Below are 115,343 nucleotides of genomic sequence, written 5' to 3' on the forward strand. Positions count from 1 at the left end.
TAAAATCAGCAAAAAAAAGGAATCCCGCATACAGATAGCAAACTTTAGCTATTACGTATGCGGGATTTAGTACAACGTGCTTTTTCATCTTTAGATGCGTAGATTGATATAATAATGTTTATATTTATTGTTTCATATCTGCGCTGCGAACATTATTTTAGTGCTTCGATTACCTGCGGCATCATTGTCCAAATGGTGTTTTCATCTTGAGCAGTGAAAAAGTTACCATCTATCTCTGATTTCTCATCAGTAGCTGTTCCGTTTTGAATGGCTGGTTTGGCTAATGGGTGAACTGCTAGTTTTTTCCCTTTGGTTATACCTGTAAAGTCAAACATCATTGCACCGGCGCAATGTCCGATCATCATTTTCCCTTTATCTCCGAAAGTTTTAATGACTTGCATCAAATCTACATTATAGGGCTTATCGGCATTCTGCTGAAATACAGGCACTGCATCGCCACATGAGAAAACGAGTGCATCGAATTCATCTTCGTGTCCTTTCAAATTAGCGATCACGTCATCTACTGTCAGGCTGATTCCCGAATTTGTTTTAATATCCTTCGTATCCGATACGGCAAATACTTTATATGAAATACCATTTTCGAAAAATGCTTCCAAATATTGGAATAGTCCACAACCATTTACCGGATTCACTGCTAAAACTGCAACTTTCTTTGCCATAATCATAATTATTTAAATGAAACAATAGTTATTATTAGTAAGTTTATTACTTTTGTGATGCAAATGTATCTTTCTTGTTTGAGAAATGCAAGAACGTACTTGAAAATAAGGAAGTTACATGAAGGTAACTATTGCTGAATTTCAATAAAATACAAAACGTTAAAGAATGAAAAACTTTCATCCGACAGGAAATTGTCCGGTAAGAGATGTGCTTAGCCGCTTGGGAGACAAGTGGTCGATGCTGGTACTTATTACGTTGAATGCCAATGGCACGATGCGTTTTAGTGATATTCATAAAACGATAGAAGATGTTTCTCAAAGAATGTTGACCGTTACCCTACGTACTTTAGAATCAGACGGATTGGTGGAACGGAAAGTGTACGCCGAAGTGCCTCCCCGTGTGGAGTATTGCCTGACAGATACGGGTGGCACTTTGATCCCTCATATTGAAGGGCTGGTAGGATGGGCCTTGGAGAATATGGATACCATTTTGGATCATAGGCAAATGAATCAGCAGCATTAATAAATGACAATGGTAGAAATGAATAAGGTAGAATTCAATATTTTAAAATATGGAGATAAAGTTAGTAGCTTCGGATAAAAAGGAATTCCTCGATTTATTACTTCTGGCTGATGAACAAGAAAGTATGATTGACCGGTATTTGGAGCGCGGCGATATGTTTGTTCTTTATGATAACGGATTGAAAGCTCTTTGTGTAGTGACTCGTGAAGGGGAAGGTATTTATGAAATCAAGAATATTGCTACCGTTCCTTTCTTTCAACGGCAGGGGTACGGAAAACGTTTAATCGAATTCTTATTTGAATATTATCGGGGAAAGTGTTCTGAAATGTTGGTGGGTACAGGCGATGTGCCTTCTTCCAGATCTTTCTATGAACACTGTGGTTTCACTGTTTCTCACCGGATAAAGAATTTTTTTACTGACAACTATGACCATCTGATCTATGAGGATGGCGAGCAACTGGTGGATATGATTTATTTGAAGAAAACTTTTTAGCGTGTAGTGATGGAAACTCAATCATTTGGATGAAATAAAGAGTTTTGTTCGTTTATGTTACTGCATGAGCAAACAGGCTATTTATATCCTTTGATTGTATGAAAGTGCATTTCTCTATTTTTACATTTGAAGAAGATATTCTTAATAAACGCGATTTCTGTTTATAATAAACTTTTGGGTAGTTTATTATAAACGGTATCAGAGTTTATTAAAAACTATTTTGGGCGTTTGGGAAGATTATACAAAAAGAAAAGTGTATAAATATAAACAAAATAGGGCAATGATCGTCAAATCATTGCCCTATGATATATCTTTGCTAATCCTAAATTAGATCAGTTTGAAAGCTTGTTATGTATCTATTTTTCTTATTATATTCATATCGTTTATAGATTCTGTTTTCTCAAAGATACAAAATAAAAAACCGTTTGTCAAGTGTTTCTGAAGAAAAGCCGGTTATTCATTGAACCAGTCTATTTTCTTTGAGAAATACATCACTATTGCCAGTATAATAAACAGTCCTAAGCTGCCTGCCAATAATGCGAAAGTCTCTAGCTGAATAAGAACAAATATATAAATATAGAGTATAGCCAACAATCCGGACATGATTAATGACGGTTTCTTTTTTCTGGTGATTCCGAACATATATCCGCCTACCAGTGTGATGGTCAGTGCAGAAGATAATAAATAGGCAGGGTTGAATCCGATGTGTTCAGAGAAGGAGAGGAGCAAACTGTAAAATAGACAGAGTGCCAATCCTACCAATAAATACTGCAAGGCATGAATACGGGTCTTATTCATAATTTCGGTGAAGAAAATCACTCCGAAAGTCAGTAAGATAATCAGGATTGCATATTTTGCAGAACGCATGGACTGTTGATACTGTTCCACCGGGATTTTGAAGTTAACACCGAAACTGGAGTTCTCAATGTCCTTGATGTTCGAGTGGTTGTAGTCAACCATCACCTGTGAGTAATTCCGGTTCAAATTTAAAACCTGCCATTGTGCGGAGAATTCTTTCTCCGTAATGTTGCGGTTATTGGGCAGATAGTTACCGGTGAAGCTAGGCGTATTCCAGTTGGCTTTCAGATCTACACGGGTTGTTTTACCCAATGGAATAAAGTTGAGTGACTGCGAACCTTTCAGTTTGATTTTTATTTCATAAGGCAGTTTTTTATTCTGTTTCAACTCCGATAAGTTTGCGATCGCATGAACTCCGGTGTTATCTATTCCTCTGTTGTCCATACCCGGTTCGAATATATAAACAGAATCTCCCAGAGTGATGCTGATTTGTTCGCTGATACCCCGCATATCGGTCAGATTCAGACAAATAGCCGCCCTGTCAAATTGCAACTGTTCCATATCTATTCTGCTCTTCTGCAGTTCTTCCGAACTGAATGAGCCTTTCAGTGTCAGTTCCGATTGATATACATTGACCTCGTAGATACTTCTTTTCAGAATTTCAGTCTTTAGTTGCCCGCTGACCATAAGCTCGTCGGGAAAAAGTATCAGGTCTTTCATAGAAACCTTCTTCTCGTCCTTATTTTCAGTGACGACCGGATACTGGAGATTCAGGTAGGGGCCTGTAATGGTCTGTGCCAGACTCCATTTTTCACTTACCTCGTCGATAGCTTCTTCCTGGGTTCGTCCCCGTTCGGAAATAAGATTTTCAATCATGAACATCGGTATCATCAGGAGAAGAATTAATAATCCGATGATGACAACCTTGATTGTTTTGGAGAAACGGTGGAGACATCCCATAGGTTGCTGCGCCTGTTGCTCATTTGAATTTTCATTGAAACCGTCCATAAGTCAGTAGTGTTTTGATGAATTATTTATTTTGATTTTAGAAATTTCTCTAAGGCTTCAATATGAGATTTGAAAGCTTCTCTGCCTTGCGGGGTTGCTTGAAAAACAGTTCGTGGCTTTCGTCCGACAAAACTTTTGTTGCATACGATATATCCCAGTTCTTCCAGGGCACGGGTGTGGCTGGCAAGATTGCCGTCTGTCAGAGAGAGCTGCTCTTTCAGAAAATTGAAGTCAGCTTCCTCATTTACCATCAGAACAGCCATGATACCGAGCCGGACCTTGCTTTCGAATGCTTTATTAATATATTGGAATGCTTCTATCATTTATGATCTCTTTCTTTCGTAGTGTAAATAGAACAATATGCCATAAAGAATATGGAAACCTCCGAAACCGATGGTCCAGAACAGCAGTGAATGACCTTCCCAAAAACAATCTGCGACGCCCAGGCAAATGAAAGCATATCCTAACCATACGATGCTGGAGTAAGTAAACTTGGATACGTTGACCAGTGCCAGTCCGTAAAATAAAAGCATGACGGAGGCCAGGATGTCATAATACTCATGCATTATGATGGAAATACATAAAACACCTCCGGTCAGCATCGGAAGAGAAAAGTTCCACAATGCCCGGTAGGTGAGGCGGCTGAAAAATTTCTGTCCTGTCTTCTTGGATTTATAATAGGACAGGATGCAGGCGGTGACCGCAGCTGCTACCAATACGAGCGAGGCTATGATAGCCATCAGTTCGAGAGCAACAATTAAATGTGTGCCCGGTGTAATAACTTGTGTGGCGATGTATGCGCCAGCTAATGCGTAAATGCCCGCCATGATTGCAGCGAGACCACTGAGAGAGATAAACTTGGAGGACTTTTCCATCAACTCTTTTATCTCATTTACCGATTCTAATGCTTTATCTTTATTCATATAAAAAGTACTTTGTAATGCAAAGTAAAATAAAAGATTTCAGATGAACAAACTTTTTGCCTGAATATTTTGATGATAAAGATTTGAATGGTATGATAAAACGTTAATATATAGTTGTTTAATGGATAAATGAACGGATAATCGGGAATTATATAAAAATAGTTTGAAAATGAAATTAGTCAAACGTTTGACTAATTCAGGGGAAATACCTAACTTTGCCGCCGAAACGAAACAAGTAAAAAGAGTATAGAAAATGAGAGAAGGAGCAGAGTTTAGAGAACTCATGTTGCAGATTGTTCGTACCCGTATGGCTTTCCGCCGGTCTATGCAACGGACATTGAGAAAAAATAATGCGGGTATTACGTTTGAGATGCTTCAGGTATTGAGTAGCTTATGGCATGAGCAGGGAATTAGTCAGCAGATATTGGCGGAACGCATAGCAAAAGATAAGGCATGTCTCACCAATTTGATGAATAATCTGGAAAAGAAAGGGTATGTTTACCGGAGAGAAGATCCTGCCGACCGTCGTAATAAACTGGTGTTCCTGACCCCCGAAGGGGAAGAATTTAAAGAACAGATTCGTCCGATTCTCGATCAGGTCTATGTATACGCAGAAAAGATTATTGGTATAGAAAGCATTGAGACTATGTTGTCTGAATTAAAGAGTGTATACGATGTACTTGAAAATGTATAAGAAGTATGGGGCTGTTTTATCTTGCCTGTTTTTGGCTACTCAATCCATAAATGCACAAACAGATTCTTTGTTTCTCACTATCGATCAGCTTTTTGGACGGGGAGTACGGCATAGTCTGCAACTTCAGGCGGATGTAATGAAAGAATCCATGGCACAGGAGCGGATACGGACCGCACGGTCTGCGCAGTTACCGGAACTGCAGATCGGGCTGAAAGGGGGATTTGTAGGGCAGCCTGTTGTTTGGGAACGGGGATTATCCGATCCTTCATATCCGGAAGCACCGGACTGGTCACAAAATTATGCGATTGATCTGGCACAACCTCTCTATCAGGGTGGTAAAATCCGAAGTGCTATTCATAAGGCGGATATAGAAAAACAAGTTGCCGAACTACAAACGTTAACTGATGAGGCAGAAATAAAGTTACGGTTACTCAATCAGTATCTGAACCTGTTTAGTCTATTCAAGCAGCATGAAATATTGATGCGGAATATTGAGGAGTCGGAACTCCGGTTACGCGATATCCGACGGATGAAAAAAGAGGGGCTGATAACCAATAATGATGTATTACGGAGCGAAATGCAGTTGACTAATGACCGCCTGTCTTTGGAGGAAGTGGAAAATAGCATTGCGCTTGTATCACAGCAACTCAATATCTTGTTGGGGCAGGATGAGAACTTGTTATTACAACCGGATACAACCATTCTCTATCAGGCAGTTGCTTTGCAATCCTATGATGACTATATTGTTCAGGCGTATGAGAATGATCCGGCGATGAGGCTGCTTCGCGCACAGACAGAATTGGCAAGGAATGAAATCCGTTCTGCCCAATCCTTTTCTCTTCCCAGTGTGTCACTATATGCATCGAATACATTGGCACGTCCTGTTTCACGTACATTGGCGGATATGTATAACAATAACTGGAATGTGGGCGTATCGGTTTCCTATCCTTTATCCTCACTGTACAAGAACAATCATAAAGTAAAAGAGAGCAAACTGATGGTGTCTTTGCGGAAGAATGAAGAAGAACAGAAAATGCAGGGAATCCGCATGGATGTACGCTCTGCATTTCTACGCCACAGGGAAGCATTGCAGAGGGTGGAGGCTCTAAAACTGTCTGTCCGGCAAGCGGAAGAAAATTACCGTATTATGCAGAATCGTTATCTGAATCAACTGGCTATCCTGACTGATTTACTTGATGCGAATTCCGTCCGTTTGAATGTGGAATTGCAGCTGGTCACTGCACGCACTCGTGTGATTTATACTTATTATCAACTTCAGAAGGCTTGTGGGCGTCTTTAATAAACAGAATAGATATGGCAATTGAATGGAAAGAAAAACAGAGGAAACTGAAAAAAGTAAGAGTTCGTAATATCGTTTTAAATTTAGTATGTATCTGTTTGGCCGTCTCCGGACTTTGGTGGACTGCTAATTACTTCTGGCGCTATGTGAATTACGAAGTTACTAATGATGCTTTTGTAGATCAATATGTAGCTCCTTTGAATGTCCGGGCTTCGGGTTATATCAAGGAGGTTCGTTTTAAGGAACATCAATATGTCCATCAGGGAGATACTCTGCTGGTGCTTGACAATCGTGAATATCAGATTAAGGTAAAGGAAGCGGAAGCTGCATTGTTGGATGCACATGGCTCGCAGGATGTACTTCATTCGGGTATTGAAACTTCCCATACGAATATTGTCGTACAGGATGCCAACATCGCTGAAGCGAAAGCGAAACTCTGGCAATTAGAACAGGATTATCATCGTTTTGAACGTTTGTTGAAAGAAGAATCTGTTCCGGAACAGCAGTATGAGCAAGCGAAAGCCGCTTATGAGGCAGCAAAGGCACGTTATCAGGCATTGGTTGCACAGAGACAGGCGGCATTATCGCAATATGCGGAAACAAGTAAGAAAACAACCGGCACAGAGGCTGCCATTTTGCGTAAAGAAGCAGACTTGGATTTGGCTAAGCTGAATCTGTCTTATACGGTTCTCGCTGCTCCTTATGATGGATATATGGGCAGGCGTACGCTTGAATCCGGTCAATATGTACAGACCGGACAGACTATTTCTTATCTGGTGCGCAATAAGGATAAGTGGATTACCGCTAATTATAAAGAAACGCAGATTGCTAATATTCATATTGGGCAGCAGGTACGTATTAAAGTAGATGCAGTGCCCGGAAAGATTTTTCACGGGGAAGTCACTGCAATTTCCGAGGCAACCGGGTCTAAATATTCCTTGGTTCCTACAGATAATTCGGCCGGCAATTTTGTAAAGGTACAGCAGCGAATCCCTGTGCGTATCGACTTGGAAGATGTTTCTTCGGAAGAAATGGCACAGTTGAGAGCTGGGATGATGGTGGAAACAGAAGCTTTACGCAAATGATTACCATGAAGGAATTGGAGGCACCTGTTCGCCAATGGGTGCCCGATTGGCTTGGGCTTATCAGCATTTTCATCGTGATTCTTCCGGTCACTATGCTCAATGGCTCGTATACAGGCAGTATGCTGGAAGTGTCGAACACGCTGGGTACTAATTCGGAAGATATTACGATGGGGTATTACGCTGCTTCGGCGGGTATGGCTATCGCATACCCGATTATTCCTAAGGTGTTGGCAGCCTTTTCCGTGAAATCTCTGTTATTGATTGATTTAGTACTGCAATTCTTCTTGAGTTGGGTTTGTGCACGTACGCAAAACGCGGATATTTTGATTGTCTGTAGTTTTGCTGTCGGTTTCCTGAAAGGGTTTCTCATGTTGTGGTTTATTCGTTATGCCCAGAAGATTTTCAGTCCGAAGAATGTGCGTAGCGAGTTCTATTCTTATTTTTATCCGTTGGTTTACGGTGGGGGACAAGTTTCGATGCTGGTAACGGCTTTACTGGCGTATCATTATAACTGGAAGTATATGTACTACTTTATGATGGTATTGATCTTGATTTCCATTCTGTTTGTTATCATCTGTTTCCGGCACAACCGTCCCAACAAAGTTGTCGCATGGTCTGATCTGCATATCCGTGAGATGTTTGTTATTTCAGCCGGGTTGCTGATGTTGATGTACGTTATCAATTATGGAAAAGTGCTCGATTGGATGGCTTCCGGCAAGATATGTATTTATATTGTAATAGCACCTATGCTGATTGCACTGTTCATCTGGTATCAGAGCCATTCGGAGAATCCTTATGTAAGTCTGGCTCCTTTATTCCAGCCCAAAGCGATTGTGGGTTATTTTTATATGATGCTCGTGATGTTTTTCAGTACATCGACCACTTTGCTGACTAACTATCTGACTGTTATTCTGAAAGTAGATACTACGCATACCTATTCTCTTTATATTTATTTGCTTCCGGGATATGTAGTCGGTGCCTTTATCTGTTTTTGGTGGTTTCGCTGGCAACGGTGGCGTTTTCGTTTTCTGATAGCGGGAGGAATGAGTTGCTTTGTGATTTTCTTTGCCATTTTGTATTTTGGCATTTCTCCGGATAGTACGTATGAGATGCTCTACCTGCCTATCTTCTTTCGCGGTTTGGGTATGTTGACTTTGATTATTGCTTTTGCCCTGTTTGCCGTGGAAGACTTGAATCCGAAATACTTGTTGTCGAATGCTTTCTTCCTGATTATTTTCCGTTCCGTGTTGGCACCTATCATGGCAACTTCTTTTTATAGTAATGTACTGTACCGGCTGCAACAAAAATATATGTATTCGTTGTCGGAGACTATAACTGCTGCTGATCCATTGTCGTCAGCACGCTATAGCCAGTCGCTGAACAATGCGATGACACAGGGGCATCCGTATGATGAGGCTGCGCAGTTGGCAACCAACTCCTTATATAATACGCTACAACAACAAAGCCTGTTGCTGGCACTGAAAGAGATTCTGGGTTATCTGTTGGTGATATCTGTTGTCATAGCTGTGATTTCCCGTTTTATTCCTTTCCATAAAACAATCCGCGTTACGTTTAAGAAAACAGGTGATGATATGGTATAACAAAAAAAGAGTTGCTATCCTTCACTCAATGATAAGTTGAACGGGATAGCAACTCTATTGTTTTAACAATGTATCTTTTATCTTCGATATATTTGTTGTATCAGATAGCGACCTGTTTACAAGGTTACCCCTGTTTTAAAGATAGCAATTTCGCGATAGCCTTTCTTCTCGTTGTTTACGAATTCACCGCTTGCCACTTTGATGATATAATCAATGAAGCGTTCACAAGTCTTTTCCATCGGTTCGTTTTCTACGATCACACCGGCGTTGAAGTCAATCCATCCCGGTTTGTTTTTAGCCAAGGTTGAATTGGTGGAAATCTTCATGGTCGGAACAAAAGTGCCGAAAGGAGTACCGCGTCCGGTGGTGAAAAGTACCATGTGGCATCCACTTGCTGCAAGAGTAGTGGCTGCAACCAGGTCATTGCCCGGAGCAGAAAGCAGGTTGAGTCCTTTTTTCTGTAAACGTTCGCCGTAAGGCATTACGCCGGATACATAACTCTTTCCACATTTTTGGGTGCATCCCAGTGCTTTTTCTTCCAGAGTAGAGATACCACCGGCTTTGTTGCCCGGAGAGGGATTTTCGCCGACAGGCTCTCCATGTGACAGGAAGTATTCTTTGAAGTCATTAATCAGATGGACAGTCTGTTCAAACAGCTCTTCGTTCTTACAACGGTTCATCAGGATCGTTTCTGCACCGAACATTTCCGGAACTTCAGTCAATACGCTTGTACCTCCCTGTGCAATCAGGAAATCGGAGAACATACCCAACAATGGGTTGGCCGTAATGCCGGAGAAACCGTCAGAACCACCGCATTTCAATCCCACACGAAGTTCGGACAAAGGTACATCGGTACGTTCGTCTTTAGAAGCTTTTGCATACAAATCACGCAGGATTTCCATTCCTTCTTCATATTCGTCGCCTACCTTTTGGGTAACCATGAATTTGACGCGGTCTTCATCAAATTCGCCCAGGAATTCACGGAATACATCCGGCTGGTTATTCTCACATCCCAAGCCTACTACCAATACAGCGCCTGCATTGGGATGAAGCACCATGTCACGAAGAATCTTTTTCGTATTCTCATGGTCGTCACCAAGTTGCGAGCAACCGTAGTTGTGTGGGAAAGCGACAATGGCATCCACTCCCTTACCTTCGGTTTCGCGACGCAGTCCCTCGGCCAGTTGTCCGATGATACCGTTTACGCAACCTACAGTCGGGATAATCCATATCTCGTTTCTTACACCTACATCACCGTTTTTGCGACGGTAACCTTTGAAAGTAAGATCTTTATGAGGAATATCTAAAGAAACCTGAATCGGGTTGTACGTGTAGTCCAACAATCCGGCAAGGTTGGTTTTGATGTTCGTTTCGTTCATCCAGTCACCCTGTTTCTTTGCCATTCGTGCATGTCCGATCGGGTAACCGTACTTGATTACATTTTCACCTTCCGCAAAATTCTTTAGTGCGAATTTATGTCCGGCAGGAATATCCTCGTTCAATGTAATCTCAATGCCATCTATAGAAAGATGCTCTCCTGCCGGGAGGTTAACAATGGCAACGGCAACGTTGTCGGCAGGATTAATTCTTAAATACTTTGTTTCCATGTAATGTACTTGTAAAGTTGTACTTTGTTGTTATTTGCTATGGTAATAGTCTATTGTCTCTACTGTTAACAGATCAATGGGCATATAGTTGATACGAGTCACTTCTTTCTTGAAAATAAGATGATCGCATAGAGCTTTGATGCCATTGGCTCCTTGCAGTTCCGGCTGCTGGGCGATGAGGAAGGAGATACTTCCTTCTTTCAGGCAGGTGACATTCCGTTCCAGAAGGTCATAGCCTATCAGATTGAAGTCTTTCTTTCCACGGCTTTGCAGGTACTCACCAACGATGTAGGCTTTAGAGTTGAAAGTGATTCCATTCTTAACCATCGGATAGGTACGGAAGAATTCGTCCAGCATCTCGTTGTCCTCGTCGTTGCGTTCGGCATGCAAGTCAAGTTCCAGTATAGTACAAGACGGATGATGTTCTTTCATGTACTGCCTAAAACCGATTTCTCTGTTCTCCTGCTGATTGGATCCTACAATTCCTTCATGTATTTTACGGAAAATCACAATTTCCTTTTCCTCCCGTGCCAGTAACATCATCATTCGAGCAGCGAAATATCCGCTTTGACGTGAATTCTGACCAAAGAAGGCGAGGGGAGGAACCTCTTTAATGTTGGAATCTATATATATATAAGGTATATCTAGTGCCTGCAACTGATCGGTGAATCCTTTCGTATATTGCGGAGCGGTAGGAGCTACCATCACTCCGTCCGGCTGCAGGGCCAGGATGGCTTCGCTGGCGTTGACGAATGAATGATAATCGTATGGATCGTAATAGTTGATTTTCACCGAAGTATTGAAATCCGAATAGGTTGCAATCGCTTCGTGAATACCGATTTCTACAGCCGTCCAGTATTCGCCTTCCAGATGTTCCGGCAGAAGGCAGATAAACGTATATTTCTTGTTGGAAGCCAGAGCGCTGGCGTACATATTGGGCTGGTAGTCAAGCTGCTTCAGAATTTCTTCTACGCGTTTTTTACTGGCCTCTGATACTCCACTACGTCCGTGAATAACGCGGTCTACTGTTCCCACTGATACATCTGCTAGACGGGCGATGTCTTTGATTCTGATCCTTTCGGGCAATTTATTCATACGATAACCTTTATTTATATAGGTTTTTGTGCTCGCACACAATAATAATCTTAATATTTTCGATACAAATATATAACAATTTTTGTAATTACGAAAATTGTTGTATCTTTGTGCCCGCACACGAAAGGTATGTGATGTTGGTTGTTTTATAGATTAATGCTCATGTAGTCAGTGTGTTAACCCCTGAAATAGGGCTGAAATGATAAATTGAAAGTTCATAATATTAATAACTTAGAATTTAAAACATAAGATTATGGGAAAGAAAGTCGTTACATTAGGCGAAATCATGCTTAGATTATCAACTCCGGGTAATACTCGTTTTGTTCAATCTGATTCTTTTGATGTAGTATATGGTGGTGGTGAAGCTAACGTTGCAGTAAGCTGTGCCAACTACGGACATGACGCTTATTTCGTAACCAAATTACCGAAACACGAAATCGGACAGTCTGCTGTTAACGCATTGCGTAAATATGGCGTAAAGACAGACTTTATTGCTCGTGGTGGCGACCGTGTAGGTATCTACTACTTGGAAACAGGTGCTTCTATGCGTCCTAGCAAGGTTATTTATGACCGTGCTCACTCTGCTATTGCTGAAGCTGACGCTGCTGATTTCGACTTTGATGCAATCATGGAAGGTGCTGACTGGTTCCACTGGTCTGGTATCACTCCGGCTATTTCTGACAAGGCTGCCGAGTTGACTCGTCTGGCTTGTGAAGCTGCAAAACGTCACGGTGTAACTGTTTCTGTTGACTTGAATTTCCGTAAGAAACTGTGGACTAAAGAAAAAGCACAGTCTATCATGAAACCGTTGATGCAGTTTGTAGACGTATGTATCGGTAACGAAGAAGATGCAGAACTTTGTCTGGGCTTCAAACCGGATGCTGACGTTGAAGCTGGTCATACAGATGCTGAAGGTTACAAAGGTATCTTCCAGCAAATGATGAAAGAATTCGGATTCAAATATGTAGTTTCTACTTTGCGCGAATCTTTCTCTGCTACTCACAACGGCTGGAAAGCTATGATCTACAACGGTGAAGAGTTCTATACTTCAAAACGTTATGATATTGATCCGATTATCGACCGTGTAGGTGGTGGCGACTCTTTCTCCGGTGGTATTATCCATGGTTTGATGACTAAACCTAATCAGGGTGCTGCCCTTGAATTTGCAGTTGCTGCATCTGCTTTGAAACATACTATCAATGGTGACTTCAACCTTGTTTCTATAGAAGAAGTAGAAGCATTGGCTGGTGGTGACGCAAGCGGTCGCGTACAGAGATAAGGATATTTACTATTGGACAATTTACTATTTACTATTTAATACTTTTGCCTGATGACAACGGTTGAACTTAAAAATAGGCTGAAGGTATTAGCAATACGTATTATTAGATTGGTAGATAAATTGCCCAATACTCCTGCCGGTAGAGCTATCGGCAATCAGATTATTCGTTCGGGTACATCTCCTGCTGCAAATTATAGGGCAGCGTGTTTGGGAAAGTCGGATAAGGATTTTCTTAATAAATTGAAGATGGTGGAAGAAGAACTGGATGAGACTTTATATTGGCTGGAATTATTAATGGAAGTTCAATTGGTTAAACCAGAATTGATGGCTGACCTATATAAAGAAAATGAGGAGCTTTTAAAAATAATTGTTAGTTCAATAACTACTATGAAAAGTAGGATAAATGATAAATAGCAAAAGTATCAAATAGTAAATTGTAAATAATAAAATAGTAAATAATAAGATGGCAAAATTCGATAAAATAGCCGTATTAAATAAGATCGGCTCTACAGGAATGGTTCCTGTATTCTATCACAAAGACGCAGAAGTTGCAAAGAAAGTAGTAAAGGCTTGTTATGACGGTGGTGTTCGTGCTTTCGAATTCACAAATCGTGGTGACTTTGCACAGGAAGTATTTGCTGAAATCGTTAAGTTCGCAGCAAAAGAATGTCCTGAAATGGCAATTGGTATCGGTTCTATCGTTGATCCGGCTACTGCTGCTATGTACTTGCAACTGGGCGCTAACTTCGTAGTAGGTCCGTTGTTCAACCCTGAAATAGCTAAGGTATGTAACCGTCGTTCGGTTGCTTACACTCCGGGATGCGGTTCTGTATCGGAAGTTGGTTTTGCACAGGAAGTCGGTTGCGATCTTTGCAAAGTATTCCCGGGTGATGTTTATGGAACTAACTTTGTAAAAGGCTTGATGGCTCCGATGCCATGGTCTAAGCTGATGGTAACAGGTGGGGTAGAACCTACTAAGGAAAACCTGACTGCATGGATCAAAGCCGGTGTATTCTGTGTAGGTATGGGCTCTAAACTGTTCCCGAAAGATAAGGTGGCAGCAGAAGACTGGGCTTATGTAACTGCCAAATGTGAAGAAGCTCTCGGTTATATCGCTGAAGCTCGTAAATAAGATTAGAGAGCGAAAGCTTATCTATGATAAAAAGAGGTTGATGCGACAGCCTCTTTAAAATATGCCTCGAGGGTTAGTTAGTTTAGTTAGTATATGAGGCATATTTTCATTTTGTTTAAAGGTGTTTAAAGGGGATAGGCCATCGGAATGAGTGACTCATTTCGGTGGCTTGTTTTTTTATTTCCTTTTTATATGCTGTCGATGTTCGAATATATAAATGGGCAGGAATATTAATAAGAAGCATAGAACACTGATGAGGGGCAGATAACGGTTGTAGAGATACTCTCCCTCTTGGGGAGGAGCACTTAACAAGCATCTTAAGCAATCGCAGTCCATATCCTGACTGTCATGCTGGCAAAACAAAAAGCAGAAAGTAAAGAGGACGATGCCTAATAACAGGCAGATGATTAGTAGATTTCTGCGATAATGTGCATGTCTTTTGTCGGGGTTTGATAAAGAAACCATGTTTTGTTCTGATAGTTATCAATGTAAAATGAAAGAAATAAAGGGCAGACAATGCCTGAATAGGATTGTCCTGCCCGATACTATTGATTGGTGGGAAATGTATTTTTTAATGCTTATTCCGGAACATAAATAATCTCACCGTTATCCAGTTCGTAGGCTATCCCCACTTTTCTTCCTCTTTTTCCTGAATCCTCCTCTTTCTGACCGGAAGGCTTGTAAGTATTGATTTTCTTTCCTTCCTTGGAGATGATTTCCATATTTTCCTTACCAGGGTTCTTCACGATGGTGAAATCTTCCTGTCCGAAAACTTCCGTCATATTCATATGCATCACCATTGCTACCATCAATGCTACGGCAAATACCATCGCCACGTCGAACAGGTTTACTACTACACTTAGCGGGTCGGTATCCTCTTCTTTGAGGAATTTGCTGACTCTTCTATTTCTTTTCATTATTGGACTCTCCGGTTGTTTCGTTTAATACTCTTGATACATAATCGAGGTTGTTGACATCTTTGGCATACCAACGTTGTTTGAACTGCATGGATATCAATCCTACAGCACTAATAACCAAACCCACAACAGTCGTCGCAAATACTACCTGCATATTATATGCCATTCCGGAGATGTCTCCTGTAGAAAGTCCCACAAGTGCCGGACTCATGGAAATCAATGTTCCTATCAATCCGAGAACCGGACCTATCTTAGCCATCATTTTAGAAAGAGACACATCTTTCTCTGCTTCATTCTCGAATTTTGTTATCAGGAAGTCAGAGTAATCTGCACTGGCCGGATGGTAGAGCAGGTCGCGGAGATAGCCCATATATAGTGAATTGTCTTTGTCGGGTAAAGCTGCTTTCAAATCGTCTATCCGTGCATCTTTAATGAGTTGGTCCAGTGCTTTGTCATTTTTACGTTTGGTCATGTACATGTTGTAGGTGCCTCCGATCAAAATAAGTGAGCGAACGAACAGGCACAGCAAAATAATGATATCGGGTATAAGTAAACTGTTTGCTACCCAGAATAATAATTTAGAAATGAGTTCCATATATATTTTTTATTGATTGATTTTACTTCTTTTTTTTAATTCTCTACGTTGTAATAAAGGCCATTTCAGTTTGTTCCAGGCAAATCCGATAAGAAACAGGACAACGAACAGACCGATGGATAAGATAATAGCTTTCCAGTTGAGCGCCTCTTCGGTGGCAGCATAGGTCGTTTTCCCATTGACAGTGGTCAGTAGTCCGAGGATGCAGATGAATAAGCTGACAAGGAAATGAACTTCCAACCGGAGATCGTCTTCGGGTACAAGATACTTCATCAACCGGCTTAACAATGGGATGGCGATAACCACTGTCCCTGCTAGTGACCAGGCTGTCACTGAAAAGTCTACGCCAGGTAACCGGAAGATAGCTTCTGTGAGATAGTAGAATAATACGGGGAAAAGCAACAAGCTGGGATACCAGCGAAGTAATTCCGCCCACCATACATTTTTCTTGCCATAAAGTCCGCGCAGGAAAGCCACGCAATAGCCGAAGCAGAGTGCTGACTCAAGCGTTATGATAATAGCCATGTTTTGCAATGCTTCCGTGTTCTGCAGATAATCAGCAATCTGTGTCTTTGACTGGAGAATAGCATACTGCCAGGTGCCGGCCACAAAAAGACCGGCAATCAGGCTGTATATTACGGTTTGCCAAAGTTTCCAGAAACTGAGTTTGAAACTGCAGTTAATCACGATAAACAGCATTAATATGTGAATGATTAACTCCATATTACATTACTTTTTCCGTTTCTTTTTAAGTATTAGCAACATGACAACAAATGCTACCAGAACAATACCTGCGATAAGGCCTCCATTCAAAGAGTTTTGCTCTTCCTGTGCCCCTTGTACGGCATCGCTCGATTGTTTTTTCAATACCATGCCTCCTTTGGTCGCTTCTCCGTCCAGGGTGGCTTGTTTCATTTGTTTCAGTTCCTTGTTGTAGCTGGCTGCGGTTTGCGCATCTACTTGAGAGGCGATGAACTGCTGTAATTTGGCATTGTCTCCGGTAAATCCGCTGCCCGAAGGACCGAACTGTCTGACAAGGTCTGTATGCAGCTTGGCAATATTGGAGAGTTGCTCCGGAGAGGCTTTCCAATATCCTTTGCGGGCAGTTTCCATCATAACGGCGGTCACTTCCTGTAAAGCTGCGGGATTCTGTTTTTCAAAGAAGTCTTTTACATTCAGTTTGTATTCGTCTTTGACATATACATCATATATGTTATCCCAAAGTTCCTTGTCGATAGCAGTAGGTTTCATCACATTCCAGCCATACGTATTCGTTACAGTCTGGGCAACCTCGCTTGCAGCAGAAGAACCGCCTTTCATTTTCTCTTTGATATAGGTAGGATTCAGAATCGTTGTACGGCTTTCTACACCGACTGCTTCTTTAAGTTCCTGCATTTTCATGTTGTTGCGGTTCCGGTAGTCGCTAAGATAAGCGTCCGGGTCTTTACCCGTAACATTGCGTACGGCAAGATTCATACCTCCCATAAATTCATATACGTGGTCGAGGCTCAATGCTCCCCAAGTGTTGCTTTGGCGGGGCTGAACGACCACATCAGTACTGTTCAATGCTGCTTCAAAAGCAAATTTCTGAAAGACTTCCCAGTGTTTTTCGTCACCGTAGAAGGCTCCCATATTGTTGAGGTAAGTATCTGCAATTTCCGATTCACTTTCCCAACGGTCACCGGCTTCCACCATTCCCTGAATTCCTGTACCATACATGCCATTAGCACCTCCGAATACTCGGAAAGAAGCCATTTCGCGTGCATCTTTCGGACTGACACCCTTTTCGGTCAACACTCTTTCAGCTTCTACCACACTGGCGGCTACCTGATTTTCAAACTTGTCATCTTTCGCTGCCGCAGCCATTTCTACTGCGCGGTTAATCAGGAAGAGGCGGGAAGCGGCGATATCACGGAGTTGTCCGGAAGTCTGGACTACTACGTCGATACGCGGACGTCCCAGTTCGGCTGAAGGAATCAGTTTTAGATCACTGACACGACCGAATGCGTCACGAACAGGTTCTACTCCCAGCATATACAGTACTTGAGCAATAGTAGCCCCACCGGTTTCTATAAATTCGGAAGACCAGAGAGTATAACTCACTTTACGTGGAATTGAATCATTGTGACGTTGCTTGTAAGTATCAATCGTTTGTTTGGCTAAAGCGATACCTTTTTCCCAAGCGGATTCTGTAGGAGTTGCTTCGGCATTGATAGCATACATATTACGTCCGGTTGGTAAAGCATTCGGATTAGCAATCGGATCACCTCCGGGAGTAGGAGCGGTGTATCCACCTTCCAATGCATTCATCAGACTGCTTAACTCTTTTTCGGGACTTGTCAGAAGTGCGTTCTTGTAGTTGCCTACATTCTTGATTGTACGTTCTACTTCAGCGATGGCAAGTGCCAGCTCGATTTCTTCTTTATTGTATTCTTTCGGAGCTTTTCCCATAGCAGCCATCATGGCAGCCATACCTTGAGGTTTTTCTTTATTAGCTTTCATTCCGGCTTCCATTTTCTTCAATGCTTCCGGACTTGCTCCCATAGACTTAGCCATTTTCATAGCTTTTTCAGGATCCATGTTGGCGCCCATTTTCTTCATAGCCTCTTTCATGCTTTCGGGCATTTGACCATGAGGAGAACCCTCTTTAGAGACAGATGCCGGATGTCCTTTACCAGCTTTCTTTTCATCGGATTGTTCACTCTTTGCCGATGCGGCCATCATCATTGCCATCATACCTTTCGGAGCATTGCGGTCTGCCTCTATTTGACGAGCCTTGGCTAGTTCCTGTGCGGTGATACCGGCTGTACGACAAATCAGTTCATCTGTGGCCAGTGCAGGATTAGCGAGCAACTTTTCTACCAGATGGCGAGCAGGAGTCAAGTACTGTTGTGTAAAGAGGCTGCGATGCTTGCTAACAGCATCTGTCGCTTTACCACGTTGCTTGTCAAGAGCCAGCAGACTGTATGCGATAGGTTCTGTAGCCATTGCATAGACGGAAGAAGTGATCCGTTCCGTTTCATAAGGAACTCCCATAGTGTAGAGTTGTCCGGTGATTTTTTCGGTAGCCAGTTCTTCTGCGAAGTTTTCTACACGGGCGATTTCATCTTCCGTATATGGCTTGTTAGCAATGCTATCCAAACCTAAATCACGGTGAATTCCCATTTTCACAGTCAGCGTTTTGACAGCTAATGATTCCTGATCTTTATTCTCTTTGTGAGAGTTATTGTAAATCTTGATTTTTTCCATCAGCTCCCGATAAATACCACGCACACTGCTTTCAAGGAAAGGAGGAGTGAGGTACGACTGTATGGTGGCATACGAACGGCGTTTAGCCATCATTCCTTCACCAACATTACCAATAGAGTAGATATAGAAGTGCGGAACTGCTCCAACCAGGCGATCCGGCCAGTCGTTGCTGCACAATGCCACTTGTTTTCTGGGAGTAAATTCAAGACTTCCGTGTGTACCGAAATGGATCAGTGCGTCAGCCTTGAAACCATGTTGCATCCACAGATAGGAAGCAATATAAGTATGAGGAGGAGCCATATTAGTGCCATGAATCACTTGGAAGGAGTTGTCTCCGCTTCCGGCGGCATTTTGTGGCATTAAGACTACATTCCCGAATTGCAGACGGGCAATACCCAATTTACCGTCGTTGGTCGCCATATAGTTGCCGGGGAATTCGCCGAAAGCATCCACCACTTCCTGATATTTTTCAGGGCGGAGTGACTCTTTCACCCAACTTTCATATTGATCTTTGGTGATAAGTTCGGGATGCCCTTTTTGCATAAAGTCATTAAAGGCTCCCTCTGCGTAAGAGTTGAACACAGAGCCTTGAGCCTGTATCATTTTACCCAGTTCTTCAGCATTTGCAGGCAGGCCGGATATGTTGTAACCTTCCTGTTTCATGCGGACTAGAAGATTGTATAGGGAAGGAACCACCTCCATACCGGCAGCGGTCAATGCATTTTGCCCCGGACCTTTATAATAGTAGATAGCTACCTTCTTCTCGCTGTTCGGCTTAGTATTCAGATTCAAATAATTGTTGATTGTGGATACGAAAGTTTTCAAGCGTTCGGGTACTGCATACGAATGGCGCAATCCTTCTTCATCCTCATATTGTGCAAAGAGAGCGAAAGGACGGATGGCACCGTCAATTTCCGGAGTCACGATACTTTGTGACATAAATCCTCCTGCCATTCCCATCGGATCTTTCTCCCATTCATCTACCAGACTGTTGATGGTGAGTGGAGCAAACAAGAGGATGTTCTTAGTTTTCAGATAATCCACCATTTTGTCTCCCATGCGTCCGTGTGCCATGTTGATGATTGCGTCGGGCTGCACTTCGTCAATGAACGACATAAATTTCGTCATTGACTGAACCGGATAAACATTGTAACCTTCTTTTTCAAGAGCCTCAATAAGTCCGGTGGCATCAGCCATTTGTCCGGTTATCATGATTTTACGTGCCCCTTCTTTATAAAGACGGTTGTCCTTCATGAATTTCTCATAATCTGCCACGGTGAGGAACTCCAGTTCATCATCCGGGTTGGTGAGTCCGGCGTGATAGAGCATGTCGCTGGGTCTTTCTGCCGGGTCTTCCACTTCCGGTATGGAAGAGATTTTACCGTCAATAGCTTTACGGATATAATTCAGCATATTCCGGTAGTTGGTCTTTCCTCCGTTGGTCAGATAACCTCGTATCAGATTTTGTTGTACACTGTCCAGATTACAAATGTTGTTGGCCGGGTTGGTGGCCATGGAAGTATATACAGGAATACCTTTGTCGGCAGCCTGTTGTATCTGTTGACGTTGTTCCTCGACGATACGCAGACCCATTCCGTTGATGAATACCATGTCGTAACCGGTCAGACGGTCGAGGTTGTCGAGCGACACTTCACTGAGTTTGATGGATGAATTGTCGTTGGCTTTCGATATACTTCCCTGCTGTATGGTCTGGAAGTTGATGAAAGCAATCTTTGTAGGACTGAACCAGGTATTCCATACGGATATCCCTATCAGAGCTGCAGCAACGATGCATACACCTAAGATGATTTTACTTTTCTTTTTCATTTCTCTTATTTTTAGCTTTGTATGTAGTTTTATCTTTTCTATTTTCTGAAGAACCTGTCTACGTCTAATGCAAGTCCGATGGAGAAGTTAGTTCCCCGGGTATAAGGAGAGTTTGCGTCATAATAGCTAGGAACATAATTAAATATGTTGTTGACGGCCATATTCAGGCTGACTCCTTTCCAGATTCCTTGTGTCAGCGTCAGGTTCCACATCGTATATCCCGGATAAGTCACTCCGGTAGTCCCTTCATCCGGATTGTTGCCCACATATTTATTGGTTTCTACTTTGGATAATGCACGTCCGTTCAGGGAAAGATTGAATTGATAATTATCCCATGATTTGCCGTATTCGATACGTGCGGTCGCTGAATGTGGGCGGGTACTGGAGAATTTCATTTGTCCGTCGCGCATAAACTCGTGGAGGTATCCGTAAGAAACACGTATTCCCAGACCACAAGGATATTTGGCGGAGGCGTTGATATCTACACCGGCGATGTCTACTTTCTCTGTATTGATATATAGCTGTGCCCATCTTCCGTCAGTGTCGCGGAATGAAGTCAGGTCGATCCGGTCATTGACAAGGTTGTAATATCCCGAAACGGTAAAATTGTAACGGTTCTTGGTATATTCCGCCGAGAGCGAGAAGTTATGGCTCGTTTCCGATTTCAGGTCGGGATTACCATAAATCATCATGGCATTTGCCATGTCGAAGTTCATATACATTTCTTTGAGGGTAGGAGAGCGGAATCCCTGTGAGTATGAACCACGGAGGGAGCAGTTGGCTATTTTGTACATCAATCCGATGTGCGGAGATATATGACGCACGTTAGATTGTGAGAAATAGTCGAAACGTACCCCGCTGATTACGTTGAAATGTTCGGTCGGGTTCCAGTCGAACTGTCCGAATGCATCTGCCGAGTGCATGGTATAACTTCCATTGTTGGTGAATTGATAAGACAATAGATAGTCACGCATATAATCTCCTCCTACGGTCAGAATGTTTTTATCGTTGAAGGTGTAATTGTAGAGTGCGCGTACGCTATGTTGCACATTGCTGTAATCGCGGACATCGTATTTGTATGAGGTCAGATAATCACTTTTATCATATTGGTCGAATGTATAGGCAACTTCCAGATTACTCATGATGTTGAAATCATAGTTGGCTTTCAGACCTCCGCTGAAATCACGATAACGGTCTTTGCTGTCTCCGGTCTTATCCCGTTCGCGGAAATAATAACCTCCGCGTGCAGTCAGTTTCAACTGTTCAATCGGTCTGTAAACAAGACGTTCTTTCACATTCCATGTGCGGTTTCCGAAGATGGTTGTCACATCTCCTTCCGGTACGTCGTAAGAATCGGACATTGTGTGTTGCACATTCGTCTGGCTATTGAATTTACCGGCTTTGAAACTGAAAGTTCCGCCATATCGTTGGTCGTTATGTTCACCGAAGCGGCTGTTTACATTTAAATTCCATGGGTCCTCGGAATCACGGGTGATGATGTTGATTACGCCACCTACTGCACTGGAACCATAGAGAGTAGAGGCAGCACCTTTTACAATCTCTACCCGTTCCACATTATCAAGGTTCAGCCGGTTGTAATCGACATTGTTTAAAGTTTCCCCTGCCAGACGTTCGCCATCTACCAGAAAGAGTACAGAGTTTCCTCCGAATCCCTGCATATTGATAGAAACCTGCTGATCCATTGAATAGGAAAACTCAATGCCCGGCAGTTCTGATTGTAATAATTGGCCTACGTTGGTTGCATCTACCTTCTTAATATCGTCTGCTGTGATTACACGAGTGATGATAGGAGCATCTTTCAGTAATTTGGGAGTACGTGTACCTGTGACAACCACTGTTCCCAGGTCAAACTGATCTTCCGACAAACGGAAACTTAGTCTTTTCTCTTTCCCTACAGTCAGTCTTTTTTCTTGTGGTTGATAGCCTACATACGAGGCGGTGATGAGGTATGTACCGGTTCCGGGGAGTTGTAATGTATATGTTCCGTCGACGGATGTGACGGTTCCGGTTCCTTTACCTTTGATGGAAATCGTTGCACCGGGGAGAGGTTCCCCTTCTGTATCAGTAACACGTCCGCTGATGTGATAAGTTGAGTGTTGTGCTAATGTGGTGCAAGTTGCTATAAATGAAAAAAGCAATAATGATATTATAAATGTAGGTTTCATTCTTGTTGATTGGTTTCATTGTTGTTGTCCTCGAACTCAAGCGGATACTGGAAATCGAAGTCAATATATCCTTTTATACCTCTGGCATTCATGTAGTTGGTAAAACGGATTGCTGCGTATGTATTGTCTTTCAAACGTATCAAAAAAACTTGGTTTGACATGGTGTATACCGGAGGCATCGTTGCGGTATTAACGTCCAGCCAGCCGGAAAGAACAGCATTACGGTAAGACTCTGTGTAGATAATGTTTCCGTCCATCATGCCCGACATGTCAATGGCTATTTTATCGGTTGTCCATTCATCTTCTACAAAATCTTCCGCTTTAGGCAGTTTACCTGTTGCTTTAAACTCGTCGATACTTGTGTAAGTTGTTTTGTAGGCAGCACCCTCGTTGGTTTTTATATCATAACGATGAATAGCGAAATCCCATTTTTCAGGAATTTGACTCTCATATTCCTCTCCGATTTTAACGGTGCTAACCGTACGCTCCGAAAGGTTAATGTAGGCCCATTCTGTATATTCAACAGTCTTGACTTGTGAAAAGCTATTCTCCTTGATTTCCATCTCCGTTTCGATGGGGGCATCATAAATATTTTCAAATATTCCATTACAAGCAGAGAGCGACATTGCCGCTCCCAGTACTATAGTATATTTGAAAATAGCGTTCCTGCTTCTTTTCATTGCTTATTTAATCGTTTATTGTGCGCTGTTAGTATTGCTTCCAGTAAAATCTGCTGTAATGTCCCATGGCATACTTCCCGGTTTAAAAACTACAGTAATAGTAGTTGTTCCGTCTGACTTAACAGTACCACTTAAACTCGTACCGGTGATTGCCAGAATTTCTCCTGTAGTCTTTTGGGTGTCTGCTTCAAAGCTATCGATATTGAGTGAGTAACTACCGTCGTTTGCTTTAGTAACATTTACTCCCTTTACGGTGAACTTTTCAAAATAATTCATAGAACCACTTGTGTTATTGAAGCCGCTAATTGTAACATCTACTGTACTGCCTGTTGGGTTTTCGATGATAACTTTGCAATCCTCAGTAGATTCAGTGGTATTTCCTCCTGGAATAGTGACTGAAAGAGATAAATTAGTTTGGTATTTATAAGTATCTTTTATATAATAACCAACAGGAGTTTCTCCTTGTATGAAATCAATCTCCATTTTTCCCATAGGTACAGGAATATCAACATTGGCTTTCAAACTTAACACTTTAGAACCATCTACACTACCTTCTAATGTGTAGTCGTAGCTACCGCCTGTGCTGCCGCCCATAGACATGGCAACTTCACCGGAACCGCTGAAAGATTTATTAGAAGAAAGTTTTAAATTATTCAGAGTGAAATCTCCGGATCCGGATTTATATACCAAATTGATGGTACCATCTTCGTTGGCAGTGATTGTTGCAGTGGATTCATCCCCCAACAAATAATCAGAGAACATATTGCATGCGCCGACTGAATAACCTTTATAAGCTCCTGCTATTTCTTTGGCAAGATTAGATTCATCGTCGTCGTTGTCGCTACAAGAAACGAAAGTAGAAGAAAGAGATAGTGCCATAAGGGCAACCATCCAAAAGTTTAAGATTTTCATACTTAATTTTGATAGATAATGATTAATTAAATTTCCAGCTGCAAAGTTACAGGGATATATATACAGGGGAAATACCTAAAAGAAATGAAAAAATGAAAGGGCTTTAATTATAAGTAGGTATTGGGAGGAGTGGTTTAACTCGTTATTTTTGCAGTCTTTTACTAAATTGATGATTAAAAACTCAAAATAAGAAGAAAATGAAAGGTGGTTACAGTAGAAAAAGTGTATTGACAGGGATTACTTCTTTCCTGATTGTATTGTTTACTATGCCGTTGGGGCATGCATTAATGATTTTTATGGAGCATGTGCTCTCATCCACAGCTCTTCACTATGCGGCTTTCACGATGGGAGCAGCAGGTCTGGTGATGGTGATTATTGGAGTGTTTGCAAAAGGAGATACACGACAGACGTTATGGGGATTATTCGGAGGACTACTCTTTTGGACCGGATGGATAGAGTTTATCTACGTATATTATGCACATCGTTATGAAGTGCAACCATTGCTGAACGCTGCCGGTGAAGTCGTGACAAAACCGGAATATTTAATTATGCCTTCCTCCTTCGGCTTTTGGGTGATGTTTATGCTGATTTACATTTTCAGTATAAAAAGCGGATGCGACTTCTTTACCTATCTTCAAAAAGTCTTTTTCCGTAAGAGTACCACCACGATTGTAGTACGGCCGATGACACGTCATACCTCGATTGTTACTTTTATGGAGTTAAATCTCATCATGTGGACGAGCTATCTCGTGCTACTCTTCTGTTATGATGAGAATTTTGTCGGCGAGCATAGTCCTGTTACTGCTATAGTTGCTTTCGGCTGTCTGGCAGGTTCGTTTTTTATGTTTAAACGCCTGTTGAAAATCACTCAATGGGGATATGCCATGCGCTTTTCTATTGCTACGGTAGTAGTGTTCTGGACTTTTGTAGAAGTATTGGGACGCTGGAATATCTTTCATGAAATATGGGTAGAACCAATGGCATATACGACAGAGATGATTACGATACTTTTGGCTTTCTTTGTTCTGTTGGCATTTCTGTTCTACCAGTCAGCTAAAAAGAAGAATAGTCATAACTAAAATATAGAATCAGAAATTATGTTAGAAAAACGATTGCTCGGAGAAGGAATACATATACGTTATATGGTAGACCGGAACAAATTTCTGGAAAAACTTGCCAGCCGTTAATACTGCCAAAAGCGGAAAGGGATGAACTAATCTCCTGATAAGATGTTTTTTATATAATTAGATATAATAACAATATATATAATGGAACCTCATCATCACGAACATAGTCATCGTTTGACATCGCTCAATAAAGCTTTTATCATAGGTATTGCTCTGAATATTACTTTTGTCATAGTAGAATTCGGAGTAGGATTTTATTATAATTCTTTGGGGTTACTTTCCGATGCCGGGCATAATTTGGGTGATGTAGCCAGTCTGGTGCTTGCCATGTTAGCTTTCCGGTTGGAGAAAGTTCACCCTAATAGTCGTTACACGTATGGATATAAGAAGAGTACGATACTTGTTTCTTTATTAAATGCAGTTATACTGTTGGTTGCTGTCGGCATTATTATTGCCGAGAGCATAGACAAATTATTTCATCCGGTTTCGGTTGATGGTTCCGCTATCGCATGGACAGCTGGGGTGGGAGTGGTCATCAATGCGCTTACTGCATGGCTTTTCATGAAAGATAAAGATAAGGACCTGAATGTGAAAGGAGCCTACTTGCACATGGCAGCAGATACACTGGTATCTGTCGGTGTAGTTGCTTCCGGTATTATTATTACGTATACGGGATGGAGTATCATTGACCCGATTATCGGACTTGGCATTGCTGTTATTATTATTGTCTCTACCTGGGGATTGCTTCACGATAGCCTCCGGTTGTCATTGGATGGAGTGCCGGTGGGGATAGATGCTCAAAAGATACAGCAACTTATCATGGAACAGCCCGGTGTGGAGAATTGCCATCATCTACATATCTGGGCATTGAGCACAACGGAAACTGCCCTGACAGCCCATGTTGTCATTGATGACGTAGAGAGAATGGAAGAGATAAAATGTTCAATTAAAAATAAGTTGGAAGAAGCGGATATTCATCATGTGACACTCGAATTTGAAGATAAAAGTATCTCTTGTGAAACTAAAAATAACTGTTATTAGGTATTACTAAGAAATAATATAGCAATTTGTTGCGATTGTCCGGGCCGCATTAAGTATTTAATTTTGCGGTCCGGATAATTGTTTATAACAAAACGCTAAAATGAGAGCATTTATTATTTCTTTTTTTGTAGTTATTTTCATTTCTGCCATTAGTTTTCAAGCTACCTATGCCCAACAAAAAGACATTGTGCTGACTGGTATGGTCACAGATCATCAGGGAGAACCACTTCCTGGCGCTACGGTTCGTATTGGAAATACTCAATTTGGTACGGTGACTGATGCTAACGGACGCTATCAGTTGCGTGGAAGATGGAAAAAAGGAGACATGATTATCTTCTCCTTTATCGGAATGAAAGATGTCCGTGAAAAGTATACGGGACAGAATATACAGGATGCAGCTATGCAGCAGGATGCCAAATCATTGGATGAGGTGGTCGTGGTGGCACGGCAGAATATCAATGAGTTGGATATTCGTGCAAAATCCGGTGTAGTGCAGAATGTAGATATGGGACGTCTGAATAGCAAACCTATGATTGATATGTCGTTAGCATTGCAAGGAAGTGTTCCCGGACTGATTGTTACCAATACAGGTGATTTGGGCTCGAAGCCGGAAATTCGTATTCGTGGAAACTCGTCTTTTCGCGAAGGGGATGCTGCGAATGAACCACTATATGTAATGGACGGACAGGTAATCTCATCCGATGCCTTTATGACCCTTAACCCGGCGGACATTAAAGAAATAAAGGTGTTGAAAGATGCTGTGGCATGTGCCTTGTATGGTATCAAAGCCGCCAATGGAGTAATAGAAATCACTTCCTTGCGCGGGAATCCCGATGGACGTACAACTACCAGTTACAGTTTCAATATGGGTATTACTACTCGTGGACGCAGGGGAGTCGAGATGATGGATACGGACGAGAAACTGGAACTGGAGCGCCGATTACAAAATCGTTCTACTCCCGGTTATCGGTACAGTGAGGATTACTATAGGAAGTATTTCGCCAATGATCCGAATTTGAACCAAATGATAGCCGAAGGGCAGGGAATACTCGATTCTTTGCGCATCATTCATACTGACTGGTTCGACGAACTGATTCATTTAAATACCTATCAACGTCATAATCTGAGTGTCAGAGGCGGGTCGGAAAAAACGTCTTATTATGTATCTGCCAATTATGCCCAGCAAGGAGGACGTGTGCCGGGGAATGATACACATCGTTTTACTGCCACTATGAGTCTTGACCAGCAACTGGGTAGGGTGGGATATTTGTCATTAAGTGCCAATGCGGGATATTCTGAAACAGATACGCCGAATGGAAGTTCATATTCTCCTACCGATTTGATCTATCAACTCAATCCTTATGAAACAAAGACGGGAAAATTAGTTTCTTTTTCTAATGAAACTTCAGATTACACTTATAATGATTTGTTAAGTCAGTACAACAGTAAATCGACAGACAAACGCGGTGGAGTAAGTGGGAGTTTGAATTTGGAACCTCTGAAAGGATTGAGTATCGATGCTGTAGCAGGTATTGATATGCTTTTGAATGAAGGCATGACGCTGGTGCCTTCTACTTCTATCAGCGAACGAAACAGCGGGGTGGATGAAGCAGAGCGTGGAAAGCTCTCCAAAGAGAAAAACGTGACAACGAATGTTTCATCGAATGTCCGCATCACTTATAACAAGATATTTGCGGAGAAACATGATTTTACTATTGGCGGGAATATGGATTATTATATGACGGATGCGGATAATGTTTCTATTACAGGATATGGAGTGGGTACGCAAATGTCACCATCCGCTATCAACCAGTCTATTTCCGGTAATAGAAAACCTGTGGTCGGTTCTTATAAGGAAAAGACTGCCCAACTGGGAGTGGGGCTGGTGATGGGATATAGTTTTGATAATACTTACGATCTTTTCGCGACCTACAAAGCGGACGCTTCTTCTATCCTTCCTGAATCCAAACGTTGGAATGCCGCATGGGCTATCGGTTTGGGATGGACGATCAGCCAGTATCCTTTTCTGAAAGATAATAATGTAATCTCCCGCTTGAACTTGAAGGCTTCTTACGGGCGAATGGCTAATTTGGCGGGAGTGTCTGCTTCATCAACGATTGGTACTTTTTCTTATTCGATTGATTATTATGGAAATGCACGTCTCCTGCAGTTACTCGCACTTTATAATACCGATCTGAAAGCGGAGCAGACAGCATCTACGGATATTAGTTTGTCGGTTGAACTATTCAAACGTCTGACTTTGGACGCCAACATTTACCGGCGTGAGACAAGCGATGCTTTGCTTGATGTTCCGGTTCCGTTGTCTAATGGATTCAGCACGATGAAACGCAATATTGGCGTGCTGCGCAATGAAGGCTACGAATTGAGCGCTTCCCTGAAAGTACTTGATACTTCTGATTGGCGTCTTTCGCTACGCGGATCACTGGCGTACAATCGTAATAAGGTAGTCGATTTATATTATGCCGATCGCTTATATGCAAGTGAAGAAGCTATTATTCCTGATTATGAGATAGGAAAATCGTATGATATGATTTATGGATTGAAGTCGTTGGGGATTAACCCGATTACAGGCCTTCCCGTATTTCAGGGAGCAGACGGGCGCGAAATACCAGCCACGGAAAATCCGTCGAAAGAGAACATTGTAGCTTTGGGTCATGCGACCCCTCCTTACAGTGGTATATTCAATTTAAGTTTTTCTTATCGTGATTTTGATTTGGATATGGATTTCTATTATGTATTTGGCGGAGTTAAATCTTATAGTTATTCATACGTCCGCTCTTCCGATGACGCTAATAAAAATGCCATAAAAGGGCAATTGCAGAATATGTGGTTTGAGAAAGGAGATGAAGGAAAGACGTACCATTCTCCTTTTTACAGTTCTTCGGCTATCGCCTCACTGGATTATCCGAATACGGAAACTGTTGGAAAGAGTGATTATCTGAAACTGTCAATGGTGTCATTGCGTTATCGTGTTCCGCACACATTTCTGGAGAAGAACTGTAATTTCATTAAATATGCCAACGTTGCTTTCCAGGCATCCAATCTGTTTATGATTACTCCTTATAAGGAATCTGATCCGGAAACAGGTTCGTTGGCGGGTACGATGCAGCCAGTGTTAACCATTAATTTGAGTTTGACTTTCTAAACATGGATGGATATGATGATTGTAAAAATGATAAATAAAAGTCGGATCAAAACTGTGATAGGCAGTCTTTTCCTGACACTTTGTTTCACTGCCTGCTCATTGAATATTCCGTATGAAAATCAGTTTTCGGATCCGGATGCCATAACAACGCCGAATACTGCCCGTGAGTTGTTGGCTACTGCTTACAAGCAGTTGCCAAGTCCGGAATTTGACTTATCGGTATTAGGCGATGATTTTGAAACAACTTCCTGGATTTCCCGGGATGCGAGTTTGAATAATCTTTATAAATGGCAGACGCAACCCATAGAAGATCTCGCCGTTTCCATCTGGTCTGACTATTATGCGGCGGTAGCTATAGCGAATGCAGTGTTGGAACGTGTAGATGGCATATCGGTATCTACAACTGAAGAGACGAAAGAACTGCAAGCAGTGGTGAGCGAAGCGAAATTGTTGAAAGCTTATTGCTACTTCAATCTTCTCCGGCTTTTTGCACCGGATTATGAAGACGGGCCGGAAAAGGATGGAATCATATTGAAGGATCAGCTGGAATTGGAATTTCTGTATCGGTCGAGCATTGAGGAATGTGTGACTGCCATTCGTGAGTTGCTCAAGGAGGCCTTGACGGTGGAGAATAATCCTTCGGATGTTTATTGGTTTTCACAGTATAGCGGTTATTATATGTGGGCGGAATTGGAACTGTATGCTCATAATTATGAGCAGGCGGCAGAGTATGCACAAAAGGTGATCGATGAAAAAGGCGGCTATGATGTGCTTGGTGAAACGGTGTATGCTACATTGTGGAGCAATTCGTCCTGTGCAGAACGGGTGTTTTCTTTGTTTACAAACAGCAGCTATTATACCGGTATAAATTATGATACACATAAAGGGGATTACATGACAGTGAATAGTTCCCTGATAACCTTGTATGCTGATGGAGATATTCGTTCGGGAGCATCTGTATTTACCAAAGAAATGACGGATGATGCATTGGGCAACACGACGATGGAGAATTGTTTGGGTAAATATAATAAAATGAACTGGGAGAAGATAGAGCCGCAATATATCAATAAATATCGTGTGGCTGGTGCCTGTTTTATTCTGGCGGAAGCATACTGTCGTGACGGAAAGGGGCACGATGGACAAGCTGTCGGGGTGATGAACCGGTATTTGGAACAGCGTAATGCCACTTTGTTGGATACGCAGTTGTCCGGCGAGCCTCTTCTAAAGGCTATCTTTCAAGAAAAATGGAAAGAGTTTGTAGGAGAGGGGGAACGCTATTTTGATTTGAAGCGATGTCGTAAGGGAGTACTGTCCGATTGGAATACTTCCGGTACGATGGCAACAGACAAACGTGTTCAGGCGGATGATTACCGTTGGACTTTCCCCATTCCGAGAGGAGAATATCTGTATAATGAGAATGTATCACAGAATGAAGGTTGGACAAAAATAGAGAACTGATAATTTTAATTATAAACGAATCAATAAAATGAAAAAAGAAATGAAGAAACTGTTTGTTTATACAATGGGAATGTTCCTGTTGTCTCTTGTCACATCGTGTGGAGATGATAAAGAAGATACTGGGTATACAGGCGTTAATAAGATTTATTTATCTGCAGAAAATCCGGTGATTGAAGAAGCGGAAGCAACTCCCCTGACGGTAAATGTCGATCTTACTACAGCTTGTGAGCAGGATGTTACACTTAATTTTGAGGTATTGGATGACGAAGCCGGTATTTTAAAACTGGTAAATAATCCGGTGACTATTCAGGCCGGTCAGAAGAAAGCGACTTTTCAAGTTGTATCCAATCAGAAAAATCTGTTGGCTGTAGATACTTATTTTCAGATTGGCATTTCTACTATTCCTGTAGAGAATATGGCTTTGAATGCAGTGTTAAGTGTGCGTGTGAAACCCGATCCGCAAATACCGGAACTTTCCGAGGAACAATTGGCATTGATTGAAGGCTATAAAACTAAATATAACATTGATTTGACAGACTGGCTGGGAATCGTTTCTTGTCACACAGTGGTAAATAGTCCTGCAGATGGATATTTAACTCCTTTTGTTCAAGCGTTCACAAAAGAATACGACGGGAAAACAATTATTACTTTGAGTGAGGAGGCTACGGCTGAAATGCCTGTGTTGAAAATGGTGGACAACCCGATGGGATTAACCGAATATCTATATTGGGTATTTCGTGCCGAAACGGTCGAAGACTCCGAGTATTGGACAGAGTCACCGGCATCACAGACCTTGATGGAACAGATTAATTGGAATAAAGATACCAATGAAAGCTTCTCCGCATCATTGAACGGTATAAAACTTAAAGATATTACTTCTTCTACTGCCACTGTAGACTATATAGGAGAAGGAACAGACTCTTATGGTGATCCGATAAAAGCAGTTCCGTTCTCATATACTTTTAGTGCATGGACCCGGCAACAAGAATTGATGAAAACAGATCCAACTGCTCAAGAAATCTATGAACAGGGGGGAAGGGCAGAACCCGATTATTATTTGTGCAATACAGGTATTGACGAAGATGGTTGGGAAGATCCGGAAAATTTTGAAGAGTCTACCGGTAGTATTGATTTTACTGCTAAAAAGATGACCTTTAAATTTTTGATAGACCACATGAATGCCGGTGGATATACCCATGTAACAGTGACCTATGAGAAGAAATAATAAGAACTTGTATAAGTATGTTTCCATAGCAGCTATTTTAATAGCTGCTATGTGTGTGTATATACCTGGGTATGCGCAATCTGCTCTGATTTCTCTTCCAAAAGGAACTGTAGAGGGGTATTTGCCTAACGGACTGCATTATTTAATATTGAAAAACGCTGTTCCTGCTTCAAGGGTAGAGTTCCGTTTGATTATGCGTGTCGGTTCTGTTCAGGAAACGGAGAATCAGAAAGGATGTGCTCATTTCCTCGAACACATGGCATTTGGTGGAACCAGGCATTTTCCCAAACGTTCATTGGTGAGTTATCTGGAATCTAAGGGAGTGAAATACGGAATTGATATCAATGCTTTCACAGGCTACGATCGTACCATTTATATGTTTGCTGTCCCCACAGATCATGGGCAGGAGGCTGTTGTTGACAGTTCGTTGTTGATTATACGTGACTGGCTCGACGGAATATCTTTTCTTCCGGAGAAAGTGGAGAATGAGAAAGGAATCATTCTGGAGGAATTGAGAAGTTATGATCTCAATGATGAATTCTATCAGTTGAAGATTGGACAGGGTGTTTTTGGAAACCATATCCCTTTGGGTACTGCCGATGATATTCGTAAAGTGACCCCTCAAGTACTCAAAGAATATTATAATAAATGGTATACTCCTTCACTGGCTACATTAGTGGTAGTGGGAGATATTTCTCCCAATGAGATAGAGGCTAAGATAAAAGCAGGTTTCTCTTCATTAAAGAAACGTGTGGCTAAAGATTTTCGCATTTATCCGTTGGAGTATGCAAAAGGTATTCAAATATCGGAAGTCAGAGATTCGTTGCGTAACCATACGAAAGTGGAGTTGATGATTCCTCATCCTTGTGTGGTTGAACGCACTATAAACGATGCTGTCAAGAAAGAAACCGGACGTCTACTGCTTCGGGCAATAACACAACGTTTTCGGGGGCGTCACATCAAAGCGGATCTATCTGATTCCTGGTATTTGAGCGATAAGAATCATTTGGTATTGGCAGTAGAGGGAAACGACAGGAGCGAAATACTAAGTACTATAACTATTGCCGTAGCCGAATTAAACTGTTTGATTCGTGAAGGATGGGACAAGGAGGAACTGGCAGATGTCCGTACACAATTCTGCAATCAGCTAGCTGAAGGCAATCCTGACGATGCGCGTTCTTCTATTTATTTCTGTGATGATTTTACTGATTATGTAATATCAGGTGATCGTTATATGACTGCCCCGGCGGAGCGGAAGCAATTGAAAGAAGCCATGTTGCATGTGCAAAATAACGATTTGCAATTACTGCTGAAAGAATGGCTTACTTATCAGAAGCAAGCTATGCTTGTTGCCTGTAATTCTCATCCGGGGTTGGGGATGCCATTGACAAAACAGGAAATAGCTGAAGCGTGGGCAGAAGGTGAACGGGCAGAATGTATACCTTATACTTATGTTCGCCAGGAAGAAAAAGAGGAAGTGCCGGTAGAAACACCCGCTTGTTTGGCTATCCGTCCTCCTTTTGATGCTACGATGATTGCTCATATCAATGTCTATAATGAAATGGGGGTTAGGGAAGTAAAGCTGAAAAATGGTATTCGTTTAATAATGAAGCCCACACAGGATTCTGACAGCACCTTGTATCTGACTTCTTTCGCTCCCCTCGGCACTTCTTCCTTGTCCGACGAAGAATATCCTTTGTTAGAAGGTGTTGGAGGATATATCGATATGGGAGGTCTTGCGAAAGTAGATGGTCAAATTCTTTCAGAATATCTTTTTCAGAAAGAAATGTCAATCACTGTAGCCATGGAAAATCATTGGCATGGTTTTATGGGAATGTCTTCCACTGCTAATGCGCCGGAATTCTTCAACTTGATTTATGAGAAGATTTTTGATCCTGAACTGAAATACGAAGATTTTGAAGAGATACGTCAGGGATTGATGCAGAATGAAGGGAAAGAAACCATGTTGGAGAAAATGCTGAAAAGGGATTCAGGGCGTCAGTTGTCTGCCCGCATCAATGAATTGATGGGAGCATCTATTATGCGTCCATCTATTCGCTCTTTTGCAGAACGGTTGAACCTCGATTCCATAGCCGGATTTTATAAGAAATTGTATACACGTCCCGAAGGAACTACGTATGTTGTATGTGGTAGTTTCAATCCGGATTCGCTCATGCGCCAGTTTGTGTCTGTATTCGGAAGAATTCCGGTTTCAGGAAATACGGTGCAATACTCTTATCCTAGTTTTGAACTACCGGATAAAACCCTTATAGAGGGATTTCCTAATGATAACGAGACACAGACCTTGTTTGATTATTTACTTTACGGTCATTACCAGCCTTGCCAAAAGAACACACTCATGTTGAAATTGATGCGAGATGTAATTCGTAACCGCCTGATTTCAGTCTTGCGTGAGCGGGAGTCATTGGTCTATTCTCCTTATATTTCATTGTTTTATGAGGGAATCCCGTGGGGTACATTCTACTTTGACATAAATGCTTCTGCCGATAACCGGAATATGGGGCAGATAGACCGTTTGTTGAAAGAAATTCTTCAGAGGCTGAAGGAAGAAGAAGTAGATATACAGGAATTACAAACCATCAAGCGCTCTTTCCTCTTGGCAAAACGTGAAGCATTGAATGAAAAATCACCGGCGGCATGGCGTACCACGCTGGTCGGATTACTTAAAAATGGGGAATCATTAGCTGATTTTGAACAATACGAACAATGTCTTGATGAGATAACTCCGGTTGAGTTGCGTAAAGCTTTCAAAGAATGGATTGACTTGGATAATTATGTGCTATTATATTTGAGTAATAATAAATTAAAGAATGAAACAGCAAATGATTAAGCGTTTATTAGTTATAATTTGGGGGTGTTTTTGCCTGCAAATGGTAACCTGTGCACAGGTAGGAGTGGACAAGCCTGCCTACGTGTTATATGATAATGCGGGGAAAGCAATTACTTACAGCCAATTGATAAAGCAACTGGAGAAGTATGATGTCGTTTTCTTAGGAGAGATGCATAATTGTCCTATCACTCACTGGCTGGAGTTTGAAATAACCCGTTCCCTTTACCATATTCATAAGGACAAACTGATGTTGGGAGAAGAAATGATGGAGAGCGATAACCAACTGATCCTGAATGAATATTTGCAGCGTAAAATTTCTTACGATCGTTTTGAAGAAGAGGCTCGTTTGTGGCCTAATTATAGTACGGATTATTCTCCGGTAGTCTATTTTGCTAAAGAGAATAAGATTCCGTTTATCGCCACAAATGTACCCCGCCGTTATGCCAATGCAGTGAAAAACGGGGGACTTGAAGTGCTGGATTCACTGTCAGATGAGGCTAAAAGATACATTGCCCCTTTGCCCATTTCTTTCAATTATGATGAAAAGGAGAGTGAGGCAGCTTTTAGCATGATGAATATGATGGGAGGACAAAAATCCGGAGATAATTATAAGTTGGCACAGGCACAGGCTGTAAAGGATGCTACAATGGGGTGGTTTATAGCTCACAATATGAAAGACAAATTTCTGCATATTAATGGAAGCTATCATTCCGACTGGAAAGGTGGGATTATTCCCTATCTGCTTCAATATCGTCCCGGGACAAGCGTTGTGACGGTTACTTCCGTACGTCAGGAAAACACGGATAAACTGGATGAAGAAAATAAAGGTCGTGCGGATTTCTATATCTGTGTCTCGGAAGATATGGTAACCAGTTATTAAGAAAGTAAAAGAATCAGGTTAGTAAAACTCATAAAAGTCTCCATGATGCTGTGCGTCTGGAGACTTTTTTGTACCTTCGCGCCCTTAAACTAACTAACCTTTATTTTTATGTTTACTGACTTATTGCATTCCTCTTATTTTTCCCTTTTCCTGATTGTCGCATTGGGGTTTATGCTGGGAAGAATAAAAATCAGAGGATTATCTCTCGATGTGTCGGCAGTTATTTTCATTGCCCTTCTTTTCGGGCATTTTGGTGTTATCATTCCTAAAGAATTAGGAAACTTCGGTTTGGTGCTCTTCATTTTTACCATCGGTATTCAGGCAGGGCCCGGATTCTTCGATTCTTTCCGCAGTAAAGGAAAGACGCTCATTCTCATTACTATGCTTATTATTTGTTCCGCCTGCCTGACCGCAGTCGGATTGAAGTACGCATTTGATATTGACACACCGAGTATTGTCGGTCTGATTGCCGGTGCGTTGACCAGTACGCCGGGTCTGGCGGTTGCTATCGACAGTACCAATTCTCCTTTGGCATCCATTGCTTACGGTATCGCATATCCGTTTGGAGTGATCGGTGTGATTCTGTTTGTCAAGCTGTTACCTAAAATTATGCGGGTGGATTTAGATAAAGAAGCCCGTCGTTTGGAAATAGAACGTCGCGGACAATTCCCGGAATTGACTACTTGTATTTATCGTGTCACCAATTCGAATGTGTTTGATCGCAGCCTGATGCAAATTAATGCGCGTGGTATGACGGGTGCCGTTATTTCCCGTCTGAAACACAATGATGAGATATCCATTCCTACAGCTCATACAGTGTTGCGTGAAGGAGACTATATACAAGCCGTAGGTAGCGAAGAAGCGCTGGATCAGCTTGCTGTACTGGTAGGTAAGAGAGAAGAAGGTGAACTGCCTTTGGATAAAACGCAGGAAATAGAATCTTTGCTGTTGACCAAAAAGGACATGATAAATAAACAACTGGGGGATTTGAACTTACAGAAGAACTTTGGCTGCACGGTTACCCGCATTCGTCGAAGCGGTATTGATTTGTCTCCGTCTCCCGATCTTGCTTTAAAATTTGGTGATAAGTTGATGGTGGTCGGTGAGAAAGAGGGGATTAGAGGAGTAGCCCGCCTGTTGGGGAACAATGCGAAGAAACTGTCCGATACGGACTTCTTCCCTATTGCGATGGGGATTGTATTGGGAGTGCTGTTCGGCAAAATAAATATATCTTTCTCTGATAGTCTGTCATTCTCTCCGGGATTGACCGGCGGAGTGCTGATGGTAGCTCTTGTGTTAAGTGCGATTGGCAAGACAGGACCTATTATCTGGTCTATGTCCGGACCTGCTAATCAGTTGTTGCGCCAGTTGGGTCTGCTTCTTTTTCTTGCCGAAGTAGGAACTTCTGCCGGTAAGAATCTGGTAGCCACTTTTCAGGAAAGCGGATTGCTGATGTTCGGAGTGGGGGCTGCCATCACATTAGTGCCGATGCTTGTTGCAGCCGTTGTAGGACGTCTGGTATTTAAAATCAGCCTGCTCGATTTGTTGGGGACTATTACGGGCGGTATGACGAGTACTCCGGGACTTGCTGCTGCCGATTCAATGGTAGACAGTAACATACCGAGCGTAGCTTATGCAACAGTTTATCCGATTGCTATGGTATTCCTGATTCTGTTTATTCAAATCATAGCTTCGGCGGTATATTAACAAAATTTTGTATAATCATTGATTGTTAAATAAATAGTTCGTATCTTTGCCGCCTCAAAGAAAAAATGAGGTGAAACGATTGTTATTGAATATTACACGCTACTTCTTACCGATACTGTTTGTGTCGTATCTGGTAAGCTTTACATTCTTTGCCCACGTGCATGTGGTCAATGGCGTGACAATCGTCCATTCACACCCGTTTAAGAAAGGGGCGGCACATAAACACTCTACAGTCGAACTGCTGCAGATTCATTTTCTGTCTCACTTGACGGCAGACGGTGCAGCTATTGTTTTTGCTCTTTCCCTTTTTATTCCTTTCTTATTGTGTTTTCTGCTCGGACGTTCGCAATATGCTCACTATCACTGTCCGTATCATGGGGTAGTGGGACTTAGAGCACCTCCGGTTATTCGTTTCTCCGTTCTTTGAATGATGATACCGTACCTTGCATGAGGTAGGGCATTGTCTGTCTATCCATGTGAATACTTATCGAAAATGAATAACAAACGAAAAATGAAGAAATATATCTTTTCGCTTGTCTGCCTGTGCTGCGCATTGTTGCCTGCCCTTGAAGGACAAGCTCATGAATATCCGGATCATCCCGAATTACGTAAGTCAGATGCCAATATTATTGGCCATATTCTTGATAAAAACACAAAAGAGCACTTGCCCTATATTACAGTCGCCCTGAAAGGTACTACCATCGGAACAGTGACCGATGCTACCGGGCACTATTTCTTGAAAAATCTTCCCGAAGGCAATTTTGTGCTTGAGGTTAGTTCGGTGGGCTATAAAACCGTCAGACGAAATGTGACGCTGAAGAAAGGACGTACATTGGAAGAAGATTTTGAAATAGAAGAAGACGCAGTTGCTTTGGATGGCGTAGTAGTATCTGCCAATCGTAATGAAACCACCCGCCGGCTGGCTCCGACACTGGTGAATGTAGTAGATTTGAAAATTTTTGAGAATACCAACTCTACGACTTTGGCGCAGGGGTTGAGCTTTCAGCCAGGCGTCCGTGTAGAGTCCAATTGTCAGAATTGCGGTTTCCAGCAGGTGCGTATCAATGGACTGGATGGTCCTTATACGCAAATCCTGCTCGATTCCCGTCCCATTTTTAGTGCACTCTCCGGTGTATATGGTATCGAACAGATTCCTGCCAGCATGATAGAACGTGTGGAAGTGATGCGTGGAGGCGGTTCGGCCTTATTCGGTTCATCTGCCATTGCCGGTACAATAAATATCATTACTAAAGAGCCGATACGCAACTCCGGTATGTTATCCCATACAATTACGGGAATTGGCGATGGAGACGCTTTTGATAACAGTACGGCATTAAACGCATCTCTTGTGACGGATAATCAACGTGCCGGTTTGTATATCTTCGGTCAGAACCGCCATCGCTCTGCGTATGACTATGATGGAGACGGATATTCCGAGATTCCTAAGTTGCATGGTCAGACAATCGGTTTCCGTTCATTCCTGAAAACAACGACTTATTCGAAACTGACTTTTGAATATCACCATATGGAAGAATTTCGTAGGGGAGGAGACTTGTTGAACCGCCCGCCCCACGAAGCGAATGTGGCGGAGCAGACCGAACACTCGATCAATGGCGGAGGACTGAAGTTTGATTATTTCTCACCTGACGAGAAACATCGTTTCAATGTGTTTGCATCCGCGCAGCATATCAATCGTGACAGCTATTATGGTGGCGGACAAGATCTGAATGCTTACGGAAACACCACCGACCTGAACTGGATGGCAGGATCGCAATATGTTTATAGTTTCGCAAAATGTATCTTCATGCCTTCCGACCTGACTGCCGGAATAGAATTCAATCAGGATAAACTGGAAGATAATATGTGGGGATATAATCGTACGGTAGACCAAAAAGTGAATATCGGTAGTGCCTTTCTTCAGAATGAATGGAAGAATGAGCACTGGGGATTCCTTATTGGCGGTCGTTTGGACAAGCATAATCTGATTGACCATGTGATATTCAGTCCGCGTGCCAATCTGCGTTATAATCCGACTGAGAATATCAATCTTCGTTTCAGTTACTCATCCGGTTTCCGTGCTCCGCAGGCCTTCGACGAAGATTTGCACGTGGAGAATGTAGGCGGTAATGTGGCGATGGTTGAACTGGCGGACAATCTGAAAGAAGAAAGATCACAGAGCTTGAGTGCTTCGGCAGATATTTATCACCGTTTTGGCGCGTTTCAGGTTAACTTTCTGGTAGAAGGATTCTATACAAAGCTGTCAGATGTATTTGCCCTTACCGACGGAGAGACAGTGGACGGAATCCTGACACGTACACGCTACAATGCACCGGGAGCCCGTGTGATGGGATTGACATTAGAAGGAAAGATGGCATATCTGACTAAATTCCAGCTTCAGGCAGGAGTCACTTTGCAGCAGAGCCATTACAGCGAACCGCACGTATGGAACCCAGACGCTCCGGCTGTGAAGAAAATGATGCGTACGCCGAATACTTACGGTTACTTTACAGCAACCTATACCCCGATAAAACCATTATCTATCGCTCTTTCCGGTACATATACCGGTTCGATGCTGGTTCCCCACGAACCTGTGCCGGGATTCCTTGAAAACCCGATAACGGTGAATACCAAAGACTTCTTCGACATCGGTTTGAAGGCTGCCTATGATTTCAAACTTTACAAGTCGATGAACTTGCAGGTGAATGCCGGTATACAGAATATTTTCAATGCTTACCAGAATGACTTCGATAAAGGGGCCGACCGTGACTCCGGTTATATCTATGGTCCGTCGTTGCCGAGAAGTTTCTTTGCAGGGGTGAAGATAAGTTATTAAGATTCGGTTAAGATTTAAAATCGTTATAAATAGGGATTGTTTTGTATAGAGACAATCCCTATCTTTGCAAAAAACAAACTGAACTCTGACTTTACTGCACGGAATAGATGTGCAAAATTACCGGATGAAACAATTGTACCTACATATAATGAAGTATTTTCTGCCTGTACTGTTTATTTCGTACATGGCAGGAATCACTTTGTTTACTCACTCACATGTGGTAAACGGGGTTACGATTGTCCATTCGCATCCATTCAAGAAGGGGAGTGAGCATAGTCATACGACGGTTGAATTCCAGCTACTTCATTTCCTGAATCACATATTGGTGACAGATAGCGGACTATTACCCGCGTTTATTGTTGCCGTTTTCTCTTTCTTGTGTATTCTGCTTGCCCGTCCGCAAGGTATGCGGTATTGTCGTACTTGTCCGGGCGTAATATCTCTTAGGGCGCCTCCTGTCGCTTAGTCTATACTTTTCGGGAATAGCATTTATTATTAGTTAGGAACAACGATTTATGATTGTTGCTTCCCTTTCCCTCTATTATTTTTTTTGAATTAAAACATTAAAAGACTAACGACAATGAAGAAATATCTTTTAGTCCTGGTCGGCCTGTGTTGTGTCTTGTCATACGCATCGGCTGAACGTCCGGACTACCCTGAACTGAAGAAATCCGATGCGAATATAATAGGTCATGTACTGGATAAAAAAACGAAAGAACATCTTCCGTACATCACCATTGCACTGAAAGGAACGACCATAGGAACGGTGACCGATGCTACCGGGCATTATTTTTTGAAGAATTTGCCGGAAGGAAATTTTATACTGGAAGTTAGTTCAGTAGGTTACAAGACAGTGACCCGCAACGTAACTCTGAAAAAAGGAAAGACACTGGAAGAAGATTTTGAAATAGAAGAGGATGCGATTGCTCTCGACGGAGTAGTGGTTTCCGCCAACCGGAGTGAAACGACACGCCGTATGGCTCCTACTTTAGTGAATGTCGTCGACCTGAAACTTTTTGAAACCACTAACTCTTCTACTTTATCACAAGGACTGAACTTCCAGCCCGGAGTGCGTGTGGAGACAAATTGCCAGAATTGTGGTTTCCAGCAAGTCCGCATCAATGGTCTGGACGGACCATATACGCAAATTCTGATCGATTCGCGTCCCGTATTCAGTGCCCTTTCCGGAGTGTATGGGCTGGAACAGATTCCTGCCAGTATGATTGAACGTGTAGAAGTGATGCGTGGGGGAGGCTCCGCCTTGTTCGGTTCTTCGGCTATTGCAGGAACAATTAATATAATCACTAAAGAGCCTTTACGCAATTCCGGTCAGCTATCGCACACCATTACTGCTTTGGGAGGAAGCTCCTCATTCGATAACAACACCTCGCTGAATGCCTCATTGGTGACGGACGATCATCGTGCCGGATTGTATATCTTTGGACAGAACCGCCACCGGTCAGGATATGATTATGACGGAGACGGATTTACCGAACTGCCCAAGTTGAAGAATCAGACAGTGGGTTTCCGCTCTTATCTGAAAACGAGTACTTACTCCAAACTGACCTTTGAATATCACCATATGCAGGAATTTCGTCGTGGAGGGGATATGTTGAACCGTCCTCCTCACGAAGCGCATATTGCAGAGCAGTTGCAACATTCTATTGATGGTGGAAGTTTGAAATTCGATTATTTCTCTCCGGATGAAAAGAACCGTCTAAGTGTCTTTGCATCGGCTGCCAATACAGACCGGGACAGTTATTACGGACCGGGCAACGATCCTCTGAAAGCCTATGGAAAGACGACGGATTTAACCGCTATGGGGGGCGCACAATACGTACATACGTTTGGCAAGTGCCTTTTTATGCCTTCTGATCTCACAGCAGGGCTTGAATATAACCGTGACCGCCTGAAAGATAACATGTGGGGATATGACCGTCACACGGATCAGACGGTGAATATTTACAGTGCTTTTCTGCAGAACGAATGGAAGAACGACCGTTGGGGAATTCTGATTGGCGGTCGTCTGGATAAGCATAATATGGTGGATAATGTGATCTTTAGTCCCCGTGCCAACTTGCGTTTTAATCCTACCCGGAATATTAACCTGCGTTTGAGCTATTCTTCCGGATTTCGTGCTCCGCAGGCTTTTGATGAGGATATGCATATTGAAAATGTGGGCGGAACAGTGGCTATGATCGAGCGTGCAAAGGATTTGAAAGAAGAGAAATCCCAAAGTTTCAGTGCTTCTGCAGATATGTATCATCGTTTCGGAGCATTCCAGACGAACTTGTTGATTGAGGGTTTTTATACAAGACTGACCGATGTTTTTGTATTGGGCGAACCTTACGACCGTGGTGATGGTATATTAGTGAAAACACGTAGCAATGGCCCCGGTGCTAAAGTGATGGGATTGACACTGGAAGGTAAAGTGGCTTATCTGTCTATCCTGCAAATACAAGCGGGATTGACTTTACAGCGTAGCCGATACGATGAACCACATAAGTGGCATGATGATGCACCGGCAGAAAAGAAGATTTTCCGTACTCCCGATACATACGGTTATTTTACTGCCACATATACTCCCGTCAAACCTTTGTCTATCGCCCTGTCAGGAACATATACCGGCAAAATGTTAGTGCAACGTATGGATATCACTGCCGAGAATGCCAAACTGGGTGAAATGCCTGAAAGAAAAGCGGAAGCAATCAGAACACCTCGTTTCTTTGATTTGGGAGTGAAACTGGCTTATGACTTCAAGCTATACAAAACAGTTGATTTGCAATTAAACGGTGGAGTTCAGAATATTTTCGAGTCTTATCAGAAGGACTTTGACAGAGGAGCTAACCGGGATTCCGGTTACATTTACGGTCCTTCTTTGCCGAGAAGTTTCTTTGCCGGGGTGAAGATTAGTTATTAACCGGTCATAAAAATAGTTTCCCGGCACGGTACTTTTAGTTTCATGCGTTGAAACTATTTGTTCCCCTATGGGAAACTGTAGTTTCCCCGTAGAGAAACCATAGTTCCCCCATAGGGGAAACAACAGTTCCCTTGCGGGGAAAACATTGTATTCTTTGGAGAAACTAAAGTTTCAAGCGGCTGAAACCAATGTATCGTATAGAGATTCATTCTTTTTCCTTATTGATCATTGATTGATCAGGCAGGGTGATAGGTGATAGATGTGGTGATAGGTTGCAAACAACCTGTCACCATCCCTGAAAGTACCATGAATAAAGGTTTTTAGAAGTGCTGGTGATAGGTGATAGAGGAAAGTGAAAAAATCTCTGTGTAGAGATGGATTAAACCATATCTTTATCGACCCCGAATTTTTCTCCTGTCTGGCATTTACCGGCGGGTTCCACATGTACCAGAATGTCATATACGTTATCTATCGAATTGATAATGCTTTTCTCCACCGAATCGGCAATCTCATGAGCTTGCGTGATCGTGATTTCCGGATTCACTTCTATATCAAGGGTAATCATATAGAGATTTCCTATCATTCGTGATCTGACGCGATGCGGATTACTGGCACCGGGCACTTTCTCTACAGCCTCGAATATCTTGTTGTATACATTGACATCTTTCACTCCGTCCATCAGTTCCACATTCGAATCAATGAAAATACTGATGGAAGATTTGATGATGAAGAGGCTGATTATCAATCCTGTTATTGAATCGAGTATCGGTAATTTGAAGATGAAAGTAAATATCAATCCTAATAAGACACCTGTTGAGATGACAACATCATTACGCATATTGATGGCATTTGCAGTCAGCATGGAGCTGTCGATCTTCTTTCCCTGTTTGTACTGGTATGAAGCCAGTAAGAGTTTACCGATAATAGAAAATACAGTGACATAGATGGCGATAGCCGATGGTATTTCTTTCACTTCATCCGAAAAGATACTTTTAGTGGACGATAGCAGCATTTGTGCGCCGGCATAGAATATCACGAGTGATAGAATCTTTGTTGCGATCCCTTCCGCTTTCTCATAGCCGAATACATACTTCTTTGAAGGAGGGCGGTTGATGAGGCGTGCCGTAAAAATCATAACGATAGAGATAACAACATCGGTTGCCGAGTCGATACCGTCGCCGACTACGGCTAAACTACCGGCAAACAAACCGATGATGATTTTGGATGCGGACAGGATTGCATTGCCAATTGTACTGATCCATGAGGTTTTGATTAATATTTGTTCTCTTGACATTGAAGTGATTCTTTAGATTTGTTTGTAATGGGATTGGGCAGCAAAGATAAACATTAATAGGAGTTTGTGACATGAAGTCGCAAAAAAAACTTTTTCCGCCTTTTTAGTACTTTATGCCTTTTAGTTGTATTATATATAGATGGTCAATTAAAAACAGGACAAATCATTTATTAAATAGTTAACCGCATGTTCAAAAAATTAAGTAGTTCTTTACTCATTGTGTCAGTTTGTGTTTTTTCTTCTTGTACGTCTACCGTCAAGCAAGAAATTGCAATCTTGCCTACCCCCGTTAGTCTGACCGAGCAGTCGGGCTCGTTTGTTTTAAAAGATGGCATGAAAATCGGAGTTTCCGATCAGTCGTTGTTTCCGGCTGCCGGATACCTGCAGGAAATTCTTCGGAATGTCATATCGTCTTCTGTTGAAGTCACTACCGATAAGAGTCAGGTAGATATGTATTTTCAGTTGAAGGATACTGTTGGAAAGCCCGGCTCTTATAAACTTGAGTCTACGCCGGAGTATATTCGGGTAGAGGCAACTGACTATTCGGGTATTATTTCTGCTATTACTACTATTCGCCAGTTGCTTCCTGCAACGATAGAAGTGCAGGGAGAGAAACTGAATTATTCTATCCCTGTCGTGCAAATAGAAGATGCGCCACGGTTTGAATGGCGTGGGTTTATGTTGGACGCTTCCCGTCATTTCTGGAATAAGGAAGAAGTGAAGCATGTGTTAGACCTGATGTCTTTGTATAAACTTAATAAGTTCCATTGGCATCTGTCCGACGATCAAGGTTGGCGTATAGAAATCGAGAAATATCCATTACTTACGGAAAAAGGGGCTTGGCGTAAATTCAATACGCAGGATCGTACCTGTATGGCACGTGCGAAAGAAGAAGATAATGCCGATTTCCTGATTCCGGAAGATAAGATACGTATTGTGGAAGGAGATACGCTGTATGGAGGTTATTACACTCATGATGATATAAAAGAAATAGTAGCCTATGCTACGCAAAGAGGCATTGATGTCATTCCCGAGATTGATATGCCGGGACATTTCCTGGCAGCTATCGGTCAATATCCGGAATTGGCGTGCGACGGATTAATCGGGTGGGGGGAAACTTTCTCTTCTCCTATCTGTCCGGGCAAAGATACAACGCTGGAGTTCTGTCAGAATGTGTTCAAAGAAGTTTTTGAACTTTTCCCTTATGAATATGTGCACATGGGTGGTGATGAAGTGGAAAAAGCCAACTGGAAGAAATGTCCTCTTTGTCAGAAACGGATTCGTACGGAGAAACTGGGTTCGGTAGAAGAACTTCAGGCATGGTTTGTACGTGACATGGAGAAATTCTTTCTTGCCAACGGAAAGAAACTCATAGGCTGGGATGAAGTGGTATCCGACGGATTATCTTCCGATGCTGCCATTACCTGGTGGAGAAGTTGGGCGAAAGATGCATTGCCTACGGCAACTGCACAAAAGCAGAAAGTGATTGCTTGTCCGAATGAATATTTCTATTTCGATTATGCGCAGGATCAGAATTCAGTAAAGAAAATACTTGCGTATGATCCGTGTGCAGACGAGCGGTTATCGCCGGAACAGAAGAAATATATCTGGGGTGTGCAGGCGAATCTCTGGGCTGAATGGATTCCGACCATGAAGCGCATTGAATATTTGATTGTTCCCCGTATGATAGCGTTGAGTGAAATAGCTTGGGCGGAGCCGACAGCTAAACCGGGTCTCGAAGAATTCTATCGTCAGCTTGTTCCGCAATTTAAGCGGATGGATGTAATGAGGGTAAATTATAGGGTGCCTGACTTGCAGGGATTCTATAAAGTGAATGCATTTATTGATGAAACAACTGTGGAATTGACTTGCCCGTTACCCGGTACTGAAATACGGTATACGACAGACGGCAGTATGCCTACCAAAGAATCAGCTCTTTATAACGGCGCTTTGGAAGTTGGGAAGACTACGGATTTCGCTTTCCGCACTTTCCGTCCGGATGGTTCTCCTTCGGATGTGGTGCGTACCAAGTATGTAAAGGCTCCTTATGCGGAGGCGGTGACTGCTTCGGCTGCTTTGCAGCCCGGCTTGAAAGCAGTATGGCACGATTTCCGTGGTAATCTTTGTGCGGATATGGATGCAGCTCCTGTCAAAGGGGAGTATGTGGTGGAATCGGTATCCATTCCCGAAGAGGTGAAAGGAAATATCGGTCTGGTATTGACCGGCTATCTGGAAGTTCCTGCCGATGGTATCTATACATTTGCCCTTCTCTCGGACGACGGTAGCACATTAATGCTTGACGGTGAATTGTTGGGAGATAATGATGGAGCACATTCGCCGGTAGAGATTATTGTGCAGAAGGCTTTGAAAGCCGGGCTTCATCCGATAGAGGTGCGTTACTTCGATTGTAACGGAGGCGTATTGCAGATGGAATTGGTGAATGAAAAAGGTGAAAAAGAAGTATTGCCAAGTGCATGGCTGAAACATGAATAACTATTCTGTTGTTTCAATCATTACTTATTCGTTATAGTCTGAATAGCAAATTTCATTATTTTTAGGTATTGTCCGTCTTGCCGGCGAGCCGTACCTTTGCAGAAAATAATTGAAAACTTATGCGAATCAGTGAGAGACGAGTCGAGATTAATCATATATCAAAGGTGCACATGCACCGGATTGAATGGGATGAAGAGAGCTTATAGAAATATAAGCTCTCTTTTTTTTGAACGATTTCGAATATTGTTCTTTTTTGAAAACAAGCGATAAGTTAAATGATTGTCGAACTTAATATAGATTGAACGTACGTTATGAGTACATTGAAAAAACTTCAGAACTACATGGGTAAACGGAAAGTGCTTTTGCCTGCGGCAATGCTGCTGTCTGCCCTAAGTGCCCTGGCGGGCATGTTGCCTTATATCCTTATTTGGCTGATTGTGAGAGAACTGCTTGAACACGGAGAGATAACCTCTTCCGGTAATGTGGTGACGTATGCCTGGTGGGCGGCAGGCATGGCCGTGGCGAGCATCGTCCTTTATTTTGCCGCATTGATGTCTTCGCATCTTGCAGCTTTTCGGGTTGAATCGAATTTGCGTAAAGAAGCCATGCGCCAGATAGTGCGTATGCCTCTCGGCTTCTTTGACATTAATACGAGCGGACGTATTCGCAAGATTATAGATGACAATGCAGGGGTTACCCATAGTTTTCTGGCACATCAGTTGCCTGATCTTGCGGCTACTTTTCTAGTGCCGTTGGTAGCTGCCATACTGATTTTTGTGTTCGATTGGATACTCGGTCTGGCATGTATCGTCCCTGTAATTATTGCCATGCTGGTTATGGGTTTTATGATGAATGCGGAGGGACGGCAGTTTATGAAAAGCTATATGACTTCTCTGGAGGAAATGAATACCGAAGCTGTAGAGTATGTGAGAGGAATTCCCGTAGTGAAGGTTTTCCAGCAGACCATTTACTCTTTCAAGAACTTTCACCGCTGTATCATGAATTATAATAAAATGGTATTCGGCTATACACGAATGTGGGAGAAGCCGATGTCGCTCTATACCGTAATAATCAATGGTTTTGTGTTTTTCCTTGCTCCGTTGGCTATTTTGCTGATTGGTTATTCAGGTAATTATGCATCGGTATTACTTAATTTCTTCCTGTTTGTTCTCATTACTCCTGTATTCTCCCAAAGTATCATGAAGAGTATGTATCTCAATCAGGCTTTGGGGCAGGCGAGTGAAGCTATTGGACGTCTTGAGAATCTGGTTGCTTATGAGCACCTGACTGTTGTAGAGCATCCACAATCGGTAAAGGAATTCAGTATTCAGTTCGAAAAAGTTTCCTTCAGCTATCCGGGAGCTAATCAAAAGGCGGTGGATGATGTTAGTTTCACTATTCCGCAAGGAAACACAGTAGCTCTTGTCGGAGCTTCGGGCGGAGGGAAAACAACGATTGCCCGTCTAGTTCCCCGTTTCTGGGAGGCAACGGAAGGGAAAGTTTTAATAGGTGGTATCAATGTAAGAGAAATCGCTCCCGAAGAACTGATGAAATATATTTCTTTCGTGTTCCAGAACACAAAGCTGTTCAAGACTTCTCTGCTCGAAAATATCAAATATGGTAATCCCGACGCGACAATGGAGGAAGTGGAACGGGCAGTAGATATGGCACAGTGCCGGGAAATTATCAATAAACTTCCGCTCGGACTGAATACGAAGATTGGTACGGAGGGAACATATCTCTCCGGCGGGGAACAGCAACGGATCGTACTGGCACGTGCAATCCTGAAAAATGCTCCTATCATTGTACTAGATGAGGCGACTGCTTTTGCCGACCCCGAAAATGAGCATCTCATCCAGCAAGCCTTGAAAGAACTGACAAAAGGAAAAACCGTATTGATGATTGCTCATCGTCTTTCAAGCATCACTGATGCCGACAATATCCTCGTCATTGACAAGGGGAAGATTGCGGAACAAGGTACACATGCCAACCTGCTTGGTAAACAAGGCATCTATTATCATATGTGGAATGAATACCAGCAATCTGTTCGCTGGACAATAGGAAAGGAGGTTTCTAATGATTGAAGTAATAAAAAGACGTTTTGCCCTTTCAACTAAAGGAGCGAAAGATTTCTGTAAAGGTGTGTTTTTCACTACACTGCTCGATATTGTATTGATGTTGCCGGCGGTATTTGTTTTTCTCTTTCTTGAGGAATATCTTCGTCCTGTGTTTCAGCCTTCGGCTTCGGTGACGCATGGTATTCTCTATTATAGCATACTCGGTATTGTCTTTATGATAGTCATGTATATATTTGCGGTATTGCAATATCGTAGTACCTATACCACCGTTTATGATGAGAGTGCAAACCGGCGTATCTCATTGGCGGAAAAACTTCGCAAGTTGCCTCTGGCTTTCTTTGGCGAAAAGAATCTTTCCGACCTCACTGCCACGATTATGGATGACTGCACTGATCTCGAGCATACTTTTTCGCATGCGGTTCCCCAGTTGTTTGCTTCCATTATCAGTATTCTGCTTATTACCGTCGGCATGGCATTTTATAACTGGCAGTTGACGATTGCTTTGTTCTGGGTAGTGCCGCTTGCCGCCGCAATTCTTCTTTTCTCGAAGAAGGAAATACAGAAAAGCAATGAAAGTAATTATCTGAACAAGCGGATGGTGACCGAGCATATCCAGGAAGGACTCGATACCATTCAGGAGATAAAATCCTACAATCAGGAGAGAGACTATCTGGAAAAACTGGATGCGAGCATTGATACCTATGAAAAGGTATTGACTCGTAATGAACTGGTGCTCGGCATGTTGGTAAACGGTTCCCAAAGTGTATTGAAACTCGGACTGGCAAGCGTTATTATCGTTGGTGCCAATCTCTTGGCTTCGGGTACGGTTGATTTGTTTACCTATCTTATATTTATGGTTATCGGGTCGCGTGTGTATGCTCCGGTCAGTGAGGTGATGAATAATATTGCCGCTTTGTTCTATTTGGATGTGCGTATCAATAGAATGAATGATATGGAAGCATTGCCGGTACAAAACGGGACTACCGAATTCACTCCTCAAGGTTATGATATCGAATTCAGACAGGTAGACTTTGCTTATGAGCAGGGAAAACAAATTCTGAATAACTTGTCTTTTATTGCCCGGCAAGGTGAAAAAACGGCATTGGTTGGTCCTTCGGGTAGTGGCAAGAGTACGGCGGCCAGGTTGGCGGCACGTTTCTGGGATATCCAGTCGGGAAAGATTACCCTCGGCGGGCAGGATATCAGTCGGATTGATCCTGAAACTTTGTTGAAAAACTATTCCGTTGTCTTTCAGGATGTAGTTCTTTTCAATGCTTCCATTATGGATAATATCCGTATTGGCAAACGGGATGCTACGGATGAGGAAGTCCGGAGAGTTGCCCGCTTGGCACAATGTGATGAGTTTGTCACTAAAATGCCGCAGGGATACCAGACGATTATCGGTGAGAATGGAGAAACATTATCCGGCGGTGAGCGTCAGCGTATTTCCATTGCCCGCGCTTTGTTGAAGGATGCTCCGATTGTTCTGTTGGATGAGGCTACGGCTTCGCTTGATGTTGAGAATGAAACCAAGATACAGGCAGGTATATCTGAATTGGTACGTAACAAAACGGTGCTGATTATTGCGCACCGTATGCGAACCGTTGCCAATGCCGACAAAATTGTAGTATTGGAGAATGGAAGTGTTGCTGAAATGGGAACACCGGAGGAATTGAAAAAGAAAAATGGTATATTTGCCCGGATGGTGAACAGACAGGTTACAAATATGAATTGATAAATAGCAGCGATACTATGCAATTTTTGAAAGGAGATATACAAGAGGGAATCTTGAAGGCAGCCGAAGAAGTGTTTCTGGAAAAGGGATACAAGGATGCCTCTATGCGTGAAATAGCTTCGAGGGCAGGGGTGACGGTGAGTAATATCTATCATTATTTCACCAATAAGGATGAGATATTCCGTACGATTCTGAAACCGGTATTGAATGATCTGTATGCTATGATTTATAATCACGATGCAGATCAGATGACGATAGACGTCTTTATGGATTCGGATTATCAGAAAATGTCTGTACGGGAATATATCAGATTGGTCTCTGAACATCGTGACCGTTTGCGGTTGCTGCTTTTTCAGGCACAAGGTTCTGTTTTGGAGAACTTCCGTTCTGAATATACAGATTTGATGACGCGTACGATTTCTGTTTTTTTTCAAGGGATGAAACAGAAATATCCGCATATCAATATAGCAATAACTAACTTCTTTATTCACCTGAATACGGTATGGTTGTTTGCCCTGCTCGAAGAGCTGGTGTTGCATCCTGTGAAGAAAGAAGAGATGGAGAAGTTTATAGCGGAGTATATCGCTTTTGAAACGGCTGGTTGGAAAGAGCTCATGAATGCATGAGCTCTTTCACTTTATTCTCTTACTGATAAAAAACGTCCGGCTTTCACAAGCCGGACGTCCTTGCCTCTTTTAGAATATGTCATCTATTCATATTCCAAAATGAATACATTATATGGTTTTTTCAACTTAACAACCAAATAAAAGAAATGCGGGTGAATCACTTCGGCCGATTTCTATGTATTTTTAATGTGGCTACGTAATATAATTATGACTAATTAATTTAATTCTGATACTGCAAAGATAGGGGCTTTCCGCTTTTCCCGCAATCCCCTAAAATGGGTATTCTTCTATCAATTACTAGCTATATATAGTGGTTCAGGTGTTTGCATAACTATGCATCCCCCCAAGAACATAATTCACCCCGAAATAGGTCATTAAGACAGTCAGGAAAGCAAGAATCATATAGATATGGAAGAATAGAGGCTTGCGGAAAATGCGCAGGCTTTGTGAATGGAAGGCTACTCCATATACCAGAAAGGTAATCAGCGCCCATACTTCTTTCGGGTCCCACGCCCAGTAGCGTCCCCAGGAAACGTTTGCCCAAACTGCTCCCAGAAAGATGCCTGCTCCTAAAAAGAAGGTGGCAGGGTAGAGCAGCAAACGGCTGACTAGCGTCAACTGTTCTATCCGGTTGTCTTGTATAGCGTCGTTTCCGGAGATCTTGTTTTCCGATTCTTTTTTCCGGAGGCATAATGCCAGTATTCCGTTTAGCATGATAAATGCCAATAGGGCATAAGACATCATAATCAATGAAACATGAATACTTAGCCACGGAGAGACGAGCACCGGCATTAATGGGGTTATCTGGGGATTCATTTGTCCCAGATAGGAGACCAACAGAGCAAAGCCGGAGAGGAGGAATCCGAATGGAAGTGTAAATGGGAATCTTCGATGGAGCAGACAGGCTGTCAAAAGAATACAAAGAGCCATGAACTGCATGGTTTCGTAACCGTTGCTAAGTGGAATACGACCGCCAATGTACCAGCGCAGGCAATATCCTGCTAAATGGAATATGAAAGCAAGATAGAGTGTAACAGAAAAGAAAGTTCCTGCCATGCGGGAAATCGTTTTGGCTTTGGGCGAGAGGGTATTTCTTTGCAGGCTGTTATGAAGTAGAAGTAGGAAAGACAACATTCCCAATGACAGGTTAATCATAAAAAGAATCTTGCTGAACGGAATCCGGTTGTAGAGTAATTCTGCTTTTACTTCCATTTCGGAGAGAGGTTGCACGCTGCCATCAGTAGGTAATGGATGGATGAATGTTCCTTTTTCCAACATCAGGATCAGGCCTACTTTTTCATCTGTTTCCTGGATCGCTTTGGCGAGTTTGCTGTCTTTTCCCTGTTCTTGTTGCCAAGTTTTCTGAAGACGGTAGACCGGACCGTCAAACAAATCGGTCAAGCGTGCATAAGAGGTTTTCAAACCGAGTAAATGGTGTAGTTCGGGACTTTTTATATATATCATTGGTTCATTTTTCCATGATTCCGGGTAAAGAATCCAGCCACTTATTACTTGTTCGGGAGTGAATCCTTTATAGTAGGTTTTTCCTGTCAGTTTCTTGACAAAGTCTCTTGCCAGTGTATTGAACGGCACTACACGGTCATGGTAGATAACCTGTTGTTGTGCCAGACTGTCTGCCTGTATTTTGTTTAATACGCGAAGAGGCGTTTCCTGCGCTTGCGTTGTTTCTGTCAGGTAGAAAAGGAATAGAATGAATAATCCTCCTTTTTTCAATAAGGGATGATTTAATAACTGACGAAACTCCCCCCGGCGATAGAAAAGTAGTAAAATCATGGAGATGCCCAGTAGGATGTATCCGCTATAGGCTACTCTGGTACCCCATGGATCATAGTTTACTGTTAGCCAACTTCCTTCACCATCTTCATCAAATGATGACTGGTAAAAGCGGAATCCTTGCATGGCAAATATACGGTTCATTGAGATGCGTTCGTTATGCAAAGAATCTTTCTGGCCGGGAAGTGAGTAGTTGATATAACTGACGTAATCAGCAGGAGCTTCTGTACCCGGATAATACTCTATCCGGAAACTGTCCAGTTTCATTGTAAATGGCAGGTCTGTCTTTTTGTCGCTTTGTGGTGACTGGAAGCTGCTTTTTACTGTATTCAGACGTAAATGCATATATCCTTGTTCACTATAGATAAACGTAATCATGGCCCCCACCAAGATAACGAGGAGGGAGCCATGAAACAGCAAAACAGGGAGCCGGTGCCATAGGGAACGTCGGATGAGGGTAACAAACCCTATTACGGCAATTACTCCCCACAAACAACAAAACCAGATTGTGTGATATATATTTCTTTCTACAAACTCTGTCCCGTATGCTTGCTCTATGAAAGTGGTTGCAGCAAGTAATCCTATCAGACAGATATATAAAATGATAAGTAATCTTTTCAACGGTATATCTTTTAAATGATATTAATAGGGAGCATATTCCTTATTCTCACAGGTTTTTACTCCCATACATTCCATCTCGATCAACCATCCCGGTCGGCATACCGGTGCATGTACAAATACTTTGGGTGTACAAGGAAAACGTTTGTCGTACATTTCTTTGACGATGGTATAATCTGCAATGTCACGCAGATAAACAATCATTTGCCCCATATCGTCAAATGTACATTCTGCTTCTTTTAGTAGGGCTTCCACATTCTCCCACATCCGTTCTGTTTGTTTACGGATATCTCCCGGACATACCACCTCGCCTTTATTATTAATACTTGCTGTGCCCGAGATGAATACTTGGCGACGATCTCCATAATCTACATACGTTCCACGTTCGAAACTGACGCCGTATTCATAAGTGGGATTCAGGTGTGTCGGCGCATAAAGGAAATGAATCTGTTCGGGTTTGATTCCGTCTACGGCATACGTGTCCATTTGTACAAGAACTTTGGAGTCAGCATGACGTCCGCCGATACCTGTACTGGAAATGTAGTGTGTCTTTTCCGTCAGGTTTTGAGTAACGAATACTTCGTTACGTGCCTTTACTACTCCGGGATAATTCACATCCACATTCTGTACGAAAAACCAGGTACGGATACAGTTGGCGGCTAGTTTGCAACCTTGTTCAATAAGCTGCATGACATAGTCATTTAATAGTAGCCGGGTCTGGTATTCCGAGTTGGCAGCCCGATTGAAAGAGCAACCACCCCAAAGATGTCGGTAGGGGCCATGTTTAACCTCAAAGAGACCATTATGCAGCATTTGTGTTTGCACCTTCGTTTGGAGGTAAATCCATACTGCTACTTTGGTTCCGTTCAACGGTGGCTGTTCGACGATAGAAAGTGCGCAATCCGAACTTTCAGTTGTAAGTGCCAATAAGGTGTCTGCCTGATTGGAAGCGTCGCTCAAGAAATATCGTTTAAAAATGGCGACGGTACCTTGCAACTCTTTTTCCCGTAATTGGTAATATGTATCTATAATGGCGTTTAATTGTTCCTCGTAAGCATCTTTCGGCTGGGTTGCGTGAATCATTAAATGATATTCGGAAACGCCGTCTGCTACTTCGTATTTAAATATTTCAGTTAAAGTTTTTTCTGATCTTAAGGGTGGTTGTTTTCTGCTGTTCATATCAAAGTTTCTGTTACAAGTTAATTGTTTTCGGCTCCTGCTTTTATCCAAGTACGGATTAGAGCACGGACTTCACGTTGTTCAGCTCCATTGAATATATCAATATGATTATCGTGCTCTAATACATCTAATAGATAGCTGTTGTTTAAATCTCCGGGAGTTACATAATTCTTTCCCTCGTCGGAATGGGGAGCTTTTACATTAATCAGTGAATTGTATGCTTTGGCTGCTGTCAGATCCAAGTCTCCGGCCGTTGTTGTACTTCCTCCATGACACATCACACATTTTGCATTGAAAACTTGTGTCTGGATGCGGCTGAACGAGGCCACTTCGATTGTTGTCTCCGGTAAAGTCAACGATTCTTCCGATGCATTAACGGGGAATGACTGATAGGCATGTACCAAAGACATACCGGACGTAACAACTGCTACGGCAATACTATGCGTGTTTTCGGTTAAGTTGTTTAATGTCACAGTCACGGCTTCCGCTTCGCTGGATGGTTCCAGAATACGCTTTACCAATATGGGAGTAACTCCGTCCTCACCTAAGGAGATTAATGACATACTATTTTTTTGCGGCCAGGCATCCAGATGGGTGAAATGAAGGGTAACAGTAGCCGTACGTCCACTGTCAATCGTGTCGTCCGGATATATTTTACCTTCATCACAAGCTGAACACAAGCTTAGGCAGGTACAGGTTATAAATAAATATTTTAGTCTTTTATTCATAGACAGATTCCTCCTTCTGTACTTTAGAAAGTGAATTGTAACATGGCGGTAACGCTATGGCGTGATAGTCCTATTCCATCGTTGTCACGGTCAGTCTGTGTATCATGTCCGGTTCTGCCCAGATATTGGTACATCATTTGAAGTTTTAGATTAGAACCGACAAAGTAGTAATTAGCTCCAATGGCGGGCATATTCAACAAACCGCCTTCGTCTGTTCCGTTGCGATCAAATAGATCATAACGGAGAGCTGCTTGTAACTTAGGAGTTACAAAATAACCGGCTTGTGCGTAAGCTCCCCAATAATTCTGATCTTTGTCTTTATGCATGATTTCTGTAAAATGCATATTCATGAAATAACCTTCGGCTGCAAAATAGAAGCGGTTCTTTACCATTGCAAACTCTGCACCTATGCGCCAATCGCTACTACTGTGATCTTCTGCTTCGGCATTATAAGAGGTAGAAACACCGAATTGCATTTTATCTTCTTTCAGATTGTTCGGATTACCTTGTGTGGACGGCATTTCTCCTTTGGGCATATATACCAGACGACCGGAGTAAAGCAGTTGAGGCAACCATTTATGATCATCGCACATTCCTTTAGTTGCCGAATTGACATCGATTCCTGTACCATTGAAAATCCCTAACTGATAATTCCATTTTCCATTAATCAGACCATGTATCTGTACTCCTAAATCGAATCCGGTAGCCATGCTTGGTTTTACAGCGTTGATATCGTAGGGCATCAATATACCGCCTGCCACAGAGGTGGGTAATACAGGAAATAATGTTTCGCCCAGTGTGGTCAGGTAAGCATGCATGAACGGGGTTTTAAACTTTCCGACACGAATACGGAATGATTCTTTGAGGGCTACATCAAACCAGGCTTGTTGCAGTAGGGCAGCACCACTTTTTGCCGCATTTAGTGATAAGTTGAATGTGACTTTTCCAAATGCTTTGCCTGTAAATCCAAGGATGGCATTAGGAATAGCAAAACCACTGTTTGCCCAGTTGCGTGCATAGAGGCTTTCCAAACCTTGATCGTCGTATCGGTTGAAAGACAGGCTGGTTTGAACTAATGCATAGGGTTTGAATAGAAAATCACCGGCTTTGGTAGAAAAAGAAAAACCTTTCTTTCCCGCCAGTGAAACAACGTCATTCTCTACATATTTATCATCGATTTCTTTTGTATTTGAATCTTGAGCATAAGAGTGGCTGCACATAAATGCAGTGAGCGCAAGTACTAGAAATTTTTTTTTCATTGTTGTTGCTGATTATATTATAAACTGTTCAAAAATGTAAGTAAGGCTGCGCGATCTTCTTTCGACATGTGAGAGAAAATAGAACGTGAAGCGGCTCCTTCACCGTCATGCCACATGATCGCTTCTGTCAGGTTACGTGCCCGTCCGTCATGTAGGAAATAGGTATGTCCGTTGACAATTTCCTGAAGGCCGATTCCCCACAATGGAGTAGTACGCCATTCACAACCGCGTGCCAGACCACTCGGATAATCATCTGCCAATCCTTGCCCCATGTCATGTAATAAGAAGTCGGAATAGGGGTGAATGATCTGATTACCCAGCCAGGGCAGTTGAGTTCCATTCAGTAATATGCTGCCTCGTGGGCGGGTATGTAGAGTAACGGTATGGCATAAATGGCATTTTGCCTGATAGAACATTTGCTCGCCATGTTTGATGGTTTCATCATCCACATTGCGGCGTGCAGGAACTCCCAATGTCTGCATGTATAAATCGACATCTTCCATGTCACGGGTAGAAATCTCTACACCTTGGTTGGCAAATCCCATCATTTGTGATTGTCCTTCACCAACTTCATGTGGAAAACGGTCGTTGGTTACTCCCAAGTCCGAAGAGAATCCTAGTTCTACTGTTAAATCCTGATGGTTGGCTTTGTTGCCGGATATTCCAATGTCATATTTGCCTTTTTCCGTCACATAATTTAGGCGTCCGCTAATGCCATATTCGGGATAGTTGCTTTGAGCTGCCAACTGTTTCAGTTCATCATGGTTAAGTGCCATCATCTGCCCCATGCCGACATGTCGTAAAGGGGCACGTACCGAAATAATCAGATCTTCGGGCTTTATTTCATAATCATACCAATCTGTTATTTCATAATGAGGAGTTATCAATTCATATTCTTCTCCATCGGGAAATTTGAACTTTTCGGTAGTAGTGGTTATCTTTATTTTACCTTCGGCTTTTACACCATAAATGGACTGATCATGTAATACACGGCCATATTCGGGGAAGTATCCTCCGGTTTTGCGTGTAATATAAACCAGCATAGATGAAAAGCCTGCACCGGAACCACCCGTCACCCATGCAGGAGTCGTACGTCCTGTGTTTCTATGGCAAGCTCCGCAGGAATAACCTCCAAAAATGGGACCTAATCCATTACCACTGCCTGTACCTACTCCACGAGAATTATCATACAAACCATCGCCACGATTGAAGCGTGTTAATAATTCACCGGTGACCCAATCTGCATTGGTGTCGTAAGCGCCACTTACGGTAGAAAAGATAGTGGAAATGCCGGCTGATAATTCCTCCGGTTTCGCTATTTCTCCGTTTGGCTTATAAATAATGCCGTCAAAAGCATCATGATCACAACTTTGTAGGAAGCCTATATTTATCGCAACAAAGAGGATTCTTCCCAATCGCCTTGGGAATCCTCCTCGTAATGCTTTGATAACCGGCTTTCCTAAAAGAAAGAGCTTAGTCATCATAATTAGTATTGTTTATTCTCCTGCTAATTTTGCGCGGACTAAAGCCAGACCGCTACATAAAAATACGCATTGGTTTTGAGCATTCTTAACTTCAGTAGTAGCACCTAAATTGTTACGGAATGGGTGAGGTATATCATTGATTGCTGTGATTGTTTCCTGAATCTGCTTAACAACCATGTCATTCAATGTCGGATTCACTTTTTTCATGATAGAGCACAGACTTGCACTGGCAACAGTTCCGTCTAAACTACCATAGTAAGCATTACGGATGCTGTAAATGTTATCTGTATAATCATCTAAAGAGTTCCAGCTATACCAGGATTCTACGGCTAATACACCACCTTCTTTATCTCCGCTGTTCCACTTATCTACCGGATCTCCGATTTTCGTTGCACCTACTTCATTGGCAATTCCTTCTGCACCATTGTCAGAGTTTAGTATCATTGCAACAGATTGTTTGATATTGCTTATAGAGTAAGTTCCGTTAGGTGCTTTCATTGCATCTTTATAGGCACCGTTCTCCAGATTTTTACCTTCTGTCCAACCTTTTAACAAAAGCTCTGTGTCTTTTGACATACGTCCGACAACAGCCTTGAGGTATCCTATTTTATTAGCATCCAGGTCTGTGATTTTTTTTGCTTCACCGTCTTCAAACAATAAATATTCGGCTGTATGGAAACCACGCAAGTTCTGTGGTGCATCAGCTGGTGCGTCATCATCATCGTTTACATCGCCTCCAACAGCATCTTCCCAATTCCCAGACTGTAGAATTGCATCAATACCTCCTTTATCTAAAGGCCAGCTATCCAGACTAGGATCGAGCTTATTCAAATCTGCAGGACCATATAAAAAGGCCTCACTTTTTTCCCAAGGTTTACGTGCTGCAACCCAGGCGTCTGCTGCATTGGCTACATCATTATCACTGGAGGACGTTGATAACTTTTGTACTGCCGTGTTTAATGCGGTTACTTTATTGTACATATCTTCATAAGTAGGAATCACTACATCATCTACATACGTTGCAACCGCAGCTTTTAATTCATCATCTGTTGCAGTGCCACTGTCCGGGGTATTAAAACCCGCAAATGGATTTGGTGAAACATCTTCTTTTTTAGAATCTTCACTACAAGAGGTCATTGCCATACATACCCCTATTGCCATTATAGGCAAAAATTTCCATGTTTTCATTTTTGTTGTTATTAAAAAGTTATATTTATTTCTTGATAAACCAACCAATATAGGCTATGCCTACAGAGACTAAGTTTTCGTCGTTATATTTTCCACCTCCTATGGAGCGGTGAGTGTAGTCTGCTTTAATCACTAGATTGGGTAGAGCGTAGTAATTCAATCCTGCTGTTACGGCTGATACCTGAAAACGTTTGTCGGCCAACAAACCTGTGTTAGCTTCTGTCTTTTCCATCGGATTGTAATATTCATAACGAATAAAAGGATAGATACGGGGAGCTTTTGAGTTAAAGAAAGAACTTATATTATATCCTGCTTCGCCTCCATAACTGACTGCATTCTGTGCTACTGTTGTATTAGGGTAACCGGAAGCAGCTGAAGAACTGTTATTGATTGTAGTTAAGGCTCCGCTTGCCCCTAAATTTCCATAAACGGCATTTCCGCGTACAATCAGATTGTTATTAAAGCCTTTGTATTGTAAATCACCGGTTACAATAGTTACCGGGAATTTATAACCTGTATTTCTCCAAGGTTTAGTTCCATTCTTTGCAGTCTGGTTGTAATAGAAAGAAGCACCTACTCTTAATCCTTTCACTCCATGGTAGTTAACACGGGCTACAAAAGCCGGGCTGGTAAAATTGTTTACTTCGAAGGCTCCTTGTCTACCGTTTTTTATCCAGTCTTCACTGCGAAAGCCTTGTGGATCAAGACCATTGACTAATTGAAGTTCGTAATCAAATCGTCCTATCTCGCCAAATACGGCAATACCTGTTTCATGCCATGTTGAAGGTAATATGGTTGTTTCACCTTCCGGACGGTAGACTCCAAAGAAATTGATTGGCTCATGGTGGTTATTTGTCAATCCTACCGGTACAATCATATGTCCGAAACGCAGATTGATGTGTTTATTAATGAGGCGGGTGATATGAAATTGTTCCAAAGCTACTTCACCACCTTTTTCAATCTCTGTTTCATACTCGCCATTCTCTTCAAACCATTCTATTTCACGAGCTGCTCCCGTGCCTCCATATTCAAATTCGATTTCGGTGCTCAACACCCATTTGGAAGAGAATTTATAATCGAAGGCTAATACAAAACGTGGAATGGAAATCTCTCCACGATTTAGTTTACCGGAACCATTTGGAGTGAAACGATTAAAATTATAATCTTTATAGCTTGCTGCCATTTCTCCATATCCTCCGAAACGAAATTTAGTATATTCTTCTGTGGAAGAAGTTTTACTGTCTTTAGACTTCTCTTCTGTTTCCTGTGCTGAAAGTGTACGGTAAGATGACAGGAAACAAAGAATAATGATTGCAGTTAATTTTCTCATCTTTTTTATAATTTTTTCGACTGCAAAGTTATGTGAGGTTAAAAATAACCGCAATACCCAATAGTAGGCATAGTTATTTCTTAAATTCAGTATATGTAGGTAATTTAAAACTAATGAGTGAATATAAGGATATATGTAACGAAATAAAACAAATAAAGGGGTATTACAGTATGATGAAATTTACTGAAATACACCTTTGTTTGTTCTAACATGTGAGATTAGTCGGATTAGTATCTGTCGGCTGTCATGGACAAATAGAAAATGCTGCCAATGTATGGGCAGTGTGGTGTGGCTTTTGTTTGTAATTGAGCGAATCGTTTCTTTTACAGCCAGTTCCCTTGAGTATCTCTACCATCAAGAAACAGCCTTTTCAGAAACGATTCAACTCAGATAAACTACATACAAACAAAGCTAAACTTATGCTAAGGTTATCGCTTAAACTGCTATCTTTATACCTTCTTTTTTACTGCAATATCGTTTGCATTGCTGGCAAAGGTCATATCCCAGCATGGCTCCTAAAATAAAATCTTCTTCGGCAGTCAGTTGGTTTAAAGGACGGATGATGATGTGCCGCATGGCTTCCATACATTCTGCCTTTCCAAAAAACAGGTTGATTTTATTGGTTCCTACTTCCTGTATCATATAACTGATCTTTTGATTTTTCAATCGGCGGATGGCAAACTCTTCGTGCTCTTTACTCATTGTGTAAAGTACCATGTTGCGTACGCCTTTCTTAAACTCATAAATATGATTAAGAAAAATTCGGATTTCGCCGGGGATGATTCTTTCAGTTGCCATGATGCAAAGTATTCTTTTTATGTTAAGGTAAAATTAGCTAATTTCTTGTTTCACTTGTTCAGCCCATGCGCTGATACGTTCGTCTGTTTTGCTATCTTCGTTGACTTCGTCAAGTGGAAGACCTACAAACTTACCGTCTACGACGGCAATGGAAGAATCGAAGGTATAGCCTGCAGTATCTGTTGCTCCACAGAATTTACAGTGGGTATCTTTTAGGTCTTCATAAAGAATACCTATTGCGTCACAGAATGTGTCGCTATATGAGTCAGAGTCGCCGCAACCGAATAGGGCTACAGATTTGTGGGATAAATCACACTTCTTTAAAACTTTGACTCCATCGTACCAGTCGTCTTGGAGTTCGCCTGCTCCCCAGGTGGAAGAGCCGAGCACCAATACGTCATATTCATTGACTAATGCCTCTGTTAACTTGGATACATCAAATACATCTGCCGATGGTACATCTAATTTCTCTGCAATTCGACGGGCAAGGTCTTCTGTTGTTCCGGTTGTGGAACCATAAAATACACCAATTTTATTCATCTTTGATTCGTTTTTAAATGTAACGCTGCAAAGATAGAGGGTCTTAAAGAAATAGGAAATCCCCATTTATAATGGAAGATTTGTCTCCTTCTCATTATAAATGGGGATATATGGAATAAAAAATGGTCGATCTTTTTAATGGTGGAACAAGCGGATGCCTGTAAATGCCATTGCCATATTGTATTTGTCGCAAGTTCCAATCACATGATCGTCACGTACTGATCCGCCCGGTTGTGCAATATAGCTGACGCCACTCTTGTGTGCGCGTTCTATATTATCTCCGAATGGGAAGAATGCATCCGATCCTAAAGCTACGCCTGTCATCGTATCCAACCATGCCCGTTTTTCTTCGCGTGTCAGTATTTCCGGCTTTTCGGTGAAGAACTGTTGCCAGATGCCGTCTGCCAGTACGTCGTCATAATCTTCCGAGATGTAAACGTCAATTGTATTGTCACGGTCTGCACGACGGATTTTCTCAATCCATGGCAAGTTCATCACTTTCGGGTGTTGGCGTAAATACCAGATATCTGCTTTATTTCCTGCCAAGCGCGTACAGTGGATACGTGACTGTTGGCCTGCGCCAATACCGATTGCCTGTCCGTCTTTGGCATAACATACAGAATTGGATTGTGTATATTTTAAAGTGATTAAGGCAATGATTAAGTCGCGTTTTGCATCAGCCGGGATTTTCTTGTTCTGCGTAGGCATCTCTTTCAAAAGACTTTCATCGATCTTCAATTCGTTTCTTCCTTGTTCGAAAGTTACTCCGAATACATCTTTATGTTCGATAGGAGCCGGGCGATATGCGGGATCTATCTTTATTACATTATAGGTTCCTTTTCTTTTATTCTTTAGAATCTCCAGTGCTTCGGGAGTATAGTCAGGAGCAATGACGCCGTCGGATACTTCACGGTTGATGATGCGTGCTGTTTCTTCGTCGCAAGTGTCGGACAATGCGATAAAGTCTCCGTAAGACGACATACGGTCTGCTCCACGTGCACGGGCGTATGCTGTAGCCAATGGAGATAGTTTCATGTCATCGACAAAATAAATCTTCTTCAGCGTGTCACTCATTTCTACCGCAACAGCAGCACCTGCAGGGCTGACATGTTTAAAAGAAGCGGCAGCCGGCAGTCCGGTAGCTTCTTTCAGTTCTTTCACTAGTTGCCAACTGTTGAATGCATCCAATAGATTGATATAACCGGGACGTCCATTCAATACTTCGATGGGGAGTTCGCCTTCTTTCATGAAGATACGGGCAGGCTTTTGATTAGGGTTGCAGCCGTATTTCAGTTCGAGTTCGTTTGCCATTTTATTAATTACAAATTACGAGTTACTAATTACAAATTGATAGCGACAAAATTACTAAAAAAAGACTAGCTTGCCTAAAGTTGCGCCACAAAATAGTAGCATATAATTAGTATTTGGCTATTTCCGGCGAATTAAAATACCTATAAATGATGATTGCATTTCAGCAAAATATTCCGTTCCTTTGCAGTCTCTAATATAAATAGGTATGATGGATAATTTACAAAAATATAAGTCAACTGATAAGATGATCGATCTCATCAGCGATAATTATTCTTTGTTGCAAGTGATGAGTCGTTTTGGGCTTTCGTTGGGGTTCGGTGACAAGACAGTCAAGGAGGTTTGTGAACTGAATGGAGTAGACTGCCGGACCTTTCTGATTGTAGTCAACTTTATGGCTGAAGGCTTTTCCCGGCTCGATGGAGATAAAGATGATATTTCCATACCTGCATTGATTGATTATCTGCGGCAGGCACATATTTATTTTCTGGATTTTTCTCTTCCTGCTATTCGTCGTAAACTGATCGAGGCAATCGACTGTTCGCAAGACGATGTTGCTTTTCTCATCCTTAAGTTTTTCGATGAATATACACGAGAGGTGCGTAAACACATGGATTATGAAGAGAAAACCGTATTTAAGTATGTCGATTCATTGATTAAAGGAGTTGCCCCCAAAAACTATCAGATCAGTACATTTTCCAAGCATCACGATCAGGTAGGGGAGAAATTGACAGAACTGAAAAATATCATTATTAAATATTGCCCTGCCAAAGCAAATGAGAATCTTCTGAACGCGGCTCTTTTCGACATATATGCTTGCGAAGCCGGACTGGAATCTCATTGTAAGGTTGAGGACTATATTTTTGTTCCTGCTATTCTGAATTTGGAAAGGAGGATTAGGGAAAATGAAAAATAACGAAGTCGTTCGAATAGCTATTGCAGAGACTTCTGTAATTATTCGTGGTGGATTGACTGCTGCATTGAAGCGTCTTTCTAACGTAAAAGTGCAACCAATAGAATTGTTGTCTGTTGAAGCTTTGCACGATTGCGTCCGGACGCAATGTCCGGAGATGTTGATTGTCAATCCTACTTTTGGTGATTACTTTGATGTAGCTAAGTTTCGAGATGAAATATCCGGTAAAAGAATACGTTTAATAGCCTTGGTTACTTCTTTTGTAGATGCTTCATTATTGGGTAAGTATGATGAGTCTATTTCAATATTCGATGATTTGGAAACTCTTTCTAAGAAAATTGCAGGTTTACTGAATGTGGTTTCCGAAGAAGAAGAGATGGATAATCAGGACACGCTTAGCCAGCGGGAAAAGGAGATCGTCATCTGTGTGGTGAAGGGAATGACAAATAAGGAAATAGCGGAAAAGCTATTTTTGTCGATTCATACGGTGATTACACATCGGAGAAATATTAGCAAAAAATTGCAAATACATAGTGCTGCCGGTTTGACTATCTATGCTATTGTAAATAAGCTGGTTGCGTTGAGCGATGTGAAAGATTTATAGCCTGCGGAAGTGTTATAAAATATAAAACCGTTTGCGCACACGAAAAATATTCGTACCTTTGCAAAGCAGTTGAGAAATTGCTGTTAGTTTATAAGGTAAAAGAAAATATTAAATAAGGTATTAGATTAGATAGTTTTAAGGTATTAAAAGTTTTTTAGTTTAGTTCAATAGGATAAGTTTTTAATAGAAGGTAAAAGGATAACAATAGGTAAGACGTTTTAGGTAAAAAGAAGATTGGTTTTCAGGAAATTTGAGGTACTATAGAAAAGCCTTTAGGCTTTTCTGATGCAGTGGCGAGTGGTTCTATAAAAAGAATTAGCTCGTTTTTTTATTATATGGGATTTAAGTCTGTCGCATTGTTATGGGTTAAACAGAGAGCATTATTATTAGTCTAGATTATATAGTGGGTTTAAGAATCCCTGTGAGCGTAAAAAAATAGTGACGGTATATGACAATGATACCGTTACTATCCCATACATATCCCGTCACTATCCTTGCCGGATAGCGTCACTATTTTGTGGACGAAAACTTATCGATGAATATGGTTGCTTGATCTTGCAGGTTAGGAGGGTAATAAGAAAACAAAATCCCGACGAAATCGCTTCGGCAGGACTCTATTTCATTTTTTACTTAAATGTGGCTACGTAATAAAATTATGACTAATTAATTCAATTCTGATACTGCAAAGATAATGCATTTCAGAATGTGTCACAATCACCTTTATGAGGTATATTCTGTAGCTATTCTCACTATTTATGGTTAGTAGCAGGTGTTTTCTCTACTTTTTTCCACTCTTTAGTCTCGAAATCGTATGTTTTTATGATTCTTGCAGGGCATCCGGCACATATTGAATAGGGTGGGACGGAATGGCTGACTACACTTCCGGCAGCCACTACACAATGTTTCCCTAAAGTTACTCCCGGTAGAATGACTGAATTGGCGCCTACCCATACATCATCTTCGATGACAACGGGCAGTGTGCTGACGCCTTGTTCGTCAATCATCTTTTCTGCATCCTGATAATTATGGTTGAGCCCTGTGACCGTTACATTCTGTGCCAGGTTGACATGATCGCCAATATTAACCGGACCTATGATTGTGTTTCTCAATCCGATGCGTGTGTAATCTCCTATTGTTAAGTTGCCAACTGCATTATTCAGACAGGAGAAGTCTTCGACAACAGAATATCTACCCAAAGAGAACCGGTTGAAAGGAGGGAGGTCTTTGCGTACACTCCGATAAATGACAGAGCCCTTTCCACGTTTCAGGTATATGAAATCGAAGAGCCGTATCCACCAATTAGGGCGAGTTTTAACGGGATGCATGATAAAACGATGTACAGCTTGTTTTAAGCCGGGGTTTTCTTTAATTCGCTGTTTAAGTGTTTTCTTCTCCATATTGAATGTTTTTTCTTCTTTTTGTCCTCTACCAGATAATCAGGAATTGCCAGGCTATAAGTGATTAATAGACCGAAAAGTGCAATCCACCATCCGAATGATAAGGTCCAATTATATACGGTAATTAACGAAGCCCATATACTTACGAAGATACATAATGTAAGCGGAGAAGGCGTTATTTGTTGTACGATCCGGTTGCAGAAACTCCAGTTTCCTTCAAATATGGAAGGGAGTAAGTAGGAAGTTGTTTTCCGAATACGTTTACGGTAAGGACAGACGGGCGCAGACTGGCAATAAACGATCACATCCGGCAAGTAGTCAATGTATATATTCTGTCGGAATAATTTTCGTTCAATATTAGTCTTAGAACTTTTCATGTTCTTTTGCAGCCATTTTAGGTCAATTGCCATATTAGTCCCCAATAAATTGGATGACAGTCCGAATTGTGTATTGCCGGCTCTGCAGAGGCTGTTTTTTATTTCCTCACGTATGGCTTGGAAGCGATTACGGACACCTTTGCGGTTTTCTACCACCGTATGTAGTTGGATGGCTTGTACACCGGCATCATAGGCATTATATATCTTATTCAGGAATTGCGGAGATAAAGTGCATGCTGTATTGGACAGGAAGAGAACCAGATCGTATTGCTCCTGGTCTAAACTGTTGATTGTCTGATGCAGATCGCTGTATGTGATAAACTCGTACGCCTCTTCTTTATACATATCCGGAAGAATACTTCCCTCCGGAACGAGAATGGCGCAACCATATTCTTTTTGAGCTTTCGGGTAGATAATATGTTTGCAATGTGAGGCTATGGCCATCACAAAGAGGTATAGGAGCAAAAGCCCTGTACAGAAGAATATCAGATCATCTATTATGTAGATATAAGAGTCTATCATCTGGAAGGAGATTATACGTTCTCTTTTTGAATGAATGCAGTAACTGTTTTCAGAATAATCTTTATATCCAACCAGAAAGAGAATGTCTTTGCATAGGTGATATCCAATTGCTTGCGCTCTTCAGCAGAAAGTTTACCGGCTTCGCCTCTTTTCTCTACCTGCCATAAACCGGTCAATCCAGCCGGACCCATAAAACGGTCGATGTGTTCATCGCTTGTCAGTAACTCAGCTTCATAGAGTGGGAGAGGGCGGTTGCCTACTATTGACATATCCCCTTTTAAGATATTAATAAGCTGGGGTAATTCGTCAATACTATATTTACGTATAATACGTCCAATCTTAGTTATTCGAGGGTCATTTTCCAGTTTGACGAAAGCATTGTTTTTTTCCTTGGACTTCTTATTAATGTAGTCTTCTTCGGAGATTACGAAATCGTCGGATATCAAGAGGATTTCTTCTTCATTGATTTCTTCATTCACTTCCGCTTCCGGTTCTTCTCCCCAAATATCCTCATCTTCCTGCTGGTATTGGTTAAGGGCATTGAAATCTTTTAAATGCTTGTCGGCATCGGTATACATCGAACGGAATTTAAGGAAGTCGAATATCTGATAATTGCTCCCTACTCGTTTGGATTTGTAGATAATGGGACCCTTGCTTTCTACCCGGATAGCTAGTGCAGTAAAGATTAAGAGAGGAGAAAGACATAATATCGCCATTCCTGAAAAGAATATATCAAAAGTTCTTTTCCATAAAGGCAGTCGGAAAGCATTTATATTTTGTGCTTTCAGTTGGAGTGCCTTTATTTTCTGATCTTTTCTTCGTTTAAGGAAAGTTGATAAATTTTTTACAGCTTCCTGGCTTGTTTCATATTTTATCGTATTGTTGATACCGGCTTTAAGGTATTCAGATGCTTCTTCCTTAGATAAGGAGTCGATAACGAGTACCATATAAAGCCCCGGATACTTTTTACGCATGTATTGGATATCTGCAATATCTTTGGATATGTTCACTTGCTCGAAAAATAGAGCGGCGTCGTATTTTTCGCGTATTTTCTCCAATACTTTGACAGCTTTGCTACAGTTGGGCGCAGCATAGAATACCCCAATACTTAGTCGGGAGAGTAGTTCTATTGTTTTGCTATCTCTGCCTATATAAACAAAATATTGCATGTGTAGAAGACCCGGTATTAGTCAATAATCTTTTTGATTCGGATTTTGAGTTCCAAAGGGTTGAATGGTTTCAGGATATAGTCTTCTGCTCCCTCTTCCAATAGTCTGATTCTTTCCGTTGTACTTTCCTCACTGGATAACATAACGATAGGAATTGACTTGAATAATTCATTGTTCTTCATGTATCTTAAGAATTCATCCCCCATCATGAGAGGCATACGAATGTCTGAAATAATGAGGTCAGGTACATTGCCTTCATTAAGCCATTCTATTGCTTTGATGGGATCTTCCAAATAGGTAAAATCATACTCTTTTCCTAGATACACACCGGCCACTTTTCCGATTGTCGATTTATCGTCGACTAGTAATATTTTTTTCTTCATACGAATAGACCTTTCTATCGCTTGCTTTGTTATTTGATTTGTAGATTAAGATTGTTGTCACATAATATTTGTGATACACTGCAAATATAGATATTATTTTAGAATAATCCCCAATCTGGAGAGTAAAATTCGTGATATATCTTTTTTTTCTATTAATTGCAACTTACAGCATCTTAATGAAAAAACACGGATTCCTGTTTTATGAAATCCGTGTTAAAGATTAATTGTTAGGCTTTATTTATATACTCTTGATGAATCAAAAGTTTTCCACCATTCTTCATTCTTAGTACCGCCACTGGTTACCCAACTTTCGAATAATGAGTAAGCAGATTTGATATTCACATATTCCAACGGCCATTTGAAGTCTGTCGGAACCATGATTCCCCATGCCAGGTTATCTTTGCTGATATAATATCTCTTGCGGGAAGTAGAGCTATCGTCGTTGTTTCCTCCGAACAAATCGGTATTTGCCAACTTAGTTGGCTGATAGCCGACAATATGAATCTCCTTACGCTGGTTCCTGTTTCCTTCTACGAAGATGAAAACATTCAGTTTGTTGATATTAAGTTCATCCACAGAGATAGGGTTATTGAACTTTATAGTGAAGCTGATATTTTTAGGACTCGTATTAGCAGAGTGGCCTGCAATCGTGTTAATCTGTTCGTAACGGTCTCTTCCCAAAGCTTTGTGAGCATCGTCAAATAATGGAATAACCGCATAGTCCTGTCCGTTCTCAATCAGATTACTATTCACATTGAAACCTTTAAAAAGAGAGTTGTCACTGAATTCCACCGGCTGCGTAATGGTGCTGGCAGGAACACCGTCCAGCATGATAGCAGCTCCAATACTCTTGGTAGCTCCGGCAGCCGATAAATCAAGACTTAACGTGAATTCTTCTGCTTTATTGCTCTTGTTGATAGAGATCTTTCTTTCCTTGACAATCAGAACAAGGTCGTTCATATCGTAATCCCCATATAAAGGCCATTGGTCTTCAAACAGATAAGCATAATTACGATTATCATCCATGATGATCGGGAACTTAGGATCTTCAGGATCTCCTCCTTCATTACCATTATTCTTGGTACCTGTACAGACTTCTATCGCAACTTTGGATTCTCCCATTTTGGTAAAGTATGCGCCATTCAATACATGGAAGTTCTCCCACCATTGTTCCTTTTTAACGTGGTTATCACATTCAATAACCAAATTTCCATCATACGTGAAACCTTGTCCGGTGATAACCGGTGATTTTATCATAGAAGTATTTTCGCCTTTTCCATAAAACTTGGCATAACCGGGAGGTATGCTGATACTTGTCGTAGCATCCAGCATAGAACCATCACTTAAATTTACTGTTCCATTAACAAACTCCATTTTAGGAGCTTTCAAATATCCTTGAGTAAAGTTAAACGTCGCTCCGTTGGCATAGAAAGAGGTAGTTGCTTCCATGCTACAAGCGTTATTGACAGTCGTATTGGTAAGACTGATGGTTGTAAACTTCATGATGTTGTTGTTAGTAGCAACAGCGTCGGAATTTGCAATTAATTTCTCTCCATAAATCTCTCCGTTATTTTCCAATGAGAAATTAGACGGCAGATTTAATTCACCTTCCAAACTGATTTTATTGTCATTCACAATTTTCGTATTGGAATTGATTGAGATATTCTTGCTGGCTATGGTTCCTTTGTTGTAGAGTGTTGCACCGGAATGTAGCGTCATCGTGTTTACTACAGTCAGTGTGCCCCAGTTTCTTAATGCGGCAGGTGCTCCATTAGTGAATGATATATCCTCTGCATTTACTTCTCCCTTTTCCATAATGGTCAACATGGAGTTTCTAATGAACGTCATGGTTCCTGATGCTTCAATTTTAGCATTATTCATCACAATGATTTCAATTCCGTTTTGGAATTGGAATGTTGCGGGAATCGTCCATTTGGCATCTACATAAACTTTGGTTGCAATCTCACCATTATAACCGTCAAACTTGAATGTGCCGGTATAGTCGGAGGTGATTTTGTAAGAAGCATCACGCTGCAAAGTGGTTCCTGACATTTCAGTCACTTCTTTTGCATTAGCAGGTATGGAATAGTAATCAGGCTTTTCAAATGAAAAGCCTCTTGTAGCAGCGGCACGACTCATCAACGCCCTATTTTGTGCAGTGGATCCTGCATAATAGAGTTTACAGATCATGTTATCGCTGTTTTCCGGCACATCGAACTGATATATCTGTTCACGTCCTCTAGGGTCGGTTTGCTTCACATAAATACCCTTTTGAGTTGGCAGCAGACTGATAGCGGCTGTAACTTTAAAGTTGTTTTCTTTATTAGCTGTTCTTGTAGCTAGTACGGAGGCATTTTCGTTAGTTAAGGGATCATCTGCATATATTTCAACTAAATAAGCAAATAACCCTCCTTCTTCATCTTTCACTTCGACCGAGACATTTTTAGTGGTTATCATGCTCCAATCGATATCATCGGGAGCAGCAAAGCCATCTCCCATCGGGTTAGGTGTTTCGTAAGACGGATCATAGAGATCCTTTCCAGAGTCAACACAACTAGACATAGTACCTGCCATTGCTATTGCAATGATAGGTACAAATTGAATTGTTTTCTTCATCATAATGTATTATTGCTTGATTGTTTGTAACCAAATCTATTACAAAAATAACTGCATATCTTTTATTGGAAATGTTTTTTCTGTTATTTTATAGAGTGAAAATAACTATATTTCCGTTTTGGTTCTTCTTTGGCTCTTTTAGGTTTGATTCGGCCTTGATGATGATGAAAAGAATGCCCTTGATTTTCACTTTTATACAACTGTTTAAAATGAAAATCAAGGGGTTATAATAGATGGATTTAACTTAAGACTTGGTGATCTCTCCTATTAAGCAGGAGTTCATTTTATATCGGATATCCTTGTTGGGTAATCCATGTCCCAATAAAAACATGAGCTTTGTTATGGCACATTCGGGAGTACTGTCATATCCACTGATTACACCTGCTTCCAGAAGATGCATTCCTGTTTCGTAACGTCCCATTTCTACTGCTCCGGAGGCACATTGTGTAATGTTGACAATGATAATTCCACGATCGGTAGCTTCCTTTAGTTGGCGGATGAACCATTCTTTTTGCGGAGCATTTCCCGAACCGAAGGTTTTCATTACAACCGCTTTCAATCCCGGAACATGAAGCAGAGAAGTCACGATACTCTCTTGAATGCCCGGAAAAAGCGTTAGAATAACCACATTGGTGTCGAACAGATAATGTGGTTTTAACGGTTTTGTCGGGTCTGGTTTCCGAATGAGATTAGGTTCATATTTAATGTGGATACCTACCCGTGCCAATGGCGGATAATTGAAAGAGCGGAAAGCGTTGAAATTCTCCGCATTGATTTTGGTGGTACGGTTACCGCGCATTAAATGATTCTCAAAGAAAATACAAACTTCAGGAACGATGGCTGTACCATCCGGTTTTTTAGCTGCAGCAATTTCGATGGCTGTGATGAGGTTTTCCTTTCCGTCTGTGCGCAAAGTCCCGATCGGGAGCTGGGAACCTGTGAGGATGACAGGTTTACTTAGATTTTCGAGCATGAAACTTAGTGCAGAGGCAGTGTAAGCCATTGTGTCTGTTCCGTGAAGGATGACGAAACCATCGAAATAATCATAATTGTAATTGATGATCTTTACCAGTTTTGCCCAGTAAGCAGGTTCCATGTCCGAAGAGTCGAGAGGGGGATCGAACTGGTAGGAAGAGATGCGATAGTTGAATCTTTTTAGCTCGGGCACATGTTTAAGCAAATGATCGAAGTTGAAGTTTTCTAAAGCGCCTGTTTCCGGATTCTCTATCATTCCGATAGTTCCACCCGTGTAAATTAACAAAACGGAAGGGGTTTCTGCTCTCATAATTGTTGAATTACTGTTAAAACACTGACAAAGATATAGATTAATTACGAATTATGAGCAGTAAATGATGAATTTGTATGTAGTTTATGATGAAATGTTATAAATCTGAATAATTATGCGGAATAATCAGATGAATTATAAGAAAATGGCTTCTATATCGTTATAGGTAAATAATCAAAGTAATTAAGCAGAATAACCGTACCAAATCATTCTACTTAATTACTGATTGCCGGATTGCTGTCTGTTGTACTTACTTCAATGCTTCTTTTAATTTCAGAATAGCTTTTTCCGGGTCTTTTTCTTCTTCAAGCAGAGTGACGAACTTGCTTCCGATGATAGCTCCGGAAGCGTGTTCACAAGCTGCTTGGAATGTCGCTTTATTGGAGATGCCAAACCCTACCATCAACGGATTGTTCAGGTGCATATCTTCTATCTTTTTGAAGTAAGCCCGTTTTTGTTCGTTGAAATCCTGTTGCGCTCCGGTGGTTGCTGCTGATGAAACCATATAAATAAATCCGCTGGTATGTGTATCTATCTCGCGTACCCGTTCTTCGCTGGTTTCCGGTGTGATGAGCATAATCACTCTGATGTTATAGCGTTCGGCAATGATACGATAATGTTCTTGATAATCACGGAAAGGGAGGTCAGGGATAATGACGCCGTCGATACCACATTCCACACATTTACGGCAGAAATTCTCAAATCCGAATTGCATGATTGGGTTTAGATATCCCATGAGTACAAGTGGGATTTTTACGTCTTTGCGAATATCCCGTAATTGTTCAAAAAGAAGTTTTAGAGACATACCGTTGCGCAATGCCTGAGTAGCGGCATTCTGAATAACAATGCCATCTGCCATCGGGTCACTGAAAGGAATGCCGACTTCAATCATGCTCACTCCGTGCTTTTCGAGCGTGCGGATTACATCGGCAGTGCCATCTAAAGTAGGAGTACCGGCACAAAAATAAATAGAAAGTATGTCTTTCTTGTTGCTATTGAAAAGTTGATTAATTCTATTCATGACGTTGAAATTTTTAGATTATGATTTTAATTCATTTAAAAATGTCCGGATACGCTCCGGATCCTTTTCTCCCGGTTTCAATTCAAAACGGCTGTTGAGATCGTATCCGGCAAGCCGGGGATGCTTGAACTCTTTCAGGGCATTGGCACTGTACGAGTTAATACCTCCACTCAATAGAAAGGGTACATGTCCATTGTACATATCCAGAATGCTCCAGTCGAATTGATTTCCCGAACCACCATACTGTTCGCATTTGGTATCGAACAGAAAAAGATCACAGACTTTTTCATAGTCATATACCTTTCTCAAATCTTTGGGACGGTCTACTGAAAAGGTCTTGATGATTTTCAATCCAGTGGAATGTAAGGACCGGCAGTATTCCGGCGATTCATTTCCGTGGAGCTGCACATAATTCAGTCCGAAACGATCAGCATACATGCTGATTGTCTGCTTGTCTTCGTTGACGAAAACTCCGACACGCTGAGCGTGAATGGGCAAGTAAGCCGGAAGCTCGTAGACATATCGGGGAGATTTAGGATAGAAGATGAATCCCAGCATATCTATGCCTTCGATAGACTCTACGTCCTGTATGTTTTCAGCTTCACGCATACCGCATACTTTGATAATTTTTCCGTTAATCATAGGGCTGTCCGTTTTGAATAATTAGTTTATTGGATTGCTTGCAGGAAATTCTGTAAAGTTTCTCCCGGTTGCTGTGTTTTCATAAATGTTTCACCGATCAGGAATCCCCGGAATCCGGCTGCCCGAAGTCGTTTTACTATTTCCGGGTCGGAGATGCCGCTCTCGGATACCAATACAGCATCTTGGGGGAGTTGTCCGGCCAAGCGGAAAGAGTTTTCTACATCAGTGAAGAAAGTACCTAGATTACGGTTGTTGATTCCTACCATATCTATTTTCTTGTTGATGTATATTAATTCCTCGGAGCTGTGAATCTCCAGGAGAACTTCCAGACCTAGTTCATGAGCTTTTTCTGCAAGTTCATTACATTTCTCCGGTTCTAATGCGGCTGCGATAAGAAGTACGGCATCGGCACCGACAATTTTGGCTTGATAAAGCTGGTATTCGTCAATGATGAAGTCCTTCCTAAGAATGGGGATCTCTACCAAAGGGCGTGCAGTGCGGATATCCTTCAGGCTTCCTCCGAAAAACTTCTCGTCGGTAAGGATGGAAAGGGCGGAGGCTCCTGCTGCTGCATAGGAGGGGACAATCTCTTCCGGGCATGCTTCTTTCTTTATCCATCCTTTGGACGGAGACCGGCGCTTGAATTCAGCGATAATACCCGATGCAGAAGAGGATAATGCCTGCTTCATAGAACGAGAGGTCGGAGCTTCGCTGATACCTTCCTGTAATTGCTCGATGGAGATAGCCTGCTTTTGCAGGTCAACTTCAAATCGTTTGTTTGCTATAATCTCTGATAATATATCTTTCATCAGTTCGTAGGTTTTTATATTTATGATGATTTAGGCACGGGGTACACGGATTTTACGGCTTCGGATTAACAAGAACTGTGTAATCCGCGTAATCCGTGCCTAATTTTACATTTAACTATTTAACTCAATGAATTTCTTCAAAGTTGCTAATGCGCGTCCACTTTCCAATGACTCTTTGGCGAGAGCAATACATTCTTCAATAGTCTTCTCCGGACAAATCACATGGATGGCGAAAGCTGAATTGACTACCACTACATTCTTTTGAGCTTCCGTAGCTTTGTTATTCAGGATCTGGTCGAAAATCTTAGCTGCATCTTCCGGTGTTTGTCCACCATCCAGGTCAGTTTCCTTATAGCGGGAGAATCCGAGACTCTCGGGAGCGTAAATCTTTTCATGATCGCTGGTCGCCACTTTAAACTCATTTGTCAGAGAGATTTCGTCATATCCGTCGAGACTATGAACAACGGCAAATTTCGTCTTGCTTTCCTGATAAGTATAGGTATAGAGGCGAAGTAACGGGAGGTTGTAAACTCCTAAAAGTTGATAGGCCGGTAATACCGGATTAACCAACGGACCGAGCATATTAAAGAAAGTGCGTACTGCCAATCCTTTACGAACCGGAGCTACAGCCTTTAATGCCGGATTGAATAAAGGAGCATGCAGATAGGCAAGATTACATTTTTCCATGCTACGACGCAGTTGATCGACGTCACTGGTGAACTTTACACCGTGTTGCTCCATCACATTACTGGCACCGCTGACTGATGTTGCTCCGTAATTACCATGTTTCACAACCGGGAAACCGGCTCCGGCAACAGTGAAACAAGAAGCTGTGGAAATATTAAATGTATTTTTTCCATCACCTCCGGTTCCTACGATATCTATCGGAGCAAATTCACTTAAATCAACCGGAATACGCATTTCAAGCAATGCATCGCGGAAACCGCATAATTCTTCCACAGAGATATTACGCATCAGAAAGACGGTAATTAAAGAGGCTACCTGTACATCATTATATTTTCCTTGTGCGATGTTCTGTAAAATGGTGCGAGCCTCATCGCGTCCTAGATATTGATGTTCGAAAAGTTTGTATAGAATCTGTTTCATAAGTTTAATCGTTTAAGAAGTTTTTAATAATTTCTTTTCCTTGCGGAGTTAATACTGATTCGGGATGGAACTGAATACCATGTACATTGTAGGTCTTATGGCGGATTGCCATGATTTGTCTTTCCTGACTTTCTGCCGTTATTTCCAGGCAATCGGGAAAACCTTCCCGGCTGACTACCCAGGAATGGTATCTTCCGACAGGGATTTCTTTTCCCAACCCTTCAAAAAGCAAATCCTGGTGAAGGATGGTAATCGGAGTCTGTACTCCATGATATACTTCTTTGAGATTTTCCAAGCGTGCTCCGAAAGCTTCGCCGATGGCTTGATGACCGAGGCAGACACCCAGAATACTTTTGGTCGGAGCATATCTTTTAATAATAGGTAATAGCAGTCCGGCTTCTTCGGGTATGCCCGGTCCGGGAGACAGGATGATTTTATCAAATCGGTCTACTTCATCAAGCTCTATCTGGTCGTTGCGGACTACTTCTACATCTGTAGCCCCTAATTCTTTCACTGCGTGCAGTAGGTTATAAGTGAAAGAGTCGTAGTTATCTAAAAGTAATATTTTCATTTTTATTGTCATTGTAAAATGGTTGTTCAAATACTATCTCTGCTTTCAATTTTTTAGTTTGACAGCTAGATCAATCGCCTTTTTCAGTGCTCCCAGTTTATTGTTCACCTCTTGCAGTTCGTATTCATCCTGACTGCGGGCTACAATACCTCCTCCGGCTTGGAACCAGAGTTCATTGTTGCGGCTTACAAAAGTACGGATGGTGATAGCCTGGTTTAATTCGCCGTTCAATCCGATAAAACCGATACAGCCACCATAGGCTCCACGATTATGTGGTTCGATTTCGCTGATTAACTGCATAGCGCGTACTTTGGGAGCACCGCTTAATGTGCCGGCAGGAAACGTGTCAATAAACGTTTTTATTTTGTCTGCGCCCTCATTCAACATACCGCTGACGCGGCTTACCAAGTGAATGACATGGCTATAATATTGTGGTTCCTTATAGAATAGAACGCGTACATCATGACAATTACGGGAAAGGTCGTTTCTGGCAAGATCAACCAGCATGACATGCTCTGCATTTTCTTTAGGATCGGCTAGTAAAGCTTCTGTCAGTTCCCGGTCTTTTACTATATCTCCGGTACGGCGGGTAGTTCCGGCAATCGGATCGATGTAAGCACGACCATCTTCGATTTTGCAATGTGTTTCCGGTGAAGAACCGAAGATGCGGTATCCTCCGAAATCGAAGTAGAAAAGATAAGGAGAAGGATTGATGCTGCGGAGTGCGCGGTAAACTTTGAAATCATCTCCGGCATAAGGTTGGATAAATCTTCTGGAAAGTACGATTTGGAAAACATCTCCACGCATACAGTGTGCGATTCCTTTGCGGACATTGGCTTTATGTTCTTCGTCGGTGATAGGGCTGGTAACGGGACCTGTTACAGAGAAATTGTAAGAAGCATAATTCCGGTTTTCGATGGCTGCTTCCAGTTCCGGCAAGCCGCTTTCTTCTCCTTCGGACAACATTTCAACGAGTGTCAATTCATTTTTGAAATGATTGAAAACAATGACATACTTATATAATATGTATAGCAAATCCGGAGCATCATTTTGCTCATCGTGACTTTCTTTCACCGGGATGTGCTCGAAGTATTTCACAGCGTTAAACGTCGTGTATCCGTAAAGTCCACATACATTCTTATTATCTCCGGTCACTTGGAATTGATTGATAAACCGGTTCATGGCCTTTTCTACATGGAAGGTTTTTGTCAAGGGTTCTTCCGTGCGGCTGTTATCGGGATATTTGGCAGTGACAATTCCACTGTTTATACCGATGCTTGCCAGGGGACAGAGGGCTATAAATGACAAGGAATTTTCTCCGGCATGATAATCGGAACTTTCCATTAATGCAGATTGCGGATACATGTCGCGGACTTTCAGGTAAATGCTGACGGGAGTATGCATATCTCCGAGCACTTGTTTGCTATGAGTTGTATAATTAAATGTTTTCATTTCTATAATTGCTTGATTATTGATTACGAATAATGGTTTACTAATTACTTATTGCTGTTCATTAAACGATAAATAGGTTTCAATATCTTTGTCTCCTCGTCCTGAAACAGTCAATACAACGATATCTTCCGGTTTGAACTTCAATTTTTTCAAAGCTCCTAATGCATGGGCAGATTCCAGTGCAGGGATAATACCTTCGAGTTTAGTTAGTTCGTAAGCGGCTTCTATTGCTTCGTCGTCATTGATTGCCAAAACGTTGGCACGTCTTTGTGCGGCAAGATTGGCGTGTATCGGGCCAATGCCCGGATAATCCAGTCCGGCGGAAATCGAGTAAGGCTCTTCAATCTGTCCGTCTTCGTTTTGGATGACGTAAGTACGCGCTCCGTGGATAATTCCCATTTTACCGAGTTGGATGGTAGCGGCGGTCATTCCGGTTTCTATTCCTTTGCCTCCGGCTTCTGCCAGAATGATGCCTACCCGTTCATCATTGATATAATGATAAATCGTTCCGGCAGCATTACTTCCTCCTCCGACGCAGGCTATCAGATAATCCGGATAGTCACGTCCTTCTTTTTCTTGCAGTTGTTTTTTTATTTCTTCGCTGATAACAGATTGCAGGCGTGCCACCATATCAGGATAAGGATGAGGGCCTACGGTAGAGCCGATGATATAATAAGTGTCGGCAGGATGACAGCACCAGTCGCGGATCGCTTCGTTGGTGGCGTCTTTCAAGGTCATATTTCCGGAAGTAACGGGAATAACGGTAGCTCCCAGCATTTTCATTTTCTCCACATTGATGTGCTGGCGTTCTACATCCGTCTTTCCCATATAAACGATACATTCCATATCCATCAATGCACACACGGTAGCTGTTGCTACTCCATGTTGTCCGGCTCCGGTTTCGGCGATGATGCGCTTCTTTCCCATGCGGCGTGCCAGCAAGATTTGTCCGATGGTGTTGTTGATTTTGTGTGCACCGGTATGATTCAGGTCTTCCCGTTTCAGATACAACTTGCAACCATACTTTTCGGAAAGGCGTTTTGCCAGATAGAGTGGGGAAGGGCGTCCTACGTAGTCGCGTAATAATTGCTCAAATTCCTTTTTAAATTCTTCGCTTTCAATCACTTCGAGGTACTTGTTTGTCAGTTCCTCAACACATTTGTGGAGGATTTCCGGTACGTAAGCACCACCGAATTCTCCGTAATAGCCATCCTGGTCAACTAAAAAACTTTTCATAATCCTATCTATTTTTTTATGTTATTATCTAAATCTGTTCGAAAATGGGCAAATAAAAAGAGCCCTGCCGCAAGTTGCGACAGGGCTCTTTCAAATCTGTTATATCTTTAATGAGGTATATACATACGAGCACTGCTCCCTTACGACTGTCGGAGTTGTAACGGGTGCCACCACCAATATGTATTTACTAACATTGTTCTCATTGTCTTTTGTAATTTTATGGGGGCAAATATAGACACTTTGTTTGAAACAGCAAACAAAAAATGACTTTTTTTCTCTTTTACCTTCATTTTTCTGATATAGAACAATTTTCAACCTGAACTGTTCTTATAAATATTGAATATTTAAACAAAAACAATTATGAAACAGAGAAAAGTTTTAGTAGGTATTGCTATTGCCATTTTCATTATATTATTATTGTATTGGTTATTGGTAGCAGAGGATATGAAACCTTGGTTGTCGGCTATGGTTCCTTCCGTGGTACAACAATTCTTCGCTTGATTCTGACAGGGTTCGGATAAATCATGTATCTTTGCAAGGAGAGTGACTGATAACCAAAATAATAACAATAGACTAACGATATGGAAAATTTTATTTTTCAAAATCCCGTGAAACTGATAATGGGAAAAGGGATGATTGCCCGGCTGGCTAAAGAAATACCATCCGACAAGCGTATTATGATTACTTTTGGCGGCGGAAGCGTGAAGAAAAACGGAGTATACGATCAGGTAAAAGAAGCATTGAAGAATCATTTTACAGTAGAATTCTGGGGAATCGAACCCAATCCTGCCATTGAAACTCTTCGTAAAGCTATTGCTTTGGGAAAAGAAGAGAAAGTAGATTATCTGCTGGCTGTTGGTGGTGGTTCCGTTATTGACGGTACGAAATTGATTTCTGCAGGAATCCTGTATGATGGTGATGCCTGGGATTTAGTACTTGCCGGACGACCAGTCACTCATACTGTGCCTCTTGCCACTGTATTGACTTTGCCCGCTACCGGTTCGGAGATGAATAACGGGGCAGTTATTTCCCGTCGTGAAACAAAAGAGAAATATCCTTTTTATGCCAACTATCCAATCTTCTCTATTCTTGACCCGGAAGTAACCTTTACCTTGCCTCCTCATCAGGTGGCCTGTGGTTTGGCTGATACCTTTGTTCATGTGATGGAGCAATATATGACTACTCCCGGGCAGAGCCGCATTATGGACCGTTGGGCGGAAGGCATTTTACAAACTTTGGTGGAAATAGCTCCGAAAATCCGTGAAAACCAGCATGATTATCAACTGATGGCTGATTTTATGCTTTCGGCTACAATGGCATTGAATGGATTTATTGCTATGGGAGTGTCGCAAGACTGGGCAACTCACATGATTGGCCATGAAATTACTGCTTTGCACGGATTGACACATGGTCATACGTTAGCCATTGTTCTTCCTGCCACTTTACAGGTGCTTCATGAAGAAAAAGGAGACAAGCTTTTGCAGTATGGTGAAAGAGTCTGGGGAATTACTTCCGGTACGCGAGAAGAACGGATTGATGAAGCGATTTGTCATACCGAAGAGTTCTTCCGTTCACTTGGGCTGACTACACGTTTGCATGAAGAGAACATCGGACAGGATACTATCTTGGAAGTCGAACGTCGATTCAATGAACGTGGTGCTAAATATGGAGAGAATGGAAATGTAACGGGTGCTGTTGCCCGCAGGATATTAGAGACTGCACTTTAAGCATACTCTTACATTAAGAATATAGGATAAAGAGGATATTGGAACATACTTTTCACAATATCCTCTTTTCTTTTATTATTTCTCAATTTTCTCTGACCTTGGAATTCTGAACCAGAAGCGAGAGCCTTCTCCTTCTTTAGATTCTGCTCCGATAACCCCGCCCAGTCTTTCTACTATGACACGGCAGATGGCTAGTCCGAGTCCTGTTCCTTTAATAAAGGAGTTCAGTTTGACGAAGCGTTCAAACACTTTATCTATCTTGTCAGCAGGAATTCCGATACCTGTATCTTTTACATAAAAGTATATTTCATCTTTGGCTTCTTCAATCCGGTATCCCATTTCGATAGAACCTTTAGGGGTGAATTTCAAAGCATTATTTGTAAAGTTGATGATAACCTGTGATAGACGTATGCGGTCGGTATACATCACGCATTGATCTGCTTTTTCTGTGAATAAGATTTGAACGTCCGGGGAAGAATTCTTTTCTTGCATTTGCCTGCAAATACCTTCCATCAATTCATTGATATCAGTCTGTGCAAATGTGAAATCCATAGTGCCGGCTTCAATTTTAGAAAGATCGAGGATGTCGTCTATCAGTTGCAATAATAAGATATTATTGCTGGAGATGATTTTTACAAATTCTTTTCTCTCTTCCTCCTCCTCCGTCTGGCAAACCATTTCGGAGAATCCTACAATCGCATTTAGCGGGGTTCGTATTTCATGGCTCATATTAGCGAGAAAGGCAGATTTGAGCCGGTTGGATTCTTCGGCTTTTTCTTTTGCTTCCTGCAGCATTTTGTCCATCTTTAGTTTTTCAGTGATGTTTTCAAAACGAAGTAATCCTCCAATAATTTCAGTTTCCTTTTCGTCGCCGAATACAGGAGTTGCGGTCACTTCAAAATCTACATCGTCTACTCTGATGGTATGCCGGATAATTTTGCCCTGTTCGATAGCTTTCTTGAAAGCACATTGTCCACACGGTTCATTACGAAGTGCACTGGTCTGATAGCAAATTTTTCCCGGTATGTATCGTCTGCCTTTTACCAGGCTGGCTATTTGTCTTGTTTCCTCCCATTGTACGCGGTAATTTTTATCAATATAGATAAGGCCGAAGTCGATACTTTTTAGAGCTAGTTTTTGCTTCTTCAATGCTTTTTCCAGTTCTTCCTTGGCGGCAACTAATTCTCTTTCATAATTCTTGAGTTGTGTGATATCCCACCGGGTTGCCAACAGCCATTTCTTTTCTCCTTCCCATGAAATAATAGATTTAACGGCAATAGTATCATGGGTGATTCCATCGGGAGTGGTGTATTTCTCTTCTTTGCGATATACTTTGCCTGCTTGTATGAGTTCTTTGTCGATATGCCGGTATTTTTCACCTCTTTCTTCTCCGTAAATTTCATAATCAGTATGTCCGATGGCTTCTTCACTGCTAATGCCGGATTGAGCGGCTGATTCTTTATTCCAGTAATAGTATCGGAAATCGTTTGTAATATCTTTTACAAAGATAGGAAAAGGAAGGTTATCGAGAATATCAAAGGAGAAACGGTAGGAATGATTGGTCTTTTTAATCGTTTTTTGTAATTTACGGATTCTATATAGTAAGATGCTGATGACAAGGAGCAAAATAATTACCAGTAAATAATTATAACCCCAATGAGCTTCGTTGATCCAATAATTTAACAAAATATTGTTTGCCATAAAATGTTTGATATAAATGAGGTGTAAAGATATGAATTGTTCTTTAATTTTCAAAAAAATAATACATAAATATATTGTCTTTCAACATTATATTGTGAGGCTGTAATTATATGTGATGAAGAGATAGTAGAAGTGTGGTATTTTATAGTTCTTGTATAGTATCATATTTAGTTTGATTTAGAATCTTTTTTCGGAGAGAAAATGTATTAAAATATTAAATGATGTCTCATGAACTAAAATCATTTCTAATTTGTTTTAATAACGCTGGAGTATTTTCTATTTTTGTTCACCTGAATTAGTTTTGATAGAGTCAAAATAAAACAATCATTAAATTACGTATGCTAATAACCATTATCATTCTCGTTCTTTCGGCTGTCTTTTTTGTGAACGGCAAGGTTCGTTCGGATATTGTGGCACTATGTGCGCTGATAGCTTTACTTATTTTTCAGATATTAACTCCTGACGAAGCACTCTCCGGTTTCTCCAATTCGGTAGTCATTATGATGATCGGATTGTTTGTAGTGGGAGGGGCTATTTTTCAGACTGGGTTGGCAAAAATGATAAGTTCCCGTATTCTTAAACTTGCAGGAACTAGTGAGATTCGATTATTTCTGTTAGTGATGTTAGTGACTTCGGTCATTGGTGCGTTTGTCAGTAATACAGGTACGGTGGCGCTGATGCTTCCTATTGTTGTCAGTCTGGCGATGAGTGCCGGTATGAATCCGAGCAGGCTATTGATGCCATTGGCTTTTGCGAGTAGTATGGGAGGTATGATGACTTTAATCGGTACTCCGCCGAACCTTGTGATACAGAATACGTTGACTTCCGCCGGACTTGAACCGCTTTCCTTCTTCTCTTTCCTGCCTGTCGGTGTTGTCTGTGTAATTGTCGGTACACTTGTATTAATGCCACTTAGTAAATGGTTTCTTTCTAAAAAGGGTCAGAAAGATGATAATAAACGTTCGGGTAAGTCATTGAAGCAGTTGGTGAATGAATATGGACTTTCCAGCAATCTGTTCCGTTTGCAGGTAATAAAAGATTCCCGGCTTTTAGGTAAAACAATTATTGACTTGGATATTCGTCATAAATATGGTTTGAATATCATGGAAGTTCGTCGTGGTGATGCATCGCAACATCGTTTTTTGAAAACGATTACACAGAAGTTTGCCACACCGGACACAATGTTGCAAGCCGAGGATATTTTGTATGTGACGGGAGAATTTGATAAGGTACAACTCTTTGCGGAAGATTATCTGTTAGAGATTTTAGACGACCATGCAACAGAAGAAACAAAAAGTACAGTTAATTCGCTGGATTTTTATGACATCGGTATTGCTGAAATAGTGTTGATGCCAGCTTCTAATTTGATAAACCAAACTATTAAAGAGGCCGGTTTTCGTGATAAGTTTAATGTGAACGTATTAGGAATCCGTCGTAAAAAGGAATACCTATTGCAAGAATTGGGAAATGAGCGCATTCACAGTGGTGATGTACTTCTGGTGCAGGGAACATGGAATAATATAGCCCGTCTTAGTAAGGAAGAGGCTGATTGGGTTGTCTTGGGACAGCCTTTGGCGGAAGCGGCTAAAGTAACGTTAGACTATAAAGCTCCCGTGGCGGCTGCTATTATGTTATTAATGGTGGCAATGATGGTTTTCGACTTCATTCCGATAGCTCCGGTTACAGCTGTTATGATAGCAGGTATATTGATGGTATTGACCGGATGTTACCGTAATGTAGAAGCGGCTTATAAAACGATAAACTGGGAGAGTATTGTATTGATTGCAGCTATGCTTCCTATGTCCTTGGCATTGGAGAAAACAGGAGCTTCGGAATATATTTCCAATACGTTGGTTAGCGGCTTGGGATCATACGGACCTGTTGCATTGATGGCAGGTATTTACTTTACGACTTCGCTGATGACGATGTTTATTAGCAATACTGCTACTGCTGTCTTACTTGCGCCGATTGCTTTGCAAAGTGCCATACAGATTGGGGTGAGTCCGGTTCCCTTCTTGTTTGCTGTGACGGTAGGTGCAAGTATGTGTTTTGCTTCTCCATTCTCTACACCGCCTAACGCCCTGGTGATGCCTGCCGGTCAATATACTTTTATGGATTATGTAAAAGTAGGATTGCCATTGCAGATTATTATGGGGATTGTGATGATTTTTGTTTTACCTTTGATTTTCCCCTTCTAATTATTAACTTTTATTCTTTCGATAGGGAAATGAAGGAACTCGGGATTTTGTAGTGCTCTGTAGTACTGAATCTTTGTCGTTTAATTGAGAGTTGCATAGAATATGCAACTCTTTGTTTTTTGCTTCATACTACAAAGCTCATACTTATAAGTTTTTTATTTTCAATGATGTAGTCGATTATCTTTTAATGAGAATAATTAAAATTGTATTACTAAAAGATGTTAACTGTGAGCTGAAAATACAACTTTAGCTGTCTTTTATCTATAAATACAATTATCTTTGTGTGTTCATTACTGATTGTTGATTAGTGGTGATTTGTATTTTGTGCAAATAAAGCAAACTTAAGCATTCAAAGATTATGAAACAGAACATTGCAAAAGTCTTCACTTTTTCGTTGTTGGCGTCCTCCATCAGTTTTACTAGTTGTGTTGATAATGAGAAAACTCTGTTCGATGCAGATCAACTGAGACAAACTTACGAAGAAACCTTTCCTGTAAAGAACATCGATCCTAATGGGGATTGGACCATGTCGCATAAAGTGACGGCACATGTGTCGGTTAATGGAGATTTGGGCACAGATTATAAGATACAGATATTCGATGCTGACCCATTAAGCTCGGAAAGTACAGCAAAAATCTTAGCGGAAGGAACTGCCAATCAAAGTACAACTTTGAATGTAGTGATGGACTGTGCAACAGCTCTCAATAAAGTGTTTGTTGCACGTATAGACAATCACGGACATTATATGGTGCAGCCCGTGGCGATTGAAAATGGAGAAGTAACTGCACAACTTGGACATGAAAAGGATGTGCCTACACGCTCTATGTCACGAACTGTGCCGAAAACAGGTATACCGGCTATGGGAGCGCCTTATACAGCTGATGATATTAGTAGTAAAAAAGCGATAGCTACTGATGTTCAAGCTGGTTGGGATTTGGGTGCAGGTTCCGGATGGTTTGAATATGCTAAATTACCTGTATTCAAAGAAAAAGAACGTTGGTTTAAAATTCAGAGTGGTACTTTTAATAAAGGATTTACTACTACTGGAACCAGTGGTGGAGCCCAGGCTGTGAAAGTAATCGTTCCTCAAGGAAGTACATGGATTATTGAAAGTAGTTATCAATTTAGCGATATTACAGAAATTGTAGTTGAAAATGGTGGGAAAGTAGAGATAGCCAAAAATGCGAGCTTGGCGTTGACAAATAAGTCTTATTTAACAGTAATGCCGGGTGGAAGTATCATAGGTGAGGGAACTATTCAAATTACAAATGGTTCTAGTGGATTAAGAAACTATAATGCAGGCACTATTAATTGCTCTGTATTAGATTTCAACGGTGGTGTAGGAGTCTTTTATAATTATGGATTACTTCAGTTGGAACGCTATGAAGCTTCAACAAATGGAATGGAACTGGTGAATCATGGTACTATGGAGACTGGAAGTATCAATGGTAACAATAATACCAATATTAAAAATGGTTGTTATTTGAAAACCGGTAAATTCCAATTTGGCACACTTGTTATGGGGAATACTTCCGAAGCCATTTGCGAGGAGCTTGGTTATAATGGTAATGACAATGACATTGTAATGGAAGCGCAATCCATGTTGACTTGTACAGGTAAGGCCAGCTTATATAGAACTGTTACCGGTCCAACTGTGGGTACTGCTTTATTGAGAATTAATGAGATTGCTAATCTTAGTGGTTTGGCTCAATCTAATTCTAAAGTAACAAATAATATCATTTGTGAAATAACAGATCAGACATATAAAGGTGAAGCGCACTATGACTGGTCTCCTTTTGCATGGCTAGTAAATAAAGGATTGCAGCAAGGCGCTACCTATTGCAATCCGGGTAAGGCTGATTTTATACTTCCTGCTGACGGTGAATGTATCAAAGAAGGATACAATTCTGATGAAAATCCGGATGATGTAGAGATTCGAAATGCAGTTTATTCTTATGCCTTTGAAGACAATTATCCGCAAGCGGGAGACTATGATTTCAATGATATTGTGTTGAATGTCAATTTGCCTGCTGCTGGTAATGATGTGAAAGAATTGAAATATATAGTCGACCTGCGTGCGGTTGGTGCCGTGAAGCAATTAGGTGCTGGTTTAAGAATACGAGAATTCGATAAAAGTAATGTGGAAGAGGTCAGTTTTGGTGCAGGTGCTACCCAACGTACCAACTCATTAAATTCTGGAATATTTGAAAATGCATCTTATGAAACGAACGGTAATGAACTTGTGATTCCTTTATTTGGCGATGCACATTATGTGTATGGATATACTGGATCACAACGTCCTATGTTGAATACGGGGAATGCTAGTACTCCTCTTACAAACATATATACTCTTGAAGTGAACATAAAACTCAAGAATGCAATATCCATCCCTAGTGTGACAGACGGCTTAGATTTCTTTATTGCATATCAGGGGGGAGCTCAGAAGAGAACGGAAATTCATCTGAATCAATTTAATTCGCCTACAGTGAACGGCCAATTGGCTGATAAGGAAGTGCTGGATGTAATCAAGGCGGTTAATAATACATGGGCTCTTTGCGTTCCTGAAAAATTTGCTTATCCTACAGAGACAACAGTGATAACGGATGCATATGCTAAGTTCGCCGACTGGGCGCATGATCAGGCCATGAATACTGACTGGTATAATACTGTAAGCAGTAATAAGGTAATGAAGTATTAAGCTATTGATTTTATAAAAAACAAGGTATCATAATATTATATTTACTAAAATATAAAAAGGTGATTAATACGAGGACTTTTCCAAATATTGATCACCTTTTTTTCATATCGTAACATATTACGAACTTATTACAATGTTTATTTGTTATTTTTATATGTCAGTAGAAACACTTATATTCGCAAAAGTATTGGAACAGACTCGGTTAAAAAAATAGAATTTATGAAAACAATGAATTATTCCCTTATTCGTATTCTCTTCGCACTTGTGATTGGATTGGTACTCGTGATTTGGCCTAATGCGGCTGCCAGCTATATTGTCATTACGGTAGGTGTTGCCTTCTTGATTCCCGGTGTTATCAGCCTTTTTGGCTATTTCGGCCGGAAAAGACCGGAAGGTGAAGCTGCTCCCCGTTTTCCGATAGAAGGAATCGGTAGCTTATTATTCGGACTTTGGCTGATTGTGATGCCTGAATTCTTTGCAGACGTCCTGATGTTTTTATTGGGATTTATCCTGATTATGGGAGGAGTGCAACAGATTGCTTCTTTGTCGATGGCTCGTCGGTGGATGCCCGTTTCGGGAGCTTTTTATCTGATTCCTTCGCTGATTCTTATTGCGGGTATCATTGCTTTGTTCAATCCGACAGGAGCGCGTAATACTGCATTTATAATTATTGGTATCAGCAGTTTGGTTTATTCTCTTTCCGAATTGATAAACTGGTTCAAGTTTGCCCGTCGCCGCCCGAAGGCTCCGGTTATGCATGACGATGATGATATTGAAGACGCAAAGATTATCGAATAAAAAAAAGAAGAGGACTGCTTCACAGCACCCCTCCCCGCAAACTTAAAACAACCAACAAAAGAAATAGATAATTTCAATAACAGTGAACGGCTAACGGTGAATATTCTGCAATGATAATGCAGTTTGTTCACCGTTTACAGTTTATCGTTCACCGCATTTTTTTCTATCTCACAAATAACAGTTCCCTGTATTTTGGAAGCGTCCACATCTGATTGTCGACAATCAGTTCCAACTTGTCGATGTGATAACGGATTTCTTCCAGTGCCGGGACGATTGTGTCGTGGTAGGCAATGGCTTTTTCCCGTTCGCTTTCTATCTTGTTTGCAACCTTACGAGCCTTAATCATTGCATCTACATGCTCCTTGATGAAAGCTGTGCGGTCGGCAATCTCTTCAATAAGTTCCAGGTTTTTAGCAGACAATTTCGCAGCCTTTTCTGCCGGGAAAAGAGATTGCATCTTATAGACATTATTAATTAAGTCCGTCTGGTATTGAGTGGCAACCGGAATGATATGATTCATTGCCAAGTCACCCAATACACGTGCCTCAATCTGAATCTTCTTCGTATAAGTTTCCCATTTCACCTCGTTACGGGCTTCCAGTTCTTTCTTTGTCATTACACCGGTAGCTTCGAACATGGCAATTGTTTCCGGTTTCAGGTAATTGTCGAAGATAACAGGAACACTGGTTTCGCAATCCAGTCCACGACGGGCAGCTTCTTTTTTCCATTCGTCGCTGTAACCGTTACCGTCGAAATGAATGGCTTTACATTCTTTGATATATCCGCGAATGATTTCAAGAATGGCGGAAATTTTGGGTTCTCCCTTTTCAATCAACGCATCCACGTCCTTCTTAAACTTCACCAATTGATTTGCTACGGCCGAGTTCAATGCAATCATGGCAGAAGCACAGTTTGCTTCGGAACCTACGGCACGGAACTCAAAGCGGTTGCCTGTGAAAGCAAATGGAGAAGTACGGTTACGGTCTGTATTATCGATCAGCAATTCGGGAATCTGCGGAATATCCAACTTCATTCCCTGTTTACCGCTAAGGCTGATCAAATCATCTTTCGTACTGTTCTCGATATGATCCAATACCTGCGACAACTGTTTTCCGAGGAAAGAGGAGATAATTGCAGGAGGCGCTTCATTCGCTCCCAGACGGTGGGCGTTGGTAGCACTGGAGATAGAAGCTTTCAGCAATCCGTTATGATGGTAAACAGCCATCAATGTATTGACAACAAATGTAACAAAACGCAGATTGTCTTCCGGAGTCTTACCTGGTCCCATCAATAAGATACCTGTATCAGTACCCAAAGACCAGTTGTTGTGTTTACCCGAACCATTGACACCTTTGAAGGGCTTTTCATGAAGCAGTACGCGGAAACCGTGGCGACGGCTCACCTTACGCATCAGTGACATAATCAGCAAGTTATGGTCGTTGGCCAAGTTACATTCTTCAAAGATAGGAGCCAGCTCAAACTGGTTTGGAGCAACCTCATTGTGACGAGTCTTGACAGGAATACCCAGTTTCAGAGCTTCAATTTCAAGGTCTTTCATGAAGGCAGCCACACGGGTGGGAATAGCACCGAAGTAGTGGTCTTCCAACTGTTGGTTCTTGGCACTGTCATGGCCCATCAAAGTACGTCCGGTCAGCAATAAATCCGGACGTGCGGCATATAAACCTTCGTCCACCAGAAAATATTCCTGTTCCCAGCCTAGATAAGCAACCACTTTCTTAACTTCCGGATTGAAGTAATGGCATACGTCTACGGCAGCTTTATCTACGGCACGCAGTGCTTTCAATAAGGGAGCTTTATAGTCGAGAGCCTCACCGGTATATGCGATAAAGACAGTCGGGATGCAAAGCGTATCATCTACAATAAAAGCAGGTGATGAAGGATCCCAGGCACTGTAACCACGCGCTTCGAATGTATTGCGGATTCCGCCATTCGGGAAAGAAGAAGCATCCGGTTCTTGCTGCACAAGCAGTTTGCCTGTAAATTCTTCCATCATGCCACCTTTGCCGTCATGTTCGACGAAAGCATCGTGCTTTTCTGCCGTACCTTCGGTGAGCGGTGCAAACCAGTGTGTGTAGTGAGTGGCCCCCATTTCGATGGCCCATTTCTTCATGCCGGCAGCTACTTCGTCAGCAATACTGCGATCTAGCGGAGCACCATTATCAATTGCGTCAATCAGCGCATTGTATACCTTGCTGGGAAGATATTTGAACATCTTTTCCTTGTTGAACACATATTTGCCGAAGTATTCCGAAGGACGTTCAGCAGGTGTTGCTACCTCAACCGCTTTCTTCTTGAAAGCTGTCTCTACTACTCTGAATCTAAGTTTTGACATAATACCTGATTTGATTTGTTGTTAAATATGTTAGAGTTGATAATCTGTTTCATTTAGTTGTAAGCGGACTCTCCGTGTTCGTAGATATCAAGACCTTCTTCTTCGATACGTGCCGGAACACGAAGTCCGTGAATCTTGTCAAGTGCTTTAAAGATTATGAATCCCATACCTGCTGCCCAGACACCGACAACCAGTGCTCCGAATAGTTGTGCACAGAGGAATCCGAAACCGTGTCCGTAGAATAAACCTTCGCTGGTAGAGAACAAACCCGTGAGAACTGTTCCGAGAAATCCGCAAACACCATGTACGGAAGATGCGCCCACCGGATCGTCTATCTTTAAAATCTTGTCTATAAAGTCGACAGAGAAAATCATTACAACACCACAGATTGCGCCGATCAGAGCGGCTCCTGCGGGAGATACTGCGTCACATCCGGCTGTAATACCGACCAAACCTGCCAGAATACCATTCAATGTCAGTGACAAAGAAGGCTTTCCGTATTTCATCCAGCTGATCGCCAATGCGAAGAAACCACCGGCACAGGCCGCAAGATTTGTAGTCAGGAATACGTGGGAGATTGCATTTGCATCAGTTTCGGTACTTGCTGCCAATTGAGAACCGGGGTTGAACCCAAACCATCCGAACCAGAGAATAAATACACCTAGTGCGGCAATTGTCAGGTTATGTCCCGGAATAGCTCTTGATTTGCCGTCTTTTCCATATTTACCGATACGCGGGCCAAGAATGGCAGCACCTACCAGAGCAATCCATCCACCTACAGAGTGAACAACGGTAGAACCGGCGAAGTCATGGAAGGTTGTTCCAAAAAGATTCATCATGAAAGACCCCTCTTCACCGTTCATCAGCCAACCGCCACCCCAAGTCCAGTGGCCGGATATCGGATATATCAGTACACTGATGAAAATCGTGTAAACCAAATACATGGAGAATTTGGTACGTTCTGCCATTGCTCCTGATACGATTGTGGCTGCCGTTGCACAGAATACGGTCTGGAAAACCAGAAAACCTTCTCTGGGAAGACCGTTGTCCATGAAAGAAAGGTCGAAGAAGTGGGGCATTCCGATGAATTCTCCTGCGCCAAACATAAGCCCGAAACCGATGAACCAATATAATAAAGAACCGAACATGAAATCAACAAAGTTCTTCATCAGAATATTGGCGGTATTCTTTACTCTTGTGAACCCAGCTTCAACAAGTGCAAATCCCGGTTGCATAAAAAATACCAGCATTGCTGCAAGCAACATCCAGACTGTATTCAGTCCTAAGGCCAGTTCACCAATTGTATCAGGGGTTTCTGCGTCAGTCTCGGCAGGAGCTGCTGTAATTTCAGTTGTCGTCTCTACCACCGTCGTAACAGTATCTGCAGCAACTGCGTCTTGTGCTAGCGTGCCGGTGGCAAAACAGCATAACATAAACATGGTAGTGGCTATCCACAGCTTTACGAAGCTATGGCTTTTATATTTTGTATCCATAATGAATTATCTTATTAAATGCCTGTTATTAGTAATATTATAATTTCTTTTTCATATATGCCATCAACGTTTAATCCGCATGGGAATCTGGCCCCGGCATATTGCTGGTTGCTGGATTAGCGTTCTTGTTCAGCATTGTATAGGGCTATATCGCCACGTTCGGCGGTACGGATGCGGATAGCGTCTTCAATAGGGATGACGAAAATACGTCCGTCTCCGATTTCTCCGGTTTGTGCCGCTTTAATAATGGCTTGTACAGTTTTCTCGGCATTCTTGTCGCGCACGACAATAGAGATTAAGATTCTTTCGATAGTGCTGGTGTCATATACTACACCGCGGTAGATACGTCCTTGCCGTGCTTTCCCAATACCTCTTACGTCATAGTAAGAAAACCATTCGATGTCCGCTTCGAGAAGAGCTTCTTTCACGTCCTCGAATTTGGTTTTACGGATAATAGCTTCAATCTTTTTCATATACCTTAAATATTAGTGTTGACCTGTAAAAGAAAGAGGTACAGGGGGCAGCCATAGCAGGTTACCATACAACAAACCGATAAAATCTAAACTCTAACTACCTGATCCCTATACGCTCTTTGATATTCTAAATTCTCTCTCCTAAAAATTTAATCCGAATGTGAAGTAAGCTCCTTCTGTTCGTGGATTTGCTGTAACTTTCGCAAATGCCGGGAGTGAGAAAGAATCTGTTATTTTGATTTCTTTGGAAGCTCCGATACTTACGTCTGATACGCAGAATCCACTTGTATAGTCATTGTAGAAAGTTGTTTCCCAAGGAACCATCCCTAAATCTACTGTCCAGTCGAGACCTCCCAATTTGAATGGTGCGCTAAGTGCGAGGTAAGAAGAATAAGCTCTTTTGCCATTTTCTTTCACACCGTCGGCACCTGCAAAGTTTGTATACCAGTTGACTGTCAGTGGTCCGAAGTCATATCCGACTTGTGCTTCAAATACATGAGCTGTTGAATGAGCTCCGTATTGAAAATACTTGTTAGTTGCTGTTTGGGTATTAAACCAATAATCCGTCACTGAAACGCTAAAACCACCCGTCGAATAACCGAGAGTTAAATCGAACTCTTTCGTATCTGTCGATTCGAACCCTACCGATCCCCATGCTCCGAGTGAGAAGCCCTTGTAAGTGATTCCCAATGAAGGCTGAATACTAACTCCGCCTAAATCCTGGCCACGCCAGATGTAACCACTTACCAGATCGGCTCCAACGGAAGCTTCCACTTTATCTTGCGCCAACATTGCGGATGGAGCAAACCCTGTCAGTAATAATGCTACTATTATTACTCCCCATTTTTTGTTAATCGTCGTTTTCATCGTCTTTTTACCTTTAAGTTAGAAAAATGTGGATGTACGGTCCATGTATATAGTAGCGCGCGAAATACTATCTTATAGCCAGTTTTTTATTCTTCTCATTGCTTCGATACAATCGTTACGTTCGCCAAAGGCAGTCAGGCGGATATATCCTTCACCGCTTGGTCCGAAGCCTACACCGGGAGTACCGACCACATTGGCTTCATACAACATCTGTTCGAAGAATCGCCATGATGAAAGCCCGTTCGGAGTTTTCACCCATAAGTAGGGAGCGTTGACTCCTCCATACACTTTCAGTCCTGTGGCTTCCAATCCCTCTTTCATAATTTGGGCGTTGGTCATATAATAGCCGATTGTTTCTTTAATCTGTGCTTTGCCTTCTGCACTGTAAACGGCTTCTGCTGCCCGTTGGGTAATGTAAGAAGTACCGTTGAACTTGGTGCACTGGCGGCGGTTCCACAATCTGTTGAGTGGGATGCGGTCTCCTTCCAATGTGGCGGCAGTAAGTTCTTTCGGAACTACGGTATATCCGCAGCGTACTCCGGTAAATCCTGCCGTTTTTGAGAAACTACGGAATTCGATCGCACACTTTTTAGCTCCCTTAATCTCATAGATAGAGTGGGGGACATTCTCATCCTGGATATATGCTTCATAAGCGGCATCGAACAGAATCAATGTATCGTTTGCCAATGCATAGTCCACCCATTTCTTCAGTTCCGGTTTGGTTAAGGTCGTTCCTGTCGGGTTGTTCGGATAGCAGAGATAAACAATGTCTATCCGTTTGTCCGGAATTTCCGGAATAAAGTTGTTCTCACTTGTGCAAGGCATATAAGTAACATTACTCCATTTGCCCGTCTCTTCTTCCAGCACTCCGGCACGTCCGCACATGACATTGCTGTCTATATATACCGGATAGATGGGGTCTGTAACACCTACGCTATTGTCATGGCGAAGAATATCTCCTATATTTCCGGTATCGCTTTTGGCACCGTCACTGACAAATATCTCGGATGCCGAGAAGTGAATCCCACGTGGAATAAAGTCATTTTTTATAATTGCTTCAATCAGAAAATCATATCCCTGTTCAGGACCATATCCGCGGAATGTATCTTTGCTGGCCAGCTCTTCTACCGCTTTGTGCATGGCTTCGATACACGCTTTCGGAAGCGGTTGGGTGACATCACCGATACCCAACCGGATAATATCCTGTTTAGGATGTGTTATCTTGAAGGTATTTACCTTTTTCGCTATGTCCGAGAATAAATAGCTTCCCGGTAACTTCAAAAAATGTTCGTTTACTAATGCCATCTTGTTATTGTTTTAAGTTCTGCAAAATCTAATACCTGATACCTAATACTTAATACCTGATACTTAATATCTAATACTTATTTATTACTTATCCTCAATCTCCCCATCGAAAACTTTGGTTGCCGGTCCGGTCATTAATATATGCCCGGAGATTTCATCCCATTCAATGGTAACTGTCCCTCCATCCATGATTACATCGCTTTTTCTTTCTGTAAGTCCGTTGATGAAGGCGGCTACTGCTGTGGCACAAGCACCTGTCCCGCAAGCTTGAGTGATTCCCGATCCTCTTTCCCATACCCTCATCCGTATGGTGTCTTTGCCGACAATCTGTGCAAACTCCACATTAGTTCTATCGGGAAAAAGAGGATGATTCTCCAGTGCAGGACCGATTTCCGGTAAATCAATCCGGGTGATGTCCTCAACAAATGTGACGAGATGCGGATTACCCATTGATACTTTGGTTGACCGGAAAGGATACTTCCCTTCCCACTGAATCCCGTCTGTTTCCAACGGACTACCCATATCTACGGTGACTGTACTGACTGTTTTTTCCTCTATATGCAGTTTCAGAATTTTTATTCCAGATCGTGTATCCAGCGTAATTTCTGTTTTGTCAGTCAAGCCGTATTCATATACATATTTGCCTACACAACGGCTTCCGTTGCCACACATCATAGCTTCCGAACCGTCCGCATTGAAAATACGCATGCTGAAATCCGCTTTATCAGAGATGCCAATCAATATAAGTCCATCACTTCCGATTCCTGTATGAAACTTGCTCCATTCGATTGCCTTCTTTGCAGGGTCGGTTATCGGATATTGGGTTGTGTCTACATATATGTAGTCATTTCCCGCTCCATGCATTTTTGTGAACTTAATTTTTGATATCATTTTGATTGTTATTTATTGGTTGTTGTATCCTTTTGTTTTATTACGATGCAAAGGTATGACTTTTTGCTTTATATTTTACTAAAAAGTATATCTAATATCTATTTATTTTCCTCAAACTTATAATCGCTTTATATACGGCTGTGTTTAGTTATAATTTGAAATTATACCTATTTATATATTAATAAACTGTTATTTGGGTGAATTGTTTTGCATATTCTTCCATAATATATGAAGAATATTTAGCCTTGATAATCGGTGAAATCCGCTATAAAAACAAGAAATATATCCTTTTCCTTTTGACGATATGAAAGTGAAAACCCCTATTTATCTATCATATTGCTCGCCGGATATGCTGAAGAACCTTTTCCTGTATTCATTGTTTTAGCACTATCATTAATATAAAAACGTAGAGATATGAATATAGAGAAACAATTAGAAACAGCAGCTAAGACCAACCATTTGGTGTTGGTAGTATTTTATGCCGACTGGTCACCTCATTATGAGTGGATAGGTCCTGTGCTTCGGACTTACGAAAAGAGAACTGTAGAATTGATAAGAGTGAATGCTGAAGAAAATAGAACAATAGCCGATGCGCATAATGTAGAAACAGTGCCCGCCTTTCTTTTATTGCATAAGGGACATGAATTATGGAGACAGGTAGGAGAGCTTACGGTAGGAGAGTTGAAAGAGGTATTAGATGATTTCCAGTAAATCGTTTGTAATCTTTTATTGGCATATATGAAAATGACCTTTTTCTTTTTCAAATGAAAAAAAGAGTGTTCTTAATATGCTGGTATTTAGTTTGTTATGAAAGCTCATTTTTCCTTTAAAAGAAACGGGTGGTTCCTTTAAAAGGAACCACCCGTTGTACTAAATCCCGCATACAGATAGCAAACTTTAGCTATTACGTATGCGGGATTTAGTACAACGAGCTGTTTCTTTAAAGACGGATATTAAATAGTTTACTTTGTAATGATTTTATCTTATTGATGTTTTTTCAGTTCTTCTTGTAAGATGACTGGTTCGTTGGTGGTAATGAAATCTACTTTCTGTTCGATCAGCGATTTCATATCTTCCACTTCGTCCACAGTCCACACATTTACTTTCAAGCCGAGCTCATGAGCTTCTTTGATCCATTCGGGGTGTTTCTTAATCACTCCCATGTGATAATCAAGACCGGCAGCACCGAGTTCCTTTAATTCTTTGGGAGACAGTTCCCCGTTAAGGTAAAATACCGGAGTACCGGCAGGAGCCAGGCGGATAAACTCTTTCATGGCATGTAGGGAGAACGTGATATATTCCATGCGGTTTTCCAGTCCCATTTTCTTCACCATGGCAAGGATTCCCTGTACGGCTTTGGTTTCACGTTTCTTATTGCTATGTGCTTTCAGTTCGAGAATCAGTCGGGTATTACAGTTTTTCCCGGCTTCCAGATATTGTTCCAGGCTAGGCAAGTTTTCTCCGTTGGATAATTTAAGTCCGGTCAGTGCGTCACCTTTGGAATACTCCATCGGTCTCATCTTGTATACAGGATCATGGTTGACCACCAACTTGTTATCCTTAGCGATCCATACGTCAAATTCTGAACCGTAACAACTGATGGAGTCTGCTTTTAGAAGTGATGAAATACTGTTTTGTGATGATCCCGGAGTTTTCCAGAATCCGCGGTGGGCTATCACTTTTGTCTGTGCCTGCATACAGCAAGCAGCCATTAGAAGGGCAGAAGCCATCATCATTTTTTTTAAATTCATTTGTTTGGTCTTTTAAAAGTTTGATAGATTTAATTGGGTTTGGCCTCAAAATTATAAAAAAGAAAACGCAAATCAGACAATAATATGCTAATCTGCGTTAATCCTTGGGATTTTAAAATAGAAATGCTACAAAAGAATAACAGAATCTGCTCTTTCCGTTATTTTTATCAGTTAAGTATAGGCCTCTTCGTGTATTCCTCTCACCGCACGTCCGCTAGGCTCATTCAGGTTCCTGAAAGCAATATCCCACGCCAGCGCTTCTGCTGTGGAACAGGCCACACTGGGAACACTCGGTACGCTGCGTGCTGCACTTTCACTGGGGAAATGCTCTTCAAAGATACTACGATAATAGTATTCTTCCTTGTTTTGCGGAGTATGGATGGGGAAGCGTTCGGCAGCATGTTCCATTTGCTCATCGCTAACGGCAGCCGCTGTGATTTCTCTCAAAGTATCGATCCATGAATATCCCACACCGTCACTGAATTGTTCTTTTTGTCTCCACGCCACACTTTCCGGTAACATATCGGCAAAGGCTTCGCGAACAATCCGTTTCTCAATATCCTTTCCGGGGCACATTTTAGCTTTCGGATTCAGGTTCATGGCTACATCGAGAAATTCTTTGTCAAGGAAAGGGACGCGTCCTTCTACGCCCCATGCTGACAGACTTTTGTTGGCACGGAGACAATCGTACATGTGTAACTTTGAAAGTTTACGTACCGTTTCTTCGTGGAATGCCTGTGGAGTGGGGGCCTTGTGGAAGTATAGATACCCTCCGAAAACTTCATCGGCACCTTCACCGCTCAACACCATTTTAATCCCCATCGATTTGATGACACGTGCCAGTAGGTACATGGGAGTGGAAGCGCGTACCGTGGTTACATCGTATGTCTCGATGAAATAAATGACATCACGCAGGGCATCCAGACCTTCCTGAACAGTATAGTTTATTTCATGGTGGACAGTACCGATATATTCAGCCACTTCACGTGCTTTAATCAAATCGGGAGCACCTTTGAGTCCGATGGCGAAGGAGTGGAGTTGAGGCCACCACGCATCACTCGCTCCGTCTGTCTCTATACGCTTTGCCGCATATTTTTTGGCAATAGCGGAGATGACGGAACTGTCCAGCCCACCCGAAAGAAGCACTCCATAAGGTACGTCACTCATTAACTGGCGATGTACGGCATCTTCTAATGCTGTTTTCACATCACCGGTTTGTGCGTCATTGTCTTTGACGGCTTCATAAGCTGTCCAGTCGCGTGAATACCAACGTTTCATTTTTCCTTCTTTGCTATGGAAATAATGTCCGGGAAGGAATACCTCATATTCGTCGCAAAATCCTTCAAGTGCTTTCAGTTCGCTGCCGAAGTAGATTCTTCCTTCTTTATCTTTTCCTATATATAAAGGAATAACCCCTATCGGATCACGGGCAATCAGAAATTCATCCTTTTCTTCATCATAAAGAACAAAAGCAAAGATACCGCTAATATCTTCCAGGAAGTGGATGCCTTTCTCTTTGTAAAGAGCAAGAATGACCTCACAGTCACTTCCTGTCTGAAAGTTATATTTTCCGGCGTATTGAGCACGAATGTCCCGGTGGTTGTATATCTCACCGTTTACGGCGAGCACCTGTTTACGATCAGGAGAGTATAACGGTTGGCCGCCGCTCTGCGGGTCGACGATTGACAGGCGTTCGTGTGCCAGGATGGCACTTCCACCTACATAGATTCCACTCCAGTCCGGTCCGCGATGACGGATTTTCTGGGCCATCTTCAGTGCTTTATCTCTTAGTTCTTTCGTTTGAACCTTTATGTTGAGTATACCTGCTATTCCACACATAACTTTAAGTTTTTGGGGGTGATTGAATATGTTGATTGTTTATTCGCTGTTTCTAAGAAGCCCGATTGCTATTATTTATTCGTTCTACCTAGGTTGACTTTTCGTTCCACCATGGTTGTCTTTAAATTCTACCTAGGTTATCCTTAAGTTCCACCTAGGTGGAACGAACCGATAATAGCAGTCAGACCTCTTAGTATTCCTTACTTCGGAGATTATTTCGTCAAATAAGTGTCTATTTCTGCAGCCGCTTTTCTTCCTCCTGCCATGGCACGTACGACGAGGCTGGCTCCTGTATCCGCATCTCCGGCAAGGAATACATTTTCGGCAAACTTCGGCTGTTCCGGTTTCAGGAATCCCATCGCCAGCAATACCATGTCCGCTTCGATGACTTCCTTTTTTCCTGTCGGTTTCATCGTGGGACGTCCGCCAGCTGTTGCCGGAATCCATTCCACTTCTTCCACTTCTACGCCTGTCACTTTTCCATTCTTTCCGAGAAACTGATTGGAAGCCAGACACCAACGGCGTGTACAACCTTCTTCATGGCTGGAAGTCGTTTTGAAGACTACCGGCCATTGAGGCCATGGGGTAGCCGGATTGTATCCGACAGGAGGTTTCGGCATGATCTCTATTTGAGTGACACTGACGGCTCCTTGTCGCACGCTGGTTCCGATACAGTCGGAACCGGTATCACCGCCACCTATCACGAGAACCTTTTTGCCTTTGGCATTTACCAACTTGTCTTTCGGGAAAGTCTGTCCTGCCAAAATCCTGTTCTGTTGTGCCAGCATTTCGAGTGCGAAATGAATCCCTTTCAGTTCACGTCCCGGAATACTCAAGTCACGTGCTGCCGGTGTTCCTGTACAGATGCAGTAAGCATCGAATCCTTCCGGTAAATGATTGACATCTATTTCTACTCCCATCTCAAACCGGATTCCTTCTGCGGCCAATATCTTCATCCGTCGGTCGATTACATTCTTGTCCAGTTTGAAATTAGGGATACCAAATCGTAGTAATCCTCCGGGAGCTTCATCCTTATCGAATAGAGTAACGCTATATCCTTTTAGATTTAACTGATTGGCAACTACCAGTCCGGCAGGACCTGCACCAATCACCGCTACTTTCTTTCCGTTTCTTTCCGGAGTCTTTACCTGTATATATCCTTCACGAAAAGCAGCTTCTACGATTGCCGCCTCATTCTCACGGATAGTTACCGGCTGGTCGCAGGAAAGTTTCAGCACGCATGATTTCTCGCAAAGGGCAGGACAGATACGTCCTGTAAATTCAGGAAAATCGCAAGTAGATGACAATACTTCGTAAGCCTCCTTCCATTTTCCTTTGTATAATGCATCCTGCCATTCCGGTTGTTTATTTCCTATCGGGCATGCCCAATGACAGAAAGGTACGCCGCAATCCATGCAGCGTGACGCCTGCAATTTACGGCTGTTTGTATTCAATGTCTGTTCCACCTGACTATAGTCAGTGATTCGCTCGCTCACAGGGCGATATCCCGCCTCCTGCCGAGCTATATTTAAAAATGCTCTAGGATCTCCCATCTTGTTATTTACTATTTGACGATTTACGATTTACTATTTCTAGACTATCTTGTCATTTGCTATTTGACTATTTACAGACTATACATTCAAATAGTAAATTGTAAATAGTCAAATTGTAAATCTAATAGTCTCTTTGCATATCTGCAATTTTTTGTTGTAACTTTCTCATTTGTTCTTCCTGCAGTACTTTTTTGTATTCGATGGGCACTACTTGGATGAATTGGTCTACGTAATGATTCCAGTTGTCGAGTAGGATGCGTGCCAGTTTCGAGCCTGTGTAGAGGTAATGCTGGCGGATTAGTTCGTGCAACTCTTTCCGGTAGCTGGCTTCTTCGATGAGTGACAGTTCCACCATTTCCATGTTGCAGAAATAATCGAAGTTACCGTCCTTGTTCCATACATAAGCCACACCGCCACTCATACCGGCTGCAAAGTTACGTCCGGTTTGTCCGAGGACTACCACACGACCTCCGGTCATGTATTCGCAACAGTGGTCACCCACGCCTTCCACTACGGCGACTGCGCCGGAGTTACGAACAGCAAAACGTTCTCCTACACGGCCGTTGATATATACTTCACCGCTTGTTGCGCCATAAAGCAAGGTATTACCGGCGATTGTATTTTTTTCGGCTTCGAAGTTGCTGCGGATAGGAGGCAATACGGAGATACGTCCGCCACTCAATCCTTTGCCCAGGTAATCATTCGCTTCACCTTCCAGTTTAAAGTTAACTCCCGGTACGAGAAAAGCTCCGAAAGACTGACCTGCCGAACCTTTGAATTTTACATTCAGCGTATGTTCCGGCAATCCTTTGGCACCGTATTTCTTGGCGATCACTCCGGAAAGCATAGCACCTATTGCACGGTCTGTATTGGCAATCGTATATTCTAAAGAAATCTCTTTCTCATGTTCGATAGCTTCCTGTGCGGCATCGATGATGGTTACATCCTTTACAGTAGAAATTCCATGATCCTGGTCGATGACATGACGGATAGCCGCACTGTTGTCAACACGTGCCAACAATTTGCTGAAGTCGATTAAAGTATGCTTCGGATTCGGGTCATTGGCATCGGACTTGCGTTCGATTAAGTCTGTACGTCCGATGATGTCATCCATCCGGGTGAATCCCATTTCAGCCAAATGCTCACGGACTTCCTGTGCCAGGAATGTGAAAAAGTTTACTAAATATTCACTGCGTCCATGAAAGCGTTTACGTAACTCTTCATTCTGCGTGGCAACTCCTACCGGACAAGTGTTCTGATGACATTTACGCATCATTACACAACCCAATACGATTAATGCGGAGGTGGCGAAACCATATTCTTCGGCACCCATTAATGCCATTAAGATGATATCCCGTCCGGTTTTCAGCTGTCCGTCGGCTTGCAGAACTACTTGGCCACGAAGTCCGTTCAGAACCAGTGTTTGCTGTGTTTCGCTCAATCCTAATTCCGGTGAGATACCCGCATAGCGGATAGAAGAAGCGGGAGAAGCACCCGTACCCCCTTCAGCGCCGGAGATGACAATCAAATCCGCCTTTGCTTTTGCCACACCGGCGGCAATCGTACCGACACCGCTTTCTGCTACCAGTTTCACGCTGATTTTGGCCTGTGGATTTACATTTTTCAAATCGAAGATCAGTTGAGCCAAATCCTCAATCGAATAAATATCATGATGGGGCGGGGGAGAAATTAGCGAAATTCCCGGAATGGAATGACGTGTTTTCGCAATCACATCATTTACTTTAAATCCCGGAAGTTGTCCCCCTTCACCCGGTTTGGCTCCCTGTGCTATCTTAATTTGAATTTCGTCCGCATTCACCAGATACTCTGCCGTTACACCGAAACGACCGGAAGCTACCTGTTTGATCGCACTTCGTAAAGAACTGCCATCCGGCAACGGTTGGAAACGCGCGGCATCTTCACCACCTTCACCAGTATTGCTGCGTCCATGGATTTTATTCATGGCAACAGCCATTGCCTCGTGGGCTTCCTTGCTGATGGAACCAAAAGACATAGCTCCTGTGACGAAACGATGCAGAATATTTTCCACCGGTTCCACCTGATCGATAGAAATAGGATTACGACGGAATCCCAGGAAGTCACGAAGGAAAATAGGCTTCTCTTTTTCGTCTACCAGATGGGTGTACTCTTTAAATTTCTTATAACTCCCCAGTCGTGTAGCCAATTGCAGCGTGCTGATTGTTTCCGGATTCCATGCGTGCTTTTCTCCATCTTTACGGAAAGCATACAAACCGTTGTTTTTTAATAACTCTTCATTTTTAATACCTTCAAATCCATCTTTATGGAAAGCAATGGCATCTCTGGCTATTTCTTCCAGACGGATACCTCCGATCGGTGAACCGAGTCCTCCGAAATAAGCCTTGCTCAACTCTTCACTCAAACCGACAGCTTCGAAAATCTTAGCGCCACGATAGGAGCGGATCGTAGAGATACCCATCTTACTCATGATTTTAAACAAGCCTTTACAGATGGATTTGATATAGTTCTTTTCGGCAGTGGTATAATCCAACTGAATATCCTTGTCTTTTACCAGTCGGTCGAGGACGGCAAATGCCATGTAAGGATTCAGGGCACTTGCTCCGAAACCCAACAATAACGCGGCGTGCATCACTTCACGTATTTCACCGCTTTCTACAATCAATGCCGTTTGTACCCGTTTACCAACTGAAATCAGGTGGTGATGAACAGCGCTTACTGCCAGCAATGATGGAATGGCAGCATGGGTAATATCCACCTCACGGTCGGTCAGTACAATGTAGTTTACACCTTCCGTCACGGATTCTTCCGCCATTTTACAAAGATGGGCCAGTGCTTCCTGCAATCCGGCTTTCCCTTTTGCAACCTCAAACAACATAGGGAGTTTGACCGTTTTGAAGCCTTTGTACCGGATATTACAAAGAATATCCAGTTGTGTATTGCTCAAAATCGGGTGGTTCAGGCGTACCATTTTACAATGACTTTCACTGGGTGTCAGAATATTCATGCCGACTGCTCCGATATATTCCGTCAATGACATCACCAGTTCTTCGCGAAGCGGGTCAATAGGCGGATTGGTTACCTGTGCAAATTGCTGACGGAAATAGTTGTAAAGCAACTGCGGCTTATCTGAAAGTACGGCTAGCGGAGTGTCATTGCCCATTGAGTTGATCGGTTCTGCTCCGGTACTTGCCATCGGCATAATCAGTTTTTCGATGTCCTCCTTGGAGTAGCCGAAAGTACGAAGCATACGGTTGTAGTTTTCCACCTGATGGGGAACTTTGCGTCCGCTTTTCAGTTCGTCTAGTTCGATCCGGTTGGTAGATAGCCAGCTGCGGTAAGGTTTGGCTTCAGCCAACTGCTTTTTCAGTTCACCGTCATAGTAAATTTCACCTTTTTCCGTATCCACCAGCAGAATTTTGCCGGGCTGTAAGCGACCTTTTTCTTTAATGTCTCCCGGTTCGAAATCCATAACACCGACTTCCGAAGCTACCACCATCATATCGTTTTTAGTAATCAAATAACGGGCAGGGCGCAGGCCATTGCGGTCGAGCATACCTCCGGCAAATCGTCCGTCGCTGAAAAGTAGTGCGGCCGGTCCGTCCCATGGTTCCATCAGGATGGAGTGGTATTCGTAGAATGCTTTCAGATCTTCACTGATCGGATTCTTTTCGTTGAAAGATTCTGGTACGAGCATAGCCATGGCATGTGGCAGGCTCAATCCTGACATCACCAGGAACTCTAGCACATTATCCAGAGAAGCACTGTCGCTCATGCCCGGTTGTATAATCGGGCGGATTTCTTTTATATCGCCTAAAGTGGGAGTGGAGAGTACACTTTCACGGGCTTCCATCCATCCTCGGTTGCCACGGATAGTATTGATTTCACCGTTGTGTGCCAGCAGACGGAACGGCTGTGCCAATCCCCATGTGGGGAATGTATTGGTACTGAAACGAGAGTGCACCAATGCCAGTCCGCTGGTAAAATAGCTATTTGTCAGGTCCGGATAGTAGTTGCGCAGTTGTAATGATGAAAGCATACCTTTATATATAATGCTTTTGGTAGAGAGCGACACAACATAAAAATCGTCTTTTGCCGGAATAGATGACAATCTGACTTTATTTTCGATTCTTTTCCGGATCAGGTATAACTTCCGGTCGGCAGTTTCCGTTTCCGTAAATCCGGTGATGAATATTTGTTTGATATCCGGTTCGTTTGCCAGAGCTGATTCTCCCAGGATTTCGGGGCAGGTGGGCACATTGCGCAGATGCATCAATGTGAGTCCTTCTTTTTCAATTTCTTCAATAATAATACTTAGAATAGCTGCCTGGTCTTTTTCGTTTTTCGGCAAAAATAACAATCCTGTGCCGTACCGTCCTTTTTCGGGGACAGGAATACCTTGTAATAAAATAAATTCATGCGGAATTTGAAGCATGATACCTGCCCCGTCACCGGTCTTGTTATCCGCACCCTCGGCACCGCGATGACGCATGTTCTCTAATACCTTTAAAGCCGACTCAACAATGTCGTGTGACTTTTCTCCATGAATGTTAACCAGCATACCAACACCGCAGGCATCGTGTTCGTATGCCGCATCGTACAAGCCCATCTGTTTGGGCTGTCGTTGGTAAGGGAATCCTTCTGTTACGTTGTTAAAAAGTTCTTGTTTCTTCATTCTTAATAGCTTTATTGTATGATAATACCTGTTTGATGTATCAAATTGTTTGGCAAAGTTAGTGTTTTAATTCCAAAATGATAGTAAAATTTAGCTTTTGTGTGACGCGAAATAAGAATAGGAATCTTTATTCTTTTAAATTGTTATTAAAAACAGGAAATTTACTTTTAATTTGTTAGCTTATTTATCCTTATTTGAAGCTGATTGTAATTTGTTTCTTTTTGAGCTAAAAATAATATATTATTTAACTTTTTGATGTGTTTGAAACTTTTTTATGCGTTTCTGTCAAATAAATCTGTTTTTTGTTGTCTTTATGTTATTTGTAATGTGTATATTTGCAGGCGAAATAAAAATATCATAATATGTGTGGAATAGTAGGCTATATTGGTAAACGAAAAGCCTACCCTATCCTTATCAAAGGGTTGAAGCGACTGGAGTATCGTGGATATGACAGTGCGGGGGTAGCAATCATTAGTGATGACCAACAGTTAAATGTGTATAAGACGAAAGGGAAAGTCTCCGATCTTGAAAATTTCGTCACACAGAAAGATATTTCCGGTACAATCGGAATTGCCCATACCCGTTGGGCTACTCACGGGGAACCTTGTTCCGCTAACGCCCACCCTCATTACTCTTCTTCCGAAAAGCTCGCTCTCATTCATAACGGTATTATTGAAAACTACGCCGTTCTTAAAGAAAAACTTCAAGCCAAAGGCTATCTTTTTAAAAGTAGTACAGATACCGAAGTCCTCGTTCAATTAATAGAATACATGAAAGTCACTCATCAGGTCAGTCTGTTGACGGCTGTTCAGTTGGCGTTAGGGGAGGTGATTGGTGCTTATGCGATTGCGATTCTTGATAAAGAGCATCCTGATGAGATTATTGCTGCCCGTAAGAGTAGTCCGTTGGTAGTGGGGATTGGAGAGAATGAGTTCTTTCTTGCTTCGGATGCTACTCCGATTGTAGAATATACCGACAAGGTGGTTTATCTGGAAGACGGGGAAATCGCTGTCTTGAATCTGGGGAAGGAGTTGAAGGTGGTCAACTTGAGCAATGTTGAAATGATACCTGAAATAAAGAAGGTGGAACTCAATCTCGGTCAGTTGGAAAAAGGGGGATATCCGCACTTTATGTTGAAAGAGATTTTCGAACAGCCCGATTGTATTCATGATTGTATGCGCGGACGTATCAATGTGGAAGCTGATAATGTGGTACTTTCTGCTGTGATAGATCACCGGGAAAAGCTGCTGAATGCCAAACGGTTTATTATTGTTGCTTGCGGAACTTCCTGGCATGCCGGACTGATCGGTAAGCATCTGATTGAGAGTTTCTGCCGCATACCGGTAGAAGTGGAGTATGCTTCCGAATTCCGCTACCGTGATCCGGTGATTGACGGGCAGGATGTGGTGATAGCAATCTCCCAGAGTGGTGAGACGGCAGATACATTGGCTGCTGTGGAATTGGCGAAAAGCCGCGGGGCATTTATATATGGTATTTGCAATGCGATCGGATCCTCTATTCCCCGTGCCACTCATACCGGTTCGTATATTCATGTGGGTCCGGAAATCGGGGTGGCTTCTACCAAAGCATTTACCGGACAGGTCACTGTATTGGCGATGCTGGCATTGACACTTGCCAAAACGAAAGGAACCATTGACGAACAGCATTATCTTTCAATCGTACAGGAGCTAAATCATATTCCGGAAAAGATGAAAGAGGTGTTGGAATTGAATGATACTTTGGCGGAGTTATCGAAAACTTTCACTTATGCGCATAATTTTATTTACCTGGGACGCGGATATAGTTATCCCGTAGCTCTGGAAGGTGCATTGAAATTGAAAGAAATATCGTATATTCACGCCGAAGGTTATCCGGCTGCGGAGATGAAACACGGACCGATTGCCTTGATCGATGCGGAAATGCCGGTAGTGGTGATTGCTACGCAGAATGGATTGTATGAGAAAGTAGTAAGTAATATTCAGGAGATCAAGGCACGGAAAGGAAAAGTGATTGCGTTCGTGACGAAAGGAGATACCGTTATCAGCAAAATCGCTGATTGTAGTATCGAACTTCCTGAAACAATCGAATGTCTCGATCCGTTAATAACTACGGTACCTCTCCAACTTCTTGCTTACCACATTGCGGTATGCAAAGGGATGGATGTGGATCAGCCGAGAAATCTGGCGAAGTCGGTAACAGTAGAGTGATGTGATTTACAATTAGACAATTTACGATTTACGATTGAAGAATCAATGATAGATAGTAAATTGTTTGATTGGCAGGTGGTAATTTAAATCGTAAATAGTAAATCGTCAAATTGTAAATAGTATAGATGGAACAATTGAAACATGAATGTGGCGTTGCCATGATACGCTTGCTCAAACCGTTGGAGTATTACGAGAAAAAGTACGGGACATGGATGTACGGTCTTAATAAACTCTACCTGTTGATGGAGAAGCAACATAATCGTGGACAGGAAGGTGCGGGACTGGCATGTGTGAAACTGGAAGCAAATCCGGGCGAAGAATATATGTTTCGTGAACGCGCTTTAGGTTCCGGAGCCATTACGGAAATCTTTGAAAACGTTCAAAACAATTTTAAGGATCTCACTCCCGAACAGTTGCACGATGCAGCGTATGCCAAACGAACTTTGCCTTTTGCCGGTGAAGTATATATGGGACATCTTCGTTATTCCACGACGGGAAAATCCGGAATCTCTTATGTGCATCCATTTTTAAGAAGAAATAACTGGCGCGCCAAGAATCTGGCTCTCTGCGGAAATTTCAATATGACGAATGTAGATGAGATATTTGCCCGTATCACTGCCATCGGTCAGCATCCGCGTAAATATGCCGATACATATATTATGTTGGAGCAGGTGGGACACCGTCTTGACCGTGAAGTGGAGCGTGTATTCAATCTTGCTGAAGCCGAGGGGCTTACGGGCATGGGAATCACTCATTATATAGAAGAATATATTGATTTGGCAAACGTGTTGCGTACTTCCAGCCGCGAATGGGATGGGGGATACGTGATCTGCGGATTGACCGGAAGCGGTGAGTCTTTCGCCATCCGCGACCCGTGGGGAATCCGGCCTGCATTCTGGTATCGGGATGATGAGATAGCTGTTCTTGCTTCCGAACGTCCGGTGATCCAGACTGCTTTGAATGTTCCGTTTGAGGAAATCAAAGAATTGCAACCGGGGCAAGCATTGTTAATCAGCAAAGAAGGTAAAATCCGTACTTCGCAAATTAACAAGCCGCGCGAGAATCATGCTTGTTCTTTTGAACGTATCTATTTCTCCCGTGGCAGTGATGTCGATATTTATAAGGAAAGGAAACGGTTGGGTGAAAAGTTGGTTCCGAGAATTTTGAAAGCGATCAATAATGACATCGATCATACGGTTTTCTCTTTTATTCCCAACACTGCGGAGGTTGCTTTCTACGGAATGTTGCAGGGACTGGACGATTACTTGAATGAGGAGAAAGTGCAGCAGATCGCCGCATTGGGGCATCATCCGAATATGGATGAACTGGAAATTATTCTTTCCCGTCGTATTCGTAGCGAAAAGGTGGCAATCAAGGACATCAAACTCCGTACGTTCATTGCCGAAGGAAACAGTCGTAATGATTTGGCTGCCCATGTGTATGATATCACATACGGAAGTCTGGTACCCGGTGTCGATAATCTGGTGATTATTGACGACAGCATTGTGCGTGGTACTACGCTGAAGCAAAGTATCATCGGTATTCTCGATCGTTTGGGTCCGAAGAAGATTGTGATAGTATCTTCTTCTCCACAAGTGCGTTACCCTGATTATTACGGTATTGATATGGCAAAGATGAGCGAGTTTATCGCTTTCAGGGCTGCTGTCGAACTGTTAAAGGAGCGGGATATGAAAGATGTGATTGCGGCTGCCTACCGTAAATCGAAAGATCAGGTGGGACTGCCGAAAGAGCAGATGGTAAACTATGTGAAGGATATCTATGCTCCGTTCACCGATGAGGAAATCTCTGCCAAGATGGTGGAACTGCTGACGCCCAAAGGGACAAAAGCGAAAGTGGAAATCGTCTATCAACCGCTGGAAGGACTGCACGAGGCTTGTCCGCATCATAAGGGCGACTGGTATTTTAGCGGCAATTACCCTACCCCGGGAGGGGTAAAAATGGTGAACCGGGCATTCATCGACTACATAGAACAAATGTATCAATTCTAACAACCATACAACGATTCAATAATAAGAATGAGAAATGTGACATTAATCCTTGACGACGGGAGCCGGTTTTCCGGTAAGTCGTTTGGCTACGAGAAGCCGGTGGCAGGCGAAGTAGTTTTTAATACTGCCATGACCGGATATCCGGAGAGCCTTACTGATCCTTCCTATGCCGGACAGTTGATGACGCTTACCTATCCTCTGGTAGGCAATTACGGTGTTCCTCCTTTTACCATCGAACCGAATGGACTTGCCACTTTCATGGAAAGTGAGAAAATCCATGCGGAAGCGATTATCGTAAGTGACTATTCTTATGAATACAGCCATTGGAACGCAGTGGAAAGTCTCGGCGACTGGCTGAAACGCGAGCAAATTCCCGGCATCACAGGCATCGATACGCGCGAGCTGACTAAGGTTCTTCGTGAACATGGAGTAATGATGGGGAAAATCGTTTTCGATGATGAGCCGGATAATGTGCCTGAAGCAGCATACGCAGGCGTCAATTATGTAGATCGTGTATCTTGCAAAGAGATTATTTGCTATCTTCCTGCCGGAACTTCACAAACTTTCTCCATAAATAGCTCCTATGCGCAGCTTAATTCTCAATTCTCAACTTTCAATTCTCAATTTAAGAAGGTTATTCTGGTAGATTGCGGTGTAAAGACAAATATTATTCGTTGTCTGCTGAAACGTGGTGTGGAAGTAATCCGTGTGCCTTGGGATTATGATTACAACGGACTCGAATTTGACGGGTTATTTATCTCCAACGGACCGGGCGACCCGGATACTTGTGATGCTGCGGTGCAGAATATTCGCAAGGCGATGGCAAACGAGAAATTGCCTATTTTCGGTATCTGTATGGGAAACCAGTTGCTTTCAAAAGCAGGCGGAGCCAAAATTTATAAATTGAAATACGGACATCGTAGCCATAACCAGCCGGTGCGTATGGTAGGTACGGAGCGTTGTTTTATTACTTCACAAAACCACGGTTATGCTGTAGATAATAATACGTTGAGTGCAGACTGGGAGCCGTTGTTCATCAATATGAACGATGGATCCAATGAGGGAATCAAACATAAAAAGAATCCTTGGTTTTCTGCACAATTCCATCCGGAAGCGGCGAGCGGACCTACAGATACGGAATTCCTGTTCGATGAATTTGTAAACCTGCTAAAATAACCGACAATCATGAAAGAAAATATAAAGAAAGTATTGCTGTTGGGTTCCGGTGCCCTGAAAATCGGTGAGGCCGGTGAGTTTGACTATTCCGGTTCGCAGGCACTCAAAGCCTTGAAAGAAGAAGGTATTGAAACCATTCTTATTAATCCCAATATTGCTACGGTACAGACATCTGAAGGAGTGGCGGATCAGATTTACTTCCTTCCGGTGACTCCATATTTCGTAGAGAAAGTGATTCAAAAAGAAAAGCCGGAAGGTATCATGCTGGCATTCGGTGGACAGACGGCTTTAAATTGTGGAGTGGCTTTATATAAGGAAGGCATCCTTGAAAAATATAATGTAAAGGTGCTCGGCACTCCGGTACAAGCTATTATGGATACCGAAGATCGTGAACTTTTCGTTCAGAAATTAAATGAAATCAATGTAAAGACCATTAAGAGTGAGGCCGTAGAAAATGCGGAAGATGCTCGTCATGCAGCGAAAGAGCTGGGTTATCCGGTAATTGTTCGTGCGGCTTATGCATTGGGTGGCTTGGGTTCCGGTTTTTGTGATAATGAAGAACAACTGGATCTTCTTGTAGAAAAAGCATTCTCTTTCTCTCCGCAGGTATTGGTGGAAAAATCACTGCGTGGTTGGAAAGAAGTGGAATATGAAGTGGTGCGTGACCGCTTTGACAACTGTATCACCGTTTGTAATATGGAGAACTTCGATCCGCTGGGTATTCATACCGGTGAATCTATTGTTATTGCTCCGTCTCAAACGCTTACGAATAAAGAATACCATAAACTTCGCGAGTTGGCCATACGTATCATCCGCCATGTTGGTATTGTGGGTGAATGTAATGTACAATATGCCTTCGATCCCGAATCCGAAGATTATCGGGTTATTGAAGTGAACGCCCGTCTTTCCCGTTCTTCCGCTTTGGCATCCAAAGCAACCGGTTATCCGCTGGCTTTCGTTGCTGCCAAATTGGGATTGGGTTATGGACTCTTTGACCTGAAGAACTCTGTAACCAAGACTACTTCCGCTTTCTTCGAACCGGCATTGGATTATGTCGTATGTAAGATTCCTCGTTGGGATTTGGGTAAATTCCATGGGGTTGATAAAGAATTGGGTTCTTCCATGAAATCTGTTGGTGAAGTAATGGCTATCGGACGCACTTTTGAAGAAGCGATTCAGAAAGGTCTTCGTATGATCGGACAGGGAATGCATGGTTTTGTAGAAAACAAGGAATTGGTTATTCCGGATATTGACAGGGCATTACGTGAACCGACTGACAAACGTGTTTTTGTCATTTCGAAAGCGTTTCGTGCCGGATATACCATCGACCAGGTGCATGAACTGACTAAGATTGATAAATGGTTCTTGCAGAAGTTGATGAATATCATGAAGACTTCCGAAGAACTGCATAGTTGGGGAAACAATCACAAACAGATTGCCGATCTGCCGAACGAATTGCTTCGTAAAGCTAAGGTTCAAGGTTTCTCCGATTTCCAGATTGCCCGTGCCATCGGTTACGAAGGTGATATGGAAGATGGAATTCTTTATATCCGCAATTATCGTAAGAGTGTGGGGATCCTTCCGGTAGTGAAACAGATCGATACGTTGGCAGCCGAATATCCGGCACAAACCAATTATCTGTACCTTACTTATAGCGGTGTAGCAAATGACGTACATTATCTGGGCGACCATAAATCCATCGTCGTACTGGGTTCCGGTGCTTATCGTATCGGTTCTTCCGTAGAATTCGACTGGTGTGGCGTACAGGCTTTGAATACCATTCGCAAAGAGGGATGGCGCAGTGTCATGATTAACTATAATCCTGAAACCGTATCTACGGACTACGATATGTGCGATCGTTTGTACTTCGACGAATTGACCTTCGAGCGTGTGATGGATATTCTGGAACTGGAGAATCCGCATGGCGTGATTGTATCTACCGGTGGTCAGATTCCGAACAACCTTGCTTTACGTCTGGATGCACAGAATATCCATATTCTTGGTACAAGTGCCAAGAGTATTGACAATGCCGAGGACCGTGAGAAGTTCTCTGCCATGCTCGACCGTATCGGTGTGGATCAGCCTCGTTGGCGTGAGTTGACTTCTATGGATGACATTCAGGAGTTTGTTGAAGAAGTCGGTTTTCCCGTACTTGTTCGTCCGTCTTACGTGCTTTCGGGTGCTGCAATGAATGTTTGTTCTAATCAGGAAGAATTGGAACGTTTCTTGAAACTGGCAGCCAATGTATCGAAGAAACATCCGGTGGTAGTAAGCCAGTTTATCGAACACGCCAAGGAAGTGGAAATGGATGCGGTGGCGCAGAATGGAGAAATCGTGGCATACGCTATTAGTGAACATATCGAATTTGCGGGAGTACACTCCGGTGACGCAACGATTCAGTTTCCGCCACAGAAGTTATATGTAGAAACTGTTCGCCGTATTAAGCGTATCAGTCGTGAGATTGCCAAGGCTTTGAATATCTCCGGTCCGTTTAATATTCAATATCTGGCGAAAGACAATGATATCAAGGTGATTGAATGTAATCTCCGTGCCAGCCGTTCTTTCCCGTTTGTCAGCAAAGTGTTGAAGATCAACTTTATCGAACTGGCAACGAAAGTAATGCTCGGTCTGCCTGTGGAGAAACCGGAAAAGAATCTCTTCGAACTGGATTATGTAGGAATCAAGGCTTCCCAGTTCTCCTTTAACCGCTTGCAGAAAGCCGATCCGGTATTGGGGGTAGATATGGCTTCTACCGGTGAAGTGGGCTGTATCGGTATGGATACTTCCTGTGCCGTACTCAAAGCAATGCTTTCCGTGGGCTATCGTATTCCGAAGAAGAATATCCTGCTGTCTACGGGAACAATGAAACAGAAAGCTGATATGATGGATGCGGCCCGTATGTTGGTGAATAAGGGATACAAACTCTTTGCAACGGGTGGTACACACAAAACGCTTGCAGAGAATGGAATCGAGAGTACTCATGTCTATTGGCCGAGTGAGGAGGGGCATCCGCAGGCATTGGAAATGCTTCATCGCAAGGAAATCGATATGGTAGTCAATATCCCGAAGAATCTGACAGCTGGAGAATTAAGTAATGGGTATAAAATCCGTCGTGCTGCCATTGACTTGAATATACCGTTGATTACAAATGCCCGTCTGGCTAGTGCATTTATCAATGCCTTCTGTACGATGAGTGTGGATGATATAGCTATCAAGAGCTGGGTAGAGTATAAATAAGCAGAATGTCATCTTTTTGAAAAGAGGCTGACATCACATTGAAATGA

At 42.2% G+C, this 115,343-nt stretch carries 85 protein-coding genes; 37 read left to right on the forward strand and 48 right to left on the reverse strand.

Annotated features, from left to right (window positions below; genetic code table 11):
* Nucleotides 1–152: 152 nt before the first annotated feature.
* The gene (locus I2I13_RS15770) at nt 153–680 is read right to left on the reverse strand and encodes a DJ-1/PfpI family protein (RefSeq protein ID WP_195649945.1); all 528 of its coding nucleotides are present in this window, start codon (nt 678–680) and stop codon (nt 153–155) included.
* 166 nt (nt 681–846) lie between these two features.
* Here I2I13_RS15770 and I2I13_RS15775 point away from each other — a divergent pair, with 166 nt between their 5' ends.
* Nucleotides 847–1,203, forward strand: a complete 357-nt coding sequence (locus I2I13_RS15775) for a helix-turn-helix domain-containing protein (RefSeq protein ID WP_148367606.1) — start codon at nt 847–849, stop codon at nt 1,201–1,203.
* Nucleotides 1,204–1,252: 49 nt separating this feature from the next.
* Nucleotides 1,253–1,696, forward strand: a complete 444-nt coding sequence (locus I2I13_RS15780; protein WP_148367607.1) for a GNAT family N-acetyltransferase — start codon at nt 1,253–1,255, stop codon at nt 1,694–1,696.
* A 453-nt stretch (nt 1,697–2,149) separates the two neighbouring features.
* Here the strand turns inward: I2I13_RS15780 and creD are convergent, their stop codons facing one another.
* Genes creD through I2I13_RS15795 form a run of 3 tightly spaced genes read right to left on the reverse strand, consistent with a single transcriptional unit; the run spans nt 2,150 to nt 4,425 of the window.
* Complete coding sequence (gene creD, locus I2I13_RS15785) at nt 2,150–3,502, reverse strand: cell envelope integrity protein CreD (RefSeq protein WP_148367608.1); 1,353 nt, start codon at nt 3,500–3,502, stop codon at nt 2,150–2,152.
* Nucleotides 3,503–3,528: 26 nt separating this feature from the next.
* Entirely contained in the window at nt 3,529–3,825 is a 297-nt protein-coding gene (locus I2I13_RS15790) for a transcriptional regulator (RefSeq protein ID WP_148367609.1), read from the reverse strand.
* The gene (locus I2I13_RS15795; protein ID WP_167511907.1) at nt 3,826–4,425 is read right to left on the reverse strand and encodes a hypothetical protein; all 600 of its coding nucleotides are present in this window, start codon (nt 4,423–4,425) and stop codon (nt 3,826–3,828) included.
* A gap of 253 nt (nt 4,426–4,678) precedes the next feature.
* Between I2I13_RS15795 and I2I13_RS15800 the strand changes: the two genes are divergently transcribed.
* The 4 genes from I2I13_RS15800 to I2I13_RS15815 are packed head-to-tail and all read left to right on the forward strand — an operon-like array spanning nt 4,679 to nt 9,105.
* Nucleotides 4,679–5,119, forward strand: a complete 441-nt coding sequence (locus tag I2I13_RS15800) for a MarR family winged helix-turn-helix transcriptional regulator (protein WP_148367610.1) — start codon at nt 4,679–4,681, stop codon at nt 5,117–5,119.
* The gene (locus I2I13_RS15805) at nt 5,100–6,419 is read left to right on the forward strand and encodes a TolC family protein (protein ID WP_195649946.1); all 1,320 of its coding nucleotides are present in this window, start codon (nt 5,100–5,102) and stop codon (nt 6,417–6,419) included. The genes I2I13_RS15800 and I2I13_RS15805 overlap by 20 nt, the downstream gene beginning before the upstream one ends.
* 14 nt (nt 6,420–6,433) lie before the next feature.
* Nucleotides 6,434–7,504 carry an HlyD family secretion protein gene (locus I2I13_RS15810; RefSeq protein WP_148367612.1) on the forward strand — a complete coding sequence of 357 codons (1,071 nt, stop codon included), beginning with the start codon at nt 6,434–6,436 and terminating at the stop codon, nt 7,502–7,504.
* Nucleotides 7,501–9,105: an MFS transporter gene (locus I2I13_RS15815; RefSeq protein WP_195649947.1), complete on the forward strand. Its 1,605-nt coding sequence runs from the start codon at nt 7,501–7,503 to the stop codon at nt 9,103–9,105. Before I2I13_RS15810 ends, I2I13_RS15815 begins: the two co-directional genes overlap by 4 nt.
* Nucleotides 9,106–9,221: 116 nt before the next feature.
* Here I2I13_RS15815 and I2I13_RS15820 read toward each other — a convergent pair whose 3' ends face one another.
* Together I2I13_RS15820 and I2I13_RS15825 are read right to left on the reverse strand one after the other, a co-directional pair.
* On the reverse strand, nt 9,222–10,712 hold the full coding sequence (locus tag I2I13_RS15820) for a UxaA family hydrolase (RefSeq protein ID WP_148367613.1): 1,491 nt from the start codon (nt 10,710–10,712) through the stop codon (nt 9,222–9,224).
* 30 nt (nt 10,713–10,742) lie between these two features.
* Complete coding sequence (locus I2I13_RS15825; RefSeq protein ID WP_004308063.1) at nt 10,743–11,807, reverse strand: LacI family DNA-binding transcriptional regulator; 1,065 nt, start codon at nt 11,805–11,807, stop codon at nt 10,743–10,745.
* Between the two features lie 253 nt (nt 11,808–12,060).
* On the opposite strand from I2I13_RS15825, the gene I2I13_RS15830 reads away from it, so the two are divergent.
* From I2I13_RS15830 to I2I13_RS15840, 3 genes are read left to right on the forward strand one after another with little or no spacing between them, the layout of a single operon-like run.
* Nucleotides 12,061–13,086 (forward strand): sugar kinase, encoded by a 1,026-nt coding sequence (locus tag I2I13_RS15830; RefSeq protein ID WP_004313177.1) that lies wholly within the window; start codon nt 12,061–12,063, stop codon nt 13,084–13,086.
* A gap of 51 nt (nt 13,087–13,137) precedes the next feature.
* Nucleotides 13,138–13,500, forward strand: a complete 363-nt coding sequence (locus tag I2I13_RS15835; protein WP_148367614.1) for a four helix bundle protein — start codon at nt 13,138–13,140, stop codon at nt 13,498–13,500.
* 49 nt (nt 13,501–13,549) lie between these two features.
* Nucleotides 13,550–14,218: a bifunctional 4-hydroxy-2-oxoglutarate aldolase/2-dehydro-3-deoxy-phosphogluconate aldolase gene (locus tag I2I13_RS15840; RefSeq protein ID WP_004300153.1), complete on the forward strand. Its 669-nt coding sequence runs from the start codon at nt 13,550–13,552 to the stop codon at nt 14,216–14,218.
* Nucleotides 14,219–14,796: 578 nt separating this feature from the next.
* Here the strand turns inward: I2I13_RS15840 and I2I13_RS15845 are convergent.
* Genes I2I13_RS15845 through I2I13_RS15875 form a run of 7 tightly spaced genes read right to left on the reverse strand, consistent with a single transcriptional unit; the run spans nt 14,797 to nt 24,584 of the window.
* On the reverse strand, nt 14,797–15,135 hold the full coding sequence (locus I2I13_RS15845) for a DUF2149 domain-containing protein (protein ID WP_004300151.1): 339 nt from the start codon (nt 15,133–15,135) through the stop codon (nt 14,797–14,799).
* On the reverse strand, nt 15,122–15,730 hold the full coding sequence (locus I2I13_RS15850; RefSeq protein WP_148367616.1) for a MotA/TolQ/ExbB proton channel family protein: 609 nt from the start codon (nt 15,728–15,730) through the stop codon (nt 15,122–15,124). Before I2I13_RS15850 ends, I2I13_RS15845 begins: the two co-directional genes overlap by 14 nt.
* A 9-nt stretch (nt 15,731–15,739) precedes the next feature.
* A complete protein-coding gene (locus tag I2I13_RS15855; protein ID WP_195649948.1) occupies nt 15,740–16,453 on the reverse strand; it encodes a hypothetical protein in 714 nt (237 codons plus the stop codon).
* 6 nt (nt 16,454–16,459) lie between these two features.
* Nucleotides 16,460–20,806, reverse strand: a complete 4,347-nt coding sequence (locus I2I13_RS15860; protein WP_195649949.1) for a cobaltochelatase subunit CobN — start codon at nt 20,804–20,806, stop codon at nt 16,460–16,462.
* 38 nt (nt 20,807–20,844) lie between these two features.
* Nucleotides 20,845–22,992, reverse strand: coding sequence for a TonB-dependent receptor (locus tag I2I13_RS15865; protein WP_149939931.1), 2,148 nt, complete (start codon nt 22,990–22,992; stop codon nt 20,845–20,847).
* Nucleotides 22,989–23,672: an HmuY family protein gene (locus I2I13_RS15870; protein WP_148367620.1), complete on the reverse strand. Its 684-nt coding sequence runs from the start codon at nt 23,670–23,672 to the stop codon at nt 22,989–22,991. The genes I2I13_RS15865 and I2I13_RS15870 overlap by 4 nt, the downstream gene beginning before the upstream one ends.
* 15 nt (nt 23,673–23,687) lie before the next feature.
* Nucleotides 23,688–24,584 (reverse strand): calycin-like domain-containing protein, encoded by an 897-nt coding sequence (locus I2I13_RS15875; protein WP_229128657.1) that lies wholly within the window; start codon nt 24,582–24,584, stop codon nt 23,688–23,690.
* Nucleotides 24,585–24,781: 197 nt separating this feature from the next.
* On the opposite strand from I2I13_RS15875, the gene I2I13_RS15880 reads away from it, so the two are divergent.
* The 12 genes from I2I13_RS15880 to I2I13_RS15935 all read left to right on the forward strand — a co-directional run bounded on the left by I2I13_RS15880 (nt 24,782) and on the right by I2I13_RS15935 (nt 43,792).
* A complete protein-coding gene (locus tag I2I13_RS15880) occupies nt 24,782–25,663 on the forward strand; it encodes a hypothetical protein (protein WP_148367622.1) in 882 nt (293 codons plus the stop codon).
* A gap of 189 nt (nt 25,664–25,852) precedes the next feature.
* A complete protein-coding gene (locus I2I13_RS15885; RefSeq protein ID WP_148367623.1) occupies nt 25,853–26,752 on the forward strand; it encodes a cation diffusion facilitator family transporter in 900 nt (299 codons plus the stop codon).
* A 100-nt stretch (nt 26,753–26,852) separates the two neighbouring features.
* Nucleotides 26,853–29,918, forward strand: coding sequence for a SusC/RagA family TonB-linked outer membrane protein (locus tag I2I13_RS15890; protein WP_195649950.1), 3,066 nt, complete (start codon nt 26,853–26,855; stop codon nt 29,916–29,918).
* A gap of 12 nt (nt 29,919–29,930) precedes the next feature.
* Nucleotides 29,931–31,376 carry a RagB/SusD family nutrient uptake outer membrane protein gene (locus tag I2I13_RS15895; RefSeq protein ID WP_195649951.1) on the forward strand — a complete coding sequence of 482 codons (1,446 nt, stop codon included), beginning with the start codon at nt 29,931–29,933 and terminating at the stop codon, nt 31,374–31,376.
* A gap of 28 nt (nt 31,377–31,404) precedes the next feature.
* Nucleotides 31,405–32,601 (forward strand): DUF4929 family protein, encoded by a 1,197-nt coding sequence (locus I2I13_RS15900; RefSeq protein WP_148367626.1) that lies wholly within the window; start codon nt 31,405–31,407, stop codon nt 32,599–32,601.
* On the forward strand, nt 32,588–35,452 hold the full coding sequence (locus I2I13_RS15905) for a pitrilysin family protein (protein ID WP_195649952.1): 2,865 nt from the start codon (nt 32,588–32,590) through the stop codon (nt 35,450–35,452). Before I2I13_RS15900 ends, I2I13_RS15905 begins: the two co-directional genes overlap by 14 nt.
* Nucleotides 35,433–36,332: a ChaN family lipoprotein gene (locus I2I13_RS15910; RefSeq protein WP_148367628.1), complete on the forward strand. Its 900-nt coding sequence runs from the start codon at nt 35,433–35,435 to the stop codon at nt 36,330–36,332. The genes I2I13_RS15905 and I2I13_RS15910 overlap by 20 nt, the downstream gene beginning before the upstream one ends.
* 108 nt (nt 36,333–36,440) lie before the next feature.
* Nucleotides 36,441–38,039, forward strand: a complete 1,599-nt coding sequence (locus tag I2I13_RS15915) for an aspartate:alanine exchanger family transporter (RefSeq protein WP_148367629.1) — start codon at nt 36,441–36,443, stop codon at nt 38,037–38,039.
* A gap of 46 nt (nt 38,040–38,085) precedes the next feature.
* A complete protein-coding gene (locus I2I13_RS15920) occupies nt 38,086–38,466 on the forward strand; it encodes a hypothetical protein (protein ID WP_148367630.1) in 381 nt (126 codons plus the stop codon).
* 84 nt (nt 38,467–38,550) lie between these two features.
* Nucleotides 38,551–40,872, forward strand: coding sequence for a TonB-dependent receptor (locus tag I2I13_RS15925; RefSeq protein ID WP_148367631.1), 2,322 nt, complete (start codon nt 38,551–38,553; stop codon nt 40,870–40,872).
* Nucleotides 40,873–40,996: 124 nt separating this feature from the next.
* Complete coding sequence (locus I2I13_RS15930) at nt 40,997–41,338, forward strand: hypothetical protein (protein WP_148367632.1); 342 nt, start codon at nt 40,997–40,999, stop codon at nt 41,336–41,338.
* Nucleotides 41,339–41,452: 114 nt separating this feature from the next.
* Nucleotides 41,453–43,792, forward strand: coding sequence for a TonB-dependent receptor (locus tag I2I13_RS15935; protein ID WP_195649953.1), 2,340 nt, complete (start codon nt 41,453–41,455; stop codon nt 43,790–43,792).
* Nucleotides 43,793–44,171: 379 nt separating this feature from the next.
* Here the strand turns inward: I2I13_RS15935 and I2I13_RS15940 are convergent, their stop codons facing one another.
* Nucleotides 44,172–45,086: a cation diffusion facilitator family transporter gene (locus I2I13_RS15940; RefSeq protein ID WP_148367634.1), complete on the reverse strand. Its 915-nt coding sequence runs from the start codon at nt 45,084–45,086 to the stop codon at nt 44,172–44,174.
* A gap of 186 nt (nt 45,087–45,272) precedes the next feature.
* Here I2I13_RS15940 and I2I13_RS15945 point away from each other — a divergent pair, with 186 nt between their 5' ends.
* The 4 genes from I2I13_RS15945 (at nt 45,273) to I2I13_RS15960 (ending at nt 52,018) form a co-directional block, all read left to right on the forward strand.
* Nucleotides 45,273–47,579 (forward strand): family 20 glycosylhydrolase, encoded by a 2,307-nt coding sequence (locus tag I2I13_RS15945; RefSeq protein ID WP_195649954.1) that lies wholly within the window; start codon nt 45,273–45,275, stop codon nt 47,577–47,579.
* A 311-nt stretch (nt 47,580–47,890) separates the two neighbouring features.
* The gene (locus I2I13_RS15950; RefSeq protein ID WP_195649955.1) at nt 47,891–49,663 is read left to right on the forward strand and encodes an ABC transporter ATP-binding protein; all 1,773 of its coding nucleotides are present in this window, start codon (nt 47,891–47,893) and stop codon (nt 49,661–49,663) included.
* Nucleotides 49,656–51,392 carry an ABC transporter ATP-binding protein gene (locus tag I2I13_RS15955; protein WP_195649956.1) on the forward strand — a complete coding sequence of 579 codons (1,737 nt, stop codon included), beginning with the start codon at nt 49,656–49,658 and terminating at the stop codon, nt 51,390–51,392. The genes I2I13_RS15950 and I2I13_RS15955 overlap by 8 nt, the downstream gene beginning before the upstream one ends.
* Nucleotides 51,393–51,409: 17 nt before the next feature.
* The gene (locus tag I2I13_RS15960; protein WP_004300131.1) at nt 51,410–52,018 is read left to right on the forward strand and encodes a TetR/AcrR family transcriptional regulator; all 609 of its coding nucleotides are present in this window, start codon (nt 51,410–51,412) and stop codon (nt 52,016–52,018) included.
* Between the two features lie 315 nt (nt 52,019–52,333).
* Here I2I13_RS15960 and ccsA read toward each other — a convergent pair whose 3' ends face one another.
* The 10 genes from ccsA to I2I13_RS16010 form a co-directional block, all read right to left on the reverse strand.
* Nucleotides 52,334–54,433, reverse strand: coding sequence for a cytochrome c biogenesis protein CcsA (gene ccsA / locus I2I13_RS15965; RefSeq protein ID WP_195649957.1), 2,100 nt, complete (start codon nt 54,431–54,433; stop codon nt 52,334–52,336).
* Between the two features lie 21 nt (nt 54,434–54,454).
* Nucleotides 54,455–55,609, reverse strand: coding sequence for a Rid family hydrolase (locus I2I13_RS15970; RefSeq protein ID WP_195649958.1), 1,155 nt, complete (start codon nt 55,607–55,609; stop codon nt 54,455–54,457).
* A 20-nt stretch (nt 55,610–55,629) separates the two neighbouring features.
* Nucleotides 55,630–56,337 carry a hypothetical protein gene (locus I2I13_RS15975; RefSeq protein WP_195649959.1) on the reverse strand — a complete coding sequence of 236 codons (708 nt, stop codon included), beginning with the start codon at nt 56,335–56,337 and terminating at the stop codon, nt 55,630–55,632.
* Between the two features lie 23 nt (nt 56,338–56,360).
* On the reverse strand, nt 56,361–57,596 hold the full coding sequence (locus I2I13_RS15980) for a porin (protein WP_148367641.1): 1,236 nt from the start codon (nt 57,594–57,596) through the stop codon (nt 56,361–56,363).
* A 17-nt stretch (nt 57,597–57,613) separates the two neighbouring features.
* Nucleotides 57,614–59,080, reverse strand: a complete 1,467-nt coding sequence (locus I2I13_RS15985; protein ID WP_370540847.1) for a di-heme oxidoredictase family protein — start codon at nt 59,078–59,080, stop codon at nt 57,614–57,616.
* 12 nt (nt 59,081–59,092) lie between these two features.
* Nucleotides 59,093–60,268 (reverse strand): imelysin family protein, encoded by a 1,176-nt coding sequence (locus I2I13_RS15990; RefSeq protein ID WP_148367642.1) that lies wholly within the window; start codon nt 60,266–60,268, stop codon nt 59,093–59,095.
* 25 nt (nt 60,269–60,293) lie between these two features.
* Nucleotides 60,294–61,598 carry a hypothetical protein gene (locus I2I13_RS15995; protein ID WP_195649960.1) on the reverse strand — a complete coding sequence of 435 codons (1,305 nt, stop codon included), beginning with the start codon at nt 61,596–61,598 and terminating at the stop codon, nt 60,294–60,296.
* 435 nt (nt 61,599–62,033) lie between these two features.
* Nucleotides 62,034–62,396, reverse strand: coding sequence for a DUF2023 family protein (locus I2I13_RS16000; RefSeq protein WP_148367644.1), 363 nt, complete (start codon nt 62,394–62,396; stop codon nt 62,034–62,036).
* A 33-nt stretch (nt 62,397–62,429) separates the two neighbouring features.
* A complete protein-coding gene (fldA, locus tag I2I13_RS16005; protein ID WP_004311873.1) occupies nt 62,430–62,936 on the reverse strand; it encodes a flavodoxin FldA in 507 nt (168 codons plus the stop codon).
* A gap of 135 nt (nt 62,937–63,071) precedes the next feature.
* Nucleotides 63,072–64,247, reverse strand: a complete 1,176-nt coding sequence (locus I2I13_RS16010) for a phosphoribosylaminoimidazolecarboxamide formyltransferase (RefSeq protein WP_148367645.1) — start codon at nt 64,245–64,247, stop codon at nt 63,072–63,074.
* A gap of 208 nt (nt 64,248–64,455) precedes the next feature.
* On the opposite strand from I2I13_RS16010, the gene I2I13_RS16015 reads away from it, so the two are divergent.
* Together I2I13_RS16015 and I2I13_RS16020 are read left to right on the forward strand one after the other, a co-directional pair.
* Nucleotides 64,456–65,160 (forward strand): hemerythrin domain-containing protein, encoded by a 705-nt coding sequence (locus I2I13_RS16015; protein WP_148367667.1) that lies wholly within the window; start codon nt 64,456–64,458, stop codon nt 65,158–65,160.
* Complete coding sequence (locus I2I13_RS16020; protein ID WP_074559659.1) at nt 65,150–65,761, forward strand: LuxR C-terminal-related transcriptional regulator; 612 nt, start codon at nt 65,150–65,152, stop codon at nt 65,759–65,761. Before I2I13_RS16015 ends, I2I13_RS16020 begins: the two co-directional genes overlap by 11 nt.
* A gap of 749 nt (nt 65,762–66,510) precedes the next feature.
* On the opposite strand, the gene I2I13_RS16025 is transcribed toward I2I13_RS16020, so the two are convergent.
* From I2I13_RS16025 to trpB, 13 genes are all read right to left on the reverse strand, one after another.
* A complete protein-coding gene (locus tag I2I13_RS16025; RefSeq protein ID WP_195649961.1) occupies nt 66,511–67,158 on the reverse strand; it encodes a DapH/DapD/GlmU-related protein in 648 nt (215 codons plus the stop codon).
* Nucleotides 67,110–68,057, reverse strand: coding sequence for a glycosyltransferase family 2 protein (locus I2I13_RS16030; protein WP_195649962.1), 948 nt, complete (start codon nt 68,055–68,057; stop codon nt 67,110–67,112). The genes I2I13_RS16025 and I2I13_RS16030 overlap by 49 nt, the downstream gene beginning before the upstream one ends.
* 11 nt (nt 68,058–68,068) lie before the next feature.
* On the reverse strand, nt 68,069–69,226 hold the full coding sequence (locus I2I13_RS16035; protein WP_195649963.1) for a sugar transferase: 1,158 nt from the start codon (nt 69,224–69,226) through the stop codon (nt 68,069–68,071).
* Between the two features lie 17 nt (nt 69,227–69,243).
* A complete protein-coding gene (locus I2I13_RS16040) occupies nt 69,244–69,609 on the reverse strand; it encodes a PleD family two-component system response regulator (protein ID WP_004300114.1) in 366 nt (121 codons plus the stop codon).
* A 234-nt stretch (nt 69,610–69,843) separates the two neighbouring features.
* Entirely contained in the window at nt 69,844–72,228 is a 2,385-nt protein-coding gene (locus I2I13_RS16045) for an LruC domain-containing protein (protein ID WP_195649964.1), read from the reverse strand.
* 241 nt (nt 72,229–72,469) lie between these two features.
* Nucleotides 72,470–73,510 (reverse strand): asparaginase, encoded by a 1,041-nt coding sequence (locus tag I2I13_RS16050; protein ID WP_195649965.1) that lies wholly within the window; start codon nt 73,508–73,510, stop codon nt 72,470–72,472.
* 250 nt (nt 73,511–73,760) lie between these two features.
* Complete coding sequence (gene trpA / locus I2I13_RS16055; RefSeq protein WP_195649966.1) at nt 73,761–74,531, reverse strand: tryptophan synthase subunit alpha; 771 nt, start codon at nt 74,529–74,531, stop codon at nt 73,761–73,763.
* A gap of 18 nt (nt 74,532–74,549) precedes the next feature.
* Nucleotides 74,550–75,173, reverse strand: coding sequence for a phosphoribosylanthranilate isomerase (locus tag I2I13_RS16060; RefSeq protein ID WP_195649967.1), 624 nt, complete (start codon nt 75,171–75,173; stop codon nt 74,550–74,552).
* 26 nt (nt 75,174–75,199) lie between these two features.
* On the reverse strand, nt 75,200–75,982 hold the full coding sequence (gene trpC / locus I2I13_RS16065) for an indole-3-glycerol phosphate synthase TrpC (RefSeq protein WP_148367651.1): 783 nt from the start codon (nt 75,980–75,982) through the stop codon (nt 75,200–75,202).
* Nucleotides 75,983–76,093: 111 nt separating this feature from the next.
* Nucleotides 76,094–77,089: an anthranilate phosphoribosyltransferase gene (gene trpD, locus I2I13_RS16070; protein WP_148367652.1), complete on the reverse strand. Its 996-nt coding sequence runs from the start codon at nt 77,087–77,089 to the stop codon at nt 76,094–76,096.
* A 4-nt stretch (nt 77,090–77,093) separates the two neighbouring features.
* The gene (locus I2I13_RS16075; protein WP_148367653.1) at nt 77,094–77,660 is read right to left on the reverse strand and encodes an aminodeoxychorismate/anthranilate synthase component II; all 567 of its coding nucleotides are present in this window, start codon (nt 77,658–77,660) and stop codon (nt 77,094–77,096) included.
* Between the two features lie 45 nt (nt 77,661–77,705).
* Entirely contained in the window at nt 77,706–79,112 is a 1,407-nt protein-coding gene (locus tag I2I13_RS16080; protein WP_148367654.1) for an anthranilate synthase component I family protein, read from the reverse strand.
* 48 nt (nt 79,113–79,160) lie between these two features.
* Nucleotides 79,161–80,348 carry a tryptophan synthase subunit beta gene (trpB, locus tag I2I13_RS16085; protein WP_004300103.1) on the reverse strand — a complete coding sequence of 396 codons (1,188 nt, stop codon included), beginning with the start codon at nt 80,346–80,348 and terminating at the stop codon, nt 79,161–79,163.
* Between the two features lie 360 nt (nt 80,349–80,708).
* Here trpB and I2I13_RS16090 point away from each other — a divergent pair, with 360 nt between their 5' ends.
* Complete coding sequence (locus I2I13_RS16090; RefSeq protein ID WP_167511910.1) at nt 80,709–80,849, forward strand: hypothetical protein; 141 nt, start codon at nt 80,709–80,711, stop codon at nt 80,847–80,849.
* Between the two features lie 80 nt (nt 80,850–80,929).
* The gene (locus tag I2I13_RS16095; protein ID WP_148367656.1) at nt 80,930–82,075 is read left to right on the forward strand and encodes an iron-containing alcohol dehydrogenase; all 1,146 of its coding nucleotides are present in this window, start codon (nt 80,930–80,932) and stop codon (nt 82,073–82,075) included.
* A gap of 75 nt (nt 82,076–82,150) precedes the next feature.
* On the opposite strand, the gene I2I13_RS16100 is transcribed toward I2I13_RS16095, so the two are convergent.
* Nucleotides 82,151–83,776 carry an ATP-binding protein gene (locus I2I13_RS16100; protein WP_195649968.1) on the reverse strand — a complete coding sequence of 542 codons (1,626 nt, stop codon included), beginning with the start codon at nt 83,774–83,776 and terminating at the stop codon, nt 82,151–82,153.
* 338 nt (nt 83,777–84,114) lie between these two features.
* Here I2I13_RS16100 and I2I13_RS16105 point away from each other — a divergent pair, with 338 nt between their 5' ends.
* The 3 genes from I2I13_RS16105 (at nt 84,115) to I2I13_RS16115 (ending at nt 89,470) form a co-directional block, all read left to right on the forward strand.
* A complete protein-coding gene (locus tag I2I13_RS16105; RefSeq protein ID WP_195649969.1) occupies nt 84,115–85,974 on the forward strand; it encodes an SLC13 family permease in 1,860 nt (619 codons plus the stop codon).
* Between the two features lie 358 nt (nt 85,975–86,332).
* Nucleotides 86,333–88,672, forward strand: a complete 2,340-nt coding sequence (locus I2I13_RS16110) for an LruC domain-containing protein (protein ID WP_195649970.1) — start codon at nt 86,333–86,335, stop codon at nt 88,670–88,672.
* 219 nt (nt 88,673–88,891) lie between these two features.
* On the forward strand, nt 88,892–89,470 hold the full coding sequence (locus I2I13_RS16115; protein ID WP_148367544.1) for an HdeD family acid-resistance protein: 579 nt from the start codon (nt 88,892–88,894) through the stop codon (nt 89,468–89,470).
* Nucleotides 89,471–89,633: 163 nt separating this feature from the next.
* Here the strand turns inward: I2I13_RS16115 and I2I13_RS16120 are convergent, their stop codons facing one another.
* The 6 genes from I2I13_RS16120 to dapF all read right to left on the reverse strand — a co-directional run bounded on the left by I2I13_RS16120 (nt 89,634) and on the right by dapF (nt 96,852).
* Complete coding sequence (locus tag I2I13_RS16120; RefSeq protein ID WP_195649971.1) at nt 89,634–91,823, reverse strand: glutamine synthetase III; 2,190 nt, start codon at nt 91,821–91,823, stop codon at nt 89,634–89,636.
* 53 nt (nt 91,824–91,876) lie between these two features.
* Entirely contained in the window at nt 91,877–93,316 is a 1,440-nt protein-coding gene (locus I2I13_RS16125) for an ammonium transporter (RefSeq protein ID WP_148367540.1), read from the reverse strand.
* 116 nt (nt 93,317–93,432) lie between these two features.
* Nucleotides 93,433–93,789, reverse strand: coding sequence for a P-II family nitrogen regulator (locus I2I13_RS16130; protein ID WP_143866860.1), 357 nt, complete (start codon nt 93,787–93,789; stop codon nt 93,433–93,435).
* 141 nt (nt 93,790–93,930) lie between these two features.
* The gene (locus I2I13_RS16135; protein WP_195649972.1) at nt 93,931–94,656 is read right to left on the reverse strand and encodes a hypothetical protein; all 726 of its coding nucleotides are present in this window, start codon (nt 94,654–94,656) and stop codon (nt 93,931–93,933) included.
* 72 nt (nt 94,657–94,728) lie between these two features.
* Nucleotides 94,729–95,961 (reverse strand): LL-diaminopimelate aminotransferase, encoded by a 1,233-nt coding sequence (locus tag I2I13_RS16140; RefSeq protein ID WP_195649973.1) that lies wholly within the window; start codon nt 95,959–95,961, stop codon nt 94,729–94,731.
* Nucleotides 95,962–96,045: 84 nt separating this feature from the next.
* Nucleotides 96,046–96,852: a diaminopimelate epimerase gene (gene dapF, locus I2I13_RS16145; RefSeq protein ID WP_195649974.1), complete on the reverse strand. Its 807-nt coding sequence runs from the start codon at nt 96,850–96,852 to the stop codon at nt 96,046–96,048.
* Between the two features lie 414 nt (nt 96,853–97,266).
* Between dapF and I2I13_RS16150 the strand changes: the two genes are divergently transcribed.
* Nucleotides 97,267–97,563 carry a thioredoxin family protein gene (locus tag I2I13_RS16150; protein WP_143866853.1) on the forward strand — a complete coding sequence of 99 codons (297 nt, stop codon included), beginning with the start codon at nt 97,267–97,269 and terminating at the stop codon, nt 97,561–97,563.
* A 272-nt stretch (nt 97,564–97,835) separates the two neighbouring features.
* On the opposite strand, the gene I2I13_RS16155 is transcribed toward I2I13_RS16150, so the two are convergent.
* The 4 genes from I2I13_RS16155 to gltB all read right to left on the reverse strand — a co-directional run bounded on the left by I2I13_RS16155 (nt 97,836) and on the right by gltB (nt 106,667).
* Nucleotides 97,836–98,603: a glycerophosphodiester phosphodiesterase family protein gene (locus I2I13_RS16155; RefSeq protein WP_167511904.1), complete on the reverse strand. Its 768-nt coding sequence runs from the start codon at nt 98,601–98,603 to the stop codon at nt 97,836–97,838.
* Between the two features lie 171 nt (nt 98,604–98,774).
* Nucleotides 98,775–100,442: an asparagine synthase B gene (gene asnB / locus I2I13_RS16160; RefSeq protein ID WP_148367531.1), complete on the reverse strand. Its 1,668-nt coding sequence runs from the start codon at nt 100,440–100,442 to the stop codon at nt 98,775–98,777.
* Nucleotides 100,443–100,654: 212 nt separating this feature from the next.
* A complete protein-coding gene (locus I2I13_RS16165) occupies nt 100,655–101,995 on the reverse strand; it encodes a glutamate synthase subunit beta (RefSeq protein ID WP_148367529.1) in 1,341 nt (446 codons plus the stop codon).
* Nucleotides 101,996–102,116: 121 nt separating this feature from the next.
* Nucleotides 102,117–106,667, reverse strand: coding sequence for a glutamate synthase large subunit (gltB, locus tag I2I13_RS16170; RefSeq protein WP_195649975.1), 4,551 nt, complete (start codon nt 106,665–106,667; stop codon nt 102,117–102,119).
* A 362-nt stretch (nt 106,668–107,029) separates the two neighbouring features.
* On the opposite strand from gltB, the gene glmS reads away from it, so the two are divergent.
* From glmS to carB, 4 genes are all read left to right on the forward strand, one after another.
* Nucleotides 107,030–108,874, forward strand: a complete 1,845-nt coding sequence (gene glmS, locus I2I13_RS16175; RefSeq protein ID WP_148367525.1) for a glutamine--fructose-6-phosphate transaminase (isomerizing) — start codon at nt 107,030–107,032, stop codon at nt 108,872–108,874.
* 125 nt (nt 108,875–108,999) lie between these two features.
* Nucleotides 109,000–110,883 (forward strand): amidophosphoribosyltransferase, encoded by a 1,884-nt coding sequence (locus tag I2I13_RS16180; protein WP_148367523.1) that lies wholly within the window; start codon nt 109,000–109,002, stop codon nt 110,881–110,883.
* A 27-nt stretch (nt 110,884–110,910) separates the two neighbouring features.
* The gene (gene carA / locus I2I13_RS16185; protein WP_074558392.1) at nt 110,911–112,059 is read left to right on the forward strand and encodes a glutamine-hydrolyzing carbamoyl-phosphate synthase small subunit; all 1,149 of its coding nucleotides are present in this window, start codon (nt 110,911–110,913) and stop codon (nt 112,057–112,059) included.
* Nucleotides 112,060–112,068: 9 nt separating this feature from the next.
* Nucleotides 112,069–115,296 (forward strand): carbamoyl-phosphate synthase (glutamine-hydrolyzing) large subunit, encoded by a 3,228-nt coding sequence (gene carB / locus I2I13_RS16190; RefSeq protein ID WP_195649976.1) that lies wholly within the window; start codon nt 112,069–112,071, stop codon nt 115,294–115,296.
* The last annotated feature ends 47 nt before the right edge of the window (nt 115,297–115,343 follow it).

This window comes from Bacteroides sp. D55t1_190419_B8 (assembly GCF_015558905.1).
Lineage (GTDB): Bacteria > Bacteroidota > Bacteroidia > Bacteroidales > Bacteroidaceae > Bacteroides > Bacteroides vicugnae.

Bases quoted from the DNA above. Each gene is read 5' to 3' on its own strand.
- trpC (WP_148367651.1), bottom strand. From the start codon at position 75,982: ATGAAAGATATATTATCAGAGATTATAGCAAACAAACGATTTGAAGTT.
- carB (WP_195649976.1), top strand. From the start codon at position 112,069: ATGAAAGAAAATATAAAGAAAGTATTGCTGTTGGGTTCCGGTGCCCTG.
- trpD (WP_148367652.1), bottom strand. From the start codon at position 77,089: ATGAAACAGATTCTATACAAACTTTTCGAACATCAATATCTAGGACGC.
- I2I13_RS15935 (WP_195649953.1), top strand. From the start codon at position 41,453: ATGAAGAAATATCTTTTAGTCCTGGTCGGCCTGTGTTGTGTCTTGTCA.
- I2I13_RS15805 (WP_195649946.1), top strand. From the start codon at position 5,100: ATGTACTTGAAAATGTATAAGAAGTATGGGGCTGTTTTATCTTGCCTG.
- I2I13_RS15860 (WP_195649949.1), bottom strand. From the start codon at position 20,806: ATGAAAAAGAAAAGTAAAATCATCTTAGGTGTATGCATCGTTGCTGCA.
- I2I13_RS15875 (WP_229128657.1), bottom strand. From the start codon at position 24,584: ATGAAAATCTTAAACTTTTGGATGGTTGCCCTTATGGCACTATCTCTT.
- I2I13_RS15770 (WP_195649945.1), bottom strand. From the start codon at position 680: ATGGCAAAGAAAGTTGCAGTTTTAGCAGTGAATCCGGTAAATGGTTGT.
- I2I13_RS15850 (WP_148367616.1), bottom strand. From the start codon at position 15,730: ATGGAACTCATTTCTAAATTATTATTCTGGGTAGCAAACAGTTTACTT.
- I2I13_RS16130 (WP_143866860.1), bottom strand. From the start codon at position 93,789: ATGAAAAAGATTGAAGCTATTATCCGTAAAACCAAATTCGAGGACGTG.
- I2I13_RS15910 (WP_148367628.1), top strand. From the start codon at position 35,433: ATGAAACAGCAAATGATTAAGCGTTTATTAGTTATAATTTGGGGGTGT.
- I2I13_RS16035 (WP_195649963.1), bottom strand. From the start codon at position 69,226: ATGCAATATTTTGTTTATATAGGCAGAGATAGCAAAACAATAGAACTA.
- I2I13_RS16140 (WP_195649973.1), bottom strand. From the start codon at position 95,961: ATGGCATTAGTAAACGAACATTTTTTGAAGTTACCGGGAAGCTATTTA.
- I2I13_RS15975 (WP_195649959.1), bottom strand. From the start codon at position 56,337: ATGAATAAAAGACTAAAATATTTATTTATAACCTGTACCTGCCTAAGC.
- trpB (WP_004300103.1), bottom strand. From the start codon at position 80,348: ATGAAAAGTTTTTTAGTTGACCAGGATGGCTATTACGGAGAATTCGGT.
- I2I13_RS16095 (WP_148367656.1), top strand. From the start codon at position 80,930: ATGGAAAATTTTATTTTTCAAAATCCCGTGAAACTGATAATGGGAAAA.
- I2I13_RS15995 (WP_195649960.1), bottom strand. From the start codon at position 61,598: ATGAGAAAATTAACTGCAATCATTATTCTTTGTTTCCTGTCATCTTAC.
- I2I13_RS15895 (WP_195649951.1), top strand. From the start codon at position 29,931: ATGATGATTGTAAAAATGATAAATAAAAGTCGGATCAAAACTGTGATA.
- I2I13_RS16040 (WP_004300114.1), bottom strand. From the start codon at position 69,609: ATGAAGAAAAAAATATTACTAGTCGACGATAAATCGACAATCGGAAAA.
- I2I13_RS15815 (WP_195649947.1), top strand. From the start codon at position 7,501: ATGATTACCATGAAGGAATTGGAGGCACCTGTTCGCCAATGGGTGCCC.
- I2I13_RS16020 (WP_074559659.1), top strand. From the start codon at position 65,150: ATGAAAAATAACGAAGTCGTTCGAATAGCTATTGCAGAGACTTCTGTA.
- carA (WP_074558392.1), top strand. From the start codon at position 110,911: ATGAGAAATGTGACATTAATCCTTGACGACGGGAGCCGGTTTTCCGGT.
- I2I13_RS15950 (WP_195649955.1), top strand. From the start codon at position 47,891: ATGAGTACATTGAAAAAACTTCAGAACTACATGGGTAAACGGAAAGTG.
- I2I13_RS15790 (WP_148367609.1), bottom strand. From the start codon at position 3,825: ATGATAGAAGCATTCCAATATATTAATAAAGCATTCGAAAGCAAGGTC.
- I2I13_RS16120 (WP_195649971.1), bottom strand. From the start codon at position 91,823: ATGTCAAAACTTAGATTCAGAGTAGTAGAGACAGCTTTCAAGAAGAAA.
- I2I13_RS15865 (WP_149939931.1), bottom strand. From the start codon at position 22,992: ATGAAACCTACATTTATAATATCATTATTGCTTTTTTCATTTATAGCA.
- I2I13_RS15780 (WP_148367607.1), top strand. From the start codon at position 1,253: ATGGAGATAAAGTTAGTAGCTTCGGATAAAAAGGAATTCCTCGATTTA.
- I2I13_RS16045 (WP_195649964.1), bottom strand. From the start codon at position 72,228: ATGATGAAGAAAACAATTCAATTTGTACCTATCATTGCAATAGCAATG.
- I2I13_RS15880 (WP_148367622.1), top strand. From the start codon at position 24,782: ATGAAAGGTGGTTACAGTAGAAAAAGTGTATTGACAGGGATTACTTCT.
- I2I13_RS16015 (WP_148367667.1), top strand. From the start codon at position 64,456: ATGGATAATTTACAAAAATATAAGTCAACTGATAAGATGATCGATCTC.
- I2I13_RS16105 (WP_195649969.1), top strand. From the start codon at position 84,115: ATGCTAATAACCATTATCATTCTCGTTCTTTCGGCTGTCTTTTTTGTG.
- I2I13_RS16010 (WP_148367645.1), bottom strand. From the start codon at position 64,247: ATGGCAAACGAACTCGAACTGAAATACGGCTGCAACCCTAATCAAAAG.
- I2I13_RS15820 (WP_148367613.1), bottom strand. From the start codon at position 10,712: ATGGAAACAAAGTATTTAAGAATTAATCCTGCCGACAACGTTGCCGTT.
- I2I13_RS15870 (WP_148367620.1), bottom strand. From the start codon at position 23,672: ATGAAAAGAAGCAGGAACGCTATTTTCAAATATACTATAGTACTGGGA.
- I2I13_RS15960 (WP_004300131.1), top strand. From the start codon at position 51,410: ATGCAATTTTTGAAAGGAGATATACAAGAGGGAATCTTGAAGGCAGCC.
- I2I13_RS16150 (WP_143866853.1), top strand. From the start codon at position 97,267: ATGAATATAGAGAAACAATTAGAAACAGCAGCTAAGACCAACCATTTG.
- I2I13_RS16110 (WP_195649970.1), top strand. From the start codon at position 86,333: ATGAAACAGAACATTGCAAAAGTCTTCACTTTTTCGTTGTTGGCGTCC.
- dapF (WP_195649974.1), bottom strand. From the start codon at position 96,852: ATGATATCAAAAATTAAGTTCACAAAAATGCATGGAGCGGGAAATGAC.
- I2I13_RS15830 (WP_004313177.1), top strand. From the start codon at position 12,061: ATGGGAAAGAAAGTCGTTACATTAGGCGAAATCATGCTTAGATTATCA.
- creD (WP_148367608.1), bottom strand. From the start codon at position 3,502: ATGGACGGTTTCAATGAAAATTCAAATGAGCAACAGGCGCAGCAACCT.
- glmS (WP_148367525.1), top strand. From the start codon at position 107,030: ATGTGTGGAATAGTAGGCTATATTGGTAAACGAAAAGCCTACCCTATC.
- I2I13_RS15795 (WP_167511907.1), bottom strand. From the start codon at position 4,425: ATGAATAAAGATAAAGCATTAGAATCGGTAAATGAGATAAAAGAGTTG.
- I2I13_RS15930 (WP_148367632.1), top strand. From the start codon at position 40,997: ATGAAACAATTGTACCTACATATAATGAAGTATTTTCTGCCTGTACTG.
- I2I13_RS15855 (WP_195649948.1), bottom strand. From the start codon at position 16,453: ATGGAGTTAATCATTCACATATTAATGCTGTTTATCGTGATTAACTGC.
- I2I13_RS16075 (WP_148367653.1), bottom strand. From the start codon at position 77,660: ATGAAAATATTACTTTTAGATAACTACGACTCTTTCACTTATAACCTA.
- I2I13_RS16080 (WP_148367654.1), bottom strand. From the start codon at position 79,112: ATGAAAACATTTAATTATACAACTCATAGCAAACAAGTGCTCGGAGAT.
- I2I13_RS15915 (WP_148367629.1), top strand. From the start codon at position 36,441: ATGTTTACTGACTTATTGCATTCCTCTTATTTTTCCCTTTTCCTGATT.
- I2I13_RS15945 (WP_195649954.1), top strand. From the start codon at position 45,273: ATGTTCAAAAAATTAAGTAGTTCTTTACTCATTGTGTCAGTTTGTGTT.
- I2I13_RS15845 (WP_004300151.1), bottom strand. From the start codon at position 15,135: ATGAAAAGAAATAGAAGAGTCAGCAAATTCCTCAAAGAAGAGGATACC.
- I2I13_RS15890 (WP_195649950.1), top strand. From the start codon at position 26,853: ATGAGAGCATTTATTATTTCTTTTTTTGTAGTTATTTTCATTTCTGCC.
- I2I13_RS16090 (WP_167511910.1), top strand. From the start codon at position 80,709: ATGAAACAGAGAAAAGTTTTAGTAGGTATTGCTATTGCCATTTTCATT.
- I2I13_RS15825 (WP_004308063.1), bottom strand. From the start codon at position 11,807: ATGAATAAATTGCCCGAAAGGATCAGAATCAAAGACATCGCCCGTCTA.
- I2I13_RS15800 (WP_148367610.1), top strand. From the start codon at position 4,679: ATGAGAGAAGGAGCAGAGTTTAGAGAACTCATGTTGCAGATTGTTCGT.
- I2I13_RS16125 (WP_148367540.1), bottom strand. From the start codon at position 93,316: ATGGATACAAAATATAAAAGCCATAGCTTCGTAAAGCTGTGGATAGCC.
- I2I13_RS15840 (WP_004300153.1), top strand. From the start codon at position 13,550: ATGGCAAAATTCGATAAAATAGCCGTATTAAATAAGATCGGCTCTACA.
- I2I13_RS16100 (WP_195649968.1), bottom strand. From the start codon at position 83,776: ATGGCAAACAATATTTTGTTAAATTATTGGATCAACGAAGCTCATTGG.
- gltB (WP_195649975.1), bottom strand. From the start codon at position 106,667: ATGAAGAAACAAGAACTTTTTAACAACGTAACAGAAGGATTCCCTTAC.
- I2I13_RS15985 (WP_370540847.1), bottom strand. From the start codon at position 59,080: ATGATGACTAAGCTCTTTCTTTTAGGAAAGCCGGTTATCAAAGCATTA.
- I2I13_RS15905 (WP_195649952.1), top strand. From the start codon at position 32,588: ATGAGAAGAAATAATAAGAACTTGTATAAGTATGTTTCCATAGCAGCT.
- asnB (WP_148367531.1), bottom strand. From the start codon at position 100,442: ATGTGTGGAATAGCAGGTATACTCAACATAAAGGTTCAAACGAAAGAA.
- I2I13_RS15925 (WP_148367631.1), top strand. From the start codon at position 38,551: ATGAAGAAATATATCTTTTCGCTTGTCTGCCTGTGCTGCGCATTGTTG.
- I2I13_RS16060 (WP_195649967.1), bottom strand. From the start codon at position 75,173: ATGATTAACGGAAAAATTATCAAAGTATGCGGTATGCGTGAAGCTGAA.
- I2I13_RS16025 (WP_195649961.1), bottom strand. From the start codon at position 67,158: ATGGAGAAGAAAACACTTAAACAGCGAATTAAAGAAAACCCCGGCTTA.
- fldA (WP_004311873.1), bottom strand. From the start codon at position 62,936: ATGAATAAAATTGGTGTATTTTATGGTTCCACAACCGGAACAACAGAA.
- I2I13_RS16050 (WP_195649965.1), bottom strand. From the start codon at position 73,510: ATGAGAGCAGAAACCCCTTCCGTTTTGTTAATTTACACGGGTGGAACT.
- I2I13_RS15955 (WP_195649956.1), top strand. From the start codon at position 49,656: ATGATTGAAGTAATAAAAAGACGTTTTGCCCTTTCAACTAAAGGAGCG.
- I2I13_RS16165 (WP_148367529.1), bottom strand. From the start codon at position 101,995: ATGGGAGATCCTAGAGCATTTTTAAATATAGCTCGGCAGGAGGCGGGA.
- I2I13_RS15990 (WP_148367642.1), bottom strand. From the start codon at position 60,268: ATGAAAACATGGAAATTTTTGCCTATAATGGCAATAGGGGTATGTATG.
- I2I13_RS16115 (WP_148367544.1), top strand. From the start codon at position 88,892: ATGAAAACAATGAATTATTCCCTTATTCGTATTCTCTTCGCACTTGTG.
- I2I13_RS15970 (WP_195649958.1), bottom strand. From the start codon at position 55,609: ATGAACAGCAGAAAACAACCACCCTTAAGATCAGAAAAAACTTTAACT.
- I2I13_RS15980 (WP_148367641.1), bottom strand. From the start codon at position 57,596: ATGAAAAAAAAATTTCTAGTACTTGCGCTCACTGCATTTATGTGCAGC.
- I2I13_RS16155 (WP_167511904.1), bottom strand. From the start codon at position 98,603: ATGAATTTAAAAAAAATGATGATGGCTTCTGCCCTTCTAATGGCTGCT.
- I2I13_RS15885 (WP_148367623.1), top strand. From the start codon at position 25,853: ATGGAACCTCATCATCACGAACATAGTCATCGTTTGACATCGCTCAAT.
- I2I13_RS15900 (WP_148367626.1), top strand. From the start codon at position 31,405: ATGAAAAAAGAAATGAAGAAACTGTTTGTTTATACAATGGGAATGTTC.
- I2I13_RS15775 (WP_148367606.1), top strand. From the start codon at position 847: ATGAAAAACTTTCATCCGACAGGAAATTGTCCGGTAAGAGATGTGCTT.
- I2I13_RS16180 (WP_148367523.1), top strand. From the start codon at position 109,000: ATGGAACAATTGAAACATGAATGTGGCGTTGCCATGATACGCTTGCTC.
- I2I13_RS15940 (WP_148367634.1), bottom strand. From the start codon at position 45,086: ATGTCAAGAGAACAAATATTAATCAAAACCTCATGGATCAGTACAATT.
- I2I13_RS16000 (WP_148367644.1), bottom strand. From the start codon at position 62,396: ATGGCAACTGAAAGAATCATCCCCGGCGAAATCCGAATTTTTCTTAAT.
- I2I13_RS16030 (WP_195649962.1), bottom strand. From the start codon at position 68,057: ATGATAGACTCTTATATCTACATAATAGATGATCTGATATTCTTCTGT.
- I2I13_RS15810 (WP_148367612.1), top strand. From the start codon at position 6,434: ATGGCAATTGAATGGAAAGAAAAACAGAGGAAACTGAAAAAAGTAAGA.
- I2I13_RS16135 (WP_195649972.1), bottom strand. From the start codon at position 94,656: ATGAAAACGACGATTAACAAAAAATGGGGAGTAATAATAGTAGCATTA.
- I2I13_RS15835 (WP_148367614.1), top strand. From the start codon at position 13,138: ATGACAACGGTTGAACTTAAAAATAGGCTGAAGGTATTAGCAATACGT.
- trpA (WP_195649966.1), bottom strand. From the start codon at position 74,531: ATGAATAGAATTAATCAACTTTTCAATAGCAACAAGAAAGACATACTT.